Source organism: Cupriavidus pauculus (assembly GCF_003854935.1).
In the GTDB taxonomy this organism is placed as follows: Bacteria; Pseudomonadota; Gammaproteobacteria; order Burkholderiales; family Burkholderiaceae; genus Cupriavidus; species Cupriavidus pauculus_C.
The window spans coordinates 1246367-1360852 of the sequence record NZ_CP033969.1 but is presented as its reverse complement, the minus strand read 5'-3'; the positions used below and the strand labels follow the sequence as shown (position 1 = coordinate 1360852).

The 114486-nt window shown below is 67.3% G+C and carries 95 protein-coding genes, 3 tRNA genes and 3 rRNA genes (2 of these 101 only partly in view); 32 read left to right on the top strand and 69 right to left on the bottom strand.

Annotated features, from left to right (window positions below; translation table 11 throughout):
• The 9 genes from EHF44_RS07950 to EHF44_RS07910 all read right to left on the bottom strand — a co-directional run.
• Positions 1 to 53, bottom strand: the beginning of a protein-coding gene (locus EHF44_RS07950; protein WP_124683241.1) for a HipA domain-containing protein. Its footprint begins 1267 nt before the window's first position; only the first 53 of its 1320 coding nucleotides appear in the window; it begins with the start codon at positions 51 to 53; the stop codon falls past the left edge of the window.
• Complete coding sequence (locus EHF44_RS07945; RefSeq protein ID WP_124683240.1) at positions 50 to 394, bottom strand: helix-turn-helix domain-containing protein; 345 nt, start codon at positions 392 to 394, stop codon at positions 50 to 52. Before EHF44_RS07945 ends, EHF44_RS07950 begins: the two co-directional genes overlap by 4 nt.
• Positions 395 to 745: 351 nt before the next feature.
• Entirely contained in the window at positions 746 to 1939 is a 1194-nt protein-coding gene (locus EHF44_RS07940; protein ID WP_124683239.1) for a ribonucleotide-diphosphate reductase subunit beta, read from the bottom strand.
• A 131-nt stretch (positions 1940 to 2070) separates the two neighbouring features.
• Positions 2071 to 5016, bottom strand: coding sequence for a ribonucleoside-diphosphate reductase subunit alpha (locus EHF44_RS07935; protein WP_124683238.1), 2946 nt, complete (start codon positions 5014 to 5016; stop codon positions 2071 to 2073).
• A 651-nt stretch (positions 5017 to 5667) separates the two neighbouring features.
• Positions 5668 to 6282 (bottom strand): 1,6-anhydro-N-acetylmuramyl-L-alanine amidase AmpD, encoded by a 615-nt coding sequence (gene ampD / locus EHF44_RS07930; RefSeq protein ID WP_124683237.1) that lies wholly within the window; start codon positions 6280 to 6282, stop codon positions 5668 to 5670.
• Positions 6275 to 7927 carry a sigma-54-dependent transcriptional regulator gene (locus EHF44_RS07925; protein ID WP_124683236.1) on the bottom strand — a complete coding sequence of 551 codons (1653 nt, stop codon included), beginning with the start codon at positions 7925 to 7927 and terminating at the stop codon, positions 6275 to 6277. The genes ampD and EHF44_RS07925 overlap by 8 nt, the downstream gene beginning before the upstream one ends.
• Positions 7928 to 7945: 18 nt before the next feature.
• Positions 7946 to 10021, bottom strand: a complete 2076-nt coding sequence (locus EHF44_RS07920) for a PAS domain-containing sensor histidine kinase (protein WP_124683235.1) — start codon at positions 10019 to 10021, stop codon at positions 7946 to 7948.
• Entirely contained in the window at positions 10018 to 10290 is a 273-nt protein-coding gene (locus EHF44_RS07915) for a PP0621 family protein (protein WP_124683234.1), read from the bottom strand. Before EHF44_RS07915 ends, EHF44_RS07920 begins: the two co-directional genes overlap by 4 nt.
• 36 nt (positions 10291 to 10326) lie before the next feature.
• Positions 10327 to 11262, bottom strand: a complete 936-nt coding sequence (locus EHF44_RS07910; RefSeq protein ID WP_124683233.1) for a cytochrome C assembly family protein — start codon at positions 11260 to 11262, stop codon at positions 10327 to 10329.
• A gap of 118 nt (positions 11263 to 11380) precedes the next feature.
• Between EHF44_RS07910 and ffh the strand changes: the two genes are divergently transcribed.
• Entirely contained in the window at positions 11381 to 12772 is a 1392-nt protein-coding gene (ffh, locus tag EHF44_RS07905; RefSeq protein WP_124683232.1) for a signal recognition particle protein, read from the top strand.
• A 54-nt stretch (positions 12773 to 12826) separates the two neighbouring features.
• Positions 12827 to 13369 carry a hypoxanthine-guanine phosphoribosyltransferase gene (locus tag EHF44_RS07900; protein WP_124683231.1) on the top strand — a complete coding sequence of 181 codons (543 nt, stop codon included), beginning with the start codon at positions 12827 to 12829 and terminating at the stop codon, positions 13367 to 13369.
• 53 nt (positions 13370 to 13422) lie between these two features.
• On the opposite strand, the gene EHF44_RS07895 is transcribed toward EHF44_RS07900, so the two are convergent.
• The 4 genes from EHF44_RS07895 to EHF44_RS07880 all read right to left on the bottom strand — a co-directional run bounded on the left by EHF44_RS07895 (position 13423) and on the right by EHF44_RS07880 (position 17630).
• Complete coding sequence (locus EHF44_RS07895) at positions 13423 to 14061, bottom strand: LysE family translocator (RefSeq protein WP_124683230.1); 639 nt, start codon at positions 14059 to 14061, stop codon at positions 13423 to 13425.
• A gap of 157 nt (positions 14062 to 14218) precedes the next feature.
• Positions 14219 to 15130 (bottom strand): 2OG-Fe(II) oxygenase, encoded by a 912-nt coding sequence (locus tag EHF44_RS07890; protein WP_124683229.1) that lies wholly within the window; start codon positions 15128 to 15130, stop codon positions 14219 to 14221.
• Positions 15127 to 15885, bottom strand: coding sequence for a lytic transglycosylase domain-containing protein (locus tag EHF44_RS07885; RefSeq protein WP_124683228.1), 759 nt, complete (start codon positions 15883 to 15885; stop codon positions 15127 to 15129). Before EHF44_RS07885 ends, EHF44_RS07890 begins: the two co-directional genes overlap by 4 nt.
• Positions 15886 to 15908: 23 nt before the next feature.
• Positions 15909 to 17630 (bottom strand): proline--tRNA ligase, encoded by a 1722-nt coding sequence (locus EHF44_RS07880; RefSeq protein ID WP_124683227.1) that lies wholly within the window; start codon positions 17628 to 17630, stop codon positions 15909 to 15911.
• A gap of 196 nt (positions 17631 to 17826) precedes the next feature.
• On the opposite strand from EHF44_RS07880, the gene EHF44_RS07875 reads away from it, so the two are divergent.
• Positions 17827 to 18507 (top strand): RNA pyrophosphohydrolase, encoded by a 681-nt coding sequence (locus EHF44_RS07875; protein WP_253699996.1) that lies wholly within the window; start codon positions 17827 to 17829, stop codon positions 18505 to 18507.
• Positions 18504 to 19082 carry a CNP1-like family protein gene (locus EHF44_RS07870; RefSeq protein ID WP_124683226.1) on the top strand — a complete coding sequence of 193 codons (579 nt, stop codon included), beginning with the start codon at positions 18504 to 18506 and terminating at the stop codon, positions 19080 to 19082. The genes EHF44_RS07875 and EHF44_RS07870 overlap by 4 nt, the downstream gene beginning before the upstream one ends.
• Positions 19083 to 19156: 74 nt before the next feature.
• Here the strand turns inward: EHF44_RS07870 and proB are convergent, their stop codons facing one another.
• From proB to rplU, 4 genes are all read right to left on the bottom strand, one after another.
• A complete protein-coding gene (gene proB, locus EHF44_RS07865; RefSeq protein ID WP_124683225.1) occupies positions 19157 to 20275 on the bottom strand; it encodes a glutamate 5-kinase in 1119 nt (372 codons plus the stop codon).
• Positions 20276 to 20325: 50 nt separating this feature from the next.
• Positions 20326 to 21423 (bottom strand): GTPase ObgE, encoded by a 1098-nt coding sequence (obgE, locus tag EHF44_RS07860; RefSeq protein WP_124683224.1) that lies wholly within the window; start codon positions 21421 to 21423, stop codon positions 20326 to 20328.
• A 122-nt stretch (positions 21424 to 21545) separates the two neighbouring features.
• Complete coding sequence (gene rpmA, locus EHF44_RS07855; protein WP_124683223.1) at positions 21546 to 21806, bottom strand: 50S ribosomal protein L27; 261 nt, start codon at positions 21804 to 21806, stop codon at positions 21546 to 21548.
• 51 nt (positions 21807 to 21857) lie between these two features.
• Positions 21858 to 22169 carry a 50S ribosomal protein L21 gene (gene rplU, locus EHF44_RS07850; RefSeq protein ID WP_008647259.1) on the bottom strand — a complete coding sequence of 104 codons (312 nt, stop codon included), beginning with the start codon at positions 22167 to 22169 and terminating at the stop codon, positions 21858 to 21860.
• A 1583-nt stretch (positions 22170 to 23752) separates the two neighbouring features.
• Here rplU and ltrA point away from each other — a divergent pair.
• The 9 genes from ltrA (at position 23753) to EHF44_RS07805 (ending at position 32954) form a co-directional block, all read left to right on the top strand.
• On the top strand, positions 23753 to 25453 hold the full coding sequence (ltrA, locus tag EHF44_RS07845) for a group II intron reverse transcriptase/maturase (protein ID WP_124683222.1): 1701 nt from the start codon (positions 23753 to 23755) through the stop codon (positions 25451 to 25453).
• Positions 25454 to 25616: 163 nt separating this feature from the next.
• Positions 25617 to 26546, top strand: coding sequence for an octaprenyl diphosphate synthase (gene ispB, locus EHF44_RS07840; RefSeq protein WP_124685029.1), 930 nt, complete (start codon positions 25617 to 25619; stop codon positions 26544 to 26546).
• Positions 26547 to 26663: 117 nt separating this feature from the next.
• Positions 26664 to 26740 (top strand) — tRNA-Pro (locus EHF44_RS07835).
• 317 nt (positions 26741 to 27057) lie between these two features.
• Entirely contained in the window at positions 27058 to 28779 is a 1722-nt protein-coding gene (gene pilB / locus EHF44_RS07830) for a type IV-A pilus assembly ATPase PilB (protein WP_124683221.1), read from the top strand.
• A gap of 128 nt (positions 28780 to 28907) precedes the next feature.
• Positions 28908 to 30173, top strand: a complete 1266-nt coding sequence (locus EHF44_RS07825) for a type II secretion system F family protein (protein ID WP_124683220.1) — start codon at positions 28908 to 28910, stop codon at positions 30171 to 30173.
• A 27-nt stretch (positions 30174 to 30200) separates the two neighbouring features.
• Positions 30201 to 31094, top strand: a complete 894-nt coding sequence (locus tag EHF44_RS07820; RefSeq protein ID WP_124683219.1) for a prepilin peptidase — start codon at positions 30201 to 30203, stop codon at positions 31092 to 31094.
• Positions 31095 to 31157: 63 nt separating this feature from the next.
• Positions 31158 to 31772, top strand: a complete 615-nt coding sequence (gene coaE / locus EHF44_RS07815) for a dephospho-CoA kinase (RefSeq protein WP_124683218.1) — start codon at positions 31158 to 31160, stop codon at positions 31770 to 31772.
• 223 nt (positions 31773 to 31995) lie between these two features.
• Complete coding sequence (gene zapD, locus EHF44_RS07810; RefSeq protein WP_124683217.1) at positions 31996 to 32754, top strand: cell division protein ZapD; 759 nt, start codon at positions 31996 to 31998, stop codon at positions 32752 to 32754.
• Between the two features lie 11 nt (positions 32755 to 32765).
• Entirely contained in the window at positions 32766 to 32954 is a 189-nt protein-coding gene (locus EHF44_RS07805) for a DNA gyrase inhibitor YacG (protein ID WP_124683216.1), read from the top strand.
• 57 nt (positions 32955 to 33011) lie between these two features.
• Here EHF44_RS07805 and EHF44_RS07800 read toward each other — a convergent pair whose 3' ends face one another.
• From EHF44_RS07800 to secA, 5 genes are all read right to left on the bottom strand, one after another.
• The gene (locus EHF44_RS07800; protein ID WP_124683215.1) at positions 33012 to 35042 is read right to left on the bottom strand and encodes an OPT family oligopeptide transporter; all 2031 of its coding nucleotides are present in this window, start codon (positions 35040 to 35042) and stop codon (positions 33012 to 33014) included.
• A 75-nt stretch (positions 35043 to 35117) separates the two neighbouring features.
• Positions 35118 to 35561: an NUDIX domain-containing protein gene (locus EHF44_RS07795; protein ID WP_124683214.1), complete on the bottom strand. Its 444-nt coding sequence runs from the start codon at positions 35559 to 35561 to the stop codon at positions 35118 to 35120.
• Positions 35562 to 35567: 6 nt separating this feature from the next.
• Positions 35568 to 36458 carry an ATP-binding protein gene (locus tag EHF44_RS07790; protein ID WP_124683213.1) on the bottom strand — a complete coding sequence of 297 codons (891 nt, stop codon included), beginning with the start codon at positions 36456 to 36458 and terminating at the stop codon, positions 35568 to 35570.
• Between the two features lie 38 nt (positions 36459 to 36496).
• Positions 36497 to 37723, bottom strand: coding sequence for a bifunctional glutamate N-acetyltransferase/amino-acid acetyltransferase ArgJ (argJ, locus tag EHF44_RS07785; protein WP_124683212.1), 1227 nt, complete (start codon positions 37721 to 37723; stop codon positions 36497 to 36499).
• 101 nt (positions 37724 to 37824) lie between these two features.
• Complete coding sequence (gene secA, locus EHF44_RS07780) at positions 37825 to 40614, bottom strand: preprotein translocase subunit SecA (protein WP_124683211.1); 2790 nt, start codon at positions 40612 to 40614, stop codon at positions 37825 to 37827.
• Between the two features lie 321 nt (positions 40615 to 40935).
• On the opposite strand from secA, the gene EHF44_RS07775 reads away from it, so the two are divergent.
• From EHF44_RS07775 to EHF44_RS07765, 3 genes are all read left to right on the top strand, one after another.
• Positions 40936 to 41439, top strand: coding sequence for a DciA family protein (locus tag EHF44_RS07775; protein ID WP_124683210.1), 504 nt, complete (start codon positions 40936 to 40938; stop codon positions 41437 to 41439).
• Between the two features lie 141 nt (positions 41440 to 41580).
• Positions 41581 to 42753, top strand: coding sequence for a M20 aminoacylase family protein (locus EHF44_RS07770; RefSeq protein WP_124683209.1), 1173 nt, complete (start codon positions 41581 to 41583; stop codon positions 42751 to 42753).
• A gap of 13 nt (positions 42754 to 42766) precedes the next feature.
• Positions 42767 to 43471 carry a hypothetical protein gene (locus tag EHF44_RS07765; RefSeq protein ID WP_124683208.1) on the top strand — a complete coding sequence of 235 codons (705 nt, stop codon included), beginning with the start codon at positions 42767 to 42769 and terminating at the stop codon, positions 43469 to 43471.
• Positions 43472 to 43542: 71 nt separating this feature from the next.
• Here EHF44_RS07765 and lpxC read toward each other — a convergent pair whose 3' ends face one another.
• The 18 genes from lpxC to coq7 form a co-directional block, all read right to left on the bottom strand.
• Positions 43543 to 44460 carry a UDP-3-O-acyl-N-acetylglucosamine deacetylase gene (gene lpxC, locus EHF44_RS07760; protein WP_124683207.1) on the bottom strand — a complete coding sequence of 306 codons (918 nt, stop codon included), beginning with the start codon at positions 44458 to 44460 and terminating at the stop codon, positions 43543 to 43545.
• 154 nt (positions 44461 to 44614) lie between these two features.
• Positions 44615 to 45121, bottom strand: a complete 507-nt coding sequence (locus EHF44_RS07755) for a peroxiredoxin (protein ID WP_124683206.1) — start codon at positions 45119 to 45121, stop codon at positions 44615 to 44617.
• A 405-nt stretch (positions 45122 to 45526) separates the two neighbouring features.
• Complete coding sequence (ftsZ, locus tag EHF44_RS07750; protein WP_124683205.1) at positions 45527 to 46717, bottom strand: cell division protein FtsZ; 1191 nt, start codon at positions 46715 to 46717, stop codon at positions 45527 to 45529.
• Between the two features lie 197 nt (positions 46718 to 46914).
• The gene (gene ftsA / locus EHF44_RS07745) at positions 46915 to 48147 is read right to left on the bottom strand and encodes a cell division protein FtsA (protein ID WP_061955279.1); all 1233 of its coding nucleotides are present in this window, start codon (positions 48145 to 48147) and stop codon (positions 46915 to 46917) included.
• Positions 48144 to 49055, bottom strand: a complete 912-nt coding sequence (locus EHF44_RS07740) for a cell division protein FtsQ/DivIB (protein ID WP_124683204.1) — start codon at positions 49053 to 49055, stop codon at positions 48144 to 48146. Before EHF44_RS07740 ends, ftsA begins: the two co-directional genes overlap by 4 nt.
• A 55-nt stretch (positions 49056 to 49110) precedes the next feature.
• Complete coding sequence (locus tag EHF44_RS07735) at positions 49111 to 50094, bottom strand: D-alanine--D-alanine ligase (protein ID WP_124683203.1); 984 nt, start codon at positions 50092 to 50094, stop codon at positions 49111 to 49113.
• The gene (gene murC, locus EHF44_RS07730) at positions 50091 to 51506 is read right to left on the bottom strand and encodes a UDP-N-acetylmuramate--L-alanine ligase (protein WP_124683202.1); all 1416 of its coding nucleotides are present in this window, start codon (positions 51504 to 51506) and stop codon (positions 50091 to 50093) included. Before murC ends, EHF44_RS07735 begins: the two co-directional genes overlap by 4 nt.
• Before the next feature lie 10 nt (positions 51507 to 51516).
• Positions 51517 to 52584 (bottom strand): undecaprenyldiphospho-muramoylpentapeptide beta-N-acetylglucosaminyltransferase, encoded by a 1068-nt coding sequence (murG, locus tag EHF44_RS07725; RefSeq protein ID WP_124683201.1) that lies wholly within the window; start codon positions 52582 to 52584, stop codon positions 51517 to 51519.
• Positions 52581 to 53822 carry a putative lipid II flippase FtsW gene (gene ftsW / locus EHF44_RS07720; RefSeq protein ID WP_124683200.1) on the bottom strand — a complete coding sequence of 414 codons (1242 nt, stop codon included), beginning with the start codon at positions 53820 to 53822 and terminating at the stop codon, positions 52581 to 52583. The genes murG and ftsW overlap by 4 nt, the downstream gene beginning before the upstream one ends.
• Positions 53819 to 55330: a UDP-N-acetylmuramoyl-L-alanine--D-glutamate ligase gene (murD, locus tag EHF44_RS07715; RefSeq protein WP_124683199.1), complete on the bottom strand. Its 1512-nt coding sequence runs from the start codon at positions 55328 to 55330 to the stop codon at positions 53819 to 53821. The genes ftsW and murD overlap by 4 nt, the downstream gene beginning before the upstream one ends.
• A 57-nt stretch (positions 55331 to 55387) precedes the next feature.
• A complete protein-coding gene (mraY, locus tag EHF44_RS07710; RefSeq protein WP_124683198.1) occupies positions 55388 to 56557 on the bottom strand; it encodes a phospho-N-acetylmuramoyl-pentapeptide-transferase in 1170 nt (389 codons plus the stop codon).
• Between the two features lie 12 nt (positions 56558 to 56569).
• Entirely contained in the window at positions 56570 to 57970 is a 1401-nt protein-coding gene (locus EHF44_RS07705) for a UDP-N-acetylmuramoyl-tripeptide--D-alanyl-D-alanine ligase (RefSeq protein ID WP_124683197.1), read from the bottom strand.
• Positions 57967 to 59514: a UDP-N-acetylmuramoyl-L-alanyl-D-glutamate--2,6-diaminopimelate ligase gene (locus EHF44_RS07700; RefSeq protein ID WP_124683196.1), complete on the bottom strand. Its 1548-nt coding sequence runs from the start codon at positions 59512 to 59514 to the stop codon at positions 57967 to 57969. The genes EHF44_RS07705 and EHF44_RS07700 overlap by 4 nt, the downstream gene beginning before the upstream one ends.
• Entirely contained in the window at positions 59511 to 61331 is a 1821-nt protein-coding gene (locus EHF44_RS07695) for a peptidoglycan D,D-transpeptidase FtsI family protein (RefSeq protein WP_124683195.1), read from the bottom strand. The genes EHF44_RS07700 and EHF44_RS07695 overlap by 4 nt, the downstream gene beginning before the upstream one ends.
• Entirely contained in the window at positions 61328 to 61645 is a 318-nt protein-coding gene (ftsL, locus tag EHF44_RS07690) for a cell division protein FtsL (protein ID WP_124683194.1), read from the bottom strand. The genes EHF44_RS07695 and ftsL overlap by 4 nt, the downstream gene beginning before the upstream one ends.
• On the bottom strand, positions 61642 to 62619 hold the full coding sequence (gene rsmH, locus EHF44_RS07685; RefSeq protein ID WP_124683193.1) for a 16S rRNA (cytosine(1402)-N(4))-methyltransferase RsmH: 978 nt from the start codon (positions 62617 to 62619) through the stop codon (positions 61642 to 61644). The genes ftsL and rsmH overlap by 4 nt, the downstream gene beginning before the upstream one ends.
• A gap of 7 nt (positions 62620 to 62626) precedes the next feature.
• Entirely contained in the window at positions 62627 to 63055 is a 429-nt protein-coding gene (mraZ, locus tag EHF44_RS07680; RefSeq protein WP_124683192.1) for a division/cell wall cluster transcriptional repressor MraZ, read from the bottom strand.
• Positions 63056 to 63517: 462 nt separating this feature from the next.
• A complete protein-coding gene (gene coq7, locus EHF44_RS07675; protein ID WP_124683191.1) occupies positions 63518 to 64141 on the bottom strand; it encodes a 2-polyprenyl-3-methyl-6-methoxy-1,4-benzoquinone monooxygenase in 624 nt (207 codons plus the stop codon).
• Positions 64142 to 64484: 343 nt separating this feature from the next.
• Here coq7 and EHF44_RS07670 point away from each other — a divergent pair, with 343 nt between their 5' ends.
• The 4 genes from EHF44_RS07670 to EHF44_RS07655 all read left to right on the top strand — a co-directional run bounded on the left by EHF44_RS07670 (position 64485) and on the right by EHF44_RS07655 (position 67896).
• Positions 64485 to 65669 (top strand): porin, encoded by a 1185-nt coding sequence (locus EHF44_RS07670; RefSeq protein WP_124683190.1) that lies wholly within the window; start codon positions 64485 to 64487, stop codon positions 65667 to 65669.
• A gap of 173 nt (positions 65670 to 65842) precedes the next feature.
• On the top strand, positions 65843 to 66844 hold the full coding sequence (locus tag EHF44_RS07665; protein WP_124683189.1) for a Bug family tripartite tricarboxylate transporter substrate binding protein: 1002 nt from the start codon (positions 65843 to 65845) through the stop codon (positions 66842 to 66844).
• Positions 66845 to 66913: 69 nt separating this feature from the next.
• Positions 66914 to 67423, top strand: coding sequence for a MarR family winged helix-turn-helix transcriptional regulator (locus EHF44_RS07660; RefSeq protein ID WP_124683188.1), 510 nt, complete (start codon positions 66914 to 66916; stop codon positions 67421 to 67423).
• A 26-nt stretch (positions 67424 to 67449) separates the two neighbouring features.
• Complete coding sequence (locus EHF44_RS07655; RefSeq protein WP_172966028.1) at positions 67450 to 67896, top strand: hypothetical protein; 447 nt, start codon at positions 67450 to 67452, stop codon at positions 67894 to 67896.
• Positions 67897 to 67954: 58 nt separating this feature from the next.
• Here EHF44_RS07655 and EHF44_RS07650 read toward each other — a convergent pair whose 3' ends face one another.
• The 4 genes from EHF44_RS07650 to EHF44_RS07635 all read right to left on the bottom strand — a co-directional run bounded on the left by EHF44_RS07650 (position 67955) and on the right by EHF44_RS07635 (position 73796).
• On the bottom strand, positions 67955 to 69637 hold the full coding sequence (locus tag EHF44_RS07650) for a long-chain fatty acid--CoA ligase (RefSeq protein WP_124683186.1): 1683 nt from the start codon (positions 69635 to 69637) through the stop codon (positions 67955 to 67957).
• Positions 69638 to 69831: 194 nt separating this feature from the next.
• Positions 69832 to 70500, bottom strand: coding sequence for a TetR/AcrR family transcriptional regulator (locus EHF44_RS07645; protein WP_216643972.1), 669 nt, complete (start codon positions 70498 to 70500; stop codon positions 69832 to 69834).
• A 51-nt stretch (positions 70501 to 70551) separates the two neighbouring features.
• On the bottom strand, positions 70552 to 71694 hold the full coding sequence (locus EHF44_RS07640) for an aminopeptidase (RefSeq protein ID WP_124683184.1): 1143 nt from the start codon (positions 71692 to 71694) through the stop codon (positions 70552 to 70554).
• Positions 71691 to 73796, bottom strand: coding sequence for a molybdopterin-containing oxidoreductase family protein (locus EHF44_RS07635; protein WP_124683183.1), 2106 nt, complete (start codon positions 73794 to 73796; stop codon positions 71691 to 71693). Before EHF44_RS07635 ends, EHF44_RS07640 begins: the two co-directional genes overlap by 4 nt.
• Positions 73797 to 74125: 329 nt before the next feature.
• On the opposite strand from EHF44_RS07635, the gene EHF44_RS07630 reads away from it, so the two are divergent.
• Positions 74126 to 75322: an ABC transporter substrate-binding protein gene (locus tag EHF44_RS07630; RefSeq protein ID WP_124683182.1), complete on the top strand. Its 1197-nt coding sequence runs from the start codon at positions 74126 to 74128 to the stop codon at positions 75320 to 75322.
• Between the two features lie 78 nt (positions 75323 to 75400).
• On the opposite strand, the gene EHF44_RS07625 is transcribed toward EHF44_RS07630, so the two are convergent.
• The 5 genes from EHF44_RS07625 to EHF44_RS07605 all read right to left on the bottom strand — a co-directional run bounded on the left by EHF44_RS07625 (position 75401) and on the right by EHF44_RS07605 (position 81157).
• The gene (locus tag EHF44_RS07625; protein ID WP_124683181.1) at positions 75401 to 76459 is read right to left on the bottom strand and encodes an ABC transporter ATP-binding protein; all 1059 of its coding nucleotides are present in this window, start codon (positions 76457 to 76459) and stop codon (positions 75401 to 75403) included.
• On the bottom strand, positions 76456 to 77454 hold the full coding sequence (locus EHF44_RS07620; RefSeq protein WP_124683180.1) for an ABC transporter ATP-binding protein: 999 nt from the start codon (positions 77452 to 77454) through the stop codon (positions 76456 to 76458). The genes EHF44_RS07625 and EHF44_RS07620 overlap by 4 nt, the downstream gene beginning before the upstream one ends.
• Before the next feature lie 18 nt (positions 77455 to 77472).
• Positions 77473 to 78405, bottom strand: coding sequence for an ABC transporter permease (locus EHF44_RS07615; protein ID WP_124683179.1), 933 nt, complete (start codon positions 78403 to 78405; stop codon positions 77473 to 77475).
• A 3-nt stretch (positions 78406 to 78408) separates the two neighbouring features.
• Positions 78409 to 79386, bottom strand: coding sequence for an ABC transporter permease (locus tag EHF44_RS07610; RefSeq protein ID WP_124683178.1), 978 nt, complete (start codon positions 79384 to 79386; stop codon positions 78409 to 78411).
• A 169-nt stretch (positions 79387 to 79555) separates the two neighbouring features.
• Positions 79556 to 81157: an ABC transporter substrate-binding protein gene (locus EHF44_RS07605; protein WP_124683177.1), complete on the bottom strand. Its 1602-nt coding sequence runs from the start codon at positions 81155 to 81157 to the stop codon at positions 79556 to 79558.
• A gap of 316 nt (positions 81158 to 81473) precedes the next feature.
• Between EHF44_RS07605 and EHF44_RS07600 the strand changes: the two genes are divergently transcribed.
• Positions 81474 to 82667, top strand: a complete 1194-nt coding sequence (locus EHF44_RS07600) for a M20 aminoacylase family protein (protein ID WP_124683176.1) — start codon at positions 81474 to 81476, stop codon at positions 82665 to 82667.
• A 43-nt stretch (positions 82668 to 82710) separates the two neighbouring features.
• Here the strand turns inward: EHF44_RS07600 and EHF44_RS07595 are convergent, their stop codons facing one another.
• The 7 genes from EHF44_RS07595 to EHF44_RS07565 form a co-directional block, all read right to left on the bottom strand.
• Entirely contained in the window at positions 82711 to 83637 is a 927-nt protein-coding gene (locus EHF44_RS07595) for a DUF3047 domain-containing protein (protein ID WP_253699995.1), read from the bottom strand.
• Between the two features lie 253 nt (positions 83638 to 83890).
• Positions 83891 to 84004: ribosomal RNA gene (rrf, locus tag EHF44_RS07590) — 5S ribosomal RNA — on the bottom strand.
• Positions 84005 to 84124: 120 nt separating this feature from the next.
• Positions 84125 to 87003, bottom strand: a 23S ribosomal RNA gene (locus EHF44_RS07585).
• A gap of 271 nt (positions 87004 to 87274) precedes the next feature.
• Positions 87275 to 87350 (bottom strand) — tRNA-Ala (locus EHF44_RS07580).
• Between the two features lie 8 nt (positions 87351 to 87358).
• Positions 87359 to 87435 (bottom strand) — tRNA-Ile (locus EHF44_RS07575).
• Between the two features lie 64 nt (positions 87436 to 87499).
• Positions 87500 to 89031: ribosomal RNA gene (locus EHF44_RS07570) — 16S ribosomal RNA — on the bottom strand.
• The 16S, 23S and 5S rRNA genes sit together here with 2 tRNA genes alongside, the layout of an rRNA operon.
• Positions 89032 to 89618: 587 nt before the next feature.
• Positions 89619 to 90395 carry an enoyl-CoA hydratase gene (locus tag EHF44_RS07565; RefSeq protein ID WP_124683175.1) on the bottom strand — a complete coding sequence of 259 codons (777 nt, stop codon included), beginning with the start codon at positions 90393 to 90395 and terminating at the stop codon, positions 89619 to 89621.
• A 240-nt stretch (positions 90396 to 90635) separates the two neighbouring features.
• On the opposite strand from EHF44_RS07565, the gene paaG reads away from it, so the two are divergent.
• The 3 genes from paaG to paaK all read left to right on the top strand — a co-directional run bounded on the left by paaG (position 90636) and on the right by paaK (position 93316).
• Positions 90636 to 91478: a 2-(1,2-epoxy-1,2-dihydrophenyl)acetyl-CoA isomerase PaaG gene (gene paaG / locus EHF44_RS07560; protein ID WP_124683174.1), complete on the top strand. Its 843-nt coding sequence runs from the start codon at positions 90636 to 90638 to the stop codon at positions 91476 to 91478.
• 28 nt (positions 91479 to 91506) lie between these two features.
• Positions 91507 to 91947 carry a hydroxyphenylacetyl-CoA thioesterase PaaI gene (gene paaI / locus EHF44_RS07555; RefSeq protein WP_124683173.1) on the top strand — a complete coding sequence of 147 codons (441 nt, stop codon included), beginning with the start codon at positions 91507 to 91509 and terminating at the stop codon, positions 91945 to 91947.
• A 64-nt stretch (positions 91948 to 92011) separates the two neighbouring features.
• Complete coding sequence (paaK, locus tag EHF44_RS07550) at positions 92012 to 93316, top strand: phenylacetate--CoA ligase PaaK (RefSeq protein ID WP_124683172.1); 1305 nt, start codon at positions 92012 to 92014, stop codon at positions 93314 to 93316.
• Here paaK and norR read toward each other — a convergent pair.
• Positions 93313 to 94932 (bottom strand): nitric oxide reductase transcriptional regulator NorR, encoded by a 1620-nt coding sequence (norR, locus tag EHF44_RS07545; protein ID WP_124683171.1) that lies wholly within the window; start codon positions 94930 to 94932, stop codon positions 93313 to 93315. The two genes, paaK and norR, sit on opposite strands and share 4 nt — an antisense overlap.
• Positions 94933 to 95083: 151 nt before the next feature.
• Here norR and ytfE point away from each other — a divergent pair, with 151 nt between their 5' ends.
• Both ytfE and EHF44_RS07535 read left to right on the top strand, forming a co-directional pair.
• Complete coding sequence (gene ytfE / locus EHF44_RS07540) at positions 95084 to 95767, top strand: iron-sulfur cluster repair protein YtfE (RefSeq protein WP_124683170.1); 684 nt, start codon at positions 95084 to 95086, stop codon at positions 95765 to 95767.
• A gap of 67 nt (positions 95768 to 95834) precedes the next feature.
• Complete coding sequence (locus tag EHF44_RS07535; RefSeq protein WP_124683169.1) at positions 95835 to 98114, top strand: nitric-oxide reductase large subunit; 2280 nt, start codon at positions 95835 to 95837, stop codon at positions 98112 to 98114.
• Between the two features lie 992 nt (positions 98115 to 99106).
• Here EHF44_RS07535 and cobA read toward each other — a convergent pair.
• From cobA to mltA, 11 genes are all read right to left on the bottom strand, one after another.
• Positions 99107 to 99910 carry a uroporphyrinogen-III C-methyltransferase gene (gene cobA, locus EHF44_RS07530; protein WP_124683168.1) on the bottom strand — a complete coding sequence of 268 codons (804 nt, stop codon included), beginning with the start codon at positions 99908 to 99910 and terminating at the stop codon, positions 99107 to 99109.
• Between the two features lie 13 nt (positions 99911 to 99923).
• Complete coding sequence (locus EHF44_RS07525; protein WP_124685027.1) at positions 99924 to 101369, bottom strand: nitrite reductase; 1446 nt, start codon at positions 101367 to 101369, stop codon at positions 99924 to 99926.
• A 53-nt stretch (positions 101370 to 101422) separates the two neighbouring features.
• Complete coding sequence (gene nirJ, locus EHF44_RS07520; RefSeq protein ID WP_124683167.1) at positions 101423 to 102586, bottom strand: heme d1 biosynthesis radical SAM protein NirJ; 1164 nt, start codon at positions 102584 to 102586, stop codon at positions 101423 to 101425.
• Between the two features lie 3 nt (positions 102587 to 102589).
• Complete coding sequence (gene ahbB, locus EHF44_RS07515; protein WP_124683166.1) at positions 102590 to 103093, bottom strand: siroheme decarboxylase subunit beta; 504 nt, start codon at positions 103091 to 103093, stop codon at positions 102590 to 102592.
• A 5-nt stretch (positions 103094 to 103098) separates the two neighbouring features.
• Positions 103099 to 103572 (bottom strand): Lrp/AsnC family transcriptional regulator, encoded by a 474-nt coding sequence (locus tag EHF44_RS07510; RefSeq protein ID WP_124683165.1) that lies wholly within the window; start codon positions 103570 to 103572, stop codon positions 103099 to 103101.
• On the bottom strand, positions 103569 to 104552 hold the full coding sequence (gene ahbB / locus EHF44_RS07505) for a siroheme decarboxylase subunit beta (protein ID WP_124683164.1): 984 nt from the start codon (positions 104550 to 104552) through the stop codon (positions 103569 to 103571). Before ahbB (EHF44_RS07505) ends, EHF44_RS07510 begins: the two co-directional genes overlap by 4 nt.
• Before the next feature lie 5 nt (positions 104553 to 104557).
• The gene (locus EHF44_RS07500; RefSeq protein ID WP_437340328.1) at positions 104558 to 105739 is read right to left on the bottom strand and encodes a cytochrome D1 domain-containing protein; all 1182 of its coding nucleotides are present in this window, start codon (positions 105737 to 105739) and stop codon (positions 104558 to 104560) included.
• Entirely contained in the window at positions 105736 to 106113 is a 378-nt protein-coding gene (locus tag EHF44_RS07495; protein WP_124683162.1) for a c-type cytochrome, read from the bottom strand. The genes EHF44_RS07500 and EHF44_RS07495 overlap by 4 nt, the downstream gene beginning before the upstream one ends.
• A 44-nt stretch (positions 106114 to 106157) precedes the next feature.
• Positions 106158 to 106463: a c-type cytochrome gene (locus EHF44_RS07490; RefSeq protein ID WP_124683161.1), complete on the bottom strand. Its 306-nt coding sequence runs from the start codon at positions 106461 to 106463 to the stop codon at positions 106158 to 106160.
• A 65-nt stretch (positions 106464 to 106528) separates the two neighbouring features.
• Positions 106529 to 108160 carry a cytochrome D1 domain-containing protein gene (locus tag EHF44_RS07485; protein ID WP_409559079.1) on the bottom strand — a complete coding sequence of 544 codons (1632 nt, stop codon included), beginning with the start codon at positions 108158 to 108160 and terminating at the stop codon, positions 106529 to 106531.
• Between the two features lie 437 nt (positions 108161 to 108597).
• The gene (gene mltA, locus EHF44_RS07480; RefSeq protein WP_124683159.1) at positions 108598 to 109728 is read right to left on the bottom strand and encodes a murein transglycosylase A; all 1131 of its coding nucleotides are present in this window, start codon (positions 109726 to 109728) and stop codon (positions 108598 to 108600) included.
• 79 nt (positions 109729 to 109807) lie between these two features.
• Here mltA and EHF44_RS07475 point away from each other — a divergent pair, with 79 nt between their 5' ends.
• On the top strand, positions 109808 to 110005 hold the full coding sequence (locus tag EHF44_RS07475) for a hypothetical protein (RefSeq protein ID WP_124683158.1): 198 nt from the start codon (positions 109808 to 109810) through the stop codon (positions 110003 to 110005).
• A 31-nt stretch (positions 110006 to 110036) separates the two neighbouring features.
• Here EHF44_RS07475 and apaG read toward each other — a convergent pair whose 3' ends face one another.
• Entirely contained in the window at positions 110037 to 110411 is a 375-nt protein-coding gene (gene apaG, locus EHF44_RS07470; RefSeq protein WP_124683157.1) for a Co2+/Mg2+ efflux protein ApaG, read from the bottom strand.
• A gap of 209 nt (positions 110412 to 110620) precedes the next feature.
• Between apaG and rpe the strand changes: the two genes are divergently transcribed.
• From rpe to EHF44_RS07450, 4 genes are all read left to right on the top strand, one after another.
• A complete protein-coding gene (gene rpe, locus EHF44_RS07465) occupies positions 110621 to 111322 on the top strand; it encodes a ribulose-phosphate 3-epimerase (RefSeq protein WP_124683156.1) in 702 nt (233 codons plus the stop codon).
• 10 nt (positions 111323 to 111332) lie between these two features.
• Positions 111333 to 112073 carry a phosphoglycolate phosphatase gene (gene gph, locus EHF44_RS07460; protein ID WP_124683155.1) on the top strand — a complete coding sequence of 247 codons (741 nt, stop codon included), beginning with the start codon at positions 111333 to 111335 and terminating at the stop codon, positions 112071 to 112073.
• Between the two features lie 486 nt (positions 112074 to 112559).
• Entirely contained in the window at positions 112560 to 114089 is a 1530-nt protein-coding gene (gene trpE / locus EHF44_RS07455; RefSeq protein ID WP_124683154.1) for an anthranilate synthase component I, read from the top strand.
• An 18-nt stretch (positions 114090 to 114107) separates the two neighbouring features.
• A protein-coding gene (locus EHF44_RS07450; RefSeq protein WP_124683153.1) for an aminodeoxychorismate/anthranilate synthase component II crosses the window boundary here: on the top strand, positions 114108 to 114486 show its 5' portion. It continues 191 nt past the right edge of the window; 379 of the gene's 570 nt are visible here — the first part of the coding sequence; it begins with the start codon at positions 114108 to 114110; the stop codon falls past the right edge of the window.

The window sequence follows — 114486 nt, the reverse complement described above, 5'->3', positions numbered from 1 at the left end:
AGGGTGCCGACGAGGCTGCCGTCGATCGATGCCAGCAGTTCGCGCCCGGTCATTCGGTCTCTCCCGTCGAGGACGCTGGCGCCTGCGGGTCGCCGTCGCGGGTCCGGGCGCGCTGCCGGCGGGCGTCGGCCCGGCGTTCGGCGCGGGCCAGTTGTTCGGCAAGCGCGTCGAGATCGGTGTCCGGGATGTCGACGGTCACCCGCACGCCAAAGCCCTGCAGGATCTGGAACAACTTGCCCCACTGGACGGTTTCCGCGCCCCGCTCGGCCTTGACCATGAACGATTCGCTGACGCCCACGGCGCCGGCGGCGTCGTCCTGGCGCAGGTTGGCCGTCTTGCGCGCGGCGCGAATCACGCCGCCGATGTCCGAGGCTTGCTGGAGGGTGTATTGCATGATGGGGTGCGCCAGACTGTGCGATCTACTAGTTTCAACCAAGATAGCACCGGGAAACGACAAAAACTAGTTGATCGCATGGTTTTATTGGCTTCCGCGCGATAAAACCATAAAAACCGTTTGATTGCACGGTTTATGGGACGGTTACCCACTTTTCAACAAAAAACCGTGCAGACGCACGGTTTAACCCCCCTCCACACATTCCCGCCCCAAAAAGAAAAACGGACACCGGGCTCCCCGCCCGATGTCCGTTACACCCGTCCCGGCTGCCCTGGACTGTTCAATGCTTGTCGTTGTTACGCTGCAGCCGACCCTTCCATCGCGTAGCGCGTGGTTCGATCAGGTGACCGATCAGTCCCACGACAGCGCGCCGCCGGTCTGGTACTCGATCACGCGCGTTTCGAAGAAGTTGCGTTCCTTCTTCAGGTCGATCATCTCGCTCATCCACGGGAACGGGTTTTCCTCGTTCGGGAACAGCTGGTCCAGGCCGATCTGCTGGCAGCGACGGTTGCAGATGAACCGCAGGTAGCTCTTGAACATCGGCGCGTTCAGGCCCAGCACGCCGCGCGGCATGGTGTCCTCGGCGTAGCGGTATTCCAGGTCCACGGCCTTCTTGAACAGCTCGGTGATCTCGGCCTTGAACTCGGCCGTCCACAGGTGCGGGTTTTCCAGCTTGATCTGGTTGATCAGGTCGATGCCGAAGTTGCAGTGCAGCGACTCGTCGCGCAGGATGTACTGGTACTGCTCGGCCGCGCCAGTCATCTTGTTCTGGCGGCCCATCGCCAGGATCTGCGTGAAGCCGACGTAGAAGAACAGCCCTTCCATGATGCAGGCAAAGACGATCAGGCTCTTCAGCAGCTTCTGGTCGTTCTCGGGCGTGCCGGTCTTGAACGACGGGTCGGTCAGGGTGTCGATGAACGGGATCAGGAACTCGTCCTTGTCGCGGATCGACTGCACCTCGTGGTACGCGTTGAAGATCTCGGCCTCGTTCAGGCCCAGCGACTCCACGATGTACTGGTAGGCGTGCGTGTGGATGGCTTCCTCGAACGCCTGGCGCAGCAGGTACTGGCGGCATTCGGGCGCCGTGATCTGGCGGTAGGTGCCCAGCACGATGTTGTTGGCGGCCAGCGAGTCGGCCGTCACGAAGAAACCCAGGTTGCGCTTGATGATGCGGCGCTCGTCCTCGGTCAGCCCGTTCGGGTCCTTCCACAGGGCGATGTCGCGCGACATGTTGATTTCCTGCGGCATCCAGTGGTTGGCGCAGCCGGCCAGGTACTTTTCCCACGCCCACTTGTACTTGAACGGCACCAGCTGGTTCACGTCGGTGGCGCCGTTGATCACGCGCTTGTCGGCGGCGTTCACGCGGCGCGTGCTCTGGGCGGCGGCGGCGTTCGGGTTGTTGCCGAGGATGCCGGCCGGGGCCGTGGCGGCTGGCGGCAGCACGCCCATCTGGTCAGCCGTGGCGGCCGGCGCGGGCGGGATGGCGGGTTGCAGGGCAGGCTGGGCCTGCGGGGTGGCTTGAACGTCGTCGTCCCAGCTCAGCATGTTGTGTTCTCCAAGATTCGATTAGGGGCGGCTCAGGCACCGCGCGTCGGCGAGCGATGCGCCGGCCCTCTCCCCCGGCCCCGCGCCCGCATGGCGGGAACGGGGAGCAGTCCGAGGGGGGATGCAATGTGTTACTGGCAGGCTTCGCACTCGTCGAAGCCGGGGTCGCCCGGGCGCATCGTGCAGACCGCGCCTTCGGCTTCCGGCATGGCCGGGGCCGACGCGGCTGCCGCGTCGATGGCCGAGCCGCCGGTGGCGCCCGACGACACCGCGTTCAGCGAACCGCGCGTGACCGTGGACTTCTCCACGTGCGTGGCGGCCATCGTGCGCAGGTAGTACGTCGTCTTCAGGCCACGCAGCCAGGCCAGCTTGTACGTGTCGTCCAGCTTCTTGCCCGATGCGCCGGCCATGTAGATGTTCAGCGACTGGGCCTGGTCGATCCACTTCTGGCGGCGGCTCGCGGCCTCCACCAGCCAGGTCGGCTCCACCTCGAACGCCGTGGCGTAGATGTCGCGCAGGTCTTGCGGGATGCGGTCGATGCGGGCCAGCGAGCCGTCAAAGTACTTCAGGTCGGCAACCATCACCTCGTCCCACAGGCCGCGCGCCTTCAGGTCGCGCACCAGGTAGTCGTTCACCACCGTGAACTCGCCCGACAGGTTCGACTTCACGTACAGGTTCTGGAACGTCGGCTCGATGCAGGCGGACACGCCGATGATGTTCGAGATCGTGGCGGTCGGGGCAATCGCGATGCAGTTCGAGTTGCGCATGCCGTGCTGCTTGATGCGGGCGCGCAGGCTGTCCCAGTCCATCGTCGACGACAGGTCCACGTCCAGGTAGCCGCCGCGCTCGTCGGCCAGCAGCTTCAGCGAGTCCTGCGGCAGGATGCCGCGATCCCACAGCGAGCCCTCGTACGAGCTGTAGCGCCCGCGTTCCTCGGCCAGCTCGGTCGACGCCTGGTAGGCGTAGTAGCAGACCGCTTCCATCGACGTGTCGGCAAACTTCACGGCGGCGTCGCTGGCGTACGGCGTGCGCAGCACGTGCAGGCAGTCCTGGAAGCCCATGATGCCCATGCCCACCGGGCGGTGGCGCAGGTTCGAATTGCGCGCCTTGTCCACCGCGTAGTAGTTGATGTCGATCACGTTGTCGAGCATGCGCATCGCCGTGCGGATGGTCTTCTGCAGCTTGGCGTGGTCCAGCACGTGCGTGCCGTCGGCCTGCTGCTTCAGGTGCGCCACCAGGTTCACGGAACCCAGGTTGCACACGGCGATTTCGCTGTCGTTCGTGTTCAGCGTGATTTCCGTGCACAGGTTCGAGCTGTGCACCACGCCCACGTGCTGCTGCGGGCTGCGGATGTTGCACGGGTCCTTGAACGTGATCCACGGGTGGCCGGTCTCGAACAGCATGCCCAGCATCTTGCGCCAGAGCTGCATGGCCGGCACCTTCTTGAACAGCTTCAGCTCGCCGCTGGCGGCCTTGGCCTCGTAGCCCAGGTACGCCTGCTCGAAGGCCTTGCCCACCTTGTCATGCAGGTCCGGGCAGGTGGACGGCGAGAACAGCGTCCATTCGCCGTTTTCCATCACGCGCTTCATGAACAGGTCCGGGATCCAGTTGGCCGTGTTCATGTCGTGGGTGCGGCGGCGGTCGTCGCCGGTGTTCTTGCGCAGCTCCAGGAATTCCTCGATATCCAGGTGCCACGTCTCCAGGTACGCGCAGACCGCGCCCTTGCGCTTGCCGCCCTGGTTCACGGCCACGGCCGTGTCGTTGACCACCTTCAGGAACGGCACCACGCCCTGGCTTTTGCCGTTGGTGCCCTTGATGTGCGAGCCCAGCGCGCGCACGTTGGTCCAGTCGTTGCCCAGGCCGCCGGCAAACTTCGACAGCAGCGCGTTTTCCTTGAGCGCCTCGTAGATGCCTTCCAGGTCGTCCGAGACCGTGGTCAGGTAGCACGACGAGAGCTGCGAGCGGCGCGTGCCCGAGTTGAACAGCGTCGGCGTGGACGACATGAAGTCGAACGACGACAGGAGCTGGTAGAACTCGATGGCGCGGGCCTCGCGGTCCTTTTCCTCCAGCGCCAGGCCCATGGCCACGCGCATGAAGAACGCCTGCGGCATCTCGATGCGCTGCTCGTCCACGTGCAGGAAGTAGCGGTCGTACAGCGTCTGCAGGCCCAGGTAGTTGAACTGGAAGTCGCGCGACGCGTCCAGCGCGGCGCCCAGGCGGGCCAGGTCATAGGTGGCCAGCTTCTCGTCCAGCAGTTCGGCCTCGATGCCGCGCGCGATGAACTTCGGGAAGTACTCGGCGTACTTGGCCGACATCTCGGCCTGCGTCACCTCGGCGCCCAGGATCTCCTTGCGGATCGTGTGCAGCAGGATGCGGGCGGTCACCTGGCTGTAGGCCGGGTCCTTCTCGATCAGGGTCCGCGCGGCCAGGATGGCCGAATCGTAGACCTGCGTCATCGGCACGCCGTCGTACAGGTTCTTGAGCGTTTCCTTCAGGATCGGCTCGGCGCTCACGGCGCTGCCCAGGCCGCTGCAGGCGTTGTCGATCAGCGCGTGCAGCGCCACCAGGTCCAGCGGGCGCGAGGCGCCGTTGTCGGTCACGTTGAACGACACGCCGGATTCCTGCACGCGTGCCACGGCCTGCGCGTTGGCCTGCGCACGCTCCTGGGTGCGCTTCTCGCGGTACAGCACGTAGGCACGGGCCACCTCATGCTCGCCCGAGCGCATCAGCGCCAGTTCCACGTGGTCCTGCACATCCTCGATATGGAACGTGCCGCCGTTCGGGCGGCTGCGCAGCAGCGCGCGCACCACGTCCTGGGTCAGTTGCTCCACGATCTCGCGCACGCGCGCCGAGGCCGCGCCCTGTCCGCCGTTCACGGCCAAGAATGCCTTGGTCATGGCCACGGCGATCTTGTTCGGCTCGAACGACACCACGGCGCCATTGCGGCGGATCAGCTTGTAGTCCTGATACGAAACGCCTGCGGCGGCTGCGCCCTGCTGCGAGCCGGCTGCCGCGCCACCAATGCCGGTGGCGCCGGTTACGCCAGTGGTTTGTTGTTCGTTTTGGGCCGTTTGCATGAGGTAACTCCGGTTTTAACCCTGTAATGAGTGCTGTAGTTCTTCGACTGAGACGACAAAGTCCCTAGCAAAATGCGCTGTCTAAGACACTTGATTCCGGTGCTGCCAAATGCGAACCAAACTGCTCGTACGGACATTTTGCTAGGGACTTTCGGTACTGCGCCGGCCCGGTGGCCTTGCCTGGCCCAGACGTCGCATCCTGCGGCGGCGCCTGCTGCACTTCCGGGCCGGTTCCCCGGCAGCACCACTAGATATTGTGGTGCCGATCAAAACTGGGCCTAAGTATAGTGAAACGAAAGCGAATGACCAGTCTTGACAAGTGCGTGGCGGCGTCCACGCCGGCGGGTGCGGCGGCGCCACATTCCCGCAAAGCGCGCTGCCTCAAGGCTTGGCGCCGTCACGTTCGGCGGCGCACACAATCCGGAAATAATTTTTATTGGGAATGGATTACCGATAGGCGCCCCGGAATCGGGCGGACAGCGTCCGGCCGGGGGCGCGATTGTAGCGGCGAATGCGCCGGAATGATGCGGCGCGAGGGCCGCCGCACCGCAATTTTTCACCGTGATGACACCCTGCGCCACGTAAGGTCTTCCGGCATAACTCCGGGTGCAAACGGTGCGTGCGGCGTTTGTGCAACACCGGGATAAATCCCTAGTCGGGGTCGTCGCCGGGGTGCCGGTAGGGCAGCAGGCTGCCGGGCAGTCCGGCCAGCCTGGCAAAACGGTCCCAGTCGAAATGGGGCCCCGGATCGGTCTTGCGGCCCGGCGCGATGTCGCTGTGGCCGGCCACGCCCCGGATCGGATAGGCCGCCCGCAGCCCCGCCACCAGCGCGGCGGCCGTGTCGTACTGGGCCAGCGTGAACGGCTGGTCATCGGCGCCTTCGATCTCGATGCCAATCGAGAAGTCGTTGCAGCGCGGCCGGCCGCAGTAATCGGACTGACCCGCATGCCACGCCCGCAGCCGGCATGGCACGAACTGCACCAGTTCGCCGTCGCGGGCGATCAGGAAGTGTGCCGACACGCGCACGTCGCGGATCGTCTCGAAGAACGGATGCCGCGCCACGTCGAGCCGGTTCTGGAAGAACGCCTCGATGTCGCCCGTGCCGAACTGGCCGGGCGGCAGGCTGATGTTATGGATGACCACCACGTCCACCGGCTCGCCGTCCGGGCGTGCGTCGTGGTTCGGCGACAACACGCGGCGCGCGGCCGGCACCCAGCCGTCGGCGTCGGGCAGGAAGGCGTCGGGCGCGCCGGCCGTGTCAGGCATCGCGTCCCTCGCCTTCGGGCAGCGGCTCGCCGTCGTCGGTGGCGGCCTGCCCCTCGCGGCCCTCGCGCTCGTCGCGGATGCCGAGCTGCTGGATGCGGTAGCGCAACTGCCGGAAATTGAGCCCCAGCAGCGGCGCGGCGGCCGTGCGGTTGAAGCCGGTCTGCCGCAACGCGCGCAGGATCAGCTCGCGCTCCACGGCTTCGAGCCGCGCGGGCAGGTCGATCGGAAACGCGAGGTCTTCCAGCGCCGTGGCCAGCGGGTCGGGCGCCACGGCGGCGCCCGGCGCCGGGTCCGGCACCAGTTCGGGCGGCGGCGCGGCCGGCGCGGCCATGCCGGTCGACGCAGGCCAGCCGGCCGAGGCGCCCCAGGCGTGATAGCCGGCCTGAGCCGGCGCGGGCGCCAGCATCGGCGCCGGCGCACCGGCCTGCCAGAGCGTCGCGCGTTCCATGCCGGCGTCCAGCGGCCCCAGGTCGGCCACGGCGATTTCTTCCGACTCGGCGAACGCATAGGCGCGTTCGAGCAGGTTTTCCAGTTCCCGCACGTTGCCGGGGAACGGGTAGGCGGTCAGCCGCTCCAGCGCCGCGCGCGACAGCCGCTTCGGATGCGCGTCGCCGTAGCGCGTGGCCAGGTGTTCCAGGATGGCGTGGGCCAGCACCGGCACGTCCTCCACGCGCTCGCGCAGCGTCGGCATGCGCAGTTCCAGCACGTTGAGCCGGTAATAAAGATCCTGCCGGAACGATCCGGCCGCCACCATCGCGGCCAGGTCCTTGTGGCTGGCGCACATCACGCGCACGTCCACGCTGTCTTCCTTGCTGGCGCCGATCTTGCGCACGCGGCGTTCCTGCAGCGCGCGCAGCAGCTTGACCTGCATCGCCAGCGGCAGGTCGGCCACCTCGTCCAGCATCAGCGTGCCGCCATGGGCGGCCTGGAAGAAGCCGCCGCGTTCGGCGTCGGCGCCCGTGAAGGCGCCCTTCACGTGGCCGAAGAACTCGGCCTCCATCAGCGTCTCGGGAATCGCGCCGCAGTTCACGGCGACGAACGGATGCGCCGAGCGCGCGCTGATGGCGTGGATGGCGCGCGCCGCGCGCTCCTTGCCGCTGCCCGATTCGCCACTGATCACCACCGGCGCCATGCTGCGCGCCAGCCGCGACAGCGATCGCCGCACCTCGTTGATGGCCGCCGACACGCCCGGCAGCAGCCCCGCCGCGCGATCGGCCAGCTCCGACGCCTCCGCGCCCTGCCCGCCCTCCACCGGCGCGCGCTGCTGGCGCCCCAGCGCGTTCAGGATCAGCGTGCGCAGCTGGTCCAGCGACACCGGCTTGGCGATGTAGTCGAACGCACCGGCCTTGAGTGCGTCCACGGCGTTGTCGGCGCTGCCGTAGGCCGTGATCACCGCCACCGGCGTGCGTTCGGGCGACGCCGACAACTGCCGCACGATGTCGATGCCCAGCCCGTCACCCAGCCGCATGTCGGTCAGCACCAGGCTGTAACGGCGCTCGGCCAGCCGCAGCCGCGCCTCGGCCAGCGAGCCAGCCATCACCACGTCATGGCCCATGCGGCGCAGCGAGATGTCCAGCAGCTCGCGCAGGTCGGCCTCGTCGTCGATGACGAGGATCGGATCGGGAGCGGGCGGTCGGGCTGGCATGGCGGTGTGGGTGTCCGGTTATTGTTGTGCGGTGCGCGGCGGCGTGCGGGCGGGGGCGGCAGTGGCGGTAGCGGGGTGGGAGGCGATGGCCGCGTCGACCACGTCTGGCGCCTGCAGGCGCATCGTCAGCACGAACGCCTTGGCCGGCAGTGTATCGCGCGCCCCGCCGGCCAGCGTGCCGGTGCGCTCCAGCAGCGAGTCCAGCACGATGGCGCCGTAGCGCACCTGCGCGTCATTGGCCCCGCACAGCTCGCGCGCCATGAACAGGCCCAGCCCCGTGCCCTGCGGATTGCTGGTGAAAAACGGCTCGAACAGGCTGCGCTGCTGGTCGCGCGCCACTTCGGCGCCGTCGTTCCAGACGATCAGCTCCGCATGGTGCTGGTCCAGCGCGTGGGCCAGCATGCGGATTGCGCCGGGCAGCCGGCTGCAGTAGCGCCAGGCGTTGTCCAGCAGGTTGCCCAGCACCTGCTGCAGCTGCGCCACGTCGAAGATCACCGGCCCCTGCAGGTCCACGGTCACGCGGATCGCATTGGCGTTGACCTCGGCGCGGGTGCCGGCGCGGGCGCGCATTTCCAGCCGCCAGCGGTCGACGATCTCGGGCAGCGCCTGCGCCAGGTCCACGGCGCTCTGGTCGGTCCTGGGCCGGCGCGACAGCTGCAGCACGTCGGACACCACCTGGTCCAGCCGCCGCACGTTGTCGCTGATGATCCGTAGCAGCCGCGCGTCGATGTTGCCCTCGCCGCCGCCCGAATCGGCCAGCAGTTCGTTGGCCTGGCTGATCGCGGCCAGCGGGTTGCGGATCTGGTGCGCCACGCTGGCCACCAGCCGGCCCATCGCGGCCAGTTTTTCCTGCTGCACCTGCTCGGCGATGCGTTCCCAGCTTTCGATATGCACCAGCACCGTGTCGCGCATCTCGCTGCGCAGCAGCGTCTCGTCCTCGGGGCTCCACGCCATGGCCTCGTTCTGGGCGATGGCCAGCCGCAGCCGCGCCGCGCCCTCGGGCGACATATCGTGCAGGCCGGCCGTGTCGCCGCCCAGCGTGGACACACCGCCCAGCGTGGCCCGCAGCCCGGCCAGCCCCGGCAGCACGAAGCGCAGCCGCAGCCGCGTGTGCAGCATCGGCGAGCGGCTGGCCGACGGGCGCGATGGCAGCGGCAGCAACTGCAGGATGCGCGGCACGTCGTCCTTGCGATGAATCCAGTCGCGCAGCATTTCCATCAGCGGCTGCAGCCGCGGGATGCGGCGCAGGTCGAACAGCACGTTCTCGCGCTCGCCGGCGCGCACCTGGCCCTGCTTGATCCGCTCGTGCGGCTGGACGCCCAGCAGCACGAACGCGGCCGGGTTGGCCGCCACCACGGCACCGTTGGCGCGCACCAGCATCACGCCGTCCTGCATGTCGTTGACCATCAGCCGGTTCACAAGCTGCTGCAGCCGCAGTTCCTGCTCGCGGGCCAGCGCCAGTTGCTCCTGGGCGATCTGGCGGTTGGCCAGCGTGTACATGACCAGCGCGGCAATCATGAAGACCAGCCCGAACAGCCCCGATCCCAGCAGGTTGGCGTCGGCCTGGCGGGCCAGCAGCGTCTGGGCAAACGGGTTGAACATCACCAGCATCGCCGACACGGCCGCCGTGAACAGCGCGAACAGCAGGCTGGTCAGCGCGCCGGCCTCCAGCGCGGGCAGCAGGAAGATCATCGCCAGCCCTTCGCCGTGGCTGCCGGCGCCGCCGAGCACCAGATAGATGGCGGCGAGCAGCAGCAGATCGACGATGACCTGGGCGCGCACGCGCAGGTGGAAGTGGCGCCGCCACAGCGTGCCGAGCAGCGTGGCCAGCGCGATGCAGAGATACGGCACCACCACGGGGATGGCCGCCGCGGTGCGGGCGCTGGTGGCGATGCCGACCATCGACACGGCGCTGCTGCCGCGCTCCAGCGGCAGCCAGGCATAACCCAGCAGCAGCAGCGCCACGGCGGCGCGGGTCCAGCAGAAGTAGCGCAGCAGGCGCCAGTGGAAGTCGGGCGGCTCGGGCTGGCGCCAGAGCGCCGCAAGCAGGTGCCAGCCGCTCAGCCTGGCCCAGGCCGACGGCCGCCGCGTCATGCGCCGCCCTCGCCGGCGGAATCGGGCAGATGGCTGCGGCGGCAGTAGTGCAGGCCGTGCCAGGCAATGGCGTCGCTGCCCGGCAGGTGCACGCCGCATTGCGCGCACTGGACCATCGGCTCGGACGACCCGTCCGCGCCGTCCGCCCGGGCGGCCTCGCGCCGCGCCTGCGCCTGGGCCTGCTCGTCACCCCGCTGCGCGCTGGCGCGCGCGCGCAGCCACCACAGGATGCCCAGCACGACAGCCAGCAGGAGGAAGATTCTTGCCATGGATTGGAACGGTACGAGAGAAGACGGCGCGCCCGGTCAGGTGATCCGGTGCAGCACCACCTCGATGACGAAGCGGCTGCCGACATAGGCCAGCAGCAGGATGGCGAACGACGCGATGACCCAGCGCAGCGCCGTGCGCCCGCGCCAGCCCCGGAAGCGCCGGCCGACCAGGATGCCGCCGAACATCACCCAGGAGATGACGGCGAACACGGTCTTGTGGTCCACCCGGAACGCGCGGGCGAACAGTTGCTCCGAGAACAGGAAGCCCGACGCGATGGTCAGCGTCAGCAGCACAAAGCCGGCCGCGATCAGCCGGAACAGCAGCTTTTCCAGCGTCAGCAGCGGCGGCAGCAGGTCCAGCCAGCGGCCCAGCCACTGCCCGGACGCCGGCTCGCCCGCGGCCGGCCGGTTGAAGCCGTGCAGCCGGCGCTCGGCCAGCAGCATCAGGAAGGCGTGGAACGCGGCCAGCGTGAACAGCCCGTAGGCCACGTTGGCAATCACGAAGTGGAGCTTGAACAGCGGCCGCGCGGCATAGCCCAGGATCTGCGCGCCCGGAAACGCCAGCGGCATCAGGCTGGCCAGCATCGCCACCGGGAACACGATCAGCCCCAGGCCGGCCAGCGAGAAGAAGAAGCTTTCGATCCAGTAGATGCCCACGCCCAGCCACAGCATGGCCGACAGCGCGAAGGCAAAGCCGAACATCATGTGGTCAGACGGGAAGATGGTCTCGTGCAGCAGCACGCCGTGGCTGACCAGCGCGGCCAGCACCGCCGCGTGCCACCAGGCCGGCTGTCCGGCGGCCGCGTCGCCCGGCACCGGCGCGGGCACCAGCACGGCCATTGCCGCGGCGCGCCCCTGCGGCCCGACCGCTGCCCCGCCGGCGGCCGCCAGTTGCGGGTTGCGCGTCGCCCAGCCGTGGAAGGCCAGGCCGCAGTAGAGAATTGCCGTCAAGGCATACAGTACAATGGCCATTTGCGCAGTTTACCTTAGTGCCATCACGGGTGGTTCTGGCGATGGATTCCCGCCACAACGCCCCCGACATGCCGGCTGCGCCCCCGCATTCCAAGCCGAATCCTCTCCCTTTTCTGCCATGCTGGATAACCTCACACAACGCCTGGCGCGGGTCGTCAAGACCATGCGCGGCGAGGCCCGACTGACCGAGGCCAACACCGCCGAGATGCTGCGCGAAGTGCGCCTTGCCATGCTCGAAGCCGACGTGGCGCTGCCCGTGGTGCGCGAATTTGTCGCACGCGTCAAGGAAAAGGCGCTTGGCGAGGAAGTCGTCACGAGCCTGACGCCGGGCCAGGCGCTGGTGGGCGTGGTGCAGCGCGAGCTGACCGCCATCATCGGCGGCGACGACGCCGTGGCCGACGCCAAGGTCAACGAGCTGAACCTGAACGTCCAGCCGCCCGCCGTGATCCTGATGGCCGGCCTGCAGGGCGCGGGCAAGACCACCACGTCGGGCAAGCTGGCCAAGTGGCTCAAGGAAAACCGCAAGAAGAAGGTGCTGACCGTGTCGTGCGACGTGTACCGTCCCGCGGCCATCGCGCAGCTCAAGACCGTGTCCGAGCAGGTGGGCGCGGACTTCTTCCCGTCGCAGCCTGACCAGAAGCCCGTGGACATCGCCCGGGCCGCGCTGGACTGGGCGCGCAAGCATTACCACGACGTGCTGATCGTCGACACGGCCGGCCGGCTGGGTATCGACGAGGCGATGATGCAGGAGATTGCCGCGCTGCACGCCGAGATCAAGCCCGCCGAGACGCTGTTCGTGGTCGACGCCATGCTGGGCCAGGACGCCGTCAACACCGCCAAGGCGTTCAACGACGCCCTGCCGCTGACCGGCGTGGTGCTGACCAAGCTCGATGGCGACGCGCGCGGCGGCGCCGCGTTGTCCGTGCGCCACATCACGGGCCGCCCGATCAAGTTCGTGGGCGTGGGCGAGAAGCTGGACGGCCTGGAGCCGTTCTATCCCGACCGCATGGCCCAGCGTATCCTGGGCATGGGCGACATCCTCGCGCTGGTGGAGGAAGCCCAGCGCGGCGTGGACATGGAAGCGGCCGAGAAGCTGGCCAAGAAGATCAAGAAGACCGGCGGCTTCGACCTGGAAGACTTCAAGGCCCAGATCGGCCAAATGAAGAAGATGGGCGGCCTGGGCAGCTTGGTCGACAAGCTGCCGGCCCAGTTCGCGCAGCAGGCGCAGGGCGCCAACATGGACCAGGCCGAAAAGCAGGTGCGCCGCATGGAGGGCATCATCAACAGCATGACCCCCGCCGAGCGCGCCAAGCCGGAGCTGATCAAGGCCAGCCGCAAGCGCCGCATCGCGGCCGGCGCCGGCGTGCCGGTGCAGGAGGTGAACCGCCTGCTGAACCAGTTCGACCAGATGCAGGGCATGATGAAGAAGCTGAAGGGCGGCGGCATGATGAAGATGATGCGCCAGATGGGCGGCATGAAGGGCGGCATGAAGGGCCTCTTCAACCGCTGATCCGCCGGCTCCCGCCCCTTTCCGCAAAAAGACACGTAACAGGACACACCGATCATGATGACCGCCGAACAGGCCCGCGAACTCTGGGCCAGCTCCGAGGAAATCGTCAGCGCCCAGGAGGTGCAGGACTCGCTGGACCGCATGGCCAGCGACATCACGGCGAGCATGGGCGACGCCTTTCCGCTGGTGCTTTCCGTGATGGGTGGCGCCGTGGTGTTCACGGGCATGCTGCTGCCCAAGCTGCAGTTCCCGCTGGAATTCGACTACATCCACCTCTCGCGCTACAACAACAAGACCGTGGGCGGCGAGATGCAATGGCGTGTGGCCCCGCGCGAATCGGTCAAGGACCGCGTGGTGCTGGTGCTGGACGACATCCTGGACGAAGGCGAGACCATGGCGGCCATCCGCGAGCGCATCATGGACATGGGCGCCAAGGAATTCCACGCCGCCGTGCTGTGCGAAAAGACGCTGACCAAGGCCAAGCCGATGCACCCGGACTTCTGCGGCTTCCAGGTGCCGGACCGCTACGTCTTTGGCTGCGGCATGGACGTCAAGGGCTACTGGCGCAATCTCGGCGCCATCCGCGCGCTGGTCTGACGCGCGGCGCCGGCGCCCGGCTCCGGGCGCCCGCCACCACTGCCCTGCCCGGCTCAGCCGCCGTGCGGGGCCGCGCCCAGGATCGGCCAGAGCGATGCCAGCAGCAGCAGCGCCATCGTCACGTTGAACGCGCGCAGCACGCGCGGATTGGCCAGCCAGCGGCGCAGGCCGGCGCCGAACACCGCCCAGGTGGTGATGCTCGGCAGGTTCACCATCCCGCACAACACGGCCATCAGCGCCGCGTTGACCCAGATGTTCGGATGCAGCACATAGGCGCTGCACGCCCCCACCGCCATCACCCACGCCTTCGGATTGACCCACTGGAACGCGGCCGCGCGCAGGAACGTCATCGGCCGGCTCACCTCGCGGTCCTGCAGGCCGCCGGCCGTGGCCAGCTTCCACGCCAGCCAGACCAGGTAGGCCGTGGCGGCCACGCGCAGCACGTTCCACGTCCACGGCAGGGCCGTGAAGACCGACCCCAGGCCGAGGCCGACCACCGTGATCATCACCACCATCCCGATCGAGATGCCGAGCAGGTGCGGCACGGTACGGCGCAGGCCGAAATTGACACCCGACGCCAGCAGCATCGTATTGTTCGGGCCGGGCGTGATCGACGACACCAGCAGGAAGGCGCTGTACGCCAGCAGCACGCTGGTGCTGGCGGCAAGTTGGGGCGTGGCGGACAGGGCCATGGCGAACTCCGAAGACTGGAACAGGCACTCAGTCTAGGGACACGTCACGATACAGTACCGGTACAGTTGAGAGGAAAAGCGCCGATACGGGTCCGCCGTCCGGAGGGAGACACCGGGTGACGGGGCCGGCGCGCGGGCCGGCTATCCAAGGGTTCGATCAGACCTGGCTGCGGTAGGGATGCTCGCGCAGCCACTTGGTGGCGATCCACTTCTCGCCCGATTCCACGGGCAGGCCGGCGTGCAGCGTGCGCTCGTCCAGCGTGCCATCGGCCTGCTTGTAGCGGAAGAACACCGCGTTGCCCTTGACCGGTGCCACTTCGAGGCCCAGCTTTGGGAACGCCGTGGCGCCGCCCGAGGGCGGGCTGTTCAGGTAGATCACCAGCGTTGCCACGCGCTGGCCGCCCACGCGGAGCTGGCGCGCCTCGCCGGCGCGGTTCGGATTGAAGAAGTCGAAATGCGGCTGGTATTCGCCGCCGGGCTTGTAGTTCAGGATCTGCAGCCCTTCGCCGTGGTCGACCGGCAAACCCGTGATGGCCGCGATGCGCGCCTCGATGCGCTGGATCAGCGCGTGCTCGCCCACCTGGAACATCGCGCCCATGCTCGTGCGGGCGTCGATCAGGTTCTCGTCGCCGGTATCGGGATTGACCACCGGCGAGCGGTGCAGGCGGTCGCGCGCTAGCGAGATCAGCGCGTCGCACTCGGTGCCGTCCAGCAGGTTCTGCAGCAGCAGGATGCGCGGCGCTTCCAGCGCGAACAGGATCGGCACGTCGCGGCCGTCGTGGTGGAACGCGTTGCGGCCGGTGGGCGTCTGGGTCTCGGCCGGGGCGGCCGCCGGCGGCTGGGGCACGCCGCGCGGGCCGGTCGGCGCGGGCGCCGGGGCCTGCCGCGCCGGGGCGCGATGGCCCAGGGCCGCGTTGACGGTATCGCGGGCAAACGTGGCGTCGTAGCCCGAGCGCAGCATCGACAGCACCAGCGCCTCGGCATCGAAACCCTGTTCGATATGCCGCGCCAGCCATTGCTCCAGCTCGGGGGACGTCGCGCGATAGCCCGCGCGGGATTCTCGGGTCATGACGGATTGGTCAGCCGCTGCGGCGAAAACGGGTTGCGCGCCGGAGACTCCGGCGGCAGCGTGCGGCGCGCCGGCGCGGTGGCGGCCGGCACGGCGCCGTCCGGATCGCCCGCAATCGTCACCGTGGCCTCGGAATACTGCCAGCGCTTCCAGGCGCCCAGCACCGCGTTCGGGTACTCGGCCCGGCCCCGGCTGCCGTTGTAGCGGCCCAGCGCCAGGTACAGGTCGCCGTTCTCGCGATCGAGGTAGTGGCGCAGGATCGTGCAGCCGTACCGCAGGTTGCTCTGCAGGTGGAACAGCTTGCGCGTGTCGCCGTCGCCGATGGTTCGCACCCAGAACGGCATCACCTGCATCAGCCCGCGCGCATCGGCCGAGCTGATCGCGTACTTGCGGAAGCCGCTTTCCACCTGTACCAGGCCCAGCACCAGCGACGGTTCCAGCCCGGCGCGCTTGGCTTCGTAATAGACGGTTTCGATCAGTTCCACGCGCGTCTGCGGGTCAGGCAGCCGCGCTTCCAGCCGGCGCGACATCTCGCCCAGCCATTTCAGGTAGCCGAGCCGCTCGGCGCCCGACGCAAACACCGGCCGGACCGGCCGGTTGTCGGCGATGGCCGCGGCCAGCGCGCCGCGCACGGAATCGGCCAGCGCCTCTTCCTTCTGCGCACCGGCATGCGCCGCCGTGGCCAGCACGGCACACAGCAGGCCGGCGGCCAGGGCAGCCAGGGGGCGGCGGATGGGGAGAAGCTGGGCGGGCATGGCGCGTCGGCTCGGGGTGGCGGTCAGCTTGCCAGCAGGCCGCGCACGTGCGCCACCACGTCGGCCACGGCCACCGGGGTGGCCTGGGCGTCGCGGCGGCCCTGGTACTCGACCTTGCCTTCCTTCAGGCCGCGGTCGCCCACCACCACGCGGTGCGGCACGCCGATCAGTTCCCAGTCGGCAAACATCACGCCCGGGCGCTCGCCACGGTCGTCCAGGATCACGTCCACGCCAGCGGCCAGCAGTTCGGCATGGATGCGGTCGGCCTCGGCCTTCACGGCCTCGTTGCGGTCGTAGCCGACCGGGCAGACCACCACGGCGAACGGCGCAATCGCCGCCGGCCAGATGATGCCGCGCTCGTCATAGTTCTGCTCGATGGCGGCGCCCAGGATGCGCGTGACGCCGATGCCATAGCAGCCCATCTGCATCGGCTGGGTCTTGCCGTTTTCGTCCAGGAACACGGCGTTCATCGACTCCGAATAGCGGGTGCCGAGCATGAACACGTGGCCCACCTCGATGCCGCGGCAGATTTCCAGCGTGCCCTTGCCGTCCGGCGAGGCATCGCCGGCCACGACATTGCGCAGGTCGGCCACCACCGGCTCGGGCAGGTCGCGGCCCCAGTTCACGCCGGTGTAGTGGTAGTCGCGCTCGTTGGCGCCGCAGCAAAAATCGGCCATGTTGGCGACAGTACGGTCCGCCACCACCTTGACCGGCTTCTTCGTGCCGATGGGGCCCAGGTAGCCCGGGGGCGAGCCGAACGTGTCGACGATCTCGGTCTCGGTGGCGAATCGGAATTCGGCCAGGCCGGGCACCTTCGACGCCTTGACCTCGTTCAGCTCGTGGTCGCCGCGGATCAGCAGCAGCCAGATCTGCACGCCGGCGTCGCCGTCGGTGGCCAGCACGATCGACTTGACCGTCCGGGCCAGCGGCATGCCGAGGAATTCGGCCACGTGCTCGCACTTGGCCTTGCCGGGCGTCGACGTCTTCGTCAGGTCCTCGGCCGGCGCGGGCCGCGCGGCGGCCAGCGGCAGGGCCTCGGCGGCTTCCATGTTCGCGGCGTAGTCGGACGTCGGGCAGTAGACGATGGCGTCCTCGCCGGTCTCCGCGATCACGTGAAATTCGTGCGAGCCGGACCCGCCGATGGCGCCGTTGTCGGCCGCCACGGCGCGGAACTGCAGGCCGAACCGCTGGAAGATGCGCACGTAGGCGTCGTACATGCTCTGGTACGACACCTTCAGGCCGTCCACGTCACGGTCGAACGAGTAGGCGTCCTTCATCGTGAACTCGCGGCCGCGCATGATGCCGAAGCGGGGCCGGCGCTCGTCGCGGAATTTGGTCTGGATCTGGTAGAAATTGACCGGCAGCTGCTTGTAGCTGCGGATTTCGGACCGGGCGATGTCCGTGACCACTTCCTCGGACGTCGGCTGGACGGCAAAGTCGCGCTCGTGGCGGTCTTTCAGGCGCAGCAGTTCCGGGCCCATCTTGTCCCAGCGGCCGGTTTCCTGCCACAGCTCGGCCGGCTGGACCACCGGCATCAGCAGTTCCACGGCGCCGGCGCGGTTCATTTCCTCGCGAACGATGTTCTCCACCTTGCGGATCACGCGCAGGCCCACCGGCATGTAGCTGTAGATGCCGGCGCCCAGCTTGCGGATCATGCCGGCCCGCATCATCAGTTTGTGCGACACGATTTCCGCGTCGGCGGGGGCTTCCTTGAGGGTGGAAATGAAGAAATGCGAGGCTTTCATCCGTTGGTTTCTCGTGATGCGGGTCGTGGCGGGCCGTCGGCGGCCGCGCCGCCGGCCGGCGGCAAAGGGCTTCCGGTTCCGGGGAGACGCGCCTGAAACTGCCCATCTGCTCGGGAAAACCAGCATTCCCGGGGTCAGGCCGTTGCGCGCGCATCCCTTATAATCGACGTAATTCTAAAGGATTCGAGGTGCAGTCATGCTCGATCGTGAAGGCTTTCGCCCGAACGTCGGCATCATCCTCATCAACGCACGTAACGAGGTTTTCTGGGGCAAGCGAATCGGCGAACACTCCTGGCAGTTTCCGCAAGGTGGCATCAAGTACGGCGAGACGCCGGAACAGGCCATGTATCGGGAGTTGCAAGAAGAAGTCGGCCTGCTTCCGGAGCATGTCAGGATTGTCGGTCGCACGCGCGACTGGCTGCGTTATGAGGTGCCGGACAAGTTCATCCGCCGCGAGATCCGCGGCCATTACAAGGGCCAGAAGCAGATCTGGTTCCTGCTGCGCATGGTTTGCCGCGACTGCGACATCCACCTGCGCGCATCGGACCATCCCGAATTCGACGCCTGGCGCTGGAGCGAATACTGGGTGCCGCTCGACGCCGTCATCGAGTTCAAGCGCGAGGTCTACCAGTTGGCGCTGACCGAGCTGTCGCGCTTCCTGAACCGCGCCCGCGTGCCACTGAGCCCCTACGGGCACCACCACGTCGGGCACGCCCGGCACGGCGACGGCGCGCGGCCGGCCAGGCAGGCGGCGGGCATGCCGGCCATCGAGGCCACCGCCTCGGCCGGGCCCGTGGCCAGCGGCGGCGCGGCCAGTGCGCAGGAATCTTCTCTTACGCCGGATTCGCCGGCGACCACCAACCGGAGTCATGGATGACTAGTTTCAGCGGCCGGAGCCTGTGCTCCGGCCTGTTGCTGGCAGCGGCGTGCCTGGCGCTTGCCGGCTGCAAGACCACGGCCAAGGGCTTGCCCGAGGAAGAGGAAAAGGCGGCCGACAGCGGCTTCCTGAACCCGTTCGAGGACCGGCCGTTCAAGGAGGCCGAGGCGGCCCTGCCCGCCCTGCCGCGCGACGAGGACCTGATTCCGTTCTCGGTCAACGATTCGTCGGACTTCCGCTTTGCCGTGGATCCGAAGTCGATCTCGGTCGGCGTCGACCGCGTGGTGCGCTACACGGTGGTCATCACCAGCGCCGGCGGCGGCCGCAACGTCAGCTACGAGGGCCTGCGCTGCGACGCCTTCGAGCGTCGCATCTACGCCACGCTGCCCAAGGGCGCCACGGCCTGGGTGCCGAACCTGGGCGAGTCGCGCGACATGTGGATCCGGATGCAGAACCGCGCCCGCAACGCCTACGCGGCGACGCTGGCGACCGATTACTTCTGCGAAGGCCGCACCGTGGCGGGCAAGCCGGAACAGATCATCCGAGACCTGAAGGCGTACGCGCCGAGCCGCTGAACCGATCCTGGCGCCCCAACGCAAAACGGCGAGCCCCCTGCGGGACTCGCCGTTTTTTCTTGCGCGGGCCGGTATCAGACCAGTACGAGGTTGTCGCGGTGAATCAGCTCGGGCTCGTTCAGGTGGCCCAGCACCGATTCGATTTCCGACGACGGCTTGCGGGCGATGAGCCGCGCCTCCGCGCTCGAATAGTTGGTGATGCCGCGCGCGACCTCGCGCCCGGCGGTATCGACGCAGGCCACCACCTCGCCGCGCGCGAATTCGCCCTGCACCTCGGTCACGCCAATCGGCAGCAGCGACTTGCCGCCGCCCGTCAGCTTTTCCACCGCGCCGGCATCGATCACCACGCGGCCGCGCAGTTGCAGGTGGTCGGCCATCCATTGCTTGCGGGCCGTGAGCCGCCCGGTGGGCGCCAGCAACTGGGTGCCGATGGCCTCGCCGGCGGCCAGCCGGCCCAGCACGTCGGCCTCGCGGCCCGACGCGATCGTCGTGTGCGCGCCGGACTTGGCCGCCCGCTTGGCCGCCAGGATCTTGGTCAGCATGCCACCGCGGCCGATGGACGTGCCCGCGCCGCCCGCCATCGCCTCCAGCTCGGGCGTACCGGCCAGCGCCTCGTGCACGAACTCGGCGTTCGGGTCCTTGCGCGGATCGGCCGTGTACAGGCCGCGCTGGTCGGTCAGGATCACCAGCGCGTCGCCTTCGATCAGGTTCGTGACCAGGGCGCCCAGCGTGTCGTTGTCGCCGAACTTGATTTCGTCGGTGACCACGGTGTCGTTCTCGTTAATGATCGGCACCACGCCCAGCGACAGCAGCGTCAGCAGCGTGGACCGCGCATTGAGGTAGCGCTCGCGGTCGGCCAGGTCGGCGTGGGTCAGCAGCACCTGCGCGGTGCGGATGCCGTAGCGGCCGAACTGGCTCTCGTAGACCTGCGCCAGGCCCATCTGGCCCACCGCCGCCGCGGCCTGGAGTTCGTGGATTTCCTTCGGCCGGCGCGCCCAGCCCAGCCGCTGCATGCCCTCGGCGATGGCGCCCGAGCTGACCAGCACCACCTCCTTGCCCGTGCCGCGCAGCTTGGCGATCTGGGCCGCCCAGCGCGCGATGGCGTCGTGGTCCAGCCCTTTGCCGTCGTTGGTGACCAGGCTGGAGCCCACTTTGACGACGATACGTTTAGCCTGCGCGATGACCGATTGCATGGCGGGGTTCCTGTCTCCGAGCCGTGGTTGTTGTAGGGGAGCCGGGCAGCTTACGCCTGTTCGCCGCCCCGGTCGACGTTGTGCAGGCGGTCGTCGAGCCGGATGTCCGGTTCGGCCAGCGCGGCGGCTTCCTCGGCCTTGATCGCGGCCAGGTGGTCCTTGATCGCGTAGATCAGTTCGCGGCAGCCTTCGCCGGTCAGGGCCGAGATATGGAACACCGGCCCCTTCCACTTGAAGCGCTTGATGAAGTCCTTCACGCGGGCCGCGCGCTCCTCGTCGGGCACCATGTCCACCTTGTTCAGCACCAGCCAGCGCGGCTTGTCGAACAGGGTTTCGTCGTACTTCTTCAGCTCGCCGACGATGGCCTTGGCCTCCGCCACCGGGTCGACGTTTTCGTCGAACGGCGCGATGTCGACGATATGGAGCAGCAGGCCGGTGCGCTGCAGGTGGCGCAGGAACTGGTGACCCAGGCCGGCGCCTTCGGCGGCACCCTCGATCAGGCCGGGGATGTCCGCCACCACGAACGACTGCTCGTGGTCCACGCGCACCACGCCAAGGTTCGGGTGCAGCGTCGTGAACGGGTAGTCCGCCACCTTGGGGCGGGCATTCGACACCTGCGTGATGAACGTCGACTTGCCGGCGTTCGGCATGCCGAGCAGGCCCACGTCGGCCAGCACCTTGAGCTCCAGCTTGAGCATGCGGCGCTCGCCGGGCTTGCCGTCGACCTGCTGGCGCGGCGCGCGGTTGGTGCTCGACTTGAAGTGCAGGTTGCCCCAGCCGCCCATGCCGCCCTCGGCCAGGCACACGCGCTGGCCATGCTCGGTCAGGTCGGCGATGACCTCGCCGGTGTCCATGTCGGTAATCAGCGTGCCCACGGGCATGCGCAGCGTCACGTCCTCGCCGGCGGCGCCGTAGCAGTCCGAGCCACGGCCGTTCTCGCCGTTGCGCGCCACGTGCTTCTTGGCGTAGCGGTAGTCGATCAGCGTATTGATATTGCGGTCGGCCTGCGCGAACACGCTGCCGCCACGGCCGCCGTCACCGCCGTCGGGGCCACCGAAGGGCACAAATTTCTCGCGCCGGAACGAAGCGCTCCCGTTGCCGCCATTGCCGGCGATCGCTTCGATACGGGCTTCGTCAATGAACTTCATGTTGGATATCCGAGGTGGGTGCGGCGGCGGACGCCGGCCAGCGAGGCTGGCGCCATTCTATCGCGCCACAAAAGAAAAAGCCCCGCATGTGCTGCGGGGCCTTTCGTGCTGCAAAGGCTGTATCAGGCCGCCGGAACGACGCTGACTTGCTGCTTCTTGGCAGGGCCCTTGACGGCGAACTGCACGTGGCCGTCCACCAGCGCGAACAGGGTGTGATCCTTGCCCACGCCGACGTTGTCACCAGCGTGCACGCGGGTGCCGCGTTGACGGACGATGATGCCGCCGGCGTTGATGGCCTGGCCACCGTACACCTTCACGCCCAGACGCTTCGATTCCGAATCACGGCCGTTCCGCGTGGAACCGCCGCCTTTTTTCTGTGCCATGTCTTAACTCCAGTTGACCTAGTGCGATGAAACGGGTGTCCGAGCCGGAGCTCAGGCCACGATGGCTTCGATACGCAGTTCGGTGTAATTCTGACGATGGCCCTGACGCTTCTGGTAGTGCTTGCGACGGCGCATCTTGAAGATCTTCACCTTGTCGTGACGACCCTGGGCGATAACGGTAGCCTTGACGGAAGCCCCGCTCACCAGCGGCGTACCAAACTTGATTTGGTCGCCAGCGCCCACTGCGAGCACCTGGTCCAGCGTGATTTCTGCGCCAATGTCAGCCGGTATCTGTTCTACTTTCAGTTTTTCGCCAGCAGCAACCTTGTATTGCTTGCCGCCGGTTTTTACGACCGCGTACATTGTCGAACCTCTCGATGTTGATTGAAACGATGAATGCTGCCCCGGGGAGCCCCGGAGCCGGCGCCGTTTCGTGCGCCGCAGACGGTTTGCGCGTGAAACGCAACCGAAGGAACCGGCGATTATAGACCGGTTTACGGAAAAGCGCAAAGAAAACAACGAGATAGCCCGCCGGGCGATGGCTGCGGCGGGCGGCGCACTTCGTGGAGCACGCGAGGCGTCAGGTCAGGTCGGCCAGCAGGAACCCGGCCAGGGCAGCAAACGCCACCCACCAGGCGGTGCGGCGGACATGCCGTCGTGAGGCTTGGGGCTTGTCCATGGCGGCATTATAGGTGCGGCACGGCGCGGCGCGCCCTCCTGACATTCCCTTCCACCGCGATGCAGGCTTCGGCCATGGTACATGCGCATCGCATATAATCCACCGGTTTTGGTGCGACACGCACACTCGTGTCCGGGTAGCTCCAACGTAAGGAGCATCGACCTTTCGTTGAGACAAGGGGAAAGCCTCGGCCTGAACCGTCCAATCTCAACCATTTCTTGCTTTGACAAGCCCAGCCGCAAGGCTGGAGCGAGTCCATGTGTTGCGGCAAGGCCAGCGTATCGGCTAAATCGCAGCTTGCTATTTGCTGGATGGATTTCCAGCCATTGCCCAAAGGCGGGGACGCTTGCCTTTGGGCAGGTGTCTTTGCAGTACGCGCTCTCCCCGGAGGGTGCGGGTGGACATGCAGCGGCAGTTTCGCTGCGTGTTCGCTACATAGCATTTAAGCCGACCCAATAGGGTCGGCGCTACGTTCTTTGGGACACAGGCCATGCGCTCGTAAGAGCCCGTCTGTTGTCAAGCGCCTGCCAGCACGGAGGCACCGAAGTAATGAAGTGAGGTTTCCCGGAGCGTATAGCTCTGCGCGTTATGGTTCGGTCGAATACACCCGCGAGGGTGCCTCGATAGAGAACCTGCTATGCGACTAGCAGTAGCCTAGGGAGACATGCGTCACTGGTAACGGTGGGGTGTGAAGCTCTTCTGACAACGCTGCCCCCGTAAGGGTGCGTCCATGCCGTGAGGCGGGGATGTAAAGGCTCCAAGCAGCAAAGGGGTCGAGGTGCGGGCTGGCTGGTATGGGTAACGCAGTGAACTGCTGATAAACGTCGTAAGGATTGCGGTGCCAAAGCTGCTGATAGGCACTAACCAAAAGGTACGTGGTCGGATGCCCCGCTCAAAACTCGGGACACGTCGCTAGTATGACCACCGGCGGAGAGGCAGGCCCTAACCCAGTCGTGTAATGCGCAGGGAACGTGGTAAGCCCGTATGGCTGCCGGAGTGCAGTTTGACTCAGGCAGGCGAACCGTAAGGAACGCTGTTGGCTGTGCGGGTATGGGAGGTTGGAGAAAGCGAACGCCAGGCTGTAATGGTCCGGATAGGGATTGAAACATCATCCCACGCGAAAGCGAGCAGACTTCCAACTGGTCTTTCGTCGCAAGGCGGCTGACTGAACTCGCTTGTTTAATTTTCTTCCCTTGGGGGGTGACATGCCCCCAAGGGGGCATGTTGTCTCTGCTGTTTGGGGAAGTCCTCAAGATAGGAGAGCAGCATGGAAGCATTGATCCGAGAGGATGAATCTGCGCCCTCCGGCATCCCGCAACGATGGGGCGACATCAATTGGCGCCGCGTTGATCGGAATGTTCGGGCAATGCAGATTCGAATTGCGAAGGCAACACAGGAAGGGGATTGGCGCCGGGTGAAAGCCCTGCAACGATCCCTGACCCGCTCGTTTTCCGCCAAAGCATCGGCGGTAAGGCGAGTGGCGATGAACCAAGGTGCGCGGACGGCAGGAGTCGACCGCGAAAAGTGGAAATCGCCTGAAGCCCGATGGGAAGCCATTGGGCGGTTGAAGCGCCGGGGGTATCGGCCCATGCCATTACGGCGGGTCTTTATCCCCAAAGCCAACGGGAAGGAACGCCCTCTGGGTATTCCGACCATGTTGGACAGAGCCATGCAGGCGTTGTATCTGCTGGCGCTGGAACCAGTGTCCGAAGGGACGAGCGATCCGAACTCCTATGGGTTCCGGATCAATCGATCCACGGCGGATGCCATGTCCCAGCTATTCGTCAACTTATCCAGAAAGGCTTCGGCCCAATGGATCCTAGAAGCGGATATCAAAGGGTGTTTCGACCATATCAGCCACGACTGGCTGGAACGCAATGTCCCTATGGACAAAGCAATCCTGCGGAAGTGGTTGAAAGCTGGCGTGGTATTTCAAGGCCAGTTTCAGGCGACCGACGCTGGAACACCACAGGGGGGCATCATTTCCCCGACCTTGGCTAACGTGGCACTGAATGGGTTGGAACAACAACTGGTCGAGTCCCTACGGGCAAAGCTGGGAGTAACCAATACTAAGAAGTTGAAAGTGAATGTCGTACGGTATGCGGATGACTTCGTGATCACCGGCTACACGCCGGAAGTCCTAGAAAACGAAGTGAAGCCGTGGGTGGAACAGTTCCTAGCAACAAGGGGGCTTTCGCTGTCCACGGAGAAAACGCGAATCGTCAACATCGCTGAAGGCTTTGACTTCCTTGGGTGGAATTTCCGGAAGTACTCGGGAACCCTGCTCATCAAACCGAGCAAGAAGAACGCACAAACGTTTTATTGCAAGGTGAAGGAGGTCATCAGTGCTCACAGCGGGCGAAAGCAGGCGGACCTAGTCCAAACGCTGAACCCGATGCTTAGGGGCTGGGCGCAGTATCACAGCCCAGTGGTTGCGAAGGCGACGTTCACCAGAATGGAGCACCTGATTTTTAGGGCTCTGTGGCGGTGGGCAAAACGGCGACATCGAAGAAAGAAAGTTGACTGGGTGCGAAAGAAATATTTCGCATCAATCGATGATCGGAATTGGGTGTTCGGTTCCACGGAAGTGAACAAGGCTGGCGAACGCTACTGGAAAGGACTGTATTCGATCCCGAGTACGCCAATCCGGAGGCACAAGAAGGTGCGGGGGGACTACAACCCTTTCGACCCAGCGCAGGAAATGTATGGCGAAACGCTGCGACAGGAACGCATGGCAGAAAGCATGGCGTACCGGAAGCAGTGGGCAAAGCTGTTCATGTCCCAGCGAGGCTTGTGCGCGGTGTGTCACAGCGCGATAAGCAAAGAGACCGGGTGGCATGACCATCACATCGAACCCAGAGTAGTAGGTGGGTCCGACGCTCTAAGCAATCGTGTACTGGTACATCCCGACTGCCATGTCCAGGTTCATCACTACGGAAGAGTCGCAGTGAAGCCGGTGTTTGAATAACTCATACATTTTGTAGAGGCTTGAGCCGTATGCGGGGAAACTCGCACGTACGGTTCTTAGGGGGGAGGGGTCTAGCAATGGGCTCCTCCTACCCTCCCGAAACGGTGATCTCATCTTGTCCCAGTCTTCCGCCACTGCCTTGCTTGCCCCGGTCGCTGCCGACATGCGCGCCGTTGACGCCGTCATCCGCCGGCGCCTGTCGTCGGAAGTCCCGCTGGTCGAGCAGATCGGCGAATACATCATCAGCGCGGGCGGCAAGCGCCTGCGCCCGGTGATCCTGCTGCTGTCGGCCCGCGCGTTCGGCTACGAGGGCCACCGCCACCACGAGCTGGCCGCCGTGGTCGAATTCATCCACACCGCCACGCTGCTGCACGACGACGTGGTCGACGAATCGGAACTGCGCCGCGGCCGCCAGACGGCCAACGCCGTGTTCGGCAACGCCGCCAGCGTGCTGGTGGGCGACTTCCTGTACTCGCGCGCCTTCCAGATGATGGTGGACGCCGGCAGCATGCGCATCATGGAGATTCTCTCCAACGCCACGAACGTGATTGCCGAGGGCGAGGTGCTGCAGCTGCTGAACATGCACGACCCGGACGTCACCGTCGAGCGCTACCTGCAGGTCATCCGCTACAAGACCGCCAAGCTGTTCGAGGCATCGGCCCAGCTGGGCGCCGTGCTGGCCGGCGCGGACGCCGCGATGGAGGAAGCCGCCGCCGAGTACGGCCGGCGCATCGGCACCGCGTTCCAGCTCATCGACGACATGCTCGACTACACGGCCAGCGCCGAGCAGATGGGCAAGAACGCCGGCGACGACCTGCGCGAAGGCAAGCCCACCCTGCCGCTGCTGCACCTGCTGGAGCACGGCACGGCCGAGCAGCGCGAACTGGCGCGCGACGCCATCGTGCAGGGCGGCACCGAGCACTTCGATGCCGTGTTCTCGGCCATCCACGCCAGCGGCGCGCTGGAGGTGACGTTCGCCGCCGCCCGCCACGAGGCCGAGGCCGCCGAGCGCGCCGCGATGCAATTCCCCGATTCGCCGCTCAAGAGCACGCTGATCGAACTGTGCGCGTTCTCGCTCCAGCGCCAGAGCTGACGGCGATCGGTCGATTTTCTTGAGAAAGGCGCTTGCCAACCTCAGGAAACGCCGCTAGAATTTTGTTCTTTGCTGCTGACAACGCACCGTCGGCACGGCAAAGGAAGCAACAGAAATCGGGGTGTAGCTTAGCCTGGTAGAGCGCTACGTTCGGGACGTAGAGGCCGGAGGTTCGAATCCTCTCACCCCGACCAGATTTCGATGCACGGCACCGCCGGACATCGCCAGTATCAGCAAAAAGCCGCACAGTCATGTGCGGCTTTTTTGCTTTCCGGCCGCCGTCGCGCGCGCCCGTTCCCACGCCATTCCCCTCCCCCCGCGCAAGTAGGGTTGCAGCCGTGTCGCGCAAACGCCAACGCGCGCGCGGGCTGGCTTTACAAAAAGTGACCCCGGCGGCAAACTGCCCCGATCCGGGAGCTCCGGCCTGTGCCGTCCCGCCGCAGTCAACCGCGCCGCCCGCCGTTTTCCCACCAGCCTTCGGCAGCCTGCGCCCCTTGCACCGTATTTCGCCATGACACTAGGTCTTGCGCTTGCCCAGAGCCGGCGGATCGCGCCCGCGCTGCTCGCCCAGCTGGAGCAGTCGGCACGGGAGAAGAAAACGCAGCTGATCGACGAGATCATCGGCAGCGGCACGATGTCCGCGCACGACGTGGCGATCTTCGCGGCAGACAAGTACCAGTTGCCGCTGCTGGACCTGTCCCAGTACAACCTCAACCGCGTGCCACCGGCTCTGGCCGGCAACCGGGAATTCCACGCCCACCGGCTGCTGCCGCTGGGCCGGCGCGAGAACCGGGTGATCGTGGCGATGTCGGACCCGGCCAACCAGGCCGGCGTCGAGGCCATCCGCCAGAAGCTGAACCTGCCCGTGGAAACGGTCGTGGTGGAGCACGACAAGCTGATGAAGCACGTGCGGGCGGCCGGCGAGGCGCTGGGCACCATGAAAAACATCTCGCCGGTCACGCCCACCGCGCAGAAGATGATCGAATACGATCCGTCGGCCGCGGCTGCCGCCCGCAAGGGGCCGGGCAACGAGATCGACGACGCGCCGGTCGTGCGGTTCCTGCAGAAGCTGCTGACCGAGGCGTTCAACCGCGGCGCCTCAGACCTGCATTTCGAACCGTTCGAGTTCTTCTACCGCATCCGCTTCCGCGTGGACGGCGTGCTACAGGAAGTGGCGCGCCCCCCGCTGGACATCCGCGACAAGATCGCCACGCGCATCAAGGTGCTGTCGCGGCTGGACATCTCGGAAAAGCGCGTGCCGCAGGACGGCCGGATGAAGCTGCTGATTGCCGTGCCGAAGGACAAGGACGGCAAGGAGACGACCGACAAGGCCATCGACTTCCGCGTCTCGACGCTGCCGACGCTGTTCGGCGAGAAGATCGTGATGCGGATCCTGGATTCGTCGACCGACAAGCTCGACATCGACCAGCTTGGCTACGAGCCCAGGCAGAAGGAACTGCTGATGGAAGTGATCAAGCGCCCCTACGGGATGGTGCTGGTCACGGGCCCCACGGGCAGCGGCAAGACCGTGTCGCTCTACACGTTCCTGAACATGCTGAACCAGGGCGACATCAATATCTCCACGGCCGAGGACCCGGCCGAAATCCAGTTGCCCGGCATCAACCAGGTGAACGTCAACGACAAGGCCGGGCTGACGTTTGCCGCCGCGCTGAAGTCGTTCCTGCGGCAGGATCCGGACATCATCATGGTTGGCGAAATCCGGGACCTGGAAACCGCCGACATCTCGATCAAGGCCGCGCAGACCGGCCACCTGGTGCTGTCCACGCTGCACACCAACGACGCCCCGACCACGCTGACCCGCCTGATGAACATGGGCGTGGCGCCGTTCAACATCGCGTCGTCGGTGCTGATGATTACCGCCCAGCGGCTGGCGCGCCGGCTCTGCTCGTGCAAGCGCGAGGGCGACCTGGCGCCGCAGGTGCTGCTGGACGCGGGCTTTACCGAGGCCGACATCGACGGCTCCTGGAAGCCCTACCACCCGGTGGGCTGCGAGCGCTGCAACGGCAGCGGCTACAAGGGGCGCTGCGGCATCTACCAGGTCATGCCGATTTCCGAGGCGATGCAGCAGATCATCCTGGCGCACGGCACGGCGCTGCAGATCGCCGAGCAGGCGCGCAAGGAGGGCGTGCTATCGTTGCGCGACGCCGGGCTGCAGAAGGTCAAGCAGGGCATCACGTCGCTGGAGGAAGTGCTGGCGACCACGAACAACTGACGGGTTGGAACGGGACAGCCGGGCGCGCGGCCGGGCAGTCCTTGCGTTGGGCAGGCCGCGCACATGGCGCACGCACCCGGTGCGGCGCCGCAAAACAATAGCAATAGCAAGACATCGGGGGTCATATCATGGCGACGCGCGCACCAGCGGCGGGCGCCCGGACGGCAGCGCCGTCACGGGCCAAGACAGGGCGAAAGGCGCCCACGCAGTACATCTTCGAATGGGAAGCCAAGGACCGCAAGGGCAAGGGCTTCAAGGGCGAGCAGCGGGCCGAGAGCCAGGCCGAGGTGACCGCCACCCTGCGCAAGCAGGGGCTGACCGTCGTCAAGATGAAGAAGCGCAAGGCGGCGCGCGGCAAGAAGATCACCGAGAAGGACATCGCGTACTTCACGCGCCAGCTCTCGACGATGCTCAAGGCGGGCATTCCGCTGCTGCAGTCGATCGACATCATCGCGCGCGGCCATGCCAACCCGAATTTCACGCAGCTGCTGAACGACATCCGCTTCGACATCGAGTCCGGCAGCAGCATGGCGCAGGCGTTCCGCCGGCAACCCCGGTACTTCGACACGCTCTACTGCAACCTCATCGACGCCGGCGAACAGGGCGGTATCCTCGATGCGCTGCTGGAGCGGCTGTCGCTGTACATGGAAAAGAGCATCGCGCTGAAAAGTCAGATCAAGTCCGCGATGATCTACCCGATCGCCGTGCTGACCGTGGCGTTCGCGGTAACCGTGGTGCTGATGCTGTTCGTGATTCCGGCATTCAAGGGCGTGTTCTCCAGCTTTGGCGCCGCCCTGCCCGCCCCGACCCAGGTGGTGATCGGCATCTCGGACTTCTTCGTCGAGTACTGGTACCTGATCGTCGGGGGGCCGATCCTGTCGATCATCGGCTACTTCCGGGCGCGCAAGACATCGGAAAAGGTGCAGCGCTGGCACGACAAGGCGCTGCTCAAGATGCCGATCTTCGGCAGCCTGTTCCGCAAGGCCGTGGTGGCCCGCTGGACCCGCACGCTGGCCACGATGTTCGCGGCCGGCACGCCGCTGGTGGAGTCGATGGAATCGGTGGCGGGCGCGGCCGGCAACTGGATTTACTACGATGCCACGCGCGAGATCGAACAGGCCGTGCGGATCGGTACCAGCCTGACCAACGCCATGCAGGCCACGCACGTGTTCGACAACATGGTGCTGCAGATGACGCAGATCGGCGAGGAATCGGGCGCGCTGGACAACATGCTGCTGAAGGTGGCCGAGTTCTACGAGCGCGAGGTGGACGACGCCGTGGCGGCCATCTCCAGCCTGATCGAGCCGCTGATCATCGTCATCCTCGGGGTGCTGATCGGTGGCATGGTCGTGGCCATGTACCTGCCGATCTTCAAGCTGGGCCAGGTGGTCTGAGGACGGCGCAACGACAGGTGTAACGCAATGCAAGCTGCATTTGGCCCGGGTGGCGTCGCCACGCTGGCATCGCTGGCGGCCTGGCCGCCAGTCTTCCTGATCGCGGTGGCCGGCCTGCTCGGCCTGCTGGTTGGGAGTTTTCTCAACGTGGTGATCCATCGCCTGCCCCGGATGATGGATCGCGAGGAAGCCAACTACATCGCGGAGGTGCGCGGCGAGCCGCTGCCGCACCCCGACCGGTACAACCTGATGGTGCCGCGCTCGGCCTGCCCGCATTGCGGGCACAAGATCGCGGCGTGGGAGAACGTGCCGGTCGTGAGCTGGCTGTTCCTGCGCGGCAAGTGCTCGGCGTGCAAGGCGCCGATCAGCGTCCGCTATCCGCTGGTGGAGGCGGTGACGGGCGTCCTCACCGCGCTGGCGGCCTGGCACTTCGGGCCGTCGGTGCAGGCGCTGGCGGCCATCGTCATGGTCTGGGCCGTGGTGGCGCTGTTCATGATCGATGCCGACACGATGCTGCTGCCGGACCAGATCACGCTGCCGCTGCTGTGGCTGGGCCTGCTGCTGAACCTGCAGGGCTACTTCGCGCCGCTGGCGGACGCCGTGATCGGCGCGGCGGCCGGCTACCTGGTGCTCTGGCTGGTCAACCTGGTCTACGCGCTGGTCCGTGGCCACGACGGCATGGGTCACGGCGACTTCAAGCTGATGGCGGCGCTGGGCGCGTGGTTTGGCTGGCAGGCGCTGCCGGCGCTGATCCTGACGTCGTCCATCGTCGGCGCCGTGATTGGCGGGCTGATGCTGCTGGTCCAGCGCAAGGGCCGGGAGACGCCGTTCCCGTACGGGCCGTACATTGCCGGCGCGGGGCTGGTCGTGCTGTTCCTCGGGCGCGACCTGCTGCCGCTGGACCTGCTGGCCGGCCTGTAGCGGCCAGCCGGCGCCCGCAAAGCTGGTATCGTGGGCGCCATCCCCACCGAAGGATTTCGCTCCATGCTGGAAATCGGCCTGACCGGCGGCATCGGCTCCGGCAAGACGCGCGTCGCGGACCTGTTTGCCGCCCGCGGCGCCGCACTGATCGATACCGACCTGCTCGCCCACGAGATCACTGCGCCCGGCGGCCTGGCCATCGCACCGCTGGTGGAAGCCTTTGGCCCGCGCTGCCTGCGCGCCGACGGCGCGATGGACCGCGACGCCATGCGCGCGCTGGTGTTCTCGGACCCATCCGCCAAGGCCCGGCTCGAAGCCATCACCCATCCGCTGATCCGCCAGCTCACCGCGTCGCGCGCCGCCGCGGTCCGGGCGGCCGGCCAGCATCCGTACCTGATCTACGTGGTGCCGCTGCTGGTGGAATCGGGCACGTGGCGCGCGCGGGTGGGCCGCGTGCTGGTGGTGGACTGCCAGGAAGAGACGCAGGTGGCGCGCGTCATGGCCCGCAACGGGTTCACGCGCGAACAGGTACAGGCCATCATGAACCGGCAGGCCACGCGTGCGGCGCGGCTGGCCGTGGCCGACGACGTGGTCGACAACGACGGCCCGCCCGAAGCTCTGGCACCGCAGGTGGCGCGGCTCGACACGCTGTACCGGTCGCTGTCGGCCAGCGCGTAGCCCGGCCACGTTTGTTACGGGCCACCTTGGGAACATTCGATTTGTCCTCGGGCGCCGACTCGCATAGAATGCGCTGAAACATGCCGGAGATGGCGCGCCAAGTGACGGCTGACGGCCTTTGCGCCGCCTCGGACCTCCCTCAAGCGTGCGCGGCGGCACCGGCTGGCCTGCGGGCGCCCTCGACTGAAACCACCGCCATTCGGCGCGCAGCACGGATACCGACTTGATCCTGTACGAATATCCTTTCAACGAACGCATCAGGACGCTCCTGCGCCTGGAAGACCTGTTCGATCGGCTGGATTATTTCCTTGGGCAGGAACATCCGCTGCAGCACCACGTTGCCATCACGACGATCTTCGAGATCATCGACGTGGCTGGCCGCGCCGACCTCAAGACTGACCTGATCAAGGAACTGGAGCGCCAGCGCCAGGCTCTGGCGCCGCTGCGGGCCAACCCGCAGATCGACCAGGACGCGCTGGTCAGCGTCATTTCCGAGATCGAACAGGGCATCGCGGCGCTGAACCAGACCGTGGGCAAGGCCGGCCAGTTGCTGACCGACAACGAGTGGCTCACCAGCATCCGCAGCCGCGCGATCATTCCGGGCGGCACCTGCGAGTTCGACCTGCCCGCCTATTTCGCGTGGCAACACCGTCCCGCCGAGGACCGCCGCGCCGATATCCTGAAGTGGGCGCGCCCGCTGGCGTCGCTGCGCATGGGCGCCACCATCGTGCTGCGCCTGCTGCGCGAGTCGGGCCAGAGCGGCAAGGTCATCGCCACGGGCGGCAGCTATCAGCAGATGCTGTCCGGCCGCAGCTACCAGTTGATGCAGGTCTACCTGGACGAGTCGCTGCTGGCCTTCATCCCGGAAATGAGCGCCAACAAGTACATGCTCTGGGTGCGCTTTACCCAGCAGGACGGCGACATGCGGCCGCGGTCCGTCGATGCGGACATCCCGTTCCTGCTCAAGCTCTGCAATTTCTGAAGTTCACCACGATGCCAGCCGTCGTCAAATGTCCCACCTGCGGCAAGGATGTTGCCTGGGTGCCGGAAAACAAGTTCCGCCCGTTCTGCTCCGATCGCTGCAAGCAGATCGACCTGGGCGCATGGGCGTCCGAGAAATACGTGATCGGCGGCAAGCCCGGCGATTCGACGCCCGAGCTGCCCGAGGACCCGGACGACTGACCCCCGGGCCGCCCTGGCCCTGGCCGGCCGCTACCCGCGTGGCAGCCGGCGCGACGCTCAGCGGGCCGCCATCACCCGCCGCCAGAACCCCGCGCAGACCAGCACGAACGCCGCAAGCCCAAGCCACTGCGCCGTGACGGCAAACCCTTCGCCCACCAGCGCCAGCGGGGCTTCCTTGCCGGACAGCCCGATCATGGCCGCCAGCGCCACGCCCACCAGGCTCTCGCCGACGATCAGCCCCGACGCCAGCAGCGTGCCGCGCCGCTCGGCGTGCGCCAGCACGGCCTGCACATCGTCGCCGCGCGCCTCTGCCCGGCGCCGCTGCGCGCGGTTCAACGCCCAGGCCAGCACCGCGCCCACCACCAGCGCCGAGCTGATCGTCGGCGGCAGGTAGATGCCGATGCCCACGGCCAGCACGGGCAGCCGCGCCGTGCCGCCGCGCCGCCGCAGCATTTCGTCGATGGCGATCAGCACCACGCCCAGCCCCACGCCGATCAGGATCATCGTCCAGTTGAGCTGATGCGTGAAAATGCCGGTGGCGATGGCCGTCATCAGCGTCGCCTGCGGCGCGGCCAGCGCGGCGTTCGGGTCCATGTCCGCCCGCGGCAGCGCGCCCGCGAAGCCGTACGCGTGGTACAGCAGCTCCAGCACGGGCGGGATCACGGCGGCCCCCACGGCGCAGCCGATCAGCAGCGCCACCTGCTGGCGCCACGGCGTGGCACCCACCAGCCAGCCGGTCTTCAGGTCCTGCAGGTTGTCGTTCGAGATCGACGCCACGGCCACCACGGCCGAGGTGGTGAAGATGGCCAGCGCAATCGCGAACTTGCCGCCCTCGGGCGTGTCCAGCAGCCCGTCCAGCGTGCCCAGGCCCAGGATGAGCAGCGACACCAGGATGACCGCGATGATGCCGATGCCCGAGATCGGGCTGGCCGACGAGCCGACCAGGCCGGCCATGTAGCCGCAGGCCGCCGCCACCAGGAATCCGAACACGAACGCGAACAGCACCGCGCAGGCCACCAGCTTCCACATCGCGGCGCGGTCCAGCGGCGCGGGGGCAAGGAAGTAGCCGAACGTGACGGCCAGCACCGCCAGCAGCACCAGCGTCACGATGCCGATCCACACCGCCGGCATGTCGCGCTGCGTGCGCGGCACCTGGCCGCCGTTGGCCGCCGCGCCGCCGCGCAGCGCGCCCATCGACGCGCGCACGCCCTCCACCATCGGCTTGAACAGCGTGCCGAGCGTCCAGATCGCCGCGATGCCGATCGTCCCGGCGCCGATAAAGCGCGCCTGCGTGCTCCAGATCGACGTGCCAAAGCTCTGCAGCGTGGCGCCGGCCGGCATCGGCGTGATGGCCGTCAGCCACGGCACCGCCACGCCCCACGTCAGCACCAGCCCCAGCAGCATCGCCAGCCCGCCGACGATGCCGACCAGGTAGCCGGCACCCACCAGCGCCAGCGAGAACCCCATCGACAGCCGGACGACCGACGCGCCCGCCGCCAGCCACGCATTGGCGCCCTCAGCCAGCACGCGCAGCCCGCCCGCCGCAAAGCTGAACAGCCCCGCCGCCACGCCGCCGGCCATCAGGTCCGCCAGCCCGGTGCCCTGCTGCCGGCCGCCCGCGGCCTGGCTGGCGCTGCCCACGCGCAGGATTTCAGCCGCGGCCACGCCTTCGGGATACGGCAGGTCGCTCTGCACCACCATGGCGTGGCGCAGCGGGATGCTGAAGATCACGCCCAGCATGCCGCCGGCCGCGCAGATGGCCAGCGTCTGCCAGAACGGAAAGCCCTGCCAGTGGCCCAGCATGACCAGCCCGGGCAGGATGAAGATGATCGACGACAGGGTGCCCGCGGCCGAAGCCTGCGTCTGCACCATGTTGTTTTCAAGGATGTTGGCGTGCGGAAACAGCCGCAGCACGGCCATCGATATCACGGCGGCCGGGATGGCCGACGAGAACGTGAGCCCCACCTTCAGGCCCAGGTAGATGTTGGACGCGGTGAACACCACGGTGATCAGCGCACCGAGGATGATGCCGCGCAGTGTCAGTTCGGGCAGCGAGACCGCGTCATCGATACGATCGACACGTTGCATGAAGCCTCCTGATTCGTCTTGTGGATGGTCAACGAAAATGCCCGGCTTGTGGCCGGGCATGAATTATCTGCGTAGTCAGCGGTGGCGGGACTCTTCCGCCAGCCAGTCGACCACCGGGATGGTGGCCGGCAGTAACGGCCCAACGTCCACGGGCACGGCCTGCCAGGCAAACGCCTGCCCCTCCCGGCCAACCGGCTCGCCGCGCCAGTCGGTGATCTTGCAGAAATACAGCCGCACATAGGCGTGCGGATAATCGTGTTCCAGGGTGTGCCAGCGCTCGCTGCGCACGATGTCGAGCCCCAGTTCCTCGTGCAGCTCGCGCGCCAGCGCGGCCTCCACGGTCTCGCCGGGTTCCAGCTTGCCGCCCGGGAATTCCCAGTAGCCTTCGTACGGCTTGCCGGCCGGCCGCTGCGCCAGCAGGAAGCGGCCGTCGGGCTGGATCATCACGCCCACGGCCACCTCGGTGACCTTGCGCGTCTGCCCGTCGGGCGTCGTCACGGTTTCCGCGTGTCCCGTCATGCCCGCTTACGCCTTGTCCGCCACGAACGGCTTGCCGTGCTTGCCGCCCCAGTCGCGCGCAAACTGCCACGCCACGCGGCCCGAGCGCGAGCCGCGCTCCAGCGCCCAGACCAGCGCATCGCCACGGGCCGCCTCGATGTCGGCCGGCGTGCAGCCAAAGTGCGACAGCCAGTGGCCGACGATGGCCAGGTACTCGTCCTGCTTCGGGGGATAGAACGACAGCCAGAGCCCGAACCGCTCGGACAGCGAGATTTTCTCCTCCACCACCTCGCCCGGATGGATCTCGCCATCGGCCGTGTGCTGGTAGGTCTCGTTGTCCTTCATGTACTCGGGCAGCAGGTGGCGGCGGTTCGACGTGGCGTAGATCAGCACGTTGTCCGACTGCGCGGCCACCGAGCCGTCCAGCGCCGACTTCAGCGACTTGTAGCCCGACTCGCCCTCCTCGAACGACAGGTCGTCGCAGAAGATCACAAAACGCTCGGGACGCGACGCCAGCTTCTCGACGATGTCGCCCAGGTCGCCCAGGTCGTCCTTGTCCACCTCCACCAGCCGCAGGCCGTGCTGCACGTACTCGTTCAGGCACGCCTTGATCAGCGACGACTTGCCGGTGCCGCGCGCGCCGGTCAGCAGCACGTTGTTGGCCGGCAGGCGGTTCACGAACTGGCGCGTGTTGGCCACGATGGCGTCTTTCTGGCGGTCGATGTTCTTGAGGTCGTCCAGATGGATCGGCGGCAGCTGGCGGATGGCCTGCAAGTAGCCGATGTTGCCGAACAGGCTCTGCCGCTTGCGCCAGCGAAACGCCACCGCCTCCTGCCAGTCCGCATCGGTCAGTTCGGGCGGCAGCCATTGTTCAAGGCGGGCGAGGAAGCCATCGAGGCGGGCGGCGAGGTCGGACATGGGGCGCTTCTTCCAGGGCGAAAACGAAAAGGGTCGGCTTAGGAACGGTAGTCGGCGTTGATCGACACGTAGTCGTGGGACAGGTCGCAGGTCCACACCGTGGCCTCGGCCTGACCGCGGCCCAGCGCGATGCGCACCGTGATCTCGGCCTGCTTCATCACGCGCTGGCCGTCTTCCTCGCGGTACTCGGGGTTGCGGCCGCCGTTGCGGGCCACCAGCACGTCGTCGAGCCAGAGGTTCACGCCGCCCACGTCCAGGTCATCCACGCCGGCATAGCCTACGGCGGCCAGGATACGGCCCAGGTTGGGGTCCGACGCGTAGAACGCGGTCTTGACCAGCGGCGAATGGGCCACGGCATAGGCGATCTGGCGGCACTCGGCCACGTCCTTGCCGCCTTCCACGCGGATCGTCATCAGCTTGGTGGCGCCCTCGCCGTCGCGCACGATCATCTGGGCCAGTTCCTGGGCCAGCGACGTCACGGCGTCGCGCAGCGCCTGGAAGGCCGGGCCGTCGGTGCGGTCCACGGTCACGCCGGCCTGGCCGGACGCGATCAGCACGAACGAGTCATTGGTCGACGTATCGCCATCAATGGTGATGCTGTTGAACGAGTGGTCGGCCGCGTGCGTCACCAGCTGCTGCAGCACCGGCTGCGGCACGGCTGCGTCCATGGCGATGAAGCCCAGCATCGTCGCCATGTTCGGGCGGATCATGCCGGCGCCCTTGCTGATGCCGGACATCGTCACGGTCTTGCCGTCGATCTGGACCGTGCGCGACGCCGCCTTGGGCTGCGTGTCGGTGGTCATGATCGCCTCGGCGGCAGCCAGCCAGTTGTCGGTGCGCAGGTTGGCGATGGCCGGCGTCAGCGCGGCGGTCAGGCGGTCCAGCGGCAGTTGTTCCAGGATCACGCCGGTCGAGAACGGCAGCACCTGGTTCGCGCCAATCGCGAACAGGCTGGCCACGGCGTTGCACGTGGCGCGCGCGGCGGCCAGGCCCGGCTCGCCGGTACCGGCGTTGGCGTTGCCCGTGTTGACCACCAGCGCGCGGATGCCGGCGCCCGCGGCCAGATGCTCGCGGCACACCTGCACCGGCGCGGCGCAGAAGCGGTTGCGCGTGAACACGCCCGCAACCGTGCTGCCCTCGGCCAGCTTCACCACCAGCACGTCCTTGCGATTGGCCTTGCGGATGCCACCCTCGGCCCAGCCGAGCTCGACACCAGCGACGGATTTCAGGTTCTCTGCCAGCGGCAGGGGCAAGTTCACGGGCATGTGCGTTTCCTCAAAATCTTCGATGCTTCTGACGAACATGCCCGCTTGAGCACGGACTCAAGCGGGCATGTCTCTCTATCACTGCGGGGCGCGCGGCGGGCTCAGCTCAGCTTGCCGTGGCACTGCTTGAACTTCTTGCCCGATCCGCACGGGCAGGGGTCGTTGCGGCCCACCTTCGGCATGCCGGCCAGCGCGACGTCGCCACCCATGGCCGCCATGGCCGCCGCCGAGGCACCGCTGCGTACCGGCGACTGCTCCACCGGCTCGCGGCCTTCGGCGAATTCGTCGTGCTTGTACTGGACGTTCTCCAGGTGCGACAGGCCTTCCTCGATCTCCTCGGACGCCTGCTCCAGTTGCTCCGGCGACTGGATCATCACGTTGAACACCACGCGCGTGACCTCGCTCTTGATCACGTCCAGCAGACGGGCGAACAGTTCGAACGACTCGCGCTTGTATTCCTGCTTCGGGTCCTTCTGGGCGTAGCCGCGCAGGTGGATGCCCTGGCGCAGGTGGTCCAGCGCGGCCAGGTGCTCGCGCCAGTGCGTGTCGATGCTCTGGAGCATGACCGAGCGCTCGAAGCCGGCGAACGACTCGCGGCCCACCTGGGCCACCTTGGCGTCGTACCTGTCGCGCGCCGCGCCCAGCACCAGGTTCAGCAGTTCGTCGTCCTCGATGCTCTGCGCGCCCTCGATGGTCTTGGCCAGCGGCACGTCCAGGTTCCAGTCCTCGCGCAGGCGCTGTTCCAGTCCGGCGACGTCCCACTGCTCTTCCATCGTCTCGGCCGGCACGTGGTCGCGGAACAGCTCGATCAGCACGCTCTCGCGCAGGTTGGCCACCATGTCGCCAACGTCCCGCGCTTCCAGCACGTCGTTGCGCAGCTTGTAGATTTCCTTGCGCTGGTCGTTGGCAACGTCGTCGTACTGCAGCAGTTGCTTGCGGATGTCGAAGTTGCGGCCTTCCACCTTGCGCTGCGCCGATTCGATCGAGCGCGTGACGATGCCGGCCTCGATCGGCTCGCCCTCGGGCATCTTCAGCCGCTCCATGATCGCGCGGACGCGGTCGCCGGCGAAGATCCGCAGCAACTGGTCGTCCAGCGACAGGTAGAAGCGCGACGAACCGGGGTCGCCCTGGCGCCCGGCACGGCCACGCAGCTGGTTGTCGATCCGGCGCGACTCATGGCGCTCGGTGCCGACGATGTGCAGGCCGCCCGACGCCTTGACCTGCTCGTGCAGCGACTGCCATTCGCCCTTGAGCTGTTCGATCTTCGATGCCTTCTCGGCGTCGGACAGGCTCGCGTCGGCCTCGATGAAGCCGGACTGCTTCTCGACGTTGCCGCCCAGCACGATGTCGGTACCGCGGCCGGCCATGTTGGTCGCGATCGTGATCATCTTGGGCCGCCCGGCCTGCGCCACGATCTCGGCCTCGCGCTCGTGCTGCTTGGCGTTCAGCACCTGGTGCGGCAGCTTTTCCTTGTTCAGCAGGTCCGACAGGTACTCGGACGTCTCGATCGACGTCGTGCCCACCAGCACCGGCTGGCCGCGCTCGTAGCAGTCGCGGATGTCGCGCACCACGGCGTCGTAGCGTTCCTTGGACGTCTTGTAGATCTGGTCCTGGAAATCCTTGCGCTGGGCCTGGCGGTTGGTCGGGATGACGACCACTTCGAGGCCGTAGATTTCCTGGAACTCGTACGCCTCGGTATCGGCCGTGCCGGTCATGCCGGCCAGCTTCTCGTACATCCGGAAGTAGTTCTGGAACGTGATCGTCGCCAGCGTCTGGTTTTCCTGCTGGATCGACACGCCTTCCTTGGCTTCCACGGCCTGGTGCAGGCCGTCGGACCAGCGGCGGCCCGTCATCAGGCGGCCCGTGAATTCATCGACGATGACCACCTCGTCGTTCTGCACCACGTAGTGCTGGTCGCGGTGGAACAGGCTGTGCGCGCGCAGCGCGGCGTACAGGTGGTGCATCAGCGTGATGTTCTGCGGCGCGTAGAGCGACTCGCCCTCGCCGATCAGGCCCTGGGCGGCCAGGATCTGCTCAGCCTTCTCGTGGCCGGCTTCGGTCAGATAGACCTGGTGGCCCTTCTCGTCCACGTAGTAGTCGCCGGGCTTCTCCACGCCGGTGCCGTCGGCCTTTTCCTCGCCGACCTGGCGCTCCAGCAACTTCGGAATGCCGTTCATGCGCTGGTAAAGGTCGGTCTGGTTCTCGGCCTGGCCCGAGATGATCAGCGGCGTGCGCGCCTCGTCGATCAGGATCGAGTCCACCTCGTCGACGATCGCGTAGTGCAGCGGGCGCTGCACGCGCTGCGACGGGTCGTAGACCATGTTGTCGCGCAGGTAGTCGAAGCCGAACTCGTTGTTGGTGCCGTACGTGATGTCCGCGTTGTAGGCCACCTGCTTCTGGTCATGCGGCATCTGCGACAGGTTCACGCCCACCGACAGGCCCAGGAAGTTGTACAGGCGCCCCATCCACTCGGCGTCGCGCTGGGCCAGGTAGTCGTTGACGGTCACCACGTGCACGCCCTTGCCCGTCAGCGCATTCAGGTACACGGCCAGCGTGGCGGTCAGCGTCTTGCCCTCGCCGGTGCGCATTTCGGCAATCTTGTTGTCGTTCAGCACCATGCCGCCGATCATCTGCACGTCGAAGTGGCGCATCTTCATGACGCGCTTGCTGGCCTCGCGGCAGACCGCGAACGCCTCGGGCAGCAGGGAATCGAGCGACTCGCCGCCGGCATGGCGCTGGCGGAACGTCTCCGTCATGCCGCGCAGTTCGTCGTCCGAAAGCGCCTCGTACTTCGGCTCGAGCGCGTTGATTTGCGCGACCGTGCGGCGATATTGTTTGATCAGCCGTTCGTTGCGGCTGCCGAAGACTTTCTTGAGAAGGCCCGTGATCATCGAGTGCTTTCACCTGCCCCGCAGTCCGGCGTACGTCCGGCCAGATCCGCGCGGGCAATGGGTAGATTGGCGCAAAACGCCGAGTTTATCATGTGCCGAAGTCCTGACCGGGCCTGTGGCAGGCGCAGATTCTGCACGGACCGACAGCCGGGCGCGAACGCGTCGGCGACCCGTCCAGCAGGTTGGGACTGGCGCGGCCACCGCAATGTTCCGGCCGGCCGGGACGGCGCCCTCCCAGTGGCACATCACGCACACGCGGCCGGGCGGGCAGCCGCGCATTTCCGCCCGTGTCCGGCCGGGATTGCGCGATAGAATGCGCGCATGCGCATGTTCACCCACCACGCCCTCCAGACGCCCAATGCCAAGCCGCTGAACGACTGGCTGGCCAAGTCCGGGCCCGTATCGTCCCTGATGCGGACGGCGCGGGAGCTGGCGTCGCTGGAAGCGGAAGTCTTTGCGCTGCTGCCGCCCGCCTTGCGCGGCGGCATCGCGGTGGCCGGCGTCAAGACCGACAACCGCGGGCCGCAGGCCGAGCAGACGCTGCTGTTGCTGGCAGCCCACGGTGCGGCCGCCGCGCGGGTCCGGCAGGTGGTGCCCACCCTGCTCGCCCGGCTGCAGCAACGCGGCTCGCAGGTGACGGCGATCCGGGTGCGCGTGCAGCCCGAGGTGGGCCGCGCGGACTGGGACACCGGGCCGGTCGAGCGCAAGCCGCGCACGCAGAATCTGCCGCCGGCCGGCCTGCAAAGCATGGACGCGCTCGCGCGCGACCTCGACGACTCGCCGCTGAAAGACGCCGTCCGCGCGTTGCTGGCGCGCCACCGCTGAACCCGCCTCCCCCCGCTGATCCTTCCCTCTCGCCCGTCGTCGGCCAAACCATGACGCCGGGCAATTTGATGCGTCTTCCCGGCCCATAGAATGGATTCGGTCGTGCTCACGGCCCTTTGCACCGATCAAAGGAGAAGCGCCATGTACCAACGCATGCTGAATGCCATCGCCGAGACCGAGGACAAGTTCGTCCAGATCCGGCACGAGATCCACCAGCACCCGGAAATCGGGTTCGAGGAAACCCGCACCAGCGACCTGGTGGCCCGGCTGCTCGAAGGCTGGGGCTACGACGTGCATCGCGGCCTGGCCAAGACCGGGGTGGTGGGCACCCTGAAGGTCGGCAGCGGCGGCAAGCGGCTGGGCATCCGCGCCGACATGGACGCGCTGCCGATCATGGAGGCCAGCCACAAGGCGTGGAGCAGCACGGTGCCCGGCAAATTCCACGGCTGCGGCCACGACGGCCACACCGCCATCCTGCTCTGCGCCGCCGAGTACCTGGCCAGGACGCGCAATTTCGACGGCACGCTGAACTTGATCTTCCAGCCGGCCGAGGAATTGCTGTACGGCGGCAAGGTCATGGTCAACGACGGCCTGTTCGAGCGCTTCCCGTGCGATGCGATCTTCGCCATGCACAACATGCCCGGCTTCAAGGAGTGCGAGTTCTACTTCCGGCCGGGCGCGTTCATGGCGTCGTCGGACACGCTGCACATCGAAATCCAGGGCGTCGGCGGCCACGGCGCGATCCCCGAGAAGGCAATCGATGCCACGCTGGTCGCGTGCCATATCGGCACGGCGCTGCAGAGCATTGTTTCGCGCAATGTATCGCCGTTCGAGGCGGCGGTAATCACCATCGGCAGCATCCAGTCGGGCGAGGCGCCCAACATCATCAACAGCAAGGCGCTGATGAAACTCAGTGTCCGCTCGCTCCACCCCGACGTCCGGACGCTGCTGCTCAAGCGGATTGGCGAAGTCGCGCAACTGCAGGCGCAGAGCTTCGGCGCCACCGCCGAGGTCACGCACGTCAACGGCAGCCCGGTACTGGTCAACGGCGGCGAGGCCACCGAGTTCGCGGCCCAGGTGGCGCGCGAGTTGTTCGGCGCCGACAAGGTGCACACCGACGCCCCGCAACTGCCCGGCAGCGAGGACTTCGCCTTCATGCTGGAAGCCCACCCCAACGGCAGCTACATGATCATCGGCAGCGGCGACCAGCCCGGCTACTGCATGGTCCACAACCCCGGCTACGACTTCAACGACAAGTGCCTGGTGCCAGCCGCCGCCTACTGGTGCGCGCTCACCGAGCGCTACCTGAAGTGACCGGCGCCCGGCGATGAAACTTCAGGACCTTGCGCTGGCCGCGCTGCTCTGCCTGGTGCTGGTGCCGTTCGCGGTGTTCCCCGACTGGCTGGCGGCCTACAAGACCGTCAATGCGGAGCACGGCATGGTGATGGCGTTCTTCAAGTTCGGCTTCCTGGCGACGCTGGGCGAGGTCATCGGGCAGCGCATACGGACCGGCCACTATCCGGGGCGGCACTTCGGCATCGTGCCCAGGATCGTCGTCTGGGGGATTCTTGGCCTGTTCATCAGCATGGCGTTCAAGGTCTTCGCCGTCGGCGCGCCCTACTTTGCGGAGTACCTGGGCCTGGACGGCGTGGTCGCGGCCATGGCCGGCGAGTTCACGGCGCTGAAACTGGCCGGCGCGCTGGTCATCAGCACGCTGATGAACCTGACGTTCTCGCCGGTGATGATGACCGCGCACAAGGTCACCGACATGCATATCGCCCGCCATCGGGGCGGCCTGCGGGCGCTGTGCCGGCCGATCGCCGTTGCGGACCACCTCAAGGCGCTCGACTGGCAGACCCAGTGGGGCTTCGTCATCAAGAAGACCATCCCGCTGTTCTGGATTCCGGCCCACACCCTGACGTTCCTGCTGCCGCCCGACTCCCAGATCCTGTTTGCCGCGCTGCTCGGCGTCGCCCTGGGGATCGTACTGGCCGTGGCCGGCCCCAAGCCGCCGGTGCCCGTGGCCGCGTAACGCATGCCCCAAACAAAAACCCCCGCTCTTGCGAACGGGGGTTTTGATCTGGCGCAGTCGCCAGGGGCAGATCAGGCGAAGGCCGGCTGGGCCTGCGGCAGGAAGGCCACTGGCGCTTCCTCGACCTTGTCGAAGGTCACGATCTCGTAGGCTTCCTGGTCGGCCAGCAGCGCGCGCAGGAGCTGGTTGTTCAGGCCGTGGCCCGACTTGTTGGCGATGTACGCGCCAATCAGCGGATGGCCAACCACGTACAGGTCACCGATCGCGTCGAGGATCTTGTGGCGCACGAACTCGTCGCCGTAGCGCAGTTCCTCGTTGTTCAGCATGCGGTGCTCGTCGAGCACGATCGCGTTGTCCAGGCTGCCGCCGCGGGCCAGGCCCATCTCGCGCAGCGCCTCCACCTCGTGGGCAAAGCCGAACGTGCGGGCACGGGCAATCTCGCGGACGTAGCTGGTATCGGCAAAGTCGATCGAGAACGTCTGGCCGGTCTTGTCGACGGCCGGATGCCGGAAATCGATGGTGAACGCCAGCTTGAAGCCGAAGAACGGCTCCAGCCGCGCCAGCTTGTCGCCCTCGCGCACCTCCACGGCTTTCTTGACGCGGATGAACCGCTTGGCGGCCGGCTGTTCCTCGATCCCGGCCGACTGCAGCAGGAACACGAACGATGCCGCGCTGCCATCCATGATCGGGATTTCCTCGGCGTCGACGTCCACATAGAGATTGTCGATGCCCAGGCCGGCGCAGGCCGACATCAGATGCTCGACCGTCGACACGCGCGCGCCGTTCTTCTGCAGGACCGAGGCGAGTCGCGTGTCGCCAATGGCGCCGGCGGCCACCGGAATCTCCACCGGCTCGGGCAGGTCGACGCGCGTGAACACGATGCCGGCATCGGCGGGGGCCGGCCTCAGCGACAGCGTCACCTTGCGACCCGAGTGCAAACCGATGCCGACCGTCTTCACCACGGATTTGATAGTGCGCTGTTTGAGCATGACGGCCTCAACTATTATTAAAAGCTATTAGGCAAAATTTCCAATAACGCGATGCTACCACCAGTCAGTGTATTGCGCTGCACCACTTTGTGTCCGGGTGTTATGCATTGTTAATGAAAAGCCTAATAAATCACTTTTCCTGACACGGTTCGTGTCAGCCACGCAACGCCTGGAGCACGGCTTCGGCGCTGCTGACCTTGAACTCGCCGGGCGCCTCGACCGACAGGTGCGTCACCACGCCGTCGTCGATCACCATCGCGTAGCGCTTGGCGCGCACACCCAGACCGCGCTGGCTCAGGTCCTGGTCCAGGCCCAGCGCGCGCGCCCATTCGCCGGCGCCATCGGCCATCATGCGGACCTTGCCGCCGGCATTCTGCTCGCGGCCCCAAGCGCCCATCACGAATGCGTCGTTGACCGAGTGGCACCACACTTCGTCCACGCCGGCGGCGCGCAGGTCATCGTTCAACTGGACGAAACCGGGCACATGCTTGGCCGAGCAGGTCGGCGTGAACGCGCCGGGCAGCCCGAACACCACGATCTTCTTGCCCTTGACCAGTTCGGCCACCGGAAACGCATTAGGACCGAGCGCGCAGCCGCCGGTCTCGGTCTCGAAGAACTCGTACAACGTGGCGTCGGGGACGCGCTGGCCAACGGCGATCATGGGAATTGTCCTTCAGGGGGGAGAAACCTGCCTGCATCATAGACCGAATGCCGTCGCGGAATGGGGTCGCGACAGGCCGTGCGGCCATGCGTGTGCAGCGGGCATACCTTGTACGGTCGAAACGCCGCGCGGCGCGTTACGGGAACGCGCCGCGCGGGCGGAGACATCCCGCCGCCGGGAGGGCGGGAAACCAGTCCGGGGAGGCGGCCGATGGCCTGCCTGCCCGGCAACGGGATGCGACGGACGACATGCGGCATGGCGCGGCAGCTATTCGCCGTGCGCGCTGACGGGCGACGTCAGTCCAGGCAATCGCCGGGCGGATAGGGAGCGCCCAGGCGATGCGTGACGGACTTCGGACAACCTGCCAGGCGCACGGCCGCAGCCGCCGCCCCGCCGGAGCCCAACTCAGTCTGCCTGCTTGCGCAGGAAGGCCGGGATGTCGTACGTGTCCACGCCCTTTTCCTGCAGCGCCGCGACGTGGGCCGATGCCGACTCACGCGAGCTGCGCCACACCGCCGGGGTGTCCAGGTTGCTGTAGTCGGGCGAGGCATGTGCCGGCGCGGCGGTCAGGCCGGCCATCATCTGCACCGGGATGTTGTCCGTGCCGGTCTTCAGCAGCGTCATCGGCTGCTGCTTCTTGGCCGAACGGCCCAGGCCCGTCGCCACCACGGTCACGCGCAGCGCGTCGCCCATCGAGTCGTCGTACACCGTACCGAAGATCACGGTCGCGTCTTCCGCGGCGTAGCTGCGGATCGTGTTCATGACTTCCTTGGTTTCCGACAGCTTCAGCGAGCGGCTGGCCGTGATGTTGACCAGCACGCCGCGCGCGCCGGACAGGTCCACGCCTTCCAGCAGCGGGCTCGCCACGGCCTGCTCGGCGGCCAGGCGGGCGCGGTCCACGCCGGACACGGTCGCCGTGCCCATCATGGCCTTGCCCTGCTCGCCCATCACCGTCTTCACGTCCTCGAAGTCGACGTTCACCAGACCGTCGACATTGATGATCTCGGCGATGCCGGCCACGGCGTTGTGCAGCACGTCGTCGGCGCACTGGAAGCACTTGTCCATCTCGGCGTCGTCGCCCATCACCTCGAACAGCTTCTCGTTGAGCACAACGATCAGCGAGTCCACCGACGCTTCCAGTTCGCCCGAGCCATGTTCGGCCACCTTGGCGCGGCGTGCGCCTTCGAAGTCGAACGGCTTGCTGACCACGCCCACGGTCAGGATGCCCATTTCCTTGGCCACCTGCGCCACGATCGGCGCGGCACCGGTACCGGTACCGCCGCCCATGCCGGCAGTGATGAAGACCATGTGGGCGCCGCGCAGCGCGTCGGCAATCTGCTCCCGCGCCGATTCGGCGCAGTTGCGGCCCACTTCGGGCTTGGCACCGGCGCCCAGGCCGGTGTTGCCGAGCTGCAGGACGCGCGACGCCGTGGAACGCTTGAGCGCCTGGGCATCGGTATTCATGCAAATGAATTCCACGCCCTGCACACCACGGCTGATCATGTGCTGCACGGCATTGCCGCCCGCGCCGCCCACGCCCACCACCTTGATGATGGTGCCGTCCTGAATCTCCGTTTCGATCATGTCAAAGTCCATCACTGCCTCCGAGAAAAATCAGTCCCCAAACGCTGCGGCCTCCCCGCCGCAACCCTTGGTTCCTGAACAAGAAACCATCAAAGAACTACTCGCCAATACTGCTGAAAAACTGCCTGATCCTGCTCAACGTGCCACGCGCCGATCCGCTGACTGCAACAGGCGCGTTGCACTTAAGAATTTCCTGACACGCTTGCGGCTCAGAAGTTGCCAACAAACCATTCCTTCATGCGTGTCCACACCTGCTTGACCTGTCCGCTCTGCACCGCCACCTTGCGGCCGCGCATCCGCTGCACGCAGCCTTCCTGCAGCAGGCCCATCACGGTGGAATAGCGCGGGCTCTTCACCACCTCGTGCAGGTTGCCGCGATACTCGGGCACGCCCACGCGCACCGGCTTCAGGAAGATGTCCTCGCCCAGCTCGACCATGCCCGGCATCATCGCCGTGCCGCCCGTGATCACCACGCCCGACGACAGCAGCTCCTCGTAGCCGGATTCGCGCACCACCTGGTGCACCAGCGAGTACAGCTCCTCGATGCGCGGCTCGATCACGGCGGCCAGCGCCTGGCGGCTCAGCGTGCGCGTGCCGCGGTCGCCCACGCCGGGCACCTCGATCATGTCTTCCGGGTCGGCAATCGCCTGCTTGGCAATGCCGTACTGCATCTTGATGTCCTCGGCGTCGGGCGTCGGGGTGCGCAGCGCCATGGCAATGTCGTTGGTGATCTGGTCGCCGGCGATGGGGATCACGGCCGTGTGGCGGATCGCGCCTTCGCTGAAGATGGCGATGTCGGTGGTGCCGCCGCCAATGTCCACCAGCACCACGCCCAGTTCCTTCTCGTCCTCGGTCAGCACGGCCAGGCTCGACGCCAGCGGCTGCAGGATCAGGTCGTGCACCTCCAGCCCGCAGCGGCGCACGCACTTGACGATGTTCTGCGCCGCGCTGACCGCGCCGGTCACGATGTGCACCTTCACCTCCAGCCGGATGCCGCTCATGCCGATGGGCTCGCGCACGTCTTCCTGGCCGTCGATGATGAATTCCTGCGTCAGGATGTGCAGGATCTGCTGGTCGGTCGGGATGTTGACCGCCTTGGCCGTCTCGATCACGCGGGCCACGTCCGTCTGCGTGACCTCCTTGTCCTTGATCGCCACCATGCCGCTGGAGTTGAAGCTGCGGATATGGCTGCCGGCGATGCCCGTGAACACCTCGGCGATCTTGCAGTCGGCCATCAGCTCGGCCTCCTCCAGCGCGCGCTGGATGGACTGCACGGTGGCCTCGATGTTGACCACGACCCCCTTCTTCAAACCCTTGGACTCTGACTGGCCCATCCCGATGACCTCGTAGCTGCCGTCGGGGCGCAGTTCCGCCACCACGGCCGCCACCTTCGAGGTGCCGATGTCGAGACCGACCAGAAGGTCCTTGTATTCCTTGCTCATCGAGTTTTCTCCGCGTTCTTACTCTTGAGTCGCGTCGGATTGTTGTTGGAGTGGCCGGCCGAAGCCGCCTGGGCGGCACCCGTTGCCGCCGCCTTCGTTGCTTCCTTGGCCGCCGCCTTGGCCGCGGCCTTCGCCTGATCCTCGGTCAGGAAGCGCACGTTCGCCGTGCGGATCGCAAAACCGTTGGGGTAGCGCAGGTCGGCGTATTCGATCTGCTTGCCCCACTGCTGCGTCAGCTGCGGCCACGACGCCACGAAGCGCTTGACCCGCGCCTCCATGGCACCGCGGTCCTCGTCGTTCTGCTCGCGGCCGAACTCGATCACCATCCCGTTCGACAGCCGCGCCCGCCACGCATAGCGGCCGGACAGCGCCACCGCCAGCGGCTCGGCCTGGATCGGCCTGAACCACTCGCGCATCGTTTCCAGCTTGGCGACCACGTCTTCCTCGCTGTCCGGCGGGCCGTCCAGCGCCAGCAACTGGGCGTCTTCCTCGGCCTCGGCCGTGTTGGCGACGAACACCTCGCCATAGGTGTTGATCAGCCGCCCGCTGTCCGTGCCGCCCCAGGTGCCCAGCGCCTCGTGCTCTTCCACCTGCACGGCCAGCCCGTTCGGCCATTCGCGCCGCACGCTGGCATGGCGCACCCATGGCACCGATTCGAACGCCTGGCGCGCGGCGTTCAGGTCGAGCGTGAAGAAATTGCCCGACAGCTTGTTCAGCGCGTTGGCCCGCACGCTCGGCGCGTTCACGTGGCGCAGCTGGCTGCCGTCCGTGGAAGTCAGCTCCACGTGCGTGATGGCGAAAACGGGCCGCTGCGCCAGCCACAGCAGGCCGGCGCCAAGCGCCATGAGCGCCACCAGCGCATAGAGCGCTGAGGCGATCAGGTTGAGCAGGCGCGCGTTGTGCCACATGGTCGTAGGTCGGGCGGTCAGCCGGTTCGGGTCGCGGTGAGGCGGGTTGGTCGGATTACTCGGGTTTCCAGTGCTCGTTCGGATGCAGGTCCAGCGTCGCGGCGGCCAGCACCTGCATCACGAAATCCTCGTAGCTGATGCCCTGCGCGCGCGCCGCCATCGGCACGAGCGAATGGCCGGTCATGCCGGGCGAGGTGTTCATTTCGAGCAGGTACGGCTTGCCGGCGCGCGTCAGCATCACGTCGGCGCGGGCCCAGCCTCGGCAACCCAGTACGCGGAACGCCTCCACGGCCAGCGCGCGGACTTCACGCTCCAGCGCGTCAGGCAGCGTCGAGGGGCACAGGTATTGGGTATCGTCAGTAAAGTACTTATTTTGATAGTCGTAGTTCGACTCGGGCGCCACAATCTTGATGACCGGCAGCGCCTCGGCCGTGGCGCCCTCGCCCACCACGGGGCAGGTCAGCTCGTCGCCGTCGATGAATTCCTCGGCAATCACGTCGGCGTCCAGCCCGGCGGCGCGCGCGAACGCGTCGCGCATCTGGCCGGCCTCGGTCACCTTGGTCAGGCCGATCGACGACCCCTCGCGCGCCGGCTTGACGATCAGCGGCAGGCCCAGGTCACGCACCACGGCGTCGAAATCGGTATCCGCATGCAGCATGGCAAAGCGCGGCGTGGCCAGCCCGTGCGTCATCCAGAGCCGCTTGGTGGCCTGCTTGTCCATGGCCATGGCCGATGCCAGCACGCCGCTGCCCGTGTAGGGCAGGCCAAGCTGCTCCAGCAGGCCCTGCATCGTGCCGTCCTCGCCGTAGCGGCCGTGCAGCGCGATGAACACGCGGTCGAACCTTGCCGCGGCCAGATCGGCCACGGACTGCAGCGCCGGGTCGAAGCCGTGCGCGTCCACGCCGCGCGCCTTCAGCGCCGCCAGCACGCCGTTGCCGGACATCAGCGAGATCTCGCGCTCGGCCGACTTGCCGCCCAGCAGCACGCCAACCTTGCCCAACGACTTCGGATCGATATTGGGATGGGCGACGAAGCTCATTGCTGGCCTCCTGCCTGGTGCGACACCAGTTGTCCCGGGACGGCGCCAATCGTGCCGGCGCCCATCGTCACGACCACATCGCCAGGCCGCACGGCATTCAGGATCGACTGGGGCATGTCCTCGATCTGCTCCACGAAAACGGGTTCCACCTTGTTGGCCACGCGCAGCGCGCGGGTCAGCGCGCGGCCGTCGGCGGCCACGATCGGCGCCTCGCCGGCCGCGTAGACCTCGGCCAGCAGCAGCGCGTCCACGGTGCCCAGCACCTTCACGAAATCCTCGAAACAGTCGCGCGTCCGCGTGAAGCGGTGCGGCTGGAACGCCAGCACCAGCCGGCGGTCCGGAAACGCGCCGCGCGCGGCGGCCAGCGTCGCGGCCATCTCCACCGGGTGGTGGCCGTAGTCGTCCACCAGCGTGAAGGTGCCGGCGCCGTCGGGCGTGGCCACCTCGCCGTAGCGCTGGAAGCGGCGGCCCACGCCGTGGAATTCGCGCAGCGCCTTGACGATGGCGGCGTCCGGCACTTCCAGCTCGGTCGCGATGGCAATGGCGGCCAGCGCGTTCTGCACGTTGTGCAGGCCGGGCAGGTTCAGCACCACGTCCAGCGGCGGCTCGGCGTGGCCGTTCAACTGGCGCAGCACCGTGAAATGCATCTGGCCGTCCACGGCGCGCGCATTGATCGCGCGGATCTGGGCGTCCTCGGCAAAGCCGTAGCGCACCACGGGCTTGGAGACGAACGGCATGATCTCGCGCACGTTCGGATCATCGACGCACAGCACGGCAATGCCGTAGAACGGCAGCCGCTGGGTGAACTCCACGAACGCCTGCTTGAGCCGGGCGAAGTCGTGCCCGTAGGTGTCCATGTGGTCGGCGTCGATGTTGGTGATGACCTCCATCACCGGAAACAGGTTCAGGAACGACGCGTCCGACTCGTCGGCCTCGGCCACGATGAAGTCGCCGGTGCCCAGCCGGGCGTTGGCGCCAGCCGAATTCAGCCGGCCGCCGATCACGAAGGTCGGGTCCAGCCCGCCCTCGGCCAGCACCGACGCCACCAGGCTGGTCGTGGTGGTCTTGCCGTGCGTGCCGGCAATGGCGACGCCCTGCTTGAGCCGCATCAGCTCGGCCAGCATCACGGCGCGCGGCACCACGGGGATGCGGCGCGCGCGGGCGGCCAGCACCTCGGGGTTGTCGTTGGTCACCGCGGTGGACACCACCACGGCATTGGCACCGTCCACGTTGGCCGCGTCATGGCCGTGGCAGACGCGGGCGCCCAGCGAGGCCAGCCGCCGCGTGGCGGCGTTGCTGCCCATGTCGGAGCCCGAGACCTTGTAGCCCAGGTTCAGCAGGACCTCGGCGATGCCGCTCATGCCGGCCCCGCCGATGCCTACGAAGTGGATGTTCTTGACGATATGCTTCATTGAATTCGATTTACCTTGCCATCTGGCGGCAGATTTCGGCCACGCGCCGCGTGGCGTCCGGCTTCGCCAGGTGGCGCGCAGCGCGCGCCATGTCCTTCAGTTGCCCGCGGTCCAGGCTGGCCAGCGTCTGCGCCAGGCCCTCCGCGTTCAACGCATGTTGTTGCACCAGCAACGCCGCGCCCTGCTTCGACAGGAACTGGGCGTTGGTGGTCTGGTGGTCGTCCACCGCGTGCGGGAACGGCACGAACAGCGCGGCCACCCCGGCGGCCGCCACCTCGGATACCGTCATCGCGCCCGCGCGGCAGATGACCAGGTCGGCGTCGGCATAGGCCGCCGCCATGTCGTCGATGAATGGCACGGTCTCGCCGGCCACGCCCGCTGCCGCGTAGTTCGCGCGAAGCTGGTCGATCTGCTTTGCCCCGGCCTGGTGCGTCACCACCGGCCGGCTGGCCTCGGGCAGCAGCGCCAACGCCTTCGGCACGACGTCGTTCAGCGCGGCGGCGCCCAGGCTGCCGCCCACCACGAGAATCCGCAGCGGGCCGGTCCGGCCGTCGTAGCGCGACGCCGGATCGGCAATCGACGCCAGCTCGGCCCGCACCGGGTTGCCGGTCCACTCGCTGTCCGGCAGCGCATCGGGGAACGCGCACAGCACGCGGTCCGCCACCCTGGCCAGCACCTTGTTGGTCAGGCCGGCGATGGAGTTCTGCTCGTGCAGCACCAGCGGCCGGCCCAGCAGCGACGCCATCATCCCGGCCGGAAACGTGATGTAGCCGCCCATGCCCAGCACCACGTCCGGCTTGACCCGGCGCAGCGCGCCCAGGCTCTGCCAGAACGCGCGCAGCAGGTTCAGCGGCAGCAGGAACTTGGTCAGCAGGCCCTTGCCGCGCAGCCCGCCGAACTGGACGAATTCCATCGGGATGTCGTGCTTGGGCACCAGCGTGGCTTCCATGCCCGTGCGGTTGCCAAGCCAGACCACGCGCCAGCCCTCGTCGCGCAGCGCGTGCGCGACGGCCAGCCCCGGGAACACGTGGCCCCCGGTGCCGCCCGCCATGACGAGGAGGGTGCGGCCGTCGGTCATACCTTGCCCCCGCGCATCAGCACCCGGTTCTCGTAGTCGATCCGCAGCACGATGGCCAGCGCCACGCAGTTCATCAGGATGCCCGAGCCGCCGTAGCTCACCAGCGGCAGCGTCAGCCCCTTGGTCGGCAGCAGGCCCAGGTTCACGCCCATGTTGATGAAGGTCTGCCAGCCGATCCAGACGCCCATGCCCTTGGCCACCAGCCCGGCGAACGTGCGGTCGAGCTGCAGCGCCGTGCGGCCGATGTTGAAGCAGCGGCGCACCAGCCAGTAGAACAGCACGATCATGACCAGCACGCCGACGAAGCCGAATTCCTCGCCGATCACGGCCAGGATGAAGTCGGTATGCGCCTCGGGCAGGTAGTGCAGCTTCTCGATGCTGCCGCCCAGGCCCACGCCGGTCCATTCGCCGCGCCCGAACGCGATCAGCGAGTGCGTGAGCTGGTACGCCTTGCCCAGCGCGTTGCTTTCTTCCCACGGGTTCAGGTAGGCGAAGATCCGCTCGCGGCGCCACGGCGACGCCGTGATCAGCAGCCCGAACGCCCCCACCGCCACGCCCACCAGCCCCGCGAACAGCTTGCCGTTGATGCCGCCCAGGAACAGGATGCCCATCGCCACTGCCGCGATCACCAGGAACGCGCCCATGTCCGGCTCCAGCAGCAGCAGCATGCCCACCACCACCACGGCCACGCCCATCGGCAGGAAGCCCTTGGAGACGGTCTGCATCCATTCCTGCTTGCGCACCGTGTAGTTGGCCGCGTACAGCACCACGGCCAGCTTCATCAGCTCCGACGGCTGGAAGTTCATGATGCCCAGCGGAATCCAGCGCCGCGCGCCGTTCACGCCCTTGCCCACGAACGGCACCAGCACCAGCACCAGCAGCACCAGCGCGACGATGAACAGCTTGGGTGCGTACTTGTCCCAGACCTTCACCGGGATCTGGAACGCCACCAGCCCCATCGACAGCCCGATGAACAGCGCGAACGCGTGCCGCACCAGGAAGTGGGCCTCGCGGTAGTTGGCGTAGCGCGGAGAGTCCGGCAGCGCGATCGACGCCGAGTAGACCATCACCAGGCCGAACGTCAGCAGCACGATCGCCACCCACAGCAGCGGCTGGTCGTACTCCATCATCCGCGAGCGCGTGGGCTTGACGCCCGACACCGCGTCGCGCAGGCCGCCCCAGGCGCTGCCGATGGTGGCGCCGATGAATCCGCTGCGCTTGACCTGCGTGTCGCTCATGGCATGATCCCCCGGGACAGCGCCAGTTCTTCCACCGCGCCGCGGAACACCTGCGCGCGGTGGACGTAGTTGCGGAACATGTCCAGGCTGGCGCACGCCGGCGACAGCAGGACCACGTCGCCGCCCTCGGCCAGCCGCGCGGCGGCCTCGACGGCGGCTTCCAGCGAGTCGGCGTCAACGATCTGCGTGCCGGTGTCGGCCAGCGCCGCGCGGATCTCGCCGGCGTCCTTGCCGATCAGCACCACGGCGCGCGCGTACTGGGCCACGGGCGCGGCCAGCGGCGAGAAGTCCTGGCCCTTGCCCTCGCCCCCGGCGATCAGCACCACGCGCTTGTCCAGCCCGTTCAGCGCCGCCACCGTGGCGCCGACGTTGGTGCCCTTGCTGTCGTCGAAGTACTCGACGTCGTCGATCGTCGCCACCCATTCCACGCGGTGCGGCTCGCCGCGATACTCGCGCAGGCCGTGCAGCAGCGCGTTCAGCGGCAGGTCGATCGCCCGGCACAGCGCCAGCGCCGCCATGGCGTTGGTGGCGTTGTGCATGCCGCGGATGTGCAGCGCATCGGCCGGCATCAGCCGCTTGTGGCGCACCGGCAGGGCGGCCTCGGGCGTGTCGTCCTTCTTGCGGCGGCGCGGCTTCTGGTCGGCTTCGGCCTCGTGGTCGGGCTCGGCCAGGATCAGCCACGGCATGCCGCCGTCGCGAAGCACGCCGTAGCTGCCCACCGTCTCGGGCAGGTCTGTGCCGAAGGTGACCAGCGCGGTGCCCGGGCGGGCCATGTCCATCGTCAGGCGGTCCTGGCGGTTCAGCACCTGCACGCAGCCCTTGCCGGCCGGGCCGAAGATGCGCGCCTTGGCGGCCGCGTAGGCCTCCATCGAGCCGTGCCAGTCCAGGTGATCCTGTGTGAGGTTCAGCACAGTCGCCGCGTGCGGCGCCAACGAGAATGTGTAGGCCAGCTGGAAGCTCGACAGTTCGAGCACCCAGACATCGGGCAGCGTGGCGCTGGCAATGCATGCCGAGAGCTTGTCCAGCGCCGACGGGCTGATGTTGCCGGCCACGCCCACGGTCTTGCCCGCCCGCTCGATCAGGCGGCCGGTCAGCGCGGTGGTGGTGGTCTTGCCGTTGGTGCCGGTGATCGCCAGCACCTTCGGCGCGTAGCCGGACGTGGCTTCCAGGTAGCCCAGTGCCTGCGCGAACAGTTCGATCTCTCCCCAGACCGGAATGCCGCGCGCCTGGGCGGCGTCCAGCAGCGCCTGCGTGGCGGGATCCAGCGGCGACAGTCCCGGGCTGATCGCCACCAGGCCGATGCCGTCGAGCAGGGCATCCGCGAACGGGCCGCCGACGAACTGGGCCGACGGGAGTTCGGCCTGCAGGAAGGCCAGGTTGGCGGGCGCCTCGCGGGTGTCGGCCACGCGCACGCGGCAGCCGTTCAGGCCGCACCAGCGTGCCATGGCCAGCCCCGATTCGCCGAGGCCAAGTACCAGCACATGAGGTTTCTGCAACACGCCGAACACTTCGATTTCCTGCCTTTTCAGTCCGTAGAGAGAGATTTCCGCCGCATCAGCGCCGCGTCAGCGCAGCTTCAGCGTCGACAAGCCGATCAGCACCAGCAACATGGTGATGATCCAGAACCGCACGGTGACCTGGGTTTCCTTCCAGCCGCCCAGCTCGAAATGGTGGTGCAGCGGCGCCATGCGGAACAGCCGCCGGCCCTCGCCAAACCGCTTCTTGGTGAACTTGAACCACGTCACCTGCAGCATCACCGACAGCGTTTCCACCACGAAGATGCCGCCCATCACGAACAGCACGATTTCCTGGCGCACGATCACGGCGATGGTGCCCAGCGCGCCGCCCAGCGCCAGCGCGCCCACGTCGCCCATGAACACCCGCGCCGGGTGCGCGTTGAACCACAGGAACGCCAGCCCCGCCCCGGCCATCGCCGAGCAGAAGATCAGCAGCTCGCCCGCGCCCGGGATGTGCGGGAACAGCAGGTACTTGCTGTAGACCGCATTGCCCATCACGTACGCGAACACGCCCAGCGCGCCGCCCACCAGCACCACGGGCATGATCACCAGGCCGTCCAGCCCGTCGGTCAGGTTCACCGCGTTGCTGGAGCCGACGATCACCAGGTACGTCAGCACGATGAAGCCGGTCACGCCCAGCGGGTAGCTGATCTCCTTGAAGAACGGGACGATCAGGTTCATCTTGTACGGCACGTCGGCAAACATGCCGCCTTCGATCCAGCCCAGGAACAGGCTCCAGACGCGCACGTTGCTGGCCTCGGACACCGAAAACGCCAGGTAGACCGCGGCCACCAGCCCGATCAGCGTCTGCCAGAAGAACTTCTCGCGGCTCGACATGCCGCGCGGGTCGCGATAAACGACCTTGCGGTAGTCATCCACCCAGCCCACGGCGCCGTAGCCGATCGTCACCAGCAGCACCACCCAGATGAAGCGGTTGCCCCAGTCGCTCCAGAGCAGCGTCGACACGCAGATCGAGATCAGCACCAGCACGCCGCCCATCGTCGGCGTGCCGGACTTCACCAGGTGCGTCTGCGGGCCGATGGTGCGCACGGCCTGGCCGATCTTCAGCTCGGTCAGCCGGCGGATGACCCACGGCCCGAAGCCCAGGCCGATTACCAGCGCGGTGAGGTTGGCCATCACCGCGCGGAAGGTCAGGTAGTTGACGACCCGCAGGAAGCTGTAATCGTTTTGCAGCCACTGGGCCAGAGCCAATAACATCGTCTTTCTTTCTTAATGAGCGGAAGGTGATGCGACCAGCGCGTCGACCATCCGTTCCATGCGCATGAAGCGCGATCCCTTCACGAGCACGGCGGCCGCACCGGCCACCACACCCTCCCCGTCTGCCTGCAGCGCCTGCGCCAGCGCATCCGCCGTGGCGAAATGCCGGCCCGCGGCGCCGTACGCCTGCACCGCGTGATTGGCCAGTTCGCCGGTGGCCCAGAGCGTCTCGATGCCGCGCTCGCGCGCATAGGCGCCGATTTCCCGATGGAATGCCGGGCCCTGGTCGCCCACCTCGCCCATGTCGCCGATCACCAGCACGCGCGGCGCGGCAAAGCCGGCCAGCACGTCGATGGCGGCGCGCATCGAGTCCGGATTCGCGTTGTACGTATCGTCGATCACCACGGTCCCGGCCGGCGTGTGCTTGACCTGCAGCCGGCCCTTCACGGCCGCGAAGCCGGCAATGCCGCGCTGGATGGCATCGACCGCCACGCCGGCGGCCAGTGCGCAGGCCGTGGCGGCCAGCGCGTTGCGCACGTTGTGGGCGCCCAGCAGCGGCAGGCGCAAGTCGAACGCCTTGTCCTCCGCCACCACATGCATGACCTGCACGCCTGCCTGGACCGACACGCTGGCCCGCACGTCGGCCGACGCGTCGGTGCCGAACGCCAGCACGCGCCGCCTGCCGGCCGCCTGGCGCCAGATTGCCGCGTGCTCGCCGCCGCTCTCGGCATCCACCGGAAACACGGCCACGCCGTCAGCCGGCAGGGCCGCGATGGCGCTGGCGTGCTCGTGCGCCACCGCCTCCACGCTGACCATGAACTCCTGGTGCTCGCGCTGGGCGTTGGTGATCACGGCCACGGTGGGCTGGGCGATGCCGGCCAGGTAGACCGTCTCGCCCGGGTGGTTCATGCCCAGTTCCAGCACGGCCAGCCGGTGGTGCGCGCGCAGGCGCAGCACGGTCAGCGGCAGGCCGATGTCGTTGTTCAGGTTGCCGCCGGTTGCCAGCCTGTCGGCCTCGCCGACGGCCGCCGCAAAGATGGCCGCGATCATTTCCTTGACCGTGGTCTTGCCGTTGCTGCCGGTCACGGCCACCGTGGGCGGCGTGAATTGGCGGCGCCAGCCGGCGGCCAGCTCGCCCAGGCCGATGCGCGTGTCGGGCACCACCAGCGCGGGCACGTCGACGCCCGGGTCGCGGCTCACCAGCACGGCGGCGGCGCCGCGCGCCACCACATCGGCCAGGAAGTCGTGCGCGTCGAAGCGCTCGCCCTTGAGCGCCACGAACAGGTCGCCGGGCTGCACGGTGCGGCTGTCGGTATGCACGCGCGAGAACGCACGCGCGGCATCGTCTGAAATACGCGCGCCGGCCATCCAGCCGGCGGCTTGCTGCAAAGTCGTCATCGGGGTTCCATTCATGCCGATACTCCCCGCGTGCCCAGGGTCAGGCGCACATGTTCGCGGTCGGAGAACGGCCGCTTGCGGCCCTGGATCTCCTGCGTGGCTTCATGGCCCTTGCCGGCCACGAGCACCACGTCGGCCGGGGCGGCGTGCCGGATCGCCTGCAGGATCGCGGCGGCGCGGTCCTCGATCAGCCGCGCGCGGCTGCGGTCCTGCATGCCGTCGGCAATCTGTTCGAGGATGTCGAGCGGGTCCTCGCTGCGCGGGTTGTCGCTGGTCAGCACCACCTCGTCGGCCAGCCGCTCGGCCACGCCGCCCATCAGCGGGCGCTTGGTGGCGTCGCGGTCGCCGCCGCAGCCGAACACGCACCAGAGCCGGCCCTGGCGGGCGTCGGCCACCGGGCGCAGCGCGGCCAGCGTCTGCGCCAGCGCGTCGGGCGTGTGGGCGTAGTCGACCACGGCCAGCGGCGCATCGTGGCCGCCGAACAGTTCCATGCGGCCGTCGACCGGCGCCAGCGTGCGCAGCGCGGCAATCGCGGCATCCCAGGCCACGCCCTGGGCCAGCGCGGCACCCAGCACGGCCAGCAGGTTGCTGACGTTGAAGGTGCCGATCATCGGCGTGGCCACGTCGGCGCTGCCGAAGCTGCCATCGACGCGGAACGCCGTGCCCGACGCCGTGGCGCGCACGTCGGTCGCCCGCAGCCACTGGCCACGGGCCGTGGTGGCGCCGGCCTTGCCGTCGATGCCGTATTCGATGACCTGCGGCGCGCTGACGGCGGCGGCGTTGCCGGCCAGCAGCCGGGTGCCCATCGCATCGTCGCGGTTGATCACGGCCGCGCGCAGCCCGTCCCACTGGAACAGCAGCGCCTTGGCCGCCTCGTACTCGGCCATCGAGCCGTGGTAGTCCAGGTGGTCCTGCGTCAGGTTGGTCAGCACGGCCACGGCAAACCCGGTGCCGGCCACGCGGCCCTGCTCCAGCCCGTGCGACGACACCTCCATGGCGATGGCGCGCGCGCCGGCGTCGTGCAGCTCGGCCAGGCTGGCCTGGAGCTGGACGGCGTCGGGCGTCGTGAATCCGGTGAGCTGCAGCGCGTCCGGGAAGCCGGTGCCCAGCGTGCCGATGGTCGCGCACGGCGTGCCGGTGGCCTGCAGGAGCCGCGCCAGCCATTGCGAGCACGACGTCTTGCCGTTGGTGCCCGTCACGCCGGTCACGGCGAGGTTGCGGCTGGCGATGCCGTACCAGCCGGCCGCGATCGGGCCGGCCAGCCAGTGCAGGCGCGACACCGGCAGATGCGGCACGGCGTCGCCATGCGGCCAGTCGAAGCCGTCGGCCTCGTAGACCACGGCCGACGCGCCGGCGGCGATGGCCTTATCGATATGCGGACGCCCGTCGGTCGACAGCCGCGCGTTGCCCAGCACGTACGCGAAGAACACGTCGCCCGGACGCAGCCGGCGCGTGTCGCCGGTCAGGCGCGCGCCGGCCGGGGCGTGCGTACGCAGCCAGGCCAGCGCGTTGCTGGCCTGGGTGGACACCTCGATCGGGAGCATCGGCGTTGCCGTCATGGCGTGGCGCTCCAGGGCGGTTCGCTTTCCTGCACCTTGTCGGTGACCATGAGCTGGCGGATCGGGGAATCGGGCTGCACGTTCAGCGACCGCAGCGCGCCGCCGGTGATCGCCGAGAAGACCGGGCCGGCCACCGCGCCGCCGTAGTGGCTGCCGGCGGTCGGCTCGTCCACGCTGACCGCCACGATCACGCGCGGGTTGGACATCGGCGCCAGGCCGATGAACGACGCGCGGTATTTGCTGCGGTCGTAGCCGCGGCCCACGTGCTTGTACGCGGTACCGGTCTTGCCGCCCACGCGATAGCCCATGACCTGGGCTTCCGGCGCCGTGCCGCCCGGGGCGGTCACGGTTTCCAGCATGCCGCGCACGTCGCGCGCCACCTGGGGCGACAGGATGCGCTCGCCGCTGACCGGGCCGTTGGTCTTGAACATCGACACCGGGATCAGCTCGCCGTCGTGCGCGAAGATGGTATAGGCGTGCGCCACCTGGAACAGCGACACGGACAGGCCGTAGCCGTACGACATCGTGGCCTGCTCGATCGGGCGCCAGCTCTTCCAGGGCCGCACGCGGCCGGCCACGGCGCCCGGGAAGCCGATCTTCGGCGCCTGGCCCAGGCCCACGCTGGTGAACATGTCCCACATTTCCTGCGGCTTCATCATCATCGCGATCTTGGTCGTGCCGATGTTGCTCGACTTCTGGATCACGCCGCCCACCGTGAGCGCGCCGTAGTTGTGGGTGTCCGAGATCGTGGCGCCCTCGAACGTGAACTTGCCGGTCGTCTGGATCGTCGTGGCCGGCGTCACGCGGCCCAGCTGCAGCGCCAGGCCCACCGTGATCGGCTTCATCATCGAGCCGGGCTCGAAGGTGTCGGTCAGCACGCGGTTGCGCAGCTGTTCGCCCGACAGGCGGCTGCGGTCGTTCGGGTTGTAGGTCGGCCAGTTGGCCAGCGCCAGCACCTCGCCGGTCTGCGCGTCCAGCACCACGGCGCTGGCGGCCTTGGCCTTGTTGCGCTCGACCACGGCCTTGACCTCGTTGTAGGCCAGGTACTGGATCTTGGCGTCGATCGACAGCTGCATGTCCTGCCCGTCGCGCGGCGTCTTGAGAATGCCGACGTCCTCCACCACGCGGCCCAGACGGTCCTTGATGACCTGGCGGGCGCCGGGGCTGCCGGCCAGCACGCCCTCGCGCGCCAGTTCCACGCCTTCCTGGCCCTTGTCCTCGACGTTGGTGAAGCCGACGATGTGCGCCATCGCCTCCCCTTCCGGGTAGAAGCGCTTGTATTCGCGGGTCTGGTGCACGCCGTCGATCTTGAGCGCGGCGATCTTGTCGGCGGCGTCGGGCAGCACCTGGCGCTTCAGGTAGACGAAGCTCTTGTCCTCGTTGAACTTGGTGCGCAACTCCTTCTCGGACATGTCCAGCAGCCTGGCAAGCTGGCGCATGCGCTGCGGCTCCAGGTCGTTCGGCACGTCCTCGGGCACGGCCCAGATGGCCTTGACCGGCAGGCTGGTGGCCAGCACCAGGCCGTTGCGGTCCAGGATCTTGCCGCGCGTGGCCGGCAGTTCCAGCGTGCGCTGGAAGCGCTTCTTGCCTTCGGCCTCGTAGAACTGGTTGCCCGGGCCCTGGATCCACATCGCGCGCCCGGCCAGCGCCAGGAACGCGGCGAACATCAGGAACACCACGAACTTGGAGCGCCACATCGGCAGGCGCAGGCCCAGGACCGGGCTGGCCGAGAACTGGCCGGTGCGCGGACGCGCGGCGTCGCCACGCGGCTTGTTGCCGGTGCGGGCGCGGTTCAGGGACGGACGGGCCAGGCTCATTTCGCGGCGCCTCCGGCCGGCTGCTGGGCATCCGGCGGGGTATCGGGCAACACCACGCCCTGCAGGTACTGGGTGCGGCCGGCCATTGCCGGGGCCATCTTGAGCTGCGCGCGGGCCGCGTCGGCAATCCGCGCGCTCTTGCTGAGCGAGCTTTGCTGGTACTGCAGCCGCGCCCAGTCGATATCGAGCTGCTTCTCCTCGGCCTGCGCGCGCTCCAGCGCCACGAACAGCGTGCGCGCCTGGTGCTGGGCGCTGACCAGCGACAGCGCGCACAGCATCAGCGCGGCCAGCAGGAAGAAGGTCAGGCGGTTCATGCCGGCTGGCCTCCGAGCTTTTCGGCCACGCGCATCACGGCGGAGCGGGCGCGCGGGTTGGCGGCCACTTCCTCGGCGCCGGGCTTGAAGCGGCCCAGCAGCTTCATGGTCGGCTGGGGCAGGTCGGCGGCGCGCAGCGGGGCGCGGCGCAGCGCCGGGTCCGCGTCGCGGCCCGGTTGCGCATGCGCCTGCATGAACCGCTTGACGATGCGGTCCTCCAGCGAGTGAAAGCTGATCACCACGAGGCGGCCTCCGGCCTGCAGCAGTTCGTACGCCGCCGTCAGACCTCTTTCGAGGTCCTCAAGCTCTTGATTGACGTGAATCCGTAGAGCTTGAAAGGTGCGGGTCGCAGGGTCCTGACCCTTCTCGCGTGTCTTGACGGTTTTCGCCACGAGCGCGGCAAGCTCTGAAGTAGTGGCGACTGGTCCGCCATCGCCGGGTTCGCGCCGGCGAGCAACAATCGCCTTTGCAATCTGTACAGCAAACCGTTCTTCCCCATAGTCTCGTATCACCCTGGCAATGTCCTGCTCGTCCGCCTGCGCGAGCCACTCGGCGGCGGTGACGCCGCGCGTGGTGTCCATGCGCATGTCCAGCGGGCCCTCGAAACGAAAGGAAAATCCCCTCGCCGCCTCGTCGATCTGGGGCGAGCTGATTCCCAGGTCGAGCAGTACGCCAGCCACGCGGGGTCGCCCGGCCAGCCGGGTGCCCATGTCCGCAAAGCTCGCGTGCTCAATGGAGAAGCGGGCATCCTTGATGGTGCCCGCTTCTGCGATTGCTGCCGGATCCTTGTCGAAGGCGACGAGGCTGCCGGCCGGCCCAAGCCGCGCCAGCACGGCCCGGCTGTGACCGCCTCTTCCGAAGGTGCCGTCCACGTAGGCGCCGTCGGGCCGCCAGACGAGCGCGTCGACGGCCTCGTCCAGCAACACGGTGCGATGGCGCAGGGCGGTGGTCCCCGGCGTTTCGGTAGGGGTCATGACCTCTTCAGAAAGAGAAATTCTTCAATGCGTCCGGCATGCCTTGCGCCATCGCCGCCTGTTCCTTGGCGGCGTAGGTGGCGGCATCCCAGACTTCGAAATGGCTGCCCATGCCGAGCAGCATCACTTCCTTGTCGAGCATGGCGGCACTGCGCAGCTCCGGTGCGATCAGCACGCGGCCTGCGCCGTCCATCTCCACGTCGGCGGCGTTGCCCAGGAAGATGCGCTTCCACCAATGCGCATCCATCGGCAGCGCCGCGATGCGGCCGCGAAAGACCTCCCATTCGGGCCTGGGAAAGAGCAACAGGCAGCCATCCGGGTGCTTGGTCAGCGTCACCCGGCCCTCGGCCTGCGATTGCAGCGCCTCGCGGTGCCTGGCCGGAATGGACATCCGGCCCTTGGCATCGAGCGACAGCGCCGATGCTCCCTGAAACAAGCTCTTTCCCCCGGTAACCGCCGGCTATTCCAGCCTTTGGCAGGTCGATTCGTCATTGACCGCAACCGATTGTTCCGACGCGAATGATCGCAGACGGAGGTCGGTTTATCACACAAAAATACACTTCCTCACACTATTTCCCACTTTAGAGGAAGCATTTTGGCCGGTCAAGGCTCGAGATGGGGCAAAAAAGGGGGTTTTTTTAATCAGAACAAAGACTTAGCGCGCCAACTTCACGCACCGCAACAGTGAATCCTTAATGAAATGAAGCACTTGGGGAGCAAAGCAGAGAAACCACCTGAGAACGACTCGCGGGAGGGACTGCTGACGGCGCGGACACATTTGCGTTCCGCGCCGTGGGGAAGGATACAACGTTTTGCCGCCAGCCCCGTCCGGCCAAGGGCTCGCGGCGGTTTTCCACAGGCGGGGCAGGCAGCGACGGCCCGCCCGGCTCGGATGTACTCAGATGCGATAGGCCGTGGTGGTCATCACCCGGGACGCGGCACGCATCAGCGCGCGCACCGGCCCGGGCAGCGGCACGCCGCCGGCATCGCGCGCGGCATCGCCATGGCGGACTTCGTCGTCGCGCATCTGTTCGAGGATCGCGCGCGAGCGGCCATCGGTGGCGGGCAGGCGTTCCAGGTGTCCGGTCAGATGGTGCTCGACCTGGCGCTCGGTCTCGGCGACAAAGCCCAGACTCACGCGGTCGCCGGCCCGGCCCGCAACAAAGCCGATCGCGAACGCGCCGGCGTACCAGAGCGGATTCAGCAGGCTCGGCCGCGAACCCAGTTCGCGCAGCCGCTCGGCGCACCATGCCAGGTGGTCTTCTTCCTCGCGCGCGGCGGCGTCCATCTGCGCGCGGACCGGCGCGCTGTGCGCGGCCAGCTTCTGCGCCTGGTACAGGGCCTGGGCGCAGACCTCGCCGACATGGTTGATGCGCATGAGGCCGGCCACGTGCCGGCGTTCCTCGGGGCTCATCTGCTCCGCGTCGGGCGCGAGCCGGTCCGCCGGGTTGTCCCGGCCGCCTCGCGTGGCGCCGGCGATGGCGCGCAGCGCCACGTCGAATTCTCTGATCAGCGTGTCCATGCGTGTGTCAATGGAGAGTCTGCGGAGCCGGCACGCGCGATGCCCCACTGATGGGTAGAGGGTTGTCTCGGCACCGTTCCGGGATTTCCCGCATTGTACCCGCGCCGTTTTGTGCAGGTTTGCGCCATGCCATGCCACGGCGTGGTTTCGCTAAGGCCGGGTCCCCAATAACCCTTAGTTGTGAAAACCAGACAAGACGTTTACCACAGGGTCAAAAAAAGAGCGCTTTTGCTAGAGTGGTCGGCAGCTTCCCAGGAAGTCAAGCACGGAAGGATGAAGAGGGCTCACAGGAGGTCCTTCCGCATAGCTTCAACTAATAATTCTTAAGTGGAGATCACCCAGCATGAAAAAATCGCTACTCGCGCTTGCCGCGATGAGCGCTTTTGCCACGGCTGCAAATGCGCAATCGAGCGTGACCCTGTACGGCGTCGTTGACGTGCCGATCGAATACAACAACCACCTGGCACCGGGCGTCAACACCACGCCGGCTGGCCTGAACGCCAGCGGCATCCCGCAATCGCTGCCGGGCGGCGGCAGCCGCGTTGGCCTGCAGACCGGTGGCGGCCTGTCCGGCTCGCGCTGGGGCCTGCGCGGTACCGAAGACCTGGGCGGCGGCAATTCGGCGCTGTTCGTGCTGGAAAGCGGTTTCGGCCTCGATGACGGCCGCTCGCAGCAGGGCGGCCGCCTGTTCGGTCGTCAGGCGTACGTCGGCCTGCAGAGCAACACGCTGGGCCGCCTGACCTTCGGTCGCCAGTACACGACGATGTTCGACATGTTCGCGAACTTCTCGCCGACCGGCTACGCGACGATCTACGAACCGGTGGTGGCGCAGCTTGGCACCAACTTCCGTTCGGACAACACGGTCAAGTACACGGCCAAGGCCGGTCCGCTGACGGCCGAGGCGCACTGGAGCTTCGGCACCGGCGTGGCCGCCATCGGCCCCGTGCCGCTGGCTGGCGCGGGCGCCGGCGAAGTGCCGGGCAACTTCAACAACAACGCGGGCGGCGGCGCCGGCCTGCTGTACATGAGCGGTCCGTTCGGCCTGACCGTGGCCTATGACGAATGGCGTCCGGCCGTCGTGATCGGCCAGCAAGGCCGCTCGCGCAAGATCGGCGTGGCCGGCAGCTACGCGGTGGGCCCGTTCAAGGGCATGATCGGCGCCCGCTACGGCCGCCTGACCGCCGCCGACGGTGCCGAACTGCAGCGCGACAACTACTACTGGGCCGGCCTGAACTACCAGGTCACCCCGCCGCTGGGCCTGACGCTGGCGTACTTCTACGACGACATCAGCCAACTGCGCGCGGCCTCGGGCCTGGCGTCGAACAACCCGGCCAACCCGTGGCAGATCAGCTTCGTGGCCGACTACAACTTCTCGAAGCGCACGGACGTCTACCTGACGGCCGGCTACGTGAAGAACTCGGGCCTGAACTTCGACACCTCGGCCGTGAGCTTTGCCAACGGCTACTTCCTGCAGCAGGGCAAGAACAGCCAGATCGGCGTGGCCGTCGGTATCCGCCACAAGTTCTGACCGCCTCGCGCCGTCGACATTGTTCCTTATCTTCCAAGGCGCCTTCGGGCGCCTTTTTTCATGGCGCACGGTGAATGTCTCAACGGGTTTCACCTCATCCGCGAAGTGGCGCCCGCCAAACTAGAATGGCCTGCAGACCGGAACACCCGGCCGCCATACCTGGAGACCTTGCCATGCACGCACCCCGCCGGCGCACCCTCGCGCTGTTCCTGTCGATCGCCCTGGGGCCGCTGGCCGCGGCGTCCGTCCATGCCAGCGACGCCTATCCCGCCCGGCCGATCCGGCTGGTCGTGCCGTTCCCGGCCGGCGGCACCACCGACATCATGGCGCGCGCCGTATCGGCCGAGCTGTCGAAGCTGCCCGGCTGGAACGTGGTGGTCGACAACAAACCCGGCGCGGGCGGCAACATCGGCTCGGACATCGTCGCCAAGGCGGCGCCGGACGGCTACACGCTGCTGATGGGCACGGTCGGCACGCACGGCATCAACCAGTCGCTGTACGGCAAGCTGCCGTTTGATCCGATCAAGGATTTCGCGCCGATCACGCTGGTGGCGGCCGTGCCGAACGTGCTGGTGGTCAACCCGGCGTTCGCGCAGCAGAACAAGATCAACTCGGTGAACGACCTGATCGCCTACGCGCGCGCCAATCCGGGCAAGCTGAACATGGCGTCCAGCGGCAACGGCACGTCGATCCACCTGGCCGGAGAGCTGTTCAAGACCCAGACCAAGACGTTCATGGTCCATTTTCCGTACCGCGGCAGCGGCCCGGCGCTGACCGACATGACGGGCGGCACGATGCAGGTGATGTTCGACAACCTGCCGTCGTCGATGCAGCTGATCAAGTCCGGCAAGCTCAAGGCGCTGGCGGTGACCAGCGCCAAGCCGTCGCCGGCGCTGCCGGGCGTGCCCACGGTGGCCCAGGCCGCGAACCTGCCCAGCTTCGAGGCCAGTTCGTGGTTTGGCCTGCTGGCGCCGGCCGGCACGCCGCCGGAGATCATCCACCGCATCCAGCAGGAAGTGTCCAAGAGCCTCGGCACGCCGGCCGTGCGCGAGCGGCTGGTGGCCCAGGGCGCCGAGCCCAGCGGCAACACGCCCGAGCAGTTCGCCGCGCTGATCCGCGCCGAGACCACCAAGTGGGCCAAGGTGGTCAAGGACTCGGGCGCCAAGGTCGACTAGGCCGGGCGCCAGCCCGCCCCGGCAGCGCATATACTTGAGGCATCAAATGTTCGAGCTTCCCGGATCACGATGCCCAATCCTTCCGCCGCCAGCAGCGCCGCCACCGAGGGCGCCCCGGTAGACCTGGAAACCAGTGCCGGGGAATCGGAGCACGAGGCGCTGCGGCTCTGGCTGCGCCTGCTGACCTGCACCACGCTGATCGAGGGCGACATCCGCTCGCGCCTGCGCCAGGAGTTCGCGGTGACGCTGCCGCGTTTCGACCTGATGTCGCAGCTAGACCGCCATCCCGAGGGGCTCAAGATGGGCGAGCTGTCGCGCCGCATGATGGTGACCGGCGGCAACGTCACCGGCATCACCGACCAGCTCCAGCAAGAGGGCCTGGTCACGCGCGAGGCACTGCCCACCGACCGCCGCGCCTACCTGATCCGCCTGACCCCGGCCGGCCGCGAGGCCTTCTCGCGCATGGCCAGCGCCCACGAGGGCTGGGTGGAACAATTGTTCGCCGGGCTTGCCGAAACGGACAGGCGCGCCCTCTTCCGACTGCTGGGACGCCTCAAAACCAGCCTGAGCTCGCCATGACCCAATCCGCCCGCCCCGCCCGACCCATGCTTCCCCGCGTCCTCCCCGCCATGGCCGCCGCCTGCCTGCTGGCCGCCTGCAGCAGCACGCCCACGCCACCGCAGGTGACGCCGATCAACGCCACGGTCAAGCTGGGGCGGGTGACGGAGAAAACCTTCGTGTCGCGCGTGGAAGTGCCGCAGGGGTCCAGCTACGGCGGCTACAGCAGCGTGGGCGGCGTGGCCGCGGGGGGTGGCGGTGGCGGCGGGGGTGCGGTGGGTGTCGGCTTCGCGGTGGATCTGACCCAGCTTTTCCGCAAGCCGCAGCCGCCGCTGCTGATGGACCTGTTCCAGTACAAGGTCCGTACGGCCGACGGCCTGGTGGCTGAAGTCAACGGCCCCGCCGCGCCGGGGCTGGAGCCGGGCGCGTGCGTCAGGCTGATCTATCCGGACGGGACCACCCAGCCGCAGCTTGCGCCGTCGAACGAGTGTTGAGGAGGGGGCGGCGCCCCTGCCGCAGTGCGGCAGAGAGGCGCGCGTCAGGCAGCCGTGATCAGGCCGCCTTCCTGCTGTCGCGCAGTTCGCGGCGCAGGATCTTGCCGACGTTGGTCTTCGGCAGTTCGGTGCGGAATTCCACGTACTTAGGACGCTTGTAGCCGGTCAGGCGGTCCTTGCAGTACGCAATCACGTCGGCCTCGGACAGCGCCGGGTCTTTCTTCACGACGAACAGCTTGACCACCTCGCCCGAGTGCTGGTCGGGCACGCCCACGGCGGCCACTTCCAGCACGCCCGGGCATTCGGCGACCACGCCTTCCACCTCGTTCGGATACACGTTGAAGCCCGAGACCAGGATCATGTCCTTCTTGCGGTCGACGATCTTCGTGTAGCCGCGCTCGTCCATGATGCCGATGTCGCCGGTCTTGAAGAAGCCGTCCGGCGTCATGACCTTGGCGGTCTCGTCCGGGCGGTTCCAGTAGCCGGCCATCACCTGCGGGCCGCGCAGGCAGATCTCGCCCGGCTGGCCCAGCGGCAGTTCGTTGCCGTCGTCGTCGCGGATCGACACCTCGGTGGACGGCAGCGGCAGCCCGATCGTGCCCGAGAACGTGTCCGTATCGGTCGGGTTGCAGGTGGCCGACGGCGATGTCTCCGACAGGCCGTAGCCCTCGATGATCGGGCAGCCGGTCTTGGCCAGCCAGTTCTTGGCCACCGCTTCCTGCACCGCCATGCCGCCGCCGTTGGCCACGCGCAGGCCCGAGCAGTCGATCTTGCCGAAGTCCGGGTGGTTCAGCAGCGCGTTGTAGAGCGTGTTCACGGCCGGGAACATGTGGAACTTGTACTTCTGCAGTTCCTTGATGAAGCCCGGGATGTCGCGCGGATTCGGGATCAGGATGCTCAGCCCGCCGCTACGCATGCCCAGCAGGCAGCAGACCGTCAGCGCGAAGATGTGGTACAGCGGCAGCGCCGTGATCGTCACCACCTGGTCGATATGGGCGCCCTTGGCCAGCGCCGGCTGCATCCACGCCTCGGACTGCAGCACGTTGGCCACGATGTTCCGGTGCAGCAGCGTGGCGCCCTTGGACACGCCCGTGGTGCCGCCCGTGTATTGCAGGAACGCGATGTCGTCCGGCCCGGTGTCCACCGGCTTGAGTTCCATGGCGCGCGATTCGGCCAGCACGTCGTTGAAGCGCACGCAGTTGGGCAGCTCCCACGCCGGCACCATCTTCTTGACGTTGCGCACCACGAAATTGACGATGGCGCCCTTCAGCCCGCCCAGCATGTCGCCCATGCTGGCCACCACCACGTGCTTGACCGGCGTGGCCGCCAACACGGCCTGCAGCGTGGCGGCAAAGTTTTCCAGGATGAAGATCGCCTCGGCGCCGCTGTCCTTGAGCTGGTGCTCCAGCTCGCGCGGCGTGTACAGCGGGTTGACGTTGACCACCACGTAGCCGGCGCGCAGCACGGCGGCCAGCACCACCGGGTACTGCAGCACGTTCGGCATCATGATGGCCACGCGCGCGCCCGGACGCAGGCCGCGCGACTGGAGCCACGCCGCCACCTGGCGCGACAGGCGGTCGAGTTCGCCGTAGGTAATGGCGCGGTCCATGCAGATGAACGCGCGCCGGTCGGCGTAGGTACGGAACGAGTGCTCAAGCAACTGGGCCAGCGAACGGAACTGACTGGCGTCGATCTCTGCCGGTACGCCTGCCGGATAGTGTTTCAGCCACAGCTTTTCCATACCGTCTCCTGAATTTCTGAATGGTCGTTCGATTTTTGGGGAATGCTAAACGCGTGCCCCATGTAAAGACAACCCGTTAGACGAAGTCCTCCACGAACGGGAGCGTCGAAATCGTGGATTATGCGGCACCCGGCGCCGGCTTCAAGGGAATACCCTGACGAAATCGGCGCCCATCGCCACAACCTTGGCCGCGGTCAAGCCGGCGGCAGCACCAGCTTCATCATGTTGCGCGCCAGTTCCTGAGCCAGCGCCTCGGCGTCCATCCGGCCGGGCTCGTGCCAGGTGTACATGAAGCCGATCACGCCGCCCATGGAATGCGCGGTCACGCGCGCGTCGCCGAACGCGAACACGCCGGTGGCGCGCCCTTCCTCCAGCAGGCCGTACAGGTCGCGGTAGAAATCGCGCGCCATGGCGTTGAGCCAGTCCACGGTGTCCGGCTTCAGGTACTGGTTGTCGCGAAAGCTCAGCGCGGCGGCCACGTGGCAGCGCACGCAGCGGCGCGCCATTTCCAGCAGGCAGGCGTGCAGCCGTTCGCGCACGGGCAGCGCCGGGTTGGCGGTCTCGCGGATCACCGGCAGGCAGGTCTGGGCCGATTCGCGGCACAGGATGTCGAAGATCTCGTACTTGTCGGCGAAGTAGTAGTAGACGGCCGGCTTGGTCACGCCCAGCGCCCGGCACAGGTCGTTCATCGTCATGCCCGGGTAGCCCTTGGTGTAGAAGAGCTGCGCGGCCGTGTCCAGGATCTGGCGGCGGCGCGCTTCCTGGCGTTCGGCGATGTGCGAACGCGCGGGGCCATCGTCGCTCAGGGACGCAGCTTCGGCGGCGCGCGGCGGGCTGCCGGCTTTTCGGGGGGCGTGAGACATGGCCGCCATTTTCGCATGCGTACCGCGCGTCACCATCGGGAAACTCCCGTGTCAGGGTTTCGACGTATCGGCGCCGGCGCCGCCGCTGCCACGCGCGGTGAGCGGCGTGACCTCGGTGGCCGGCGGGGCCAGCTGGCGCAGCGCGGCGTCGCGCTGGGCGGGCGGCAGGTCGCCGATCTGGCGCGCGGCGGCGTAGAAGCGCGTCCAGTCGCCACCGGACTGCGCCAGCAGCGCCGTGAACGCCGGCACCCATTGCTGGTACGTGGCCACGGCGGCCAGGTGGGCGTTGGTCAGCGGCTGGTCGAACCAGCGGTCGTAGCCGGTGTAGCCGCCCCATTCGGTCTTCAGCGCCGCGTACTCCTGCCGCAGTTCGTCGAAGATCCGCGCCTTGCCCTGGCGCTTGGCCTCGTCGTCCAGCGGCGACTTGTAGAGCGTGACGAGCTTGTCGCGGGTGCCCAGCAGCATCGTGCGGAACTGGCGGCGGCGGCCGTCGTAGATCCGGTAGCTGGCGCGCGCGTCGGCCGAGCCCTCCTGGGCCAGCCAGCGCTCCACGCCGGCCACCTCGACGGCCGTCGCGAACGACTCGTTGAACGCCGTGTCGTTGCGCACGTAGACCACCTGGTGCGCCAGTTCGTGGAAGACCAGCCGCGCCAGTTCGCCCTCGGGCTGGTAGACGAAGGTGTTGAGTAGCGGGTCGTCGAAATAGCCGAGCGTCGAGTAGGCGGGGATGCCGGCCACGTAGGTCTCGAAGCCGCTGCGGCGCAGGCCCTGCGCGTACTGTTCGGCGTCGTCCTGGCTGTAGTAGCCGCGGTAGGTGATGCAGCCGACGATGGGGAAGCACCACTTGCGCAGGTCCATCGACAGCTCGGGCGTGGCGAACACGCTCCAGACCACGTAGGGCCGGTGCAGGTTGGCGTAGCGGCGGTAGCTGCCGTTGTCCGGCAGCTTCAGTTCACGCGAGGCGTAGTCGCGGATGCGGCGGGCCAGTTCCAGCCGCTGGGCCAGCCGGGCGTCGTTGGCGCCGTTGGCGGTGGCGATGGCGTCGTCCAGCGACTGCGCCGACGCCATCACGCCCAGGTGGCCGCCGATCGACTGGTAGTAATAGCCGACCGTGTCGCAGCCGGCCGCCAGCGCCAGCACGGCCAGTCCGGCAAGGACCGCCGCCAGGCGCCGCAGGGCCGGCCAGCGCGTCATGATGCCAGGGCCCCGGTGCGCACCGCCTCCACTTCCACGAGGCAGTCATAGAACACCGGCGCGCGGCCCAGGTCGGTCAGGCGCTGGCTGGTCAGCTCGTTGGCGTTCTTGCCGTCCGGCGCCAGCTTCTTCCACCAGATCGACAGCCCCACCACCAGCCCCTGCCGGGCCTTGTCGGTCACGCGGGCGCGTGCCTGCATGCTGCCGCGGTCGTTGTAGGCGCGCACCATGTCGCCATGGGCAATGCCCCGCGCGGCGGCGTCCGCCGGGTGGATGTCCAGGTGCGGCTCGCCTTCGGTGGCGCGCAGGCTGTCCACGTTGACGAACGAGCTGTTGAGGAAGTTGCGCGCCGGCGGCGAGATCATCGACAGCGGGTAGCGGGCGGCCAGCTCCGGCGCCGAGGCCGGGGTCTCGTACGGCGGCACGTAGGCCGGCACGGGGTCGAGCCCGTCGCGGGCCATCGCTTCCGAATAGAACTCGCACTTGCCCGACGCCGACGGGAAGCCGCCGTTGGCGAACGGCGCGGCGCCGATGTTGAGCCGCTGCCAGCCCTTGTCCTTCAGCGTCTCCCAACTGATGCCCTCGGCGCGCGCGTCGCCGCGCAGGATGGCCTGGCTGGCGATGGTCTCGTCGCTATCGGCAAAGCACGGGTCGGTGAAGCCCATCCGCGCGGCCAGGCGGCGGAAGATCTCGGTGTTGGGCAGCGCCTGGCCCAGCGGGGCGACGGCCTGGTTGTTGGCCATGAAGTAGACGTGGCCGTAGGTCTTGTGCACGTCCACGTGTTCGAGCTGGGTCGTGGCCGGCAGCACGATGTCGGCGTAGTCGGCCGTATCGGTGCGGAAGTGTTCCAGCACCACGGTGAACAGGTCTTCGCGCCCGAACCCCTGGGCCACCTTCGACGATTCCGGCGCCACGGCCACCGGGTTGCTGTTGTAGACCACCACGGCCTCGATCTTCGGGCCGTTGCCCTGCGTGCCGTCGTCCAGCAGCGCGTCGCCGATGGTGCTCATGTTGACCGTGCGCGGCACGCGCGGCCAGTCGGGCAGCAGGTCCGGACGCTGCAGCGCGGCGGTGTCCACCGGGAAGAAGCCCGACGTCGACAGTTGCAGCCCGCCGGCCGCATGCCGCCAGGCGCCCACCAGCGACGGCAGGCACGCCACGGCGCGCACGGCCTGGCCGCCGCCGCGCACGCGCTGCATGCCGTAGTTCAGGCGGATGGCCACCGGCTGGCGGTCCGTGACGGCCATCCTGCCGTACAGGCCGGCCAGCCATTCGATGTCTTCCACCGGCACGCCGCAGATGCCGGCGGCCGTGGCCGGCGGAAAGTCCATCGCCCGCTCGCGCAACGCGTCGAAGCCCACCGTGTGCCGGGCGATGTAGTCGTGGTCCAGCAGGCCGTCGCGGATCAGCACGTGGATCATCGCCAGCGCCAGCGCGCCGTCGGTGCCGGGCATCGGCGCGATGTGGCGATGGCATTTCTCGGCCGTCAGCGACCGGTACGGATCGATCGCCACCAGCGTGGCGCCGCGGCGCTTGGCCTCCTGCACGCGCGTCCAGAAATGCAGGTTCGACGCGATCGGGTTGCCGCCCCAGATGATCACCAGCTTCGCGTCGACCACGTGCTCGATGTCCATCCCCACGCTCGCGCCATAGGTGTAGCGCAGCGCCGTGGCGCCGGCATTGGCACAGATCGTGCGATCGAGCAGCGACGCGCCGAGCTTGTGGAAGAACCGCGCGGCCATGCTTTCGCCTTGCACCAGCCCCATCGTGCCGGCGTAGCTGTACGGCACGATGGCCTCCGGGTTGCGGGCGGCGATGGCGGTCAGGCGAGTGGCGATCTCATCGAGCGCGGCGTCCCACGAGATCGGCTCGAACCGGCCCTCGCCCTTGCGGCCCACGCGGCGCAGCGGCGTCAGCACGCGGTCGGGGTGGTAGGTGCGCTCGGTGTAGCGCGACACCTTGGTGCAGAGCACGCCGCCGGTGGTGGGATGGTCCGGGTCGCCGGCAACCTTGGTGGCGCGGCCGTCCTCGACGGTGACGAGCAGCGCACAGGTATCGGGGCAATCATGGGGACAGGCGGCACGGACGATGCGGGTGGCCATGGTGGAATTCGGCAGGCAGTCAGACGGTGGGGGCGCCCGGCGCGGGCATGGTGGGGCGGATGGCCTGGCGCGCCTGTCAACGGCGACTGTGGCGCAGTGGCCTCGGCCGAACATTCCGGACCGGGAGAATTTGTTTGGCTCCGATTGTATTCGATTATGATGTGCCGGCGCAGTCCGGGCCCGCCCCGCACTGTCCGGCCCGGCACGGGCCGGCACCCGTACCGGCACAAGATCCGGACGGGGTGCGCGGGGTCCGCAAGCTGCGACAAAGCAGCGGGTAGCAACAACAAGCAACAACAACGTTTGACGGATTTTTGACGGGGATTCACATGGGTTTCACATACGGGGTCAAGCGCCGGCGCGTGGTCGGCCTGATGATGGCGGCCGCGCTCGCGGCCAGCGGCGCCACCGGGGCCGCCTTTGCCGCGAACACCACGGCCGGCGAGTCCGGCGTTACCGCCGACACCATCCTGCTCGGCCAGTCCGCCGCGCTGTCCGGCCCCACCGCGGTGCTCGGCAAGCAGATGAACGCCGGCGCCCGCCTCTACTTCGACGCCGTGAACAGCCAGGGCGGCGTGTTCGGCCGCAAGATCGAACTCCGCGTGCTGGACGACGCCTACGAGCCCGACGAGGCCATCAAGAACACGAAGAAGCTGATCGAGGAAGACCACGTCTTTGCGCTATTCGGCTACGTGGGCACGCCGACCAGCCAGGCCGCGCTGCCGCTGGTCAACCAGGCACGCATCCCGTTCTTCGCGCCGTTCACGGGCGCCCAGACGCTGCGCGAGCCGCACAGCCGCTATGTGTTCCACGTGCGGGCCGGCTACGAGGAGGAGACGGCCGCCATCGTGCGCCAGATCCGCACCACCGGGCTCAAGCGCATCGCCGTCGTCTACAACGATGATGGCTACGGCAAGGCCGGGCTGGCCGGCATCGAGCACGCGATCAAGTCGCTGCCGGCCGACAGCGGCGTGAAGCTGGTGGCGCAGTCCAGCGTGATCCGCAACACCGTGGAGATTGGCGACGCGATGCAGGAGGCCATGAAGGCCAAGCCCGACGCCGTGGTGCTGATCAGCGCCTACCGGACGGCCGGCGCGTTCGTGAAGGAGGCGCTGCGCCGCAACTACAGCGGGCAGTTCTACAACGTGTCGTTCGTCGGCACGCAGGCGCTGGCCAAGGAAGTGGGCCCGCAAGGCAGCGGCGTGATCATCTCGCAGGTGATGCCCCACCCGGGCAATGCCACGCTGCCCGTGGTGCGCGAATACCTGCGCCTGCTCCAGGCCGCCGGCAAGCAGAACGCGTTCGACTACGCCAGCATCGAAGGCTTCATCGCCGCCAAGGCATTCGTCGAGGGCCTGCGCCGCGCCGGCAAGGACCTGACCCGCGAGCGCTTTGTCATGGCGCTGGAAAGCATGCGCAACGTCGACCTGGGCGGCTTCATCGTCCAGTTCGGCCCGGACAACCACGTGGGCTCGAAATTCGTCGAAATGACGATCATCAACTCGCGGGGGGTGGTGATACGGTAGAGGCGGGTTCGCGCTTCGCCGCTGGTTTGCTCCCCTCTCCCGCCTGCGGGAGAGGGGAGCAAACCAATCTGTCCCTGGCTAGCCCATGTCATTCAGATGGCAAGCCGACCACCGCAACGGGGCGATTTCCTTCAGCGCGGGCTGTTCGGTGGTGCAGCGGGGCATCGCGTGCGGGCAGCGCGGGTGGAAGTGGCAGCCCGTGGGGGGATGGAGCGGCGACGGAATCTCGCCGCGGATCGCCACGTAGGTTTTCTTGCCGACTTCGAGCTTGGGCGCCTCGGCCAGCAGCGCCTGGGTGTACGGATGGTTGGGCGCCGCGAACACCTGGTCGGTGGGCGCGGACTCCACCACGCGGCCCAGGTACATGATCACCACGCGGTCGCTGATGTGCTTGACCACGCCCAGGTCGTGGCTGATGAACAGGTAGGTCAGGTTCAGCTCTTCGCGCAGGCGCATGAACAGGTTCAGCACCTGGGCCTGGATCGACACGTCCAGCGCGGCCACCGATTCGTCGCAGACCAGGAATTCCGGCTTGACCGCCAGCGCCCGCGCGATGCCGATGCGGGCCCGCTGGCCGCCCGAGAACTGGTGCGGAAAGCGCCGCAGCACGGTCGGGTCCATGCCCACGCGCACCAGCATGTCCTCGACGTAGGCCTGCTGGGCGCCCTTGTCGACCATGCCGTGCACCACGGGCGCCTCGCCGACGATGTCCAGCACGCGCAGGCGCGGGTTCAGCGACGCGTACGGGTCCTGGAAGATCATCTGGATGCCAAGCTGCTTCTCGCGCTTCTTGTCGGGCGGCAGGCGGTCCAGGTTGGTGCCGCGCCAGAACCGCTCGCCCTCGGTCAGCGTATGCAGGCCCACGGCCATGCGGCCGAGCGTGGACTTGCCGCAGCCCGATTCGCCCACCAGCCCCACCACCTCGCCGGTGCGGATGGCCAGGTCCACCTTGTCCACGGCGTGCACCACTTCCATCTTCTGTTTCGCGCCGAAGACGTTGGCCAGCTTGGCCGCCACGTCCAGCGTCTTGACGAAGCGCTTGGACACGCCGCGCAATTCCAGCAGCGGCGCCGGCGGCGTGGCCGTTTCGGCGGGCAGCGGCGCGGCGGCCGGGTTGTCGATCACGGGCGTGTTCATGCGGCCTCCTGCTGGGCGTGCACCGGGTGGAAGCAACGCAACTGGCGGCCGTCGGGCGTGACGTCGAGCGGCGGATCGGTCTTGCAGACGTCGGTGGCGTAGGGACAGCGGTTGCGGAACGCGCAGCCGCCCGGCAGGTTCAGCAGCGACGGCGTCATGCCCGGGATCTGCCGCAGCGGCGTGCCGCGCGGGTTGCGCGACGGCGCCGAGCCGATCAGCCCGTGCGTATAGGGATGCTCCGGGCGCTCCAGCACCTGGCGGACATCGCCCGATTCGACGATGCGGCCCGCGTACATCACGCAGACCTTGTCGGCCAGGCCGGCCACCACGGACAGGTCGTGCGTGATCCAGATCAGGGCCGTGCCCGATTCGCGGCACAGCGTCTGCATCTCGTAGAGGATCTGGCCCTGGATGGTGACGTCCAGCGCCGTGGTCGGTTCGTCGGCGATGATCAGGTCGGGCTTGTTCAGCAGCGCGATGGCGATGGCCACGCGCTGCCGCATGCCGCCCGAGAACTGGTGCGGATAGGCCAGCAGCCGCTCGTCCGGCGACGGGATACCCACGCGGGCCAGCGCGTTGCGGGCCCGTTCGCGCGCGGCGGCCTTGCTGACGTTGTCGTGCGCGCGCACCGCCTCGATCATCTGGGTGTCGATGCGCAGCACGGGGTTCAGCGTCATCATCGGGTCCTGGAAGATCATGGCGATGCGGTTGCCGCGCACGTCGCGCTGCTGGGCCGGCGTCAGCGCGCGCAGGTCGCGCGTCACGCCGTCGCGGCTGGTCAGGGCGATGCGGCCGTCCACGACCTTGCCCGGCGGATCGATCAAGCCCATGATCGAATAGCCGGTCATCGACTTGCCCGAGCCCGATTCGCCGACCAGGCCCATGATCTCGCCACGGCCGACCGAGAACGAGACGTCGTCGACGGCCCGCGCCACGCCGGCACGCGTGAAGAATTGCGTCTTGAGGTGTTCCACGACCAGGGTGGGCTGTGTCATCTTGGCGCTCCTGGCGGGTTATTGGGTCTGCAGGCGCGGGTTCAGCACGTCGCGCAACTGGTCGGCCACGAGGTTCATCGCGACGATCGTGATGACCAGCGCGATGCCGGGGAAGAAGCTGATCCAGTACTTGCCTGACAGCATGTACTGCTGGCCGTTAGCGATCAGCATGCCCAGCGACGGCTCCGTCACGGGCACGCCCAGCCCCAGGAACGACAGCGTGGCCTCCAGCGTGATGGCCGACGCCACCTGCAGCGCGGCGATCACGATCAGCGGCGGCAGGCAGTTCGGCAGCAGGTGGCGGAACATGATGCGGCGCGGCGGCAGGCCCAGGCAGGTGGCGGCCTCAATGTATTCCTTGCGCCGCTCCACCAGCGCCGCGCTGCGCGTGGTGCGCGCGTAGTACGCCCACTGCACGGCCACCAGCGCGATCACGATGTTGCCGATGCCCGGCCGCAGGAACGCCAGCAGGATCAGCGCCAGCAGGATCGGCGGGAACGAGAGCTGCAGGTCGGCCACGCGCATGATGAACGCCTCGGTGCGGCCGCCCAGGAAGCCGGCCAGCAGCCCGAGCGTGGCGCCCAGCAGCAGCGCGATCACGGTGCTGACCACGCCCACGCCGACGCTGATGCGCAGCCCGTACATCACGGCCGACAGCATGTCGCGGCCCTGCTCGTCGGACCCCATCACGAACGTCATGCCGGTGCCGGACTGCTCGCCCGGGGCCAGCCGGGCGTCGAGCACGTCCAGCGTGGCCAGGTCGTACGGGTTCTGCGGGGCCAGGAACGGCGCCAGGATCGCGATCAGCACGATCAGCACCAGCGTGGCCAGCCCCAGCACGGCCAGCTTGCTGGCAAAGAACTGCCGCGCAAAGCGGCGCCGCGGGGTCTCTTCCTTGACGGCGCGGGGCGCCTGGGCCGGTGCCGGCTCGGGGAGGGTCGAAGTGCTCATGGCTTACCCCTTGTTGTCGGCGATGCGCACGCGCGGATCGAGCAGGCTGTAGACGATGTCCACCAGCAGGTTGATCAGGATGAACAGCGTCACGATCACCATCAGGTAGGCGACGATGACGGGGCGGTCCAGCAACTGGATCGAGTCGATGATCAGCTTGCCCATGCCGGGCCACGCGAAGATCGACTCCGTGACGATGGCGAACGCGATGATCGAGCCAAACTGGAGCGCGATCACGGTCACGATCGGGATCAGAATATTCTTGAGAACGTGGACGCCGACGATGCGCGTGTTCGACAGCCCCTTGGCGCGCGCGAACTTCACGTAGTCCTGCAGCATCGCCTCCTGGGTGCCGGCGCGCGTGAGCCGGATCACCATGGCGATGTTCAGCAGCGACAGCGTCACGGCCGGCAGGATCAGGTGGCGGATGCCGTCCACGGTCAGGAAGCTCAGCGGCACGCCGAGCACGCGGACCGTCTCGCCGCGCCCGTTCGACGGCAGCCAGCCAAGCTGCACCGCGAAGACCATGATCAGCATCAGCCCGACCCAGAACGTGGGCAGCGAGAAGCCCAGGATCGACACCGTCATGATGGTCTTGCCCGCCACGCCGTTGGGCCGCAGCCCGGCCCACAGCCCCAGCGGGATGCCGAGCACGATGGCCAGCAGGATGGCGCAGATCGCCAGTTCCAGCGTGGCCGGCATGCGTTCGAAAATAAGCCGCAGCGCCGGCGTGCCATGGGCGAACGAAATACCCAGGTTTCCGTGCAGGGCGTTCTGCAGGAAGATCCCGTACTGCTCCCATAGCGGTTTGTCCAGGCCGAGGGCGGCGATGGTGCGTTTGATGTCCTCCTGGTCGGCCTGCGGGCTGATCAGGATGTCGATCGGGTTCCCGATCGCAAAAACGCCAAGAAAGACGAGCAGCGACATGACCAGCAGCACGACCACGCTCTGCATCAGTCGCCGGATGATGAAGACCAGCATGTTCCAGACGCTTTTCCTTTCGCTGGCACGCGCGTGACGCACCGCCAGCGGGTCCGCGGCCCACGGGGGACATCGTGGGAAAACCGCCCCGGCGCCGCGTGGACGCCGGGGCCGCGATCATACCGGAGCCGCCGGCACCCGGCTGGCGGCCCCGCCCTGCCCGGCCGGCTTACTGGGCCGGCTTGAACAGGTGCGCGTAGGTGCGCTCGTCGGTACGCGGCACGTACGTGATGCCCTTCTGCGTGGCCCACGTGGTCACCTGATGGTGGACCGGGATGATGCCGCCGTCCAGCACGACAATGGCCGTGGCCTCCTGCAGCAGCTTGGAGCGCTCGGTGTCGTCCACCGTCGCCAGCGCCTTTTCCAGCACCGCGTCCATCTTCGGATTGCAGTACTCGCCCCAGTTGGTCGTGCCGAAGCCCTTCTTGGCGTCCTCGCAGGCCACCAGCGCGCGCAGCGGCGAGCTGACCTCGCCGGTCTGGGCGCCCCAGCCGACCAGGCCGAACGACCACTCTCGCTTGATCGCCTTCGACGAGTAGGTGGCCATCGGCATGCCTTCCACCTTGGTGTTGATGCCGATCCGCGTCAGGTTCTGGGCGATGGTCTGGGCAATCTTCTCATCGTTGACGTAGCGGTTGTTCGGCGTGTGGAGCGTCAGCCCGAAGCCGTTGGGGTAGCCCGCGTCGGCCAGCATCTTCTTGGCCGCCTCCGGGTCGTACTTGAGCGTCTTGAGCTGCGGGTTGTGGCCGAACAGCGTGGGTGGCACGAGGTTGTTGGTCGGCTCCGACAGCCCTTCCATCAGCCGGTCCTTGATGCCCTGGCGGTTGATGGCCGTGCTGATGGCGATGCGCACGCGCGCGTCCTTCAGCGGGTTCTTGTCCATCGGCTGGCCTTCCTTCGTCGTCACGAACGGCGACTTGTCGCGCTTGACGTCGAAGTACAGGTAGATCACGCGGTGCGAGATCTTGGAGAAGAACGACAGCTTCGGGTCGTTGCGCACCTTGGGCAGGTCGGGCGTCGGCACGTTCTCGATGGCCTGCACGTCGCCGGACAGCAGCGCCGCCAGCCGCGTGGCCGGGTTCGGGATGAAGCGCAGCGTCACCTTGTCCCAGGCCGGCTTGGCGCCCCAGTAGTCGGGGTTGCGCACCAGTTCCACCCGGTCGTCGCGCGCGTAGCTGACGAACTTGAACGGGCCGGTGCCGATCATGCCCTTGCCCTGCGCGAAGTCGTCGGAGGACAGGCCCTGCGTGGCTTTCTTCTGGACCATGAACACCGACGTCAGGTCGTTCAGCATCAACGGGTACGGCTGGTTGGTGGTGAGCTGGATCGTGTACTTGTCGATGATCTTCTTGTTGATGATCGCCTTGGTGTAGACGTCGAACTTGCCGGGGCTGTTGACGATCGTGGCCGGGCGGTCCAGCGACCAGGCGACGTCCTCGGTGGTCAGTTCGGTGCCGTCGTGCCACTTCACGCCGCGGCGCAGCTTGAATTCCCACGTGAGGTTGTTCACCAGCTTCCAGGACTCGGCCAGGCCGGGTACGACCTTGCTGTCCGGATCGAGCTTGATCAGCGATTCGAACACGTGCTCGGACACGTTGATGTTCGAGAAGAGGTTATAGAAATGCGGATCCATTGAGGTCGGCGGCGAACTCATGGCGATCTTCAGATCGGCCGCCTGGGCCTGTGCGGCCAGGCCGAAGCCGAGGGCGCCGGTCAGCAGGGCCATACCGACGGCCTTGCCGACAGCCTTCTTGACGTGACGAAGGGACATCGCGCGATTCTCCCTGTGGGACTTGAAATGACGTTTAGGATCGGCCGCGCGGGAGCGTTGCGTCGGGCCGCATTTTGGTGCGGCATCCGTGCAGGGCAACGTGGCGCGCGACCGGCCGGGCACTTCAAGCATGAACTGTTCCAGCAGTGCCGGCCCGCCGCCATGCGGGGAAACCCACCCGCCAGGCAGTGCACGCGCGATGCTGCAATGCACGGGCGCGGTCGGCCGGGTGCGCGGAACGCCTTGTTTTGGCGCTTCTGCGATAGCCGTCGTATGATCGGGGTATCCAATCGCCCCACTTGCCTGGACCGGCATCATGAAGCTCATTCCCGAAATCCTGCAGGCGCAAGCCGAAATCCGCACCATCCGACGCGACATCCACGCGCATCCCGAACTGTGTTTCGAGGAGCAGCGCACCGCCGATGTGGTGGCGCAGAACCTGGAATCGTGGGGCATCGAGGTCCATCGCGGACTCGGCACGACCGGCCTGGTCGGCGTGATTCGCAACGGCAGCAGCAAGCGGGCCATCGGCCTGCGCGCCGACATGGACGCGCTGCCGCTGCAGGAAGCCAACACCTTCGGCCATCGGTCGCAGCACGCCGGCAAGATGCACGCGTGCGGCCACGACGGCCACACCGCGATGCTGCTGGGCGCCGCGCGCTACCTGGCCGAGCACCGCAACTTCGACGGCACCGTGCACCTGATTTTCCAGCCGGCCGAGGAAGGCGGCGGCGGCGCGCGCGAGATGATCAAGGACGGCCTGTTCGAGCGATTTCCGTGCGACGCCGTGTTTGGCATGCACAACTGGCCCGGCATGCCGGTGGGGTCGTTCGGCACGACGGCCGGCCCGCTGATGGCATCGAGCAACGAATTCCGCATCACCGTGCGCGGCAAGGGCGCCCACGCCGCGATGCCGCACAATGGCTGCGACCCGGTGTTCACGGGCGCGCAGATCGTGTCGGCACTGCAGGGCATCATCACGCGCAACAAGCGGCCGATCGACACGGCCGTGATCTCGGTCACCCAGTTCCACGCCGGCGACGCGACGAACATCGTTCCGAACGAAGCCTGGCTGGGCGGCACCGTGCGCACGTTCACCGTGGAGGTGCTGGACCTGATCGAGCGGCGCATGGAAGAGGTTGCCCGGGCCGTGGCGCAGGCCTTCGATTGCACCATCGACTTCGAATTCCGCCGCAACTACCCGCCGACCATCAACAGCGCGGCCGAGGCGGCCTTTGCGGTGGAGATTGCCCGCGAGCTGGTGGGCGCGGAGAACGTCGACGGCAACGTCGAGCCGACCATGGGCGCCGAGGATTTCTCGTTCATGCTGCAGGAAAAGCCGGGCTGCTACCTGTTCATCGGCAACGGCGAAGGCGGGCACCGCGAGGCCGGCCACGGCATGGGTCCCTGCATGCTGCACAACCCGAGCTACGACTTCAACGACGAACTGCTGCCGGTGGGCTCGACGTTCTTCGTCAAGCTGGTGGAGAAGTGGCTGGCGCCAGCCTGATTACAGGACGGCCGGCTGGCCGCCCCTGAGTGGCGCCCGTCGCTCAGTCGATGGCGATGTCGCCGTACCACGCTTCCGCGCGGCTCTTGGTGTTGTCGGTATCGGTCATCAGCCCCACCGCGAGCACTTTGCCCGGATCGGCGCCAAACGCCTTGCGGTAGTCGGCACGCAGGTCACGCTCGTGGCAACGCCATTCCTTGGTGTGCCGCGTGCCGGAATCGACGACGATCATGCGCACGCGGTCGGTGTGCGGATTGTTCAGGACAGTACCGGGCGGGCGCTTGCCGGCCCAGATGTACATCAGCGTGGCATAGGGCATCTCCCGCCCCGTCGTGATGCGCGCCATCTCGTACATCAGCTGGTCTTTCAGCGACAACGTGGTCCGATCTCCGTCGAATGCCACGAAAATCCGTAGCGGCGCGTCTTCTCGATGGCTGACGGCGTTGTCGGCGACACGGATGACGTCGCTGGTCTTCCACATCCATCGCAACGTGCCCGGATCGCGCTGGACGAGCGGCACATAGAGGCCGGATGCCGAAGCGTCGGCCTGGGCATGAAGCACCAGGCGCCGGTCATCTTCGGTCAGCGAATAGCGGGTGGGCAGCTTGTTGCGATTGACGGTCCACGGGTGCCAGCCGGAGGGCTGGACCATCGGACCTGAGGCTGCCGAGAACAGCGGCAGGTGCGACAGCAGCGGCAGCGAAGCCGGATCGGCTTCCGCTTCGCCATCGCCACCGGCGTCGGCCTCCGCGCCGGACTTCGCGATGCGATTGGCCAGCTCGAGCGGATCAGTCGGGATGGGGGATACGGCGGCCTGCAACAGGCCCTTCCCCTTGAACGCCGCGCAGTTTCCATCGGAAACGGCAGCCATTTTGGACGGATCGGTCGACACGACCGACGTAGATGCACAACCGGCAAGCGCGACCACGCTCACCAAACAAGCCAATGCTGGCCGAAACTTCATGGCCACGATACCCCCCGGACCCTGATACTTACCCGTTCGTCGAAATCCCAAGTTCCTGGCTATTCGGCGCCGAGGCTTTTGGTCTTGCAGACTGCTTCGTGCTGAATTTTTCAGCGCTTGAGCGAGAACATATCAGATGCCTCGGGGCGCCGGAATGCTCCGGTACCCTGAAAACAACAGGCAACATGACGGATCGCAAAACCGCCGCTGCAAAAGCAAAACCCCCAAGCTTTTGGGCTTGGGGGTTTTGGGTATAAGAGCCTGGCGATGACCTACTTTCACACGGGTAGTCCGCACTATCATCGGCGCAAAGTCGTTTCACGGTCCTGTTCGGGATGGGAAGGGGTGGTTCCAACTCGCTATGGTCACCAGGCATGAGGGGTTGCCGGCGCTGACGTGTGGTCAGCGCGGGCGAATCTGGGTGTAGTAAAGATATGGGGTTGTGCTGTATGCCTGTGGCACAGCGGAACACCAGGTAAAACACACTGGTTATAGGATCAAGCCTTACGGGCAATTAGTACTGGTTAGCTTAACGCATTACTGCGCTTCCACACCCAGCCTATCAACGTCCTGGTCTCGAACGACCCTTCAAGGAGGTCAAGCCTCCAGGGAATCCTCATCTTCAGGCGAGTTTCCCGCTTAGATGCTTTCAGCGGTTATCTCTTCCGTACATAGCTACCCTGCGATGCCTCTGGCGAGACAACAGGTACACCAGCGGTACGTCCACTCCGGTCCTCTCGTACTAGGAGCAGCCCCCGTCAAGATTCCAACGCCCACGGCAGATAGGGACCAAACTGTCTCACGACGTTTTAAACCCAGCTCACGTACCTCTTTAAATGGCGAACAGCCATACCCTTGGGACCGGCTACAGCCCCAGGATGAGATGAGCCGACATCGAGGTGCCAAACACCGCCGTCGATATGAACTCTTGGGCGGTATCAGCCTGTTATCCCCAGAGTACCTTTTATCCGTTGAGCGATGGCCCTTCCATTCAGAACCACCGGATCACTATGTCCTGCTTTCGCACCTGCTCGACTTGTCGGTCTCGCAGTTAAGCACGCTTTTGCCATTGCACTTTAGGTACGATGTCCGACCGTACCAAGCGTACCTTCGAACTCCTCCGTTACACTTTGGGAGGAGACCGCCCCAGTCAAACTGCCTACCATGCACTGTCCCCGACCCGGATTCACGGGCCAAGGTTAGAACCTCAAACAAACCAGGGTGGTATTTCAAGGACGGCTCCACGTGAACTAGCGTCCACGCTTCAAAGCCTCCCACCTATCCTACACAGATCGGTTCAAAGTCCAATGCAAAGCTACAGTAAAGGTTCATGGGGTCTTTCCGTCTAGCCGCGGGGAGATTGCATCATCACAAACACTTCAACTTCGCTGAGTCTCGGGAGGAGACAGTGTGGCCATCGTTACGCCATTCGTGCAGGTCGGAACTTACCCGACAAGGAATTTCGCTACCTTAGGACCGTTATAGTTACGGCCGCCGTTTACCGGGACTTCAATCAAGAGCTTGCACCCCATCATTTAATCTTCCGGCACCGGGCAGGCGTCACACCCTATACGTCCACTTTCGTGTTTGCAGAGTGCTGTGTTTTTATTAAACAGTCGCAGCCACCATTTTATTGCAACCCCTTCACCCTTCTGGCGCAGGCCAGTCAAGCTACCAGGGCGTACCTTATCCCGAAGTTACGGTACCAATTTGCCGAGTTCCTTCTCCCGAGTTCTCTCAAGCGCCTTAGAATACTCATCTCGCCCACCTGTGTCGGTTTGCGGTACGGTCTCGTATGACTGAAGCTTAGAGGCTTTTCTTGGAACCACTTCCAATTGCTTCGCAGCACTAGGCCGCTCGCCCCGCATCCTTGAATTCCGCGCCCGGATTTGCCTAAGCGCCTTCTCCAATGCAGGGACCGGGACTTCCAACACCCGGACAACCTTCCGCGATCCGTCCCCCCATCGCATCATACGACGGTGCAGGAATATTAACCTGCTTCCCATCAGCTACGCATCTCTGCCTCGCCTTAGGGGCCGACTCACCCTACGCCGATGAACGTTGCGTAGGAAACCTTGGGCTTACGGCGAGGGGGCCTTTCACCCCCTTTATCGCTACTCATGTCAGCATTCGCACTTCTGATACCTCCAGCATCCTTTACAAGACACCTTCACAGGCTTACAGAACGCTCTCCTACCACGCGCTTGCGCGCGTCCGCAGCTTCGGTGACTGGCTTAGCCCCGTTACATCTTCCGCGCAGGACGACTCGATCAGTGAGCTATTACGCTTTCTTTAAAGGGTGGCTGCTTCTAAGCCAACCTCCTGACTGTTTTAGCCTTCCCACTTCGTTTCCCACTTAGCCAATCTTGGGGACCTTAGCTGGCGGTCTGGGTTGTTTCCCTCTTGACACCGGACGTTAGCACCCGATGTCTGTCTCCCGTGATTGCACTCTTCGGTATTCGGAGTTTGCTATGGCGGGGTAATCAGCAATAGACCCCCCAACCATGACAGTGCTCTACCCCCGAAGGTGAGACACGAGGCACTACCTAAATAGTTTTCGGAGAGAACCAGCTATTTCCAGATTTGTTTAGCCTTTCACCCCTATCCACAGCTCATCCCCTAACTTTTCAACGTTAGTGGGTTCGGTCCTCCAGTACGTGTTACCGCACCTTCAACCTGGCCATGGATAGATCATCTGGTTTCGGGTCTACACCCAGCGACTCAACGCCCTGTTCGGACTCGCTTTCGCTACGCCTTCCCTAATCGGTTAAGCTTGCCACTGAATGTAAGTCGCTGACCCATTATACAAAAGGTACGCCGTCACCCGTTGCCAGGCTCCGACTGTTTGTATGCATGCGGTTTCAGGATCTATTTCACTCCCCTCCCGGGGTTCTTTTCGCCTTTCCCTCACGGTACTGGTTCACTATCGGTCGATCACGAGTATTTAGCCTTGGAGGATGGTCCCCCCATCTTCAGACAGGATTTCACGTGTCCCGCCCTACTTGTCGTACACCTAGTTCCACAACGCTGTTTTCGCATACAGGGCTATCACCTGCTATGGCCGGGCTTTCCATCCCGTTCTGCTAACAATGCTGCTAAAGAGTACAAGGCTCTTCCCATTTCGTTCGCCACTACTTTGGGAATCTCGGTTGATTTCTGTTCCTGCAGCTACTTAGATGTTTCAGTTCGCCGCGTTCGCTTCCCTTGCCTATGTATTCAGCAAGGGATGACCCATACGGGCCGGGTTTCCCCATTCGGACATCTCCGGATCAAAGCTCGTTTGCCAGCTCCCCGAAGCTTTTCGCAGGCTACCGCGTCCTTCATCGCCTGTGATCGCCAAGGCATCCACCACATGCACTTGTTCGCTTGACCCTATAACGAGTGTGTCTCCACATCCATTACAGGTCTGAGTTCTCGCGTTTGTGCCGTATTCCAAGTCATCTTTCGATCACTTAAATACATTTTGGTTGATACAATCACAACCCGGTATCGCGTACTGCAGCGCGCCTCATCAACGCACTCGCGACACCTTTACTACATCCCATATTGTTAAAGAACAGCCGAGCAAACATGCTCGATGGCAACAGCCAAAGACAAACACTCGCAACCGAGCGCTTCTCTTTGACAACTACCCCAAGGTAAGTGGTGGAGGATGACGGGATCGAACCGACGACCCCCTGCTTGCAAAGCAGGTGCTCTCCCAGCTGAGCTAATCCCCCGGATAACTTGGTGGGTCTGGTAGGACTTGAACCTACGACCCCCGCCTTATCAAGACGGTGCTCTAACCACCTGAGCTACAGACCCTTGGCTGTAACACTCAAACAAACCGATAAGTGTGGACGCTTGACTTGTGAACACAAGCCTCTGGAAAGGAGGTGATCCAGCCGCACCTTCCGATACGGCTACCTTGTTACGACTTCACCCCAGTCATGAACCCTGCCGTGGTAATCGCCCTCCTTGCGGTTAGGCTAACTACTTCTGGCAAAACCCACTCCCATGGTGTGACGGGCGGTGTGTACAAGACCCGGGAACGTATTCACCGCGGCATGCTGATCCGCGATTACTAGCGATTCCAGCTTCACGCAGTCGAGTTGCAGACTGCGATCCGGACTACGATGCGTTTTCTGGGATTAGCTCCCCCTCGCGGGTTGGCAACCCTCTGTACGCACCATTGTATGACGTGTGAAGCCCTACCCATAAGGGCCATGAGGACTTGACGTCATCCCCACCTTCCTCCGGTTTGTCACCGGCAGTCTCTCTAGAGTGCCCTTTCGTAGCAACTAGAGACAAGGGTTGCGCTCGTTGCGGGACTTAACCCAACATCTCACGACACGAGCTGACGACAGCCATGCAGCACCTGTGTCCACTTTCCCTTTCGGGCACCTGATGCATCTCTGCTTCGTTAGTGGCATGTCAAGGGTAGGTAAGGTTTTTCGCGTTGCATCGAATTAATCCACATCATCCACCGCTTGTGCGGGTCCCCGTCAATTCCTTTGAGTTTTAATCTTGCGACCGTACTCCCCAGGCGGTCAACTTCACGCGTTAGCTACGTTACTGAGAAAATGAATCCCCAACAACTAGTTGACATCGTTTAGGGCGTGGACTACCAGGGTATCTAATCCTGTTTGCTCCCCACGCTTTCGTGCATGAGCGTCAGTCACGTCCCAGGGGGCTGCCTTCGCCATCGGTATTCCTCCACATCTCTACGCATTTCACTGCTACACGTGGAATTCTACCCCCCTCTGACGCACTCTAGCCTTGCAGTCACAAGCGCAATTCCCAGGTTAAGCCCGGGGATTTCACGCCTGTCTTACAAAACCGCCTGCGCACGCTTTACGCCCAGTAATTCCGATTAACGCTCGCACCCTACGTATTACCGCGGCTGCTGGCACGTAGTTAGCCGGTGCTTATTCTTCCGGTACCGTCATCCGCCCCAGGTATTAACCAGAACGTTTTCTTTCCGGACAAAAGTGCTTTACAACCCGAAGGCCTTCTTCACACACGCGGCATTGCTGGATCAGGGTTGCCCCCATTGTCCAAAATTCCCCACTGCTGCCTCCCGTAGGAGTCTGGGCCGTGTCTCAGTCCCAGTGTGGCTGATCGTCCTCTCAGACCAGCTACTGATCGTCGCCTTGGTGAGCCTTTACCCCACCAACTAGCTAATCAGACATCGGCCGCTCCTGCTGCGCGAGGCCTTGCGGTCCCCCGCTTTCACCCTCAGGTCGTATGCGGTATTAGCTAATCTTTCGACTAGTTATCCCCCACAACAGGGTACGTTCCGATGTATTACTCACCCGTTCGCCACTCGCCGCCAGACCGAAGTCCGCGCTGCCGTTCGACTTGCATGTGTAAGGCATGCCGCCAGCGTTCAATCTGAGCCAGGATCAAACTCTTCAGTTCAATCTCTGTGTGCCCCGAAGGGCTCGCTCTTTCGAGCGGTCGCTCACTCTCAGAAAACTGACTGACTCAACTCCGAAGAGCCAAACCAACATGTTTTACTGTGCGAGCACTTGATACTGTTGAAGCAACACCAGGAACCCGAAGTCCCCGGCGGCGTTCGCCATCAAGCGCCCACACTTATCGGTTGTTTGGTTGTTAAAGAACTTCAGCGAGCCGGCTTCGCCGTTCGCTGTCGCTGCGTATTTCGTCGCAGCGGAGAAACGAGATTATGCAGAGCATTCAACGTTTCGTCAACAGGTTTCGCAGAACTTTTTTCTGCCGGCCGGCGCTGGCAAACCCCGCCAACTCCAACCCCCATCAACCCCGCAACCCTTGTCGCTGCTGCGTTTGCAGCGCGGTTCGTGTTGCGAGGGGGCGAATATTAGGCCCGATCGACGCGCTTTGCAACACGTATGTCACGAACCTGTGGCGGAGAATGTTCGCGCCCTCATTCAAACCCTTGATCGATAAGGAAAATCGGCCCGACAAACATTTGTCCGGCCGCATAATACCCCCGCGCTATCCTCGGGTATTCCCTGACTCAACTATTACCGATGGGTGAAGTTGGGTGCGCGTTTCTCCACAAACGCAGCCATCCCCTCCTTCTGGTCCTCGGTGGCGAAGGTGGAATGGAACAGCCGACGCTCGAATCGCACGCCTTCGTTCAGCGTGGTCTCGTAGGCCGCGTTGACCGATTCCTTGATCATCATCACCACGGGCAGTGAATAGCCGGCGATGGTCTCCGCCGCGGCGACCGCTTCGTCCACCAGCTTGTCCGCCGGCACCACGCGCGATACCAGTCCCGCCCGCTCGGCCTCAGCCGCGTCCATCATCCGGGCGGTCAGGCACAGGTCCATCGCCTTGGCCTTGGATACCGCGCGCGGCAGCCGCTGTGTGCCGCCGGCGCCGGGCATGGTGCCCAGCTTCACCTCAGGCTGGCCGAACTTTGCGCTCTCGGCCGCGATCACGATGTCGCACATCATCGCCAGCTCGCAGCCGCCGCCCAGCGCGTAGCCGCCCACCGCGGCAATCACGGGCTTGCGGATGCGGCGGATGGTCTCCCAGTTGCGCGTAATGTAGTCGCCCTTGTAGACATCCATATAAGAGTACCTGGCCATCATGCCGATATCGGCCCCCGCCGCGAACGCCCGCTCGCTGCCGGTGATGACGATGCAGCCGATCCCGTCGTCCTGGTCGAACGCCGTCAGCGCGGCGCCCAGTTCGTCCATCAGCGCGTCGTTGAGCGCGTTGAGCGCCTTGGGCCGGTTCAGCGTCACCAGCCCTACCCGGCCGCGGGTCTCCACCAGGATGTTCTCGTACGACATGTCTTCTCCTTGCGATGAATGGAAGCGGCCCGGCGATGCGACGGGCCGATCAGCGGGTCGATACTCGCCCGCCACCCTGCCACGGTCAAGGCGGGCCGACACCTCTTGCGCCGCGCCCTCTTCCCCACTACTATTTGCCGACCGACTGGTCGGTTAATTTAACGGGCGCCGCACGCTATCTACAATGTGCGAAGCACCCCGCGTGGCAGTCGATCCACACCCCGGACCAGGAGACCCAACATGGCGCAGGAGACCCCCATGCCCCCGACCCCGGCGCAAGCCGCCGTGCGCACCACGCTCGAAGCCGGCCCGATCCTGCTGCGCTGGCAAGGCGACGTGGCCGTCGTGACGCTGAATCGCCCCGACAAGCTCAACAGTTTCACGCGCGACATGCACCGCGCGCTGGTGCAGGCGCTGGACCACGTCGAAGCCGGCGCGGCCCGCGCGCTGCTGCTGACCGGCGCCGGCCGCGGTTTCTGCGCGGGCCAGGATCTTGCCGATCTCGATTTCACGCCCGGCCACGCCACCGACCTCGGCGAGCTGATCGATACCTGGTTCAACCCGCTGGTCCGCCGGCTCCAGGCGCTGCCGCTGCCCGTGATTGCCGCCGTCAACGGCACGGCCGCCGGCGCGGGCGCCAACCTGGCGCTGGCGTGCGACATCGTGCTGGCCGCCCGCTCCGCCAGCTTCATCCAGGCGTTCGTCAGGATCGGCCTCGTGCCCGATTCCGGCGGCACGTGGCTGCTGCCCAAGCGCCTGGGCATGGCCCGGGCCCTTGGCCTGGCGGTGACCGGCGACAAGCTGAGCGCCGACGAGGCCGAGAAGTGGGGCCTGATCTGGGAAGCGATGGACGACCCGCTGCTGCCCGAGCAGGCCATGGCGATCGCCACGCACCTGGCCGCCCAGCCCACCCGCGCGCTGGCCGCCATCAAGCGCGCCATGCACGCCAGCGCCACCAACACGTTCGACGCCCAGCTAGACCTGGAGCGCGACCTGCAGCGCGATCTCGGCCAGTCCCACGATTATTCGGAAGGCGTGAACGCCTTTCTGCAAAAGCGCGCGCCCCATTTCAAGGGCGCCTGATCCCGTCCCCCGCAACCAGGAGATCCGCTTGACGCAAGATCCCCAGGCGCTGGCGCAGGCCACCGCCCACGCGATGTACGAATCCGACGCCTGCAGCCGCTGGCTGGGCATGGTGATCGAGGAAGTACGGCCCGGCTACGCGCGCCTGTCGATGCCCGTACGGCCCGAATTCCTGAACGGCCACGCCATCTGCCACGGCGGGCTGATGTTCACGCTGGCCGATTCGGCCTTCGCGTTCGCCTGCAATAGCCGCAACATCAACACCGTGGCGTCGGGCTGCGCGATCGAATTCCTGCGGCCCGTGCGGGGCGGCGACGTGCTGACCGCCGAGGCCGTGGAGCAGATTCTGTCCGGCCGCCACGGCGTGTACGACATCAAGGTGACCAACCGCGCCGGCGAGCCGGTGGCGATGTTCCGCGGCAAGTCGGCGCAGATCAAGGGGCACGTGATCCCGCCCGCCGAAGGCTGACGCCCGGCACCCCGCCGTTCCCGCGCCAACGTAGCGCAACCATCCCGGAAACGTGGAGACACGCATGAGTACGCCCCTGACCGATCTGCCGCTGGAGCCGATCGAGACCGCCAGCCGGCAGACGCTGCAAACCCTGCAGCTCGAGCGCCTGAAATGGTCGCTGCGCCATGCCTACGACCATTCGCCCGTCTACCGGCGCAAGTTCGACCAGGCCGGCGTGCATCCGGACCAGGTCCAGTCGCTGGCCGACCTGGCACGCTTTCCGTTCACGACCAAGCAGGACCTGCGCGACAACTACCCGTTCGGCATGTTCGCCGTGCCGCAGGACCGGATCGCCCGCATCCACGCCTCGTCGGGCACCACGGGCAAGCCCACGGTGGTGGGCTACACGCTGCAGGACATCGACACCTGGGCCACGGTCATGGCCCGCTCGATCCGGGCGTCAGGCGCCCGCCGCGGCGACAAGGTCCATATCAGCTACGGCTACGGCCTGTTCACGGGCGGGCTGGGCGCCCACTACGGCGTGGAAAAGGCCGGGCTGACGGCCATCCCGTTCGGCGGCGGCCAGACCGAGCGGCAGGTGCAGCTCATCCAGGACTTCAGGCCGGAGATCATCATGGTGACGCCCAGCTACATGCTGGCGATTGCCGACGAGCTGGAGCGCCAGGGCATCGACCCGGCATCGACGTCGCTGCGCATCGGCATCTTCGGCGCCGAGCCGTGGACGCCCGAGATGCGGCTGGCCATCGAGAAGCGCATGGGCATCTCGGCCGTCGACATCTATGGCCTGTCCGAGGTCATGGGCCCCGGCGTGGCCAACGAGTGCGCCGAGACCAAGGACGGCCCGACCATCTGGGAAGACCATTTCTATCCCGAGATCATCGACCCCGACACCGGCGAGGTGCTGCCCGACGGCGAATTCGGCGAACTGGTATTCACGTCGCTGACCAAGGAAGCGATGCCGGTGGTGCGCTACCGCACGCGCGACCTCACGCGGCTGCTGCCCGGCACCGCGCGCGCCGCGTTCCGCCGCATGGAGAAGATCACGGGCCGCACCGACGACATGATGATCGTGCGCGGCGTCAACGTATTTCCGTCCCAAATCGAAGAACTGATCCTCAAGCACAGCGGGCTGGCGCCGCACTACCAGTGCGTGCTGGGCAAGGAAGGCCCGCTGGACACGCTGACCGTGCGCGTGGAATGCGCCCACGGTGCCGATCCGGCGGCGGCCGGCCAAGCGCGCGAGCAGCTGGCGCACGACATCAAGGCGTACATCGGCGTGACGGCCGGGATCGAGATCCTGGGCGAAGGCGGCGTCGAGCGCTCGGTGGGCAAGGCGCGCCGCATCGTCGACAACCGCCCGCGCTAGCGCCGGCCCCCGGCGCGCGCTGGCGCCGGCAAGGCCGCCGCGCGCCGCCGGTCGTCCCGCTTGAACCCGAGCCGGCGCGCCAGCTTGTGCAGGTTGCTGGCATCCACGCCAAGCTGCCGCGCGGCCTGCGTCCAGTTGCCGTCCTGCGCCAGCAGCGCCTGTTCGATGCACCGGCGCTGGCACGAATCCACGGCCTGGCGCAGCGTCAGTTCCGGCACCACCACGGGCGCCAGCGGCCCTTCGGCCGGCCCAGACGGCGCCCAGCCGCCGCGCTGGGCAGGGTCCGACAGCTCCGACACATCGAACAGGTCGCCGAACAGGTCGGCATCGAGCGTCAGGATGTCGTTGCGGTCCGCCCCGCGGCTCACGCGCTTGAGCGCCGCGCGGCTGATCACGTGTTCCAGCTCGCGCACGTTGCCGGGCCACGGATAGCGGCGCAGCGCGTCTTGCGCGGCGGCGGACAGCCGCAGGCTGCGCAGCCCCAGCCGGGCCCGATTCAGCTCCAGAAAGTGGCCGGCCAGCAGCAGCACGTCGTTGTCGCGCTCGCGCAGCGGCGGGATCGGGATCGGATAGACCGACAGCCGGTGATAGAGGTCGGCCCGGAACGCCCCGTCGCGCACGTGCTCGCGCAGGTGGCGGTTGGTCGCCGCGATCACGCGCACGTCCACGCGGCGCGGCCGGTCGCTGCCCAGCCGCTGGATCTCGCCGTTCTGCAGCGTGCGCAGCAGCTTGGCCTGGATCGACAGCGGCAGTTCGCCCACCTCGTCCAGGAACAGCGTGCCGCCATCGGCAGCCTCGAACCGCCCCGGCCGCTCGCCCGTGGCACCCGAGAACGCACCGCGCGCATGGCCGAACAGTTCGCTCTCGGCCAGTGATTCGGGCAGCGCCGCGCAGTTGACGTGGATCAGCGGCCGATTGCGCCGGCGCGACAGCCGGTGCAGCCGGTGCGCAAACAGTTCCTTGCCCACGCCGGTCTCGCCCAGCAGCAGCACCGGCAGTTCCGAATCGGCCACCACGCGCAGTTCGTGCAGCAGATGGGCGATGGCCTGGCTCTGGCCGATGATCTCGCCCTCGTCGCGCCCCACCTCGCCGGCCGGCGCGTCGATGCGCCCCTGCCGCAGCGCCCGGATCTCGGCCTCAAGCCGCGTCAGGCGAATGGCCGCCTCCACCAGCGGCGTCAGCCGCTGCAGGTCCACCTGCGCGGCATCGGTAAAGGTGCCCACCTGCAGCGCGTCGAGCGTCAGCACGCCCCACGGCTGGCCCTCGGCCTCCAGGCTCACGCCCATGCAGTCGTGCACCGGCAGCGGCTCGCCCACGTGCGCATCGATCAGCCCGTCGTACGGATCGGGCAGTGCGCTGTCGTGGTGAAAGCAGGTCACGCCGCGCCGGGCCAGAATGGCCGCCAGCCGCGGATGCAGGCTCACGGCAAAGCGGCGCCCCAGCGCGTCGCGCACCAGCCCGTCCACCGCCACCGGCCGCAACTGGTCTTCCTCCAGCCGCAGCAGCGCCACCGCGCCGCAGCGGAAATGCGCGCGCAGGCTGCCCACCAGCCGTTGCATCCGCACGGCCTGCGGCAGGTCCGCGCACAGGTCCGCCAGAAGTAGCTCGCCGATCATGGTTAAAAACACCCTCGTCAGGTTCGATTCACCACGTCTGGCCGGGGTCACAAATACCCGACCGAAACGTAAATCGTTGAATCTTTGAAGATTTGCGATGGGCACGAGAATCGCACAGGGAACGCTTGCATCTATTGAGAAGGAGCAAACCATGAGCATGCAAGACCAGTCCCTGGGCCAACTGGCCCGCCGCATCCCCGGTGCGACAAAGATCTTCCACGACTACCAGCTCGACTTCTGCTGTGGCGGCGCCCACACGCTGCGCGACGCCGCCGAGGCCAGGGGGCTGGACGCCGCCGCCATCGAGGCGCGGCTTCAGGCGCTGCAGGCCGAGGCACCGGCCGACGGCCAGGACTGGGGCGACGCCCCCGCCGACGCGCTGATCGCCCACATCCTGTCCCGCTTCCACGAGCGCCACCGCGAGCAGTTGCCCGAGTTGATCCGGCTGGCGCGCCGGGTGGAGGAAGTCCATGGCGACCGTCCCGACTGCCCCGTGGGCCTGGCCGATCACCTGGGCGTCATGCATCAGGAGCTGCTGAGCCATATGCAGAAGGAGGAACAGGTGCTGTTCCCGATGCTCGCGCGCGGCATGAACGCCATGGCCGGCGCGCCGATCACGGTCATGCGGATGGAGCACGACGACCACGGCGTCGCGCTGGAGCGGCTGGCCGAACTGACCGGCGACATCACGCTGCCGCGCGCCGCCTGCAACACCTGGCGCGCGCTCTACCTGGGCCTGCGCACGTTCCGCGAAGACCTGATGGAACACATCCATCTGGAAAACAACGTGCTGTTCGACAACGCCGTGCGCGGCGGGGCCGCAGGCGGCCACTGAGCCGCGCCGCCCGGCACCCCATCCACACCATCAACACCCTCATCACGCGCCCTGCCGCGCTTTCATCATGGGTCCCTACAAGAAACTATGGTTCACGCTGATCGCCGTGCTGGCGGTCACGTTCGCACTGCTCGGCTACTACGGTGCCGAGGTCTACCGGCAGCAGCCGCCGATCCCGGCACAGGTGGTGGCCGCCGACGGCACCCCGCTGTTTACCGCCGACGACATCCTCGACGGCCAGACCGCCTGGCAATCGGTGGGCGGCATGCAGCTCGGCTCGATCTGGGGCCACGGCGCCTACCAGGCGCCCGACTGGACCGCCGACTGGCTGCACCGCGAGCTCACCGCCTGGCTGGACCTGGCCGCCCGCGAGCGCCACGGCCAGGATTTCGCCGCGCTCGACGCCGGCCAGCAGGCCGCGCTGCGCGCCCATCTGAAGGCCGAATATCGCGGCAACCAGGTGGACGCCCACAACGTGCTCGCCGTGTCGCCCCGCCGCGCCAAGGCCATGGAAATCACGGCCGACTACTACCAGCGGCTGTTTGCCGACGCCCCGGAGCTCCGCCGCAGCCGCGAGAGCTTTGCGATGAAGGAAAACACGCTGCCGTCGGCCGAGCGTCGCGTGCAGCTCACGCATTTCTTCTTCTGGACCGCCTGGGCCGCCGCGACCGACCGCCCCGGCCACACCGCCACCTACACCAACAACTGGCCGCACGAGCCGCTGATCGACAATCGTCCCACCGCCGAAAACGTGGTCTGGTCCGTGGCCAGCGTGGTCGTGCTGCTGGCCGGCGTGGGGCTGCTGATCTGGGCCTGGGCGTTCCTGCGCGGCCAGGAGTCGCCGCTGCCGCCTCCGCCCGCGCGCGACCCGCTGTCGACGTTCGCGCTCACGCCGTCGCAACGGGCGCTGGGCAAGTACGTGTTCCTGGTGGTGGCACTGTTCGCGTTCCAGGTGCTGATCGGCGGCTTTACCGCCCACTACACGGTCGAAGGCCAGAAGTTCTACGGGATCGACGTGTCGCAGTGGTTCCCGTACACGCTGGTGCGCACCTGGCACATCCAGAGCGCGCTGTTCTGGATCGCCACCGGGTTCCTGGCGGCCGGGCTGTTCCTGGCGCCGCTGATCAACGGCGGCAAGGACCCCAAGTACCAGCGGCTCGGCGTCGACGTGCTGTTCTGGGCGCTGGTGGTGGTCGTGGTCGGCTCGTTCGCCGGCAACTACCTCGCCATCGCCCAGAAGCTGCCCGCCCACCTGAACTTCTGGCTGGGCCACCAGGGCTACGAGTATGTGGACCTGGGACGCCTGTGGCAGATCGGCAAGTTCGCCGGCATCGTGATCTGGCTCGTGCTGATGCTGCGCGGCATCGCCCCGGCCTTCCGGGCGCGTGACGGCGGCGACAAGAACCTGCTGGCGCTGCTGACGTCGTCCGTGGTCGCCATCGGCCTGTTCTACGGCGCCGGCCTGTTCTACGGCGAGCGCACCAGCCTGACGGTGATGGAGTACTGGCGCTGGTGGGTGGTCCACCTGTGGGTGGAGGGCTTCTTCGAGGTCTTCGCCACCACCGCGCTGGCCTTCATCTTCTCCACGCTGGGCCTGGTGTCGCGCCCGATGGCCACGGCGGCCAGCCTGGCGTCGGCGTCGCTGTTCATGCTCGGCGGCATTCCGGGCACGTTCCACCACCTGTACTTCGCCGGCACCACCACCCCGGTGATGGCCATCGGCGCCACGTTCTCGGCGCTGGAGGTGATGCCGCTGATCGTGCTGGGCCATGAAGCGTGGGAAAACTGGCGCCTCAAGACTCGTGCCCCGTGGATGGACAACCTGCGCTGGCCGGTGATGTGCTTCACGGCCGTGGCGTTCTGGAACATGCTCGGCGCCGGCGTGTTCGGCTTCATGATCAACCCGCCAATCTCGCTGTACTACGTGCAGGGGCTCAACACCACGCCGGTCCACGCCCACGCGGCACTGTTCGGCGTCTACGGCTTCCTGGCGCTCGGCTTCACGCTGCTGGTGCTGCGCTACGTGCGGCCAGCCTACCGGCTGAGCCCGCGCCTGATGTCGATCGCGTTCTGGGGCCTGAACGGCGGCCTGGCACTGATGATCGGCACCAGCCTGCTGCCGGTGGGCATCATCCAGGCACTGGCCAGCATCAGCGAAGGGCTCTGGTACGCCCGCAGCGAGGCGTTCGTCCAGCAGCCAATCCTGCAGACGCTGCGCTGGGTCCGCACCTTTGGAGACGTGGTGTTCCTGGTGGGCGCGCTGACATTCGCACTGCAGGTGGTGTTGGGCCTGCTGGACGGCAACCGGGCACGGGAAGTGCCAGAGGGCCGGCTGGTGGGGCAGTGATGGATGGAGCCGGCTGATGACGCCGGCGGCTGCGGCAGGCTTTCTCACCTCTCCCGCAAGGCGGGAGAGGGAGCGAAAAACATCGCGGGATGATGTAACGCGGCCAGCTTCGGCAGGTTTTCTCCCCTCTCCCGCAAGGCGGGAGAGGGGTCGGGGGAGAGGGCGTGGAGGATCTGCTTGCCGATCCACGTCGCAATTTGAGCCGCCGGCCCTCACCCCCAGCCCCTCTCCCGCTCGCGGGAGAGGGGAGCGAAAAACATCGCGGGATGATGTAACGCCGGTTGCTTGCCGATCCACGTCGCAATTTGAGCCGCTGGCCCTCACCCCCAGCCCCTCTCCCGCCCGCGGGAGAGGGGAGCGAAAAACATCGCGGGATGATGTAACGCCGGTGGCTGCGGCAGGTTTTCTCCCCTCTCCCGCAAGGCGGGAGAGGGGTCGGGGGTGAGGGCGTGGAGGATCTGCTTGCCGATCCACGTCGCAATTTGAGCCGCTGGCCCTCACCCCCAGCCCCTCTCCCGCTCGCGGGAGAGGGGAGCGAAAAACGTCGCGGGATGATGTAACGCCGGTGGCTGCGGCAGGTTTTCTCCCCTCTCCCGCAAGGCGGGAGAGGGGTCGGGGGAGAGGGCGTGGAGGATCTGCTTGCCGATCCACGTCGCAATTTGAGCCGCTGGCCCTCACCCCCAGCCCCTCTCCCGCTCGCGGGAGAGGGGAGCGAAAAACATCGCGGGATGATGTAACGCCGGCGGCTGCGGCAGGTTTTCTCCCCTCTCCCGCAAGGCGGGAGAGGGGAGTGAAAAACGTCGCGGGATGATGTAACGCCGGTGGCTGCGCCAGGTTTTCTCCCCTCTCCCGCAAGGCGGGAGAGGGGTCGGGGGAGAGGGCGTGGAGGATCTGCTTGCCGGTCCACGTCGCAATTTGAGCCGCCGGCCCTCACCCCCAGCCCCTCTCCCGCGCGCGGGAGAGGGGAGCAAAACCCAGCAGGAAACAGCGATTCAGGCCACTACATCGCAGCTTGTCCTGTCGGCCCGGGCGTCTTGGTCTGCTGAACCCTCGACCAGCCACGCGCCCCCGGCCTGTCTTCCCACCACTTCTCCCACCACGATGATCGATGGGCTGGCCAGACCGGCGGTGGCTGCGGCGGTCAGTGTGTCGAGGGTGCCCGTCCAGCAGCGCTGTTCGGGGCAGCTTGCGTGCATGACCACCCCGGCCGGCATGTCGGCACGCATGCCGGCCGCCAGCAAGGACGCCTGGATTGCCGCGATGCGGTGCATGCCCATGTAGATGACGAGCGTCGTGCCGCTGGCGGCCAGCGCGTGCCAGTCTGGTTCGCCGTCGCCGCGGGTGTGGGCGGTGACGAAGGTCACGCCGTGGCAGTGCGCCCGGTGCGTCAGCGCGATGCCCAGCGCCTGCGCCGCCGCCAGCCCGCTGCTGATGCCGTTGACCACTTCCACGTCCAGCCCGTGCCCGCGCAGGAACGCGGCTTCCTCGCCGCCCCGGCCGAACATCAGCGGGTCGCCGCCCTTCACGCGGGCCACGCAGCGGCCTGCCAGCGCGTGGGCCAGCGTCTGGGCGTGGATGCTGGCCTGGCTGACCGAGCACCGCCCGCCGCGCTTGCCGACGGGAATGATCTGCGTGCCGGGGCTGGCGTGGCACGCCATCGCCTCGGGCACCAGGTCGTCGATCAGCCAGACCTGCGCCTGGGCCAGCGCCCGGGCGGCCTTGACGGTCACGAGGTCGGGGTCTCCGGGGCCCACGCCCACCAGCCATACCTTTCCAGTGCTTCGCGAATGCTTCATGTCGTTGTCCGATTCAATGGCTCGTGCCCGACGACCGCGTGGTCTTGTTGAACACGTTGTACTTGCCGACCGGCCGGTCCATCGGCAGGCGCTTGACCTCGCGCAGCGTCGCCGCGTCGTAGACCACGATGGCGCCGTCCGGCTCCATCAGGCTGACCAGCGCGTAGCGGCCGTCGCGCGTGAATTCCACGTGCGCGGCCGTGCGCCCGGGGCTTGGCGTGACGCTGCCCACCACGGCCAGCGTCTGCTTGTCGATGACCTGCAGCGTGTCGCGGCGCGGGCTCATCATCGCGTCGGTCCAGGCGTACGGCGTGGCCTCGTGGCTGCGCAGGAAGAAGCCCGGCCCGTTGGTCGGGATCGTCGCCACGGTCTGCCAGGTCTGCATGTCGATCACGGACAGCGCGCCCTGCCTGAGATTGGGCGACGCCATCACCTCCCGCCCGCCACGCCGCCACGTGATGCCGCTGCCCAGGTGCGGCATGCCGGTCAGCGCCAGGTCGGCCACCTTGCGCCCGGCGTCCAGGTCGATCACCTGCCCCGCCCCGGCCCGCGACGCGCCCAGGATATGGCGGTACGGCTGGTCGAAGAAGAAGTCGTCGAGCACGTCGTCCAGCGCGATCACGCGCGGCTCCAGCGTCGCGTACGGAATCTCCCAGACCGCCGGGATGTCGCGCAGCGCGGCGATGAACGACTGGCGCGGCGCCGCGTCGTAGACCGCCGACACACGCGACGCCCGGCCGTCCGCCCCGGCCACCGGATAGACGCGCGCCAGCGACAGGTCGTCCGCGCGCAGCAGCACCAGCGTGCGCGGCAGCGTGTTGCCGGCCATCACCCAGCGGCCGTCGTCGCTCACGGCCACGTTGCGCGTGTTCAGCCCTACCCGCACCTCGGCCACCAGCGCCAGGTTCCAGAGGTCGTACTTGCTGACCCACCCGTCCCGGCTCGCTACAAAGACGTAACGGCCGTCGCGGCTGAACTTGGGCCCGCCGTGCAGCGCGAAGCGGGTCTGGAAGCGGTGGATCGGCGCCTGCGCGTCGCCGTCGAGCACGCTCAGGTGATGGCTGCCCGATTCCACGACCAGGAACAGGTTGGACGGATCGGCCTGGAACACAGGCCGGTCCGGCAGGCTGCCCGGCGCGTGGTGCACCACGCGCGACGCGCGGATGTCGGCCGCCTCCCAATGCGGCGCCACCGCCGGCGCCGTGCGCAGCCACGCGGCCAGCCGGTCCAGCGTGGCCTCGGGCAACTGGCCGGCAAAGCCGGGCATCTGCGTCGCGGCGCGGCCGTTTCGCAGCAGGTCGCGCATCGCGTCGGGCTTGAGCCGCTCCAGGCTCTCTGGCAGCAGCGCCGGCCCCATGCCGCCTAGTCGGTCGGCGCCGTGGCACACCGCGCAGTGCTGGACGTAGTCCGTCGCCACATCGGAAACGGACCCGGCCGGCCCGCCCGCCCACGCCGGCATCGACGCCACAATGCCGACCCACGCCGCCACCACCATCCCCGCCAGCCGCCGTCTCATGCGATGGCCTCCCGGCCGATCGGCTCGGCGATTTCGGTATCGGACAGGTAGCAGCCCGGGTCCTCAGCCCACGGATTGCCGCTCACCGCGTGCGCGCGCACGCGGGTGTTGCCATTGCAGATGTCGCGATGGGCGCACATGGCGCAGCGGCCCTCCAGCGGCCGGGGGCGTGCCTTCAGCCCGCGCATCAGCGGGTGGCTGCGGTCGGCCCAGATCTCGGCGAACGGCCGCTCCCGGACGTTGCCCAGCGACACGTGCCACCACATCGTGTCCGGATGCACATTGCCGAGGTTGTCGATATTGGCCACGCCCACGCCCGTGGCGTTGCCGCCCCAGTTGACCAGCCGCTGCCGCATGTCGGCCAGCCGCTCGGGCTGCCGCCGGGCGATCCAGTACAGCAGGCTCACGCCGTCGGCATCGTTGTTGCCGGTCACGAAGTCCCCGGCGCTGCCGCGCCGCGCGCGCTCCCAGACATGGTCGAACAGCCAGTCCACCGCCACGCGCGTGTGCGCATGGCGGGCGTCGTCGCCCCGGTGGCTGCTGCCCCGGCCGGCGTAGTTGAAGTGCGACAGGTAGAACTTGTCGATGCCTTCCGCCTCGGTCAGCGCCACCACGTCGGGCAGCTCGTCGGCGTTGGCCTCGGTCAGCGTCATCCGCACGCCCACGCGCAGCCCGGCCTGCCGCGCCACGCGCAGCCCGTCCAGCGCCTGGTCGAACGCGCCCGCACAGCGCCGGAAGCGGTCGTGCGTGGCGCGCAGGCCGTCCAGGCTGACGCCGACGTAGTCAAACCCGGCCAGCAGCAGCCGGGCCGCGTGCCGGTTGTCGAGCAGCGTGCCGTTGGACGACAGCGACAGGTGGAAGCCCAGCCGCTTGGCGTGCGCGGCAAGCTCGTACAGGTCCGGCCGCAGCAGCGGCTCGCCGCCGGACAGGATCAGCGCGGGCACGTGCGCCGCCTTGAGCTGGTCGAGCACGGCAATGGCCTCCGCCGTCGACAGCTCGCCCTTGAAGTCGGTATCGGCCGACGTCGAGTAGCAGTGCTTGCAGTTGAGGTTGCAGCGCCGCACCAGGTTCCAGATGACGACGGGGCCGGCGGCACGGCGTGGCGGCGGCACCGGGCCGCCATCGCGCAGCGCTTCCATGAAGCGGGACACTCTGAACATGGATCAATCTCCTGGCGCCTGCAGGCGCAGGCCGGTTTTCTTGAGGATGCGGGTGGACCAGAGCACGTCGTGCGCGCGGCAGGCCGGGCCCAGCAGCGCGCGGATGCGGGCGATCTGCGGCGCCGCCTCGTCGCGCGTGCGCGCGTGGACCATCGCAAACAGGTTGTAGGGCCAGTCCGGCAGGTGGCGCGGGCGCTGGTAGCAGTGGCTCACGCCAGGCAAGGCGCCGATGCGCGCGCCCAGTTCCGCCACGTGGGCGTCGTCCACGTCCCACACGGTCATGCCGTTGGCGCGGTAGCCCAGCGCGTAGTGATTCGGCACGGCCGCCACGCGCCGCAGCACGCCGCGCGCGCGCAGCGCTGCAAACCGGGCCAGCACGGCGGCTTCGTCCAGGCCCAGCGCATCGCCCAGCGCCTGCCACGGCGCCGGCACCAGCGGCAGGCCGGCCTGCGTGGCCTGGATCAGCGCCCGGTCGATCGGGTCGAGGGATGGTGGGGCGTCGGGCATGGCTGCTACACCGGCAGAAAGAGGTTGACGAAGAATTCGCGTTGCTTCGGGAACGGCAGGATCTCGACGCCGGCGTCGGCGGCGATGCGGGCGAGCACCGCCGGCACGTCGGCGGCATCGGGCACGGCCAGCACGAACCACAGGTTCAGCCGATGGGTGCGCGCGTAGTGGTGCGCCACCTCGGGGTAGGCGTTGATCGCGGCGATGACGGCCGCCTCGCGCTCCGGCGGCGCGTGGCAGGCGCACAGCACGAACTGCCCGCCGGCCCGCTCGATCTGGAACAGCGGCCCGAAGCGCGTCAGCACGCCGCGCGCCAGCAGCGCTTGCAGCCGGCCGAGCAGCGTCGCTTCGTCGATGCCCAGCGCGGCGGCGGCCTCGGCGTAGGGCCGTGGCACCAGCGGCAGCCCGCGCTGCAGCGCGTTGACGATGCGCCGGTCCAGCGCGTCGAGCTCGGCCGGGGCGGTGTCGGGCGCGGTCATGGCTGCGGCGCCTCCCAGCTATAGCGGGTGCCGCACTGCTTGAAGCAGGTGCCGCTGCGCAGCACCCGGCCCGGCAGCTCCGCCATGCCCGCGCGGCGCGCGAAGTGGTCCAGCGCCGCGTGCAGTTCCGCCTCGCTGCGCGCGTGCACCATCGCGAACAGGTTGTACGGCCATGCCGGCAGCCGGCGCGCGCGGCGGTAGCACAGCGACACCGGCGCCACGCGCGCCAGCCGCGTGCCGATGGCATCGACACGGTTGTCGGGCACGTCCCACACGCACATCGCGTTGTGGCGATAGCCAAAGCGCCGGTGATGCAGGATCACACCGAACCGGCGGATCACCCCGCTGGCCTGCCACTGCGCGATGCGCGCCAGCACGCGATGCAGCGGCACGCCGCTGTGCCGTGCCAGCGCGTGGAACGGCTGCGGCGTCAGCGGCAGCCCGCCTTCCAGCGCGGCCACCAGCCGCCAGTCGTCGTCGTCCAGCGCCACGGGCGCGGGCGCCGGCTGGCGTCGGCCGCGCGGCGTCGCGCACGGGCCGGCCATCGGGAAACCCAGGTCGATGTGGTACTCGCGCTCCATCGGCAGGTCCAGCGGCGCCTGCCCCAGGTCTTCGCCGATGCCGGCCAGCACCGCGTCCAGCGCGGCGCGGTCGCGCGCGCCGGCCACGAACCAGAGGTTGTACGGATGGCCGGTGCGCGCGTAGTTGTGGCTGACCGCCGCATGGGCGTTGACGCGCGCGGCCGCGTCGGCCAGCGCGTCCAGCGGCACGGATAGCGCGGCCAGCGTGCTGGCGCCGATCACGTTCGGGGCGAACACGGCGCCGACGCGGCTCACGCGCCCGGCGCCCACGTCGCGCGCCAGCCGGGTCAGCACCGCGTGCTCGTTCATGTCCAGCGCCGCGCCGGCGTGCTGGTATGGGCGCGGCACGATCGGAAAGTCGCGCTGGATGCCGTCGTAGAAACGTTGCTCGTCGAACATGGCCGTCACATGCCGAAGCGCTGCGCGCGCGCCGTGAAGAAGATGCCGCTGGGCTGCTCGGCCGGCAGCGTGGCAATGCGCCGCAGCGTGGCCGTGTCGTAGACCTCCACGCGGTTGTCGTCGCGGCACGACAGCCACAGCGCCTCGCCCTTGGGCGTGAATTCCATGTGCAGCACGCCCCGGCACGGCGTCATCGTCCTGACCACCTGCCGCGTGGCGGTGTCGACGACCTGCACCGTGTCGTTGCGCGGAAACGCAAAGTTGACCCATACCTGCCGCCCGTCGGGCCGCGCCATCGCGAACACGGGCTGGCCGGCCACGGCCACGCGCGCCTGCTCCTGCCAGTCGCGCGCGGGGTCTGCCACCAGCAGTTCATGGCGGCCGATGGCCGGCAGCCACGCCTGGCCCTGCGCCATCGCCCAGCCGCGCAGGTGCGGCATCTTGTACACCGGCAGCGGGGCCTGGCCGCGCCCGTAGCCGGCCAGCACGCGCCGCGCGGCGGGCGGCGTCTGCCACAGGTCGACCAGCGACAGGCCGTCCTCGCCGAACAGGCCGGCCAGGTACCAGCGGCCGTCGGGCGTCACCAGTCCGTCGTACGGCTCGCGGCCGGCCGGCAGCCGGCTCACCGCGGGCTGGCGCGGGTTGGTGGCGTCGATGATCCAGATCTCGCCCGATTCGAACAGGCTCGCGGCCAGCCGCTGGCCCGGCAGGTCGGCCAGCCCGACCACCTTCGAGCGCCGGCCGTCGCGCCCGATGGCCGGGATGTCGGCCAGCAACTCCAGCGTCCCGGCATCGAACAGCTTGATGCCGCCGGGCGCGTAGTTCTGCGCGGCCACGACCTTGCCGTCCTGCAGCACCGCGCCGCCGATGCTGTTGCCGGCCTGCTTCACGCGATGGGTGATGCGCTGCGCCAGCAGGTCCAGCCGCGTCAGGCCGCCGTCGCGCCCGAACACGTAGGCATGGCGGCCGTCGCGCGCAAACACCACGCTCGCGTGCGACAGGTCGCCCAGCCCGTCGATGGCGCCGAGCCGCGTCATGCCCGTGGTTTCCACGATCTGCACCCGGCCGCTGGCCCGCTCGATCACGACACCAAGGTCGCCGGTGCCGCGCACCGACGCCTCCGGCAGGCCGGTACAGGCCGCGGCCAGCCACGCCGCGCCCACGGCCACCGCCGCGCGCCGGGTCAGTCGGCCCAGGCGCTGCCAGACGGTGCGGGGGTCACGGGCGGCGGCTTGCCCGCCTGGAGTCGATCGATCAGCCATTGCGCTTCTTCCTGCGTCATGAACGGTTGCCATGGCGGCATTGCGGTGCCGGGCCGGCCGTGCAGCACGGTGGCCACCAGCCCGTCGCGCGGCTTGCCGGCCAGCGCCTGCGCCGTCAGCGGCGAGCCAAGCCCGCCCTGCAGCGTCATGCCGTGGCAGGCGCCGCAGTCGTCGCGCAGCCAGCGGGCAAGCTGCGCCTGGCGCGCCGCCGGCGGCTCGGCCGCAGCGGCCTGCACCGGCGCGCCCGCCGTGGCAAGCAGGCCGGCCAGCGCCAGGGGCATCACGAAATACCGGGCCATGGTCAGTGGGGATGGGAGGGTCAGGGGATCAGGGGGCCAGGCAATCAGAGGGCCAGCACCCACTTGGCCAGCGCGCTGGCATCGGCCTCGCTGATCGCGTTGGGCGGCATCGGGATCGGGCCCCAGGTGCCGCTGCTGCCCTTGACGATGCTCTGCGACAGCTTGGCGGCGGCGCCCTTGTCGCCCTTGTACTTGGCGGCCACGTCCTTGAACGCGGGGCCCACCAGCTTCTTGTCGACGCCGTGGCACGCCATGCAGTTCTTGGCCTTGGCCAGGTCAGCGCTGGCGTGGGCGGCGACGGGCAGCACGGCGGCCATGACCATGGCGCCGAGCACAGTTGCGGGATGCATAGAGATTCTCCTGAAGGGATGGGGGACGGCGCGGCCGGCGCCGGAGCGTCGGCCGCGCCCTGGCGTCAATAGACGTCGTGCTGGGTGTTATGGGTGTTGAACTTGCCGGTCGGGGTGATCAGGCGCGGGTCCTTGATGACGGCCTTGAGCTTGCGCGTCCGGTCGTCGACCACCACCAGCGCGGACTCCTGGTCCTTGGTGCCCCAGACCGAGAACCAGACCTCGTCGCCGGCCTTGTTGTACTCGGCCTGCACCACGCGCTTGGCGCCGTCGCCCTTGAGGTTGGCCCACTGGGCAATCGGCAGCACTTCGAAGCCGGCGTCCAGCTTGCGCGTATCGAACACGGCCACCGACTGGTTCAGCTTGGCATCGGGGTGGAACGGCGTATCGACCCAGAGGTTGCGCGACGTCGGATGCGTCTTGATGAACAGCGACCCGCCGCCCTGGCCCTTGAGCGTCTGCACCACCTTCCAGGCGTGGGCCTTGTGCCGGACCGGGTCCGTGCCGATCAGGCTGACCGTTTCGTCGCCCAGGTGGCTGGTGGCCCAGACCGGGCCGAACTTCGGATGGACGAAGTTGGCGCCCCGGCCCGGGTGCGGCGTCTTGCCGACGTCCACCAGCGCGGCCAGCCGGTCTTCCTTGGTGTCGACCACGGCGATCTTGTCCGACGCATTGGCCGCCACCAGGAAGTAGCGGCCCGTGGAATCGAACCCGCCGTCATGCAGGAACTTGGCCGCGTCGATGGTCGTGGTCTTCAGGTTCTTGAGGTCCGAGTAGTCGACCATCAGGATCTTGCCGGTCTCCTTGGCATTGATGACGAACTCGGGCCGGAAGTGGCTGGCCACGATGGACGCCACGCGCGGCTCGGGGTGGTACTCGTTGTCGACGGTCATGCCCCGCGTGGACACCACCTTGAGTGGCTTGAGCGTGTCGCCTTCCATGATCACGTACTGCGGCGGCCAGTAGGAGCCGGCCACCGCGTAGCGGTCCTCGTAGCCCTTGTACTTCGACGTCTCGACCGAGCGCGCCTCCAGGCCGATCTTGACCTCGGCCACGTTGTCGGGCTTGGGCATCCACAGGTCGATCAGGTTCAGCCGCGCGTCGCGCCCGATCACGTACAGGTAGCGCCCGGACGCCGACATGCGCGAGATATGCACCGCGTAGCCGGTCTTGACGATGTTGATGATCTGCTTGGAATCGCCGTCGATCAGCGCCACCTCGCCCGAGTCGCGCAGCGTCACCGAGAACAGGTTGTCGAGGTTGTAGTTATTCATCTTGCGCGTCGGCCGCTTGGCCACGGGCACGATGTCCTTGCGCGATTTCTCGATGTCGGCCAGCGAGAATTCAGGCGGCGTGGGCGGCTCCAGCTGGACGTAGCGGGCCATCAGGTCCACCTCGGCGTCGGACAGGTCGCCCGACGTGCCCCAGTTCGGCATGCCGGCCGGGCTGCCGTACTTGATGAAGGTCTTCAGGTATTCGGTGCCGCGCGCCCGCGTGATGTCCGGCGTCAGCGCCTTGCCCGTGGCGCCCTTGCGCAGCACGCCGTGGCAACCGGCGCAGCGCTCGAAGTAGATCTGTCGGGCATGGTTGAATTCATCGGCGCTCAACGCCGGCACCGGCTGCGCCGGCGGGGCGGTGTCCGCGTGGCCATGGGCCATCCAGACGAGGAGCGGCAAGGCCGCCAGCGCGGGGAACATCCTGGGTGTCGCCTTCATGTCTCTGCTCAGCGAGAGTGGGGAATGCGGTGGCGTGCTCTGGCACGTCGGATGTGCCCATCATCGTGAAATTGCGATGGCCGGGGATTGATGGCAGTCAAGCCGCGCAGAGTTCACACGGAACTCGTTCGGGCAGTTACCTCACAGCGTGACGGAATGGCGCTGGCGCGTTGGAGAAACGCAAATGGAGGACGCGGGAAGGGGAAAGACCTTGCGGAGGGAGAGGGTATGGGGGGGGCGGTAGCGCGATCGCGGACGTCGCTCCCCTCTCCCACCTGTGGGAGAGGGGTTGGGGGAGAGGGCATGGCGGCTCTGCTTGCCGACCCGCGCGGATTGCACCGCCGGCCCTCTCCCCCGGCCCCTCTCCCGCGCTGCGGGAGAGGGGAGCAAACCGACAAGACAAACAGACCAGCCGGCCGTCAACTCCTCGGCATCAGCACCCACATGCGGCCGCCCTGCTTCATGCGGCCGGCCGTCTCTCCGGCGGCGTCGCCGGCGCCCCAGAAGAAGTCGGCGCGCACGCCGCCCTTGATGGCGGAGCCGGTGTCCTGGGCGAACATCAGGCGCTGGATCGGTTCGGTGGACAGCGGGCGCGTGGTCGACAGGAACACGGGCACGCCCAGCGGGATCGTGGCCGGGTCCACGGCGATCGAGCGTTCGGCGGTCAGCGGCACGCCCAGCGCGCCTACCGGGCCGTCGTTGTTGGGCGGCAGTTCGCGGAAGAACACGAAGCGCGGATTCACGTTGAGCATTTCCTCCACGCGCGCCGGGTTGTTGCGCGCCCACGCCTTGATGCCCTGCATGGTCGCCTGGGCCGGCGTGATCTCGCCGCGGTCGAGCAGCCATTTGCCGAACGATCGGAACGGCTGGTCGTTGGTGCCGCCAAAGCCCACGCGCATGATCGTGCCGTCGGGCAGCCGGATGCGGCCTGAGCCCTGGATCTGCAGGAAGGCCGCCTCCACCGCGTCGTCCACGTAGACGATCTCGTTGCCGCGCATCGCCGGCATCTGCAGCAGCTCGCCGCGCGCCGGCAACGCGCCGCGCAACTGCGGCGGGCGGCGGTACAGCGGCACCTGGTACGGGCCCTGGCGCGTGCGCGAACCGTGCAGGATCGGCTCGTAGTAGCCCGTGATCAGGCCGCTGTCGGTGCCGTCGGTGTTGACCACGCGGTACGGCTGGAAGTGGGTCTCGAAGTAGGTGCGCATGGCGACGAGGTCGCCAGCGTCGACCATCAGGCCCACCGCGCACACGCGGTTCCACTCCGGCTTCTTCTTCAGCGCCTGGCAACTGGCTTGCAGCGCCGGCCAGGCCGCGCGGACGTCGTCCTGGCTCCAGCCGCCGATCTCGGTCCAGGCGGCCGGCTGCAGCCGGCCCGCCGCGGGCGACGTGGAAGGCGCCGGGGTGGTGCCGGCCGCGCCGCCGGGCTGCACCCGCACCGGGCCGCCGCTCATGCAGCCGGCCAGCAGGGCCGCGCCCAGCGCGGCGGCGGCCAGCCCCAGCCAGCCGGACAGGCGCGCGCCAGGCGCACGCAGGGAATACTGATATGCCATCTCGTTCGTTCTATGCCTACAATCTCAACCGATCCGTCGACTGCCCGCCGCGTCCGGCGCGGGCGCCCCCAAAATCGCGATGAGCCAGTTCTTCGAAAACCACCCCACCCTGCTGCTGGCCGCCGAGGCCGGCGTGGCGCTGTTGCTGCTGATCTTCATCGTGGTCTGGACGATGGGCACGGCGCGCAAGCATCCGCGGCCCACGCGCGCCCCGGAAGACCACCCGTCGCGCACCGGCCAGGCCCCGCAGGACACCGACCGGGCGCCGGACGCCTAGGTTCCCGGCCAGCCCGCGCCGGGCCGGGCCGTCAATGGAGCATGCGCGGCAGCACCAGCGCGAATTCCGGAATCGGCACCTCGAAGCGGTGCCCGTCCTCGGCCACGCAGAAGTACTCGCCCTTCATCGACCCGACCGGCGTCGAGATCGTCGCCCAGCTCGAATACTCGAAGTGCTCGCCCGGCTTGAGCAGCGGCTGGTGGCCCACCACGCCCAGCCCCGCCACTTCCTGCGTGGCGTTGTCGCTGTCCGTGATGATCCAGTGGCGCGAGATCAGCTGCGCGGCCACCTCGCCGGTGTTGTGGATGGTGATGGTGTAGGCAAACGCGTAGCGCCCGCGGTCGGGGTCCGACTGGTCGGCCATGTACTGGGTGCGCACGGCCACGGAAAAAGCGTACTCGCTCATTGTTCGACGGATGAGGATGGTCGGCAGGCCGGCGCCCGCCCATGGGGGCGCGGCCGGGTGTGTCGCATTGTGCGTCAAGCCCCGGGCAGCGGCAAGCGGGCGCGTTGTCGGCGCCGGCCGGGCCAACCGGCGTAAAATACGCGCCAATCTCGCGGATCGACCCCGCATCCGCCGCCTTCAGAGCCCCACTTTTGCGCCAGAGCCCTGCCATGAGCCAGCCCACCTACCGCATCGCCCCGTCCATCCTGTCCGCCGACTTCGCCCGCCTGGGCGAGGAAGTGCGCCGCGTCACCGAGGCCGGTGCCGACTGGATTCACTTCGACGTGATGGACAACCACTACGTGCCCAACCTGACCGTGGGCCCGCTGGTCTGCGAGGCCATCCGCCCGCACGTGACGGCCCCGATCGACGTGCACCTGATGGTGCGCCCGGTGGACCGCATCATCCCGGACTTTGCCAAGGCCGGCGCCAACATCATCACGTTCCACCCGGAAGCCAGCGACCACATCGACCGCTCGCTGGCGCTGATCCGCGACAACGGCTGCCAGGCCGGGCTGGTGTTCAACCCGGCCACGCCGCTGCACCACCTGGACCACGTGATGGACCGCCTGGACGTGATCCTGCTGATGAGCGTCAACCCGGGCTTCGGCGGCCAGTCGTTCATCCCCGAGACGCTGAACAAGCTGCGCGCCGTGCGCGCCCGGATCGACGCCTACACGGCCCGCACCGGCCGCCAGATCCTGCTGGAGGTGGACGGCGGCGTGAAGCCGGACAACATCGCCGAGATTGCCGCCGCGGGCGCCGACACCTTCGTGGCCGGATCGGCCGTGTTCGGCAAGCCGGACGCCGACGGCGGCTACCGCGGCATCATCCAGACGTTCCGCGACAAGCTCGCGACGGTCGGCCAGTAAGGACGGCCAGATGACGACGGAAATCCTGCGCCGCACCGACTGGCGCGGCATCGAGGCGGTCATCGTCGACCTGGACGGCACCATGGTCGACACGGCCGGCGACTTCCACGCGGCCGTCAACGCGATGCTGCTGGCGCTGGCGCACCAGCATCCTGACCTGGGGCCGGTCCAGCCGATGTCGGCCGGGGAGATCGTCGGCTTCGTCGGCAAGGGGTCGGAAAACCTGATCCGCCGCGTGCTGGACGCCCGCTTCAGCCCGCTGCACGCCAACGGCCTGTTTGCCGATGCCTACGCGCTGTACGACCGCGAGTACGTGCGCATCAACGGCCAGTTCTCGGACGTGTACCCCAACGTGCGCGAGGGCCTGGCGGCGCTCAAGCGGCTTGGACTGCGCATGGCGTGCGTGACCAACAAGCCCTGGAACTTCACCGAGCCGCTGCTGGCCAAGACCGGCCTGGCGCAGTATTTCGAGCTGGTCTACGGCGGCGACGCCTTTGCGCTGCGCAAGCCCGACCCGTATCCGCTGCTGCGGGTGGCCGAGGCGTTCCGGGTGGAGCCGTCGGCCGTGCTGGCAATCGGCGACTCGGAAAACGACGCCCGCGCGGCGCGCGCGGCGGGCATGGGTGTGCTGCTGATGCCCTATGGCTACAACCATGGGAACCCTGTACAAGGCGTCGACGCCGATGGTATAGTCGCCGACATTGCCCGCGTGGCGGCCCTGCTTGCCGACCACCGGCCAATTCCCCGCTGACTTCCAGCAGAACACTTTTCAATGTTCCTCAACCGCAAACGCAACTTTTTTGGCAGTGATCGGCAGGCCTGGCCCTGGCGTCGCTGGCGCGCCTCTGAACAGGCGTAAAGTGCGTTCGCGAGTTTCCTGACGGGCTTGCCGGGGCACCCGATCCGCGCGGTCTTCCGCCGATCCCCCGCCCCCCAAGCTCCGCCGGACCGGTCCAGGCTCCATGTCGACCGGCCTCCCCGGCAGATCCTTCCGCCAGCGCCGTAGTTCCGGTTGCTCCCGCTTGCGCCTGTGCTACGGTTAGCCTCGAGAACGCACCACGCGCCACCCGGCCGTGTGCTGCCCTGCCCCAATTGCGCGTGTGCACCACGGTCCGCCCCAACGAACGGGCCGGGGCGGGTTGACGCAGGTTGTCCCCCGCCTCATGCCGACGTCCATCATGGTGCCGCCCCGACCCGACCGCACTGGCCGGCGCCGCAGAGCAAGAAGAGGATCGACATGACCGAACTGGAATTCAAATCGCTGGCCGACCAGGGCTACAACCGCATTCCGATCATCGCCGAGGCGCTGGCCGACCTGGAGACGCCGCTGTCGCTGTACCTGAAGCTGGCCCAGTCGCAGACGCGCGGCGTGAACACGTTCCTGCTGGAATCGGTGGTCGGCGGCGAGCGCTTTGGCCGCTACTCGTTCATCGGCCTGCACGCCCGCACGCTGATCCGCGCCTACGGCCAGCGCGCCGAGGTGGTGACCGACGGCAAGGTCGTGGAAACCCACGAAGGCAACCCGCTGGACTTCATCGCCGCGTTCGAGACCCGCTTCAAGGTGGCGCTGCGCCCGGGCCTGCCGCGCTTCTGCGGCGGCCTGGCCGGGTACTTCGGCTACGACGCCGTGCGCTACATCGAGAAGAAGCTGGCCGACACGCAGATGCCCGACGACTTGGGCCTGCCCGACATCCAGCTGCTGCTGTGCGAGGAACTGGCGGTCATCGACAACCTGTCCGGCAAGCTGTACCTGATCGTCTACGCCGACCCGACCCTGCCCGAAGCCTACTCCCGCGCCCGCCAGCGCCTGCGCGAGCTGCGCATGAAGCTGCGCCAGCCGGTGGACGTGCCCGTGACGAGCCCGTCGGTGCAGACCGAGGTCTACCGCGAATTCGCCAAGGCCGACTACCTGGCCGCCGTGCACAAGGCCAAGGAATACATCATGGCCGGCGACATGATGCAGGTGCAGATCGGCCAGCGCCTGGTGAAGCCGTACCGCGACTCGCCGCTGTCGCTGTACCGCGCGCTGCGGTCGCTGAACCCGTCGCCGTACATGTATTTCTACAATTTTGGCGATTTCCAGGTGGTGGGCGCCTCGCCCGAGATCCTGGTGCGGCAGGAAACCCGCAAGGTAGGCGCCGCCGGGGCCGGCAACGGCGAGCCGGACACGGCCCGCATCGTCACCATCCGCCCGCTGGCCGGCACCCGCCCGCGCGGCAGCACGCCCGAGCGCGACGCCCAGCTGGCCACCGAGCTGCTGAACGACCCGAAGGAGATTGCCGAGCACGTGATGCTGATCGACCTGGCGCGCAACGACATCGGCCGCATTGCCGAGACCGGCTCGGTCAAGGTCACCGACAAGATGGTGATCGAGAAGTACTCGCACGTGCAGCACATCGTCAGCTCCGTGGAAGGCACGCTGCGCGACGGCATGACCAACCTCGACGTGCTGCGCGCCACGTTTCCGGCCGGCACGCTGTCTGGCGCGCCCAAGGTGCATGCGATGGAGATCATCGACGAGCTGGAGCCGCGCAAGCGCGGCATCTACGGCGGCGCGGTGGGCTACCTGTCGTTCGGCGGCGAGATGGACCTGGCCATCGCCATCCGCACCGGCGTGATCAAGGACGGCAACCTCTACGTGCAGGCCGCCGCCGGCATCGTCGCGGACTCCGACCCCGAGGCCGAATGGAAGGAAACCGAGGCGAAGGCGCGCGCCGTGATCCGCGCCGCGGAGCAGGTCCAGGACGGCCTGGACGCCGACCTCTGAGCCCCCGGGAGAGATGACATGCTGCTGATGATCGACAACTACGACTCGTTCACCTACAACCTCGTCCAGTACTTCGGGGAACTCGGCGCCGACGTGCGCACCTACCGCAACGACGAGATCACGATCGACCAGATCGAGGCGCTGAACCCGGACCACATCTGTGTGTCGCCCGGCCCGTGCAGCCCGCGCGAGGCCGGCATCTCCGTGGAAGTGCTCAAGCACTTCGCCGGCCGCAAGCCGCTGCTGGGCGTGTGCCTGGGCCACCAGGCCATCGGCGAGGCGTTCGGCGGCAAGGTGATCCGCGCCAAGCAGGTGATGCACGGCAAGGTCAGCACGATCGAGACCACCCAGTCGGGCGTGTTCGCCGGCCTGCCGAAGCACTTCGACGTGACGCGCT

What these genes read in the sequence shown, in the direction of transcription:
- EHF44_RS07475 (WP_124683158.1), top strand. Translation starts at nt 109,808, where the DNA reads ATGAGCCAGTTCTTCGAAAACCACCCCACCCTGCTGCTGGCCGCCGAG.
- trpE (WP_124683154.1), top strand. Translation starts at nt 112,560, where the DNA reads ATGACCGAACTGGAATTCAAATCGCTGGCCGACCAGGGCTACAACCGC.
- ahbB (WP_124683166.1), bottom strand. Translation starts at nt 103,093, where the DNA reads ATGCCCGACGCCCCACCATCCCTCGACCCGATCGACCGGGCGCTGATC.
- EHF44_RS07620 (WP_124683180.1), bottom strand. Translation starts at nt 77,454, where the DNA reads ATGACACAGCCCACCCTGGTCGTGGAACACCTCAAGACGCAATTCTTC.
- gph (WP_124683155.1), top strand. Translation starts at nt 111,333, where the DNA reads ATGACGACGGAAATCCTGCGCCGCACCGACTGGCGCGGCATCGAGGCG.
- EHF44_RS07880 (WP_124683227.1), bottom strand. Translation starts at nt 17,630, where the DNA reads ATGAAAGCCTCGCATTTCTTCATTTCCACCCTCAAGGAAGCCCCCGCC.
- ffh (WP_124683232.1), top strand. Translation starts at nt 11,381, where the DNA reads ATGCTGGATAACCTCACACAACGCCTGGCGCGGGTCGTCAAGACCATG.
- EHF44_RS07885 (WP_124683228.1), bottom strand. Translation starts at nt 15,885, where the DNA reads ATGCCCGCCCAGCTTCTCCCCATCCGCCGCCCCCTGGCTGCCCTGGCC.
- EHF44_RS07665 (WP_124683189.1), top strand. Translation starts at nt 65,843, where the DNA reads ATGCACGCACCCCGCCGGCGCACCCTCGCGCTGTTCCTGTCGATCGCC.
- secA (WP_124683211.1), bottom strand. Translation starts at nt 40,614, where the DNA reads ATGATCACGGGCCTTCTCAAGAAAGTCTTCGGCAGCCGCAACGAACGG.
- EHF44_RS07925 (WP_124683236.1), bottom strand. Translation starts at nt 7,927, where the DNA reads ATGCCAGCCCGACCGCCCGCTCCCGATCCGATCCTCGTCATCGACGAC.
- rsmH (WP_124683193.1), bottom strand. Translation starts at nt 62,619, where the DNA reads ATGACCCCTACCGAAACGCCGGGGACCACCGCCCTGCGCCATCGCACC.
- EHF44_RS07535 (WP_124683169.1), top strand. Translation starts at nt 95,835, where the DNA reads ATGGGTCCCTACAAGAAACTATGGTTCACGCTGATCGCCGTGCTGGCG.
- EHF44_RS07565 (WP_124683175.1), bottom strand. Translation starts at nt 90,395, where the DNA reads ATGTCGTACGAGAACATCCTGGTGGAGACCCGCGGCCGGGTAGGGCTG.
- murG (WP_124683201.1), bottom strand. Translation starts at nt 52,584, where the DNA reads ATGACCGACGGCCGCACCCTCCTCGTCATGGCGGGCGGCACCGGGGGC.
- EHF44_RS07875 (WP_253699996.1), top strand. Translation starts at nt 17,827, where the DNA reads ATGCTCGATCGTGAAGGCTTTCGCCCGAACGTCGGCATCATCCTCATC.
- murC (WP_124683202.1), bottom strand. Translation starts at nt 51,506, where the DNA reads ATGAAGCATATCGTCAAGAACATCCACTTCGTAGGCATCGGCGGGGCC.
- EHF44_RS07935 (WP_124683238.1), bottom strand. Translation starts at nt 5,016, where the DNA reads ATGCAAACGGCCCAAAACGAACAACAAACCACTGGCGTAACCGGCGCC.
- ftsL (WP_124683194.1), bottom strand. Translation starts at nt 61,645, where the DNA reads ATGAACCGCCTGACCTTCTTCCTGCTGGCCGCGCTGATGCTGTGCGCG.
- coaE (WP_124683218.1), top strand. Translation starts at nt 31,158, where the DNA reads ATGCTGGAAATCGGCCTGACCGGCGGCATCGGCTCCGGCAAGACGCGC.
- EHF44_RS07705 (WP_124683197.1), bottom strand. Translation starts at nt 57,970, where the DNA reads ATGAATGGAACCCCGATGACGACTTTGCAGCAAGCCGCCGGCTGGATG.
- EHF44_RS07940 (WP_124683239.1), bottom strand. Translation starts at nt 1,939, where the DNA reads ATGCTGAGCTGGGACGACGACGTTCAAGCCACCCCGCAGGCCCAGCCT.
- EHF44_RS07735 (WP_124683203.1), bottom strand. Translation starts at nt 50,094, where the DNA reads ATGAGCTTCGTCGCCCATCCCAATATCGATCCGAAGTCGTTGGGCAAG.
- EHF44_RS07870 (WP_124683226.1), top strand. Translation starts at nt 18,504, where the DNA reads ATGACTAGTTTCAGCGGCCGGAGCCTGTGCTCCGGCCTGTTGCTGGCA.
- EHF44_RS07490 (WP_124683161.1), bottom strand. Translation starts at nt 106,463, where the DNA reads ATGCATCCCGCAACTGTGCTCGGCGCCATGGTCATGGCCGCCGTGCTG.
- EHF44_RS07525 (WP_124685027.1), bottom strand. Translation starts at nt 101,369, where the DNA reads ATGCCGGCGTGGGCGGGCGGGCCGGCCGGGTCCGTTTCCGATGTGGCG.
- ampD (WP_124683237.1), bottom strand. Translation starts at nt 6,282, where the DNA reads ATGCCTGACACGGCCGGCGCGCCCGACGCCTTCCTGCCCGACGCCGAC.
- EHF44_RS07635 (WP_124683183.1), bottom strand. Translation starts at nt 73,796, where the DNA reads ATGGCCACCCGCATCGTCCGTGCCGCCTGTCCCCATGATTGCCCCGAT.
- EHF44_RS07825 (WP_124683220.1), top strand. Translation starts at nt 28,908, where the DNA reads ATGGCGACGCGCGCACCAGCGGCGGGCGCCCGGACGGCAGCGCCGTCA.
- cobA (WP_124683168.1), bottom strand. Translation starts at nt 99,910, where the DNA reads ATGAAGCATTCGCGAAGCACTGGAAAGGTATGGCTGGTGGGCGTGGGC.
- EHF44_RS07630 (WP_124683182.1), top strand. Translation starts at nt 74,126, where the DNA reads ATGGGTTTCACATACGGGGTCAAGCGCCGGCGCGTGGTCGGCCTGATG.
- rpe (WP_124683156.1), top strand. Translation starts at nt 110,621, where the DNA reads ATGAGCCAGCCCACCTACCGCATCGCCCCGTCCATCCTGTCCGCCGAC.
- norR (WP_124683171.1), bottom strand. Translation starts at nt 94,932, where the DNA reads ATGATCGGCGAGCTACTTCTGGCGGACCTGTGCGCGGACCTGCCGCAG.
- EHF44_RS07495 (WP_124683162.1), bottom strand. Translation starts at nt 106,113, where the DNA reads ATGGCCCGGTATTTCGTGATGCCCCTGGCGCTGGCCGGCCTGCTTGCC.
- EHF44_RS07800 (WP_124683215.1), bottom strand. Translation starts at nt 35,042, where the DNA reads ATGCAACGTGTCGATCGTATCGATGACGCGGTCTCGCTGCCCGAACTG.
- lpxC (WP_124683207.1), bottom strand. Translation starts at nt 44,460, where the DNA reads ATGCTCAAACAGCGCACTATCAAATCCGTGGTGAAGACGGTCGGCATC.
- pilB (WP_124683221.1), top strand. Translation starts at nt 27,058, where the DNA reads ATGACACTAGGTCTTGCGCTTGCCCAGAGCCGGCGGATCGCGCCCGCG.
- coq7 (WP_124683191.1), bottom strand. Translation starts at nt 64,141, where the DNA reads ATGGACACGCTGATCAGAGAATTCGACGTGGCGCTGCGCGCCATCGCC.
- EHF44_RS07775 (WP_124683210.1), top strand. Translation starts at nt 40,936, where the DNA reads ATGCGCATGTTCACCCACCACGCCCTCCAGACGCCCAATGCCAAGCCG.
- EHF44_RS07625 (WP_124683181.1), bottom strand. Translation starts at nt 76,459, where the DNA reads ATGAACACGCCCGTGATCGACAACCCGGCCGCCGCGCCGCTGCCCGCC.
- ahbB (WP_124683164.1), bottom strand. Translation starts at nt 104,552, where the DNA reads ATGTTCGACGAGCAACGTTTCTACGACGGCATCCAGCGCGACTTTCCG.
- EHF44_RS07695 (WP_124683195.1), bottom strand. Translation starts at nt 61,331, where the DNA reads ATGAGCCTGGCCCGTCCGTCCCTGAACCGCGCCCGCACCGGCAACAAG.
- EHF44_RS07650 (WP_124683186.1), bottom strand. Translation starts at nt 69,637, where the DNA reads ATGGAAAAGCTGTGGCTGAAACACTATCCGGCAGGCGTACCGGCAGAG.
- EHF44_RS07655 (WP_172966028.1), top strand. Translation starts at nt 67,450, where the DNA reads ATGCTTCCCCGCGTCCTCCCCGCCATGGCCGCCGCCTGCCTGCTGGCC.
- EHF44_RS07645 (WP_216643972.1), bottom strand. Translation starts at nt 70,500, where the DNA reads ATGTCTCACGCCCCCCGAAAAGCCGGCAGCCCGCCGCGCGCCGCCGAA.
- rpmA (WP_124683223.1), bottom strand. Translation starts at nt 21,806, where the DNA reads ATGGCACAGAAAAAAGGCGGCGGTTCCACGCGGAACGGCCGTGATTCG.
- EHF44_RS07700 (WP_124683196.1), bottom strand. Translation starts at nt 59,514, where the DNA reads ATGACGGCAACGCCGATGCTCCCGATCGAGGTGTCCACCCAGGCCAGC.
- ftsW (WP_124683200.1), bottom strand. Translation starts at nt 53,822, where the DNA reads ATGAGCGACACGCAGGTCAAGCGCAGCGGATTCATCGGCGCCACCATC.
- EHF44_RS07600 (WP_124683176.1), top strand. Translation starts at nt 81,474, where the DNA reads ATGAAGCTCATTCCCGAAATCCTGCAGGCGCAAGCCGAAATCCGCACC.
- EHF44_RS07510 (WP_124683165.1), bottom strand. Translation starts at nt 103,572, where the DNA reads ATGACCGCGCCCGACACCGCCCCGGCCGAGCTCGACGCGCTGGACCGG.
- EHF44_RS07910 (WP_124683233.1), bottom strand. Translation starts at nt 11,262, where the DNA reads ATGGCCATTGTACTGTATGCCTTGACGGCAATTCTCTACTGCGGCCTG.
- ytfE (WP_124683170.1), top strand. Translation starts at nt 95,084, where the DNA reads ATGAGCATGCAAGACCAGTCCCTGGGCCAACTGGCCCGCCGCATCCCC.
- obgE (WP_124683224.1), bottom strand. Translation starts at nt 21,423, where the DNA reads ATGAAGTTCATTGACGAAGCCCGTATCGAAGCGATCGCCGGCAATGGC.
- paaG (WP_124683174.1), top strand. Translation starts at nt 90,636, where the DNA reads ATGGCGCAGGAGACCCCCATGCCCCCGACCCCGGCGCAAGCCGCCGTG.
- EHF44_RS07610 (WP_124683178.1), bottom strand. Translation starts at nt 79,386, where the DNA reads ATGCTGGTCTTCATCATCCGGCGACTGATGCAGAGCGTGGTCGTGCTG.
- EHF44_RS07485 (WP_409559079.1), bottom strand. Translation starts at nt 108,160, where the DNA reads ATGTTCCCCGCGCTGGCGGCCTTGCCGCTCCTCGTCTGGATGGCCCAT.
- EHF44_RS07670 (WP_124683190.1), top strand. Translation starts at nt 64,485, where the DNA reads ATGAAAAAATCGCTACTCGCGCTTGCCGCGATGAGCGCTTTTGCCACG.
- mraY (WP_124683198.1), bottom strand. Translation starts at nt 56,557, where the DNA reads ATGTTATTGGCTCTGGCCCAGTGGCTGCAAAACGATTACAGCTTCCTG.
- EHF44_RS07915 (WP_124683234.1), bottom strand. Translation starts at nt 10,290, where the DNA reads ATGGCAAGAATCTTCCTCCTGCTGGCTGTCGTGCTGGGCATCCTGTGG.
- EHF44_RS07895 (WP_124683230.1), bottom strand. Translation starts at nt 14,061, where the DNA reads ATGGCCCTGTCCGCCACGCCCCAACTTGCCGCCAGCACCAGCGTGCTG.
- ltrA (WP_124683222.1), top strand. Translation starts at nt 23,753, where the DNA reads ATGGAAGCATTGATCCGAGAGGATGAATCTGCGCCCTCCGGCATCCCG.
- proB (WP_124683225.1), bottom strand. Translation starts at nt 20,275, where the DNA reads ATGCAATCGGTCATCGCGCAGGCTAAACGTATCGTCGTCAAAGTGGGC.
- ispB (WP_124685029.1), top strand. Translation starts at nt 25,617, where the DNA reads ATGCGCGCCGTTGACGCCGTCATCCGCCGGCGCCTGTCGTCGGAAGTC.
- EHF44_RS07770 (WP_124683209.1), top strand. Translation starts at nt 41,581, where the DNA reads ATGTACCAACGCATGCTGAATGCCATCGCCGAGACCGAGGACAAGTTC.
- EHF44_RS07660 (WP_124683188.1), top strand. Translation starts at nt 66,914, where the DNA reads ATGCCCAATCCTTCCGCCGCCAGCAGCGCCGCCACCGAGGGCGCCCCG.
- EHF44_RS07805 (WP_124683216.1), top strand. Translation starts at nt 32,766, where the DNA reads ATGCCAGCCGTCGTCAAATGTCCCACCTGCGGCAAGGATGTTGCCTGG.
- EHF44_RS07740 (WP_124683204.1), bottom strand. Translation starts at nt 49,055, where the DNA reads ATGTGGCACAACGCGCGCCTGCTCAACCTGATCGCCTCAGCGCTCTAT.
- EHF44_RS07900 (WP_124683231.1), top strand. Translation starts at nt 12,827, where the DNA reads ATGATGACCGCCGAACAGGCCCGCGAACTCTGGGCCAGCTCCGAGGAA.
- EHF44_RS07795 (WP_124683214.1), bottom strand. Translation starts at nt 35,561, where the DNA reads ATGACGGGACACGCGGAAACCGTGACGACGCCCGACGGGCAGACGCGC.
- EHF44_RS07755 (WP_124683206.1), bottom strand. Translation starts at nt 45,121, where the DNA reads ATGATCGCCGTTGGCCAGCGCGTCCCCGACGCCACGTTGTACGAGTTC.
- mltA (WP_124683159.1), bottom strand. Translation starts at nt 109,728, where the DNA reads ATGGCATATCAGTATTCCCTGCGTGCGCCTGGCGCGCGCCTGTCCGGC.
- argJ (WP_124683212.1), bottom strand. Translation starts at nt 37,723, where the DNA reads ATGCCCGTGAACTTGCCCCTGCCGCTGGCAGAGAACCTGAAATCCGTC.
- apaG (WP_124683157.1), bottom strand. Translation starts at nt 110,411, where the DNA reads ATGAGCGAGTACGCTTTTTCCGTGGCCGTGCGCACCCAGTACATGGCC.
- EHF44_RS07945 (WP_124683240.1), bottom strand. Translation starts at nt 394, where the DNA reads ATGCAATACACCCTCCAGCAAGCCTCGGACATCGGCGGCGTGATTCGC.
- ftsZ (WP_124683205.1), bottom strand. Translation starts at nt 46,717, where the DNA reads ATGGACTTTGACATGATCGAAACGGAGATTCAGGACGGCACCATCATC.
- EHF44_RS07820 (WP_124683219.1), top strand. Translation starts at nt 30,201, where the DNA reads ATGCAAGCTGCATTTGGCCCGGGTGGCGTCGCCACGCTGGCATCGCTG.
- EHF44_RS07765 (WP_124683208.1), top strand. Translation starts at nt 42,767, where the DNA reads ATGAAACTTCAGGACCTTGCGCTGGCCGCGCTGCTCTGCCTGGTGCTG.
- EHF44_RS07920 (WP_124683235.1), bottom strand. Translation starts at nt 10,021, where the DNA reads ATGACGCGGCGGCCGTCGGCCTGGGCCAGGCTGAGCGGCTGGCACCTG.
- EHF44_RS07890 (WP_124683229.1), bottom strand. Translation starts at nt 15,130, where the DNA reads ATGACCCGAGAATCCCGCGCGGGCTATCGCGCGACGTCCCCCGAGCTG.
- rplU (WP_008647259.1), bottom strand. Translation starts at nt 22,169, where the DNA reads ATGTACGCGGTCGTAAAAACCGGCGGCAAGCAATACAAGGTTGCTGCT.
- EHF44_RS07640 (WP_124683184.1), bottom strand. Translation starts at nt 71,694, where the DNA reads ATGACGCGCTGGCCGGCCCTGCGGCGCCTGGCGGCGGTCCTTGCCGGA.
- EHF44_RS07790 (WP_124683213.1), bottom strand. Translation starts at nt 36,458, where the DNA reads ATGTCCGACCTCGCCGCCCGCCTCGATGGCTTCCTCGCCCGCCTTGAA.
- EHF44_RS07605 (WP_124683177.1), bottom strand. Translation starts at nt 81,157, where the DNA reads ATGTCCCTTCGTCACGTCAAGAAGGCTGTCGGCAAGGCCGTCGGTATG.
- EHF44_RS07615 (WP_124683179.1), bottom strand. Translation starts at nt 78,405, where the DNA reads ATGAGCACTTCGACCCTCCCCGAGCCGGCACCGGCCCAGGCGCCCCGC.
- paaK (WP_124683172.1), top strand. Translation starts at nt 92,012, where the DNA reads ATGAGTACGCCCCTGACCGATCTGCCGCTGGAGCCGATCGAGACCGCC.
- nirJ (WP_124683167.1), bottom strand. Translation starts at nt 102,586, where the DNA reads ATGTTCAGAGTGTCCCGCTTCATGGAAGCGCTGCGCGATGGCGGCCCG.
- ftsA (WP_061955279.1), bottom strand. Translation starts at nt 48,147, where the DNA reads ATGAGCAAGGAATACAAGGACCTTCTGGTCGGTCTCGACATCGGCACC.